At 43.9% G+C, this 86,277-nt stretch carries 82 protein-coding genes, 1 tRNA gene, 1 pseudogene and 2 riboswitches; of the genes and pseudogenes, 31 read left to right on the top strand and 53 right to left on the bottom strand.

The annotated features are described in order from the left end of the window. Positions 1–62 precede the first annotated feature (62 nt). Positions 63–1,160 carry a mannose-6-phosphate isomerase, class I gene (manA, locus tag MMA19_RS23755; protein WP_261359920.1) on the top strand — a complete coding sequence of 366 codons (1,098 nt, stop codon included), beginning with the start codon at positions 63–65 and terminating at the stop codon, positions 1,158–1,160. Positions 1,161–1,644: 484 nt separating this feature from the next. Here manA and MMA19_RS23760 read toward each other — a convergent pair whose 3' ends face one another. The 4 genes from MMA19_RS23760 to MMA19_RS23775 are packed head-to-tail and all read right to left on the bottom strand — an operon-like array spanning position 1,645 to position 3,295. Continuing rightward, positions 1,645–1,812, bottom strand: coding sequence for an AlpA family transcriptional regulator (locus MMA19_RS23760; RefSeq protein ID WP_240207431.1), 168 nt, complete (start codon positions 1,810–1,812; stop codon positions 1,645–1,647). Positions 1,813–1,869: 57 nt separating this feature from the next. Next, the gene (locus tag MMA19_RS23765; RefSeq protein WP_240207433.1) at positions 1,870–2,370 is read right to left on the bottom strand and encodes a phage N-6-adenine-methyltransferase; all 501 of its coding nucleotides are present in this window, start codon (positions 2,368–2,370) and stop codon (positions 1,870–1,872) included. A gap of 12 nt (positions 2,371–2,382) precedes the next feature. Continuing rightward, positions 2,383–3,036 carry an inovirus-type Gp2 protein gene (locus MMA19_RS23770; protein WP_240207435.1) on the bottom strand — a complete coding sequence of 218 codons (654 nt, stop codon included), beginning with the start codon at positions 3,034–3,036 and terminating at the stop codon, positions 2,383–2,385. Continuing rightward, positions 3,026–3,295 (bottom strand): AlpA family transcriptional regulator, encoded by a 270-nt coding sequence (locus MMA19_RS23775; RefSeq protein WP_240207437.1) that lies wholly within the window; start codon positions 3,293–3,295, stop codon positions 3,026–3,028. The genes MMA19_RS23770 and MMA19_RS23775 overlap by 11 nt, the downstream gene beginning before the upstream one ends. Before the next feature lie 145 nt (positions 3,296–3,440). Between MMA19_RS23775 and radC the strand changes: the two genes are divergently transcribed. The 5 genes from radC (at position 3,441) to MMA19_RS23800 (ending at position 6,411) form a co-directional block, all read left to right on the top strand. Continuing rightward, positions 3,441–3,905 (top strand): DNA repair protein RadC, encoded by a 465-nt coding sequence (gene radC, locus MMA19_RS23780; protein ID WP_240207439.1) that lies wholly within the window; start codon positions 3,441–3,443, stop codon positions 3,903–3,905. Beyond that, a complete protein-coding gene (locus MMA19_RS23785) occupies positions 3,902–4,336 on the top strand; it encodes a DUF2787 family protein (RefSeq protein ID WP_240207441.1) in 435 nt (144 codons plus the stop codon). The genes radC and MMA19_RS23785 overlap by 4 nt, the downstream gene beginning before the upstream one ends. Before the next feature lie 104 nt (positions 4,337–4,440). After that, a complete protein-coding gene (locus tag MMA19_RS23790) occupies positions 4,441–4,848 on the top strand; it encodes a DUF2787 family protein (RefSeq protein WP_240207443.1) in 408 nt (135 codons plus the stop codon). A 121-nt stretch (positions 4,849–4,969) separates the two neighbouring features. Next, positions 4,970–5,743 carry a hypothetical protein gene (locus MMA19_RS23795; protein ID WP_240207445.1) on the top strand — a complete coding sequence of 258 codons (774 nt, stop codon included), beginning with the start codon at positions 4,970–4,972 and terminating at the stop codon, positions 5,741–5,743. Between the two features lie 380 nt (positions 5,744–6,123). Next, positions 6,124–6,411 carry a hypothetical protein gene (locus MMA19_RS23800; RefSeq protein ID WP_240207446.1) on the top strand — a complete coding sequence of 96 codons (288 nt, stop codon included), beginning with the start codon at positions 6,124–6,126 and terminating at the stop codon, positions 6,409–6,411. Positions 6,412–6,746: 335 nt separating this feature from the next. Here MMA19_RS23800 and MMA19_RS23805 read toward each other — a convergent pair whose 3' ends face one another. Both MMA19_RS23805 and MMA19_RS23810 read right to left on the bottom strand, forming a co-directional pair. Further along, positions 6,747–7,010 (bottom strand): AlpA family phage regulatory protein, encoded by a 264-nt coding sequence (locus MMA19_RS23805; protein ID WP_240207448.1) that lies wholly within the window; start codon positions 7,008–7,010, stop codon positions 6,747–6,749. A gap of 490 nt (positions 7,011–7,500) precedes the next feature. Further along, a complete protein-coding gene (locus MMA19_RS23810) occupies positions 7,501–8,952 on the bottom strand; it encodes a hypothetical protein (RefSeq protein WP_240207449.1) in 1,452 nt (483 codons plus the stop codon). Between the two features lie 175 nt (positions 8,953–9,127). Between MMA19_RS23810 and MMA19_RS23815 the strand changes: the two genes are divergently transcribed. After that, positions 9,128–9,784 carry a hypothetical protein gene (locus MMA19_RS23815; protein WP_240207451.1) on the top strand — a complete coding sequence of 219 codons (657 nt, stop codon included), beginning with the start codon at positions 9,128–9,130 and terminating at the stop codon, positions 9,782–9,784. Positions 9,785–9,891: 107 nt separating this feature from the next. Here the strand turns inward: MMA19_RS23815 and MMA19_RS23820 are convergent, their stop codons facing one another. Next, positions 9,892–10,794 carry a LysR family transcriptional regulator gene (locus MMA19_RS23820; protein WP_240207453.1) on the bottom strand — a complete coding sequence of 301 codons (903 nt, stop codon included), beginning with the start codon at positions 10,792–10,794 and terminating at the stop codon, positions 9,892–9,894. A gap of 101 nt (positions 10,795–10,895) precedes the next feature. Here MMA19_RS23820 and MMA19_RS23825 point away from each other — a divergent pair, with 101 nt between their 5' ends. Further along, positions 10,896–11,741, top strand: a complete 846-nt coding sequence (locus MMA19_RS23825) for an alpha/beta hydrolase (RefSeq protein WP_240207454.1) — start codon at positions 10,896–10,898, stop codon at positions 11,739–11,741. A 157-nt stretch (positions 11,742–11,898) separates the two neighbouring features. Here MMA19_RS23825 and bla read toward each other — a convergent pair whose 3' ends face one another. Together bla and MMA19_RS23835 are read right to left on the bottom strand one after the other, a co-directional pair. Further along, positions 11,899–12,756: a class A beta-lactamase gene (bla, locus tag MMA19_RS23830; RefSeq protein ID WP_240207495.1), complete on the bottom strand. Its 858-nt coding sequence runs from the start codon at positions 12,754–12,756 to the stop codon at positions 11,899–11,901. Positions 12,757–12,770: 14 nt separating this feature from the next. Further along, positions 12,771–13,295, bottom strand: a complete 525-nt coding sequence (locus tag MMA19_RS23835; RefSeq protein ID WP_240207456.1) for a GrpB family protein — start codon at positions 13,293–13,295, stop codon at positions 12,771–12,773. A gap of 515 nt (positions 13,296–13,810) precedes the next feature. Here MMA19_RS23835 and MMA19_RS23840 point away from each other — a divergent pair. After that, a complete protein-coding gene (locus MMA19_RS23840; RefSeq protein WP_240207458.1) occupies positions 13,811–14,404 on the top strand; it encodes a TetR/AcrR family transcriptional regulator in 594 nt (197 codons plus the stop codon). 405 nt (positions 14,405–14,809) lie between these two features. Further along, positions 14,810–15,346 (top strand): AAA family ATPase, encoded by a 537-nt coding sequence (locus MMA19_RS23845; protein WP_240207459.1) that lies wholly within the window; start codon positions 14,810–14,812, stop codon positions 15,344–15,346. 248 nt (positions 15,347–15,594) lie between these two features. Here the strand turns inward: MMA19_RS23845 and MMA19_RS23850 are convergent. Next, a pseudogene (locus tag MMA19_RS23850) lies at positions 15,595–16,523 on the bottom strand (site-specific integrase); the annotation flags it as partial. Between the two features lie 353 nt (positions 16,524–16,876). Between MMA19_RS23850 and MMA19_RS23855 the strand changes: the two are divergent. Next, positions 16,877–18,919 (top strand): FUSC family protein, encoded by a 2,043-nt coding sequence (locus tag MMA19_RS23855; RefSeq protein ID WP_240207497.1) that lies wholly within the window; start codon positions 16,877–16,879, stop codon positions 18,917–18,919. Positions 18,920–19,073: 154 nt separating this feature from the next. Here the strand turns inward: MMA19_RS23855 and MMA19_RS23860 are convergent, their stop codons facing one another. Beyond that, complete coding sequence (locus tag MMA19_RS23860; protein ID WP_240207461.1) at positions 19,074–20,138, bottom strand: beta-eliminating lyase-related protein; 1,065 nt, start codon at positions 20,136–20,138, stop codon at positions 19,074–19,076. 179 nt (positions 20,139–20,317) lie between these two features. Here MMA19_RS23860 and MMA19_RS23865 point away from each other — a divergent pair, with 179 nt between their 5' ends. Further along, entirely contained in the window at positions 20,318–20,923 is a 606-nt protein-coding gene (locus tag MMA19_RS23865) for a DedA family protein (RefSeq protein ID WP_231892992.1), read from the top strand. On the opposite strand, the gene MMA19_RS23870 is transcribed toward MMA19_RS23865, so the two are convergent. After that, on the bottom strand, positions 20,920–21,438 hold the full coding sequence (locus MMA19_RS23870) for a GNAT family protein (RefSeq protein WP_051868158.1): 519 nt from the start codon (positions 21,436–21,438) through the stop codon (positions 20,920–20,922). The two genes, MMA19_RS23865 and MMA19_RS23870, sit on opposite strands and share 4 nt — an antisense overlap. Before the next feature lie 233 nt (positions 21,439–21,671). Next, positions 21,672–21,819: riboswitch (FMN riboswitch) on the top strand. A gap of 196 nt (positions 21,820–22,015) precedes the next feature. On the opposite strand from MMA19_RS23870, the gene ribB reads away from it, so the two are divergent. Beyond that, positions 22,016–22,678 carry a 3,4-dihydroxy-2-butanone-4-phosphate synthase gene (ribB, locus tag MMA19_RS23875; protein ID WP_006072538.1) on the top strand — a complete coding sequence of 221 codons (663 nt, stop codon included), beginning with the start codon at positions 22,016–22,018 and terminating at the stop codon, positions 22,676–22,678. 82 nt (positions 22,679–22,760) lie between these two features. On the opposite strand, the gene MMA19_RS23880 is transcribed toward ribB, so the two are convergent. Continuing rightward, on the bottom strand, positions 22,761–25,286 hold the full coding sequence (locus tag MMA19_RS23880) for a glycosyl hydrolase family 18 protein (RefSeq protein WP_240207463.1): 2,526 nt from the start codon (positions 25,284–25,286) through the stop codon (positions 22,761–22,763). 340 nt (positions 25,287–25,626) lie between these two features. Further along, a riboswitch (TPP riboswitch) is annotated at positions 25,627–25,728 on the top strand. A gap of 70 nt (positions 25,729–25,798) precedes the next feature. On the opposite strand from MMA19_RS23880, the gene thiD reads away from it, so the two are divergent. The 6 genes from thiD to MMA19_RS23910 all read left to right on the top strand — a co-directional run bounded on the left by thiD (position 25,799) and on the right by MMA19_RS23910 (position 31,673). Next, positions 25,799–26,620 (top strand): bifunctional hydroxymethylpyrimidine kinase/phosphomethylpyrimidine kinase, encoded by an 822-nt coding sequence (gene thiD / locus MMA19_RS23885; protein WP_240207465.1) that lies wholly within the window; start codon positions 25,799–25,801, stop codon positions 26,618–26,620. Next, positions 26,617–27,357 (top strand): ABC transporter ATP-binding protein, encoded by a 741-nt coding sequence (locus MMA19_RS23890; RefSeq protein ID WP_062460698.1) that lies wholly within the window; start codon positions 26,617–26,619, stop codon positions 27,355–27,357. Before thiD ends, MMA19_RS23890 begins: the two co-directional genes overlap by 4 nt. After that, a complete protein-coding gene (locus tag MMA19_RS23895) occupies positions 27,354–28,160 on the top strand; it encodes an ABC transporter permease (RefSeq protein ID WP_006072544.1) in 807 nt (268 codons plus the stop codon). The genes MMA19_RS23890 and MMA19_RS23895 overlap by 4 nt, the downstream gene beginning before the upstream one ends. An 18-nt stretch (positions 28,161–28,178) precedes the next feature. After that, positions 28,179–29,126: an ABC transporter substrate-binding protein gene (locus tag MMA19_RS23900; protein ID WP_240207467.1), complete on the top strand. Its 948-nt coding sequence runs from the start codon at positions 28,179–28,181 to the stop codon at positions 29,124–29,126. Between the two features lie 8 nt (positions 29,127–29,134). Continuing rightward, entirely contained in the window at positions 29,135–29,797 is a 663-nt protein-coding gene (gene tenA, locus MMA19_RS23905) for a thiaminase II (RefSeq protein WP_240207468.1), read from the top strand. 328 nt (positions 29,798–30,125) lie between these two features. Then, complete coding sequence (locus MMA19_RS23910) at positions 30,126–31,673, top strand: alanine/glycine:cation symporter family protein (RefSeq protein WP_240207470.1); 1,548 nt, start codon at positions 30,126–30,128, stop codon at positions 31,671–31,673. Positions 31,674–31,807: 134 nt separating this feature from the next. Here MMA19_RS23910 and MMA19_RS23915 read toward each other — a convergent pair whose 3' ends face one another. From MMA19_RS23915 to guaB, 3 genes are all read right to left on the bottom strand, one after another. Further along, the gene (locus MMA19_RS23915; protein WP_006072549.1) at positions 31,808–32,401 is read right to left on the bottom strand and encodes a GPR1/FUN34/YaaH family transporter; all 594 of its coding nucleotides are present in this window, start codon (positions 32,399–32,401) and stop codon (positions 31,808–31,810) included. 180 nt (positions 32,402–32,581) lie between these two features. After that, positions 32,582–34,135 (bottom strand): glutamine-hydrolyzing GMP synthase, encoded by a 1,554-nt coding sequence (gene guaA / locus MMA19_RS23920; protein WP_062460684.1) that lies wholly within the window; start codon positions 34,133–34,135, stop codon positions 32,582–32,584. A 153-nt stretch (positions 34,136–34,288) separates the two neighbouring features. After that, a complete protein-coding gene (gene guaB, locus MMA19_RS23925) occupies positions 34,289–35,752 on the bottom strand; it encodes an IMP dehydrogenase (protein ID WP_006072553.1) in 1,464 nt (487 codons plus the stop codon). A gap of 153 nt (positions 35,753–35,905) precedes the next feature. Between guaB and xseA the strand changes: the two genes are divergently transcribed. Beyond that, entirely contained in the window at positions 35,906–37,333 is a 1,428-nt protein-coding gene (gene xseA / locus MMA19_RS23930) for an exodeoxyribonuclease VII large subunit (protein WP_240207472.1), read from the top strand. 9 nt (positions 37,334–37,342) lie between these two features. Here the strand turns inward: xseA and MMA19_RS23935 are convergent, their stop codons facing one another. The 21 genes from MMA19_RS23935 to trmJ form a co-directional block, all read right to left on the bottom strand. Next, positions 37,343–37,576, bottom strand: coding sequence for a zinc ribbon domain-containing protein (locus MMA19_RS23935; protein WP_240207474.1), 234 nt, complete (start codon positions 37,574–37,576; stop codon positions 37,343–37,345). 104 nt (positions 37,577–37,680) lie between these two features. Continuing rightward, on the bottom strand, positions 37,681–38,700 hold the full coding sequence (locus MMA19_RS23940; RefSeq protein WP_062460675.1) for a sensor domain-containing diguanylate cyclase: 1,020 nt from the start codon (positions 38,698–38,700) through the stop codon (positions 37,681–37,683). Between the two features lie 325 nt (positions 38,701–39,025). After that, positions 39,026–39,889 (bottom strand): alanyl-tRNA editing protein, encoded by an 864-nt coding sequence (locus MMA19_RS23945; protein WP_240207475.1) that lies wholly within the window; start codon positions 39,887–39,889, stop codon positions 39,026–39,028. Positions 39,890–39,953: 64 nt separating this feature from the next. Continuing rightward, positions 39,954–41,438: a ribosome biogenesis GTPase Der gene (der, locus tag MMA19_RS23950; RefSeq protein ID WP_006072560.1), complete on the bottom strand. Its 1,485-nt coding sequence runs from the start codon at positions 41,436–41,438 to the stop codon at positions 39,954–39,956. A gap of 173 nt (positions 41,439–41,611) precedes the next feature. After that, entirely contained in the window at positions 41,612–42,769 is a 1,158-nt protein-coding gene (bamB, locus tag MMA19_RS23955; protein WP_006072561.1) for an outer membrane protein assembly factor BamB, read from the bottom strand. 12 nt (positions 42,770–42,781) lie between these two features. Beyond that, a complete protein-coding gene (locus tag MMA19_RS23960; protein ID WP_006072562.1) occupies positions 42,782–43,396 on the bottom strand; it encodes a tetratricopeptide repeat protein in 615 nt (204 codons plus the stop codon). Between the two features lie 81 nt (positions 43,397–43,477). After that, positions 43,478–44,746, bottom strand: a complete 1,269-nt coding sequence (gene hisS / locus MMA19_RS23965) for a histidine--tRNA ligase (protein ID WP_006072564.1) — start codon at positions 44,744–44,746, stop codon at positions 43,478–43,480. 26 nt (positions 44,747–44,772) lie between these two features. Continuing rightward, positions 44,773–45,897 carry a flavodoxin-dependent (E)-4-hydroxy-3-methylbut-2-enyl-diphosphate synthase gene (gene ispG / locus MMA19_RS23970; RefSeq protein WP_240207477.1) on the bottom strand — a complete coding sequence of 375 codons (1,125 nt, stop codon included), beginning with the start codon at positions 45,895–45,897 and terminating at the stop codon, positions 44,773–44,775. A 9-nt stretch (positions 45,898–45,906) separates the two neighbouring features. Continuing rightward, positions 45,907–46,857, bottom strand: a complete 951-nt coding sequence (gene rodZ / locus MMA19_RS23975; protein ID WP_240207478.1) for a cytoskeleton protein RodZ — start codon at positions 46,855–46,857, stop codon at positions 45,907–45,909. 488 nt (positions 46,858–47,345) lie between these two features. Further along, on the bottom strand, positions 47,346–48,470 hold the full coding sequence (locus tag MMA19_RS23980) for a bifunctional tRNA (adenosine(37)-C2)-methyltransferase TrmG/ribosomal RNA large subunit methyltransferase RlmN (protein WP_038227960.1): 1,125 nt from the start codon (positions 48,468–48,470) through the stop codon (positions 47,346–47,348). 189 nt (positions 48,471–48,659) lie between these two features. Beyond that, positions 48,660–49,085: a nucleoside-diphosphate kinase gene (gene ndk, locus MMA19_RS23985; protein WP_006072571.1), complete on the bottom strand. Its 426-nt coding sequence runs from the start codon at positions 49,083–49,085 to the stop codon at positions 48,660–48,662. A gap of 32 nt (positions 49,086–49,117) precedes the next feature. After that, a complete protein-coding gene (pepB, locus tag MMA19_RS23990; protein ID WP_088876171.1) occupies positions 49,118–50,416 on the bottom strand; it encodes an aminopeptidase PepB in 1,299 nt (432 codons plus the stop codon). Positions 50,417–50,592: 176 nt separating this feature from the next. Then, a complete protein-coding gene (gene iscX, locus MMA19_RS23995) occupies positions 50,593–50,793 on the bottom strand; it encodes a Fe-S cluster assembly protein IscX (protein ID WP_006072574.1) in 201 nt (66 codons plus the stop codon). A 14-nt stretch (positions 50,794–50,807) separates the two neighbouring features. After that, complete coding sequence (fdx, locus tag MMA19_RS24000; protein WP_006072576.1) at positions 50,808–51,146, bottom strand: ISC system 2Fe-2S type ferredoxin; 339 nt, start codon at positions 51,144–51,146, stop codon at positions 50,808–50,810. A gap of 19 nt (positions 51,147–51,165) precedes the next feature. Beyond that, a complete protein-coding gene (gene hscA, locus MMA19_RS24005) occupies positions 51,166–53,016 on the bottom strand; it encodes a Fe-S protein assembly chaperone HscA (protein WP_006072578.1) in 1,851 nt (616 codons plus the stop codon). A 23-nt stretch (positions 53,017–53,039) separates the two neighbouring features. Then, positions 53,040–53,555: a co-chaperone HscB gene (hscB, locus tag MMA19_RS24010; RefSeq protein ID WP_006072580.1), complete on the bottom strand. Its 516-nt coding sequence runs from the start codon at positions 53,553–53,555 to the stop codon at positions 53,040–53,042. A 67-nt stretch (positions 53,556–53,622) separates the two neighbouring features. Then, complete coding sequence (gene iscA / locus MMA19_RS24015) at positions 53,623–53,946, bottom strand: iron-sulfur cluster assembly protein IscA (protein WP_006072581.1); 324 nt, start codon at positions 53,944–53,946, stop codon at positions 53,623–53,625. 58 nt (positions 53,947–54,004) lie between these two features. Next, positions 54,005–54,385, bottom strand: a complete 381-nt coding sequence (gene iscU / locus MMA19_RS24020) for a Fe-S cluster assembly scaffold IscU (protein WP_006072582.1) — start codon at positions 54,383–54,385, stop codon at positions 54,005–54,007. Positions 54,386–54,418: 33 nt separating this feature from the next. Then, complete coding sequence (locus tag MMA19_RS24025; RefSeq protein ID WP_006072583.1) at positions 54,419–55,633, bottom strand: IscS subfamily cysteine desulfurase; 1,215 nt, start codon at positions 55,631–55,633, stop codon at positions 54,419–54,421. A 29-nt stretch (positions 55,634–55,662) separates the two neighbouring features. Continuing rightward, entirely contained in the window at positions 55,663–56,169 is a 507-nt protein-coding gene (gene iscR / locus MMA19_RS24030) for a Fe-S cluster assembly transcriptional regulator IscR (RefSeq protein ID WP_006072585.1), read from the bottom strand. A 112-nt stretch (positions 56,170–56,281) separates the two neighbouring features. Further along, a complete protein-coding gene (trmJ, locus tag MMA19_RS24035) occupies positions 56,282–57,013 on the bottom strand; it encodes a tRNA (cytosine(32)/uridine(32)-2'-O)-methyltransferase TrmJ (RefSeq protein WP_240207479.1) in 732 nt (243 codons plus the stop codon). A gap of 177 nt (positions 57,014–57,190) precedes the next feature. On the opposite strand from trmJ, the gene suhB reads away from it, so the two are divergent. Beyond that, positions 57,191–57,994 carry an inositol-1-monophosphatase gene (gene suhB / locus MMA19_RS24040; protein ID WP_038227968.1) on the top strand — a complete coding sequence of 268 codons (804 nt, stop codon included), beginning with the start codon at positions 57,191–57,193 and terminating at the stop codon, positions 57,992–57,994. Between the two features lie 228 nt (positions 57,995–58,222). On the opposite strand, the gene secF is transcribed toward suhB, so the two are convergent. The 5 genes from secF to queA all read right to left on the bottom strand — a co-directional run bounded on the left by secF (position 58,223) and on the right by queA (position 63,895). Next, complete coding sequence (secF, locus tag MMA19_RS24045) at positions 58,223–59,170, bottom strand: protein translocase subunit SecF (RefSeq protein ID WP_038227970.1); 948 nt, start codon at positions 59,168–59,170, stop codon at positions 58,223–58,225. 9 nt (positions 59,171–59,179) lie between these two features. Then, positions 59,180–61,036, bottom strand: a complete 1,857-nt coding sequence (gene secD, locus MMA19_RS24050) for a protein translocase subunit SecD (RefSeq protein ID WP_006074800.1) — start codon at positions 61,034–61,036, stop codon at positions 59,180–59,182. Positions 61,037–61,058: 22 nt separating this feature from the next. Then, positions 61,059–61,388, bottom strand: a complete 330-nt coding sequence (yajC, locus tag MMA19_RS24055) for a preprotein translocase subunit YajC (RefSeq protein WP_006074799.1) — start codon at positions 61,386–61,388, stop codon at positions 61,059–61,061. Between the two features lie 169 nt (positions 61,389–61,557). After that, a complete protein-coding gene (gene tgt / locus MMA19_RS24060; RefSeq protein ID WP_006074798.1) occupies positions 61,558–62,691 on the bottom strand; it encodes a tRNA guanosine(34) transglycosylase Tgt in 1,134 nt (377 codons plus the stop codon). 151 nt (positions 62,692–62,842) lie between these two features. Then, a complete protein-coding gene (queA, locus tag MMA19_RS24065; protein ID WP_006074797.1) occupies positions 62,843–63,895 on the bottom strand; it encodes a tRNA preQ1(34) S-adenosylmethionine ribosyltransferase-isomerase QueA in 1,053 nt (350 codons plus the stop codon). Positions 63,896–64,150: 255 nt separating this feature from the next. Here queA and MMA19_RS24070 point away from each other — a divergent pair, with 255 nt between their 5' ends. After that, positions 64,151–64,621, top strand: a complete 471-nt coding sequence (locus MMA19_RS24070) for a CBS domain-containing protein (RefSeq protein ID WP_038227972.1) — start codon at positions 64,151–64,153, stop codon at positions 64,619–64,621. Positions 64,622–65,383: 762 nt separating this feature from the next. Here MMA19_RS24070 and MMA19_RS24075 read toward each other — a convergent pair. Continuing rightward, positions 65,384–66,289, bottom strand: a complete 906-nt coding sequence (locus tag MMA19_RS24075) for a hydrogen peroxide-inducible genes activator (protein WP_006074795.1) — start codon at positions 66,287–66,289, stop codon at positions 65,384–65,386. Positions 66,290–66,476: 187 nt separating this feature from the next. Here MMA19_RS24075 and MMA19_RS24080 point away from each other — a divergent pair, with 187 nt between their 5' ends. The 4 genes from MMA19_RS24080 (at position 66,477) to MMA19_RS24095 (ending at position 69,630) form a co-directional block, all read left to right on the top strand. After that, on the top strand, positions 66,477–67,085 hold the full coding sequence (locus tag MMA19_RS24080) for a peroxiredoxin C (RefSeq protein WP_006074794.1): 609 nt from the start codon (positions 66,477–66,479) through the stop codon (positions 67,083–67,085). 192 nt (positions 67,086–67,277) lie between these two features. After that, positions 67,278–68,027, top strand: a complete 750-nt coding sequence (locus tag MMA19_RS24085) for a copper homeostasis protein CutC (protein WP_240207480.1) — start codon at positions 67,278–67,280, stop codon at positions 68,025–68,027. A gap of 87 nt (positions 68,028–68,114) precedes the next feature. Then, positions 68,115–69,056, top strand: coding sequence for a LysR family transcriptional regulator (locus MMA19_RS24090; protein WP_240207482.1), 942 nt, complete (start codon positions 68,115–68,117; stop codon positions 69,054–69,056). An 85-nt stretch (positions 69,057–69,141) separates the two neighbouring features. Further along, positions 69,142–69,630: a DUF481 domain-containing protein gene (locus MMA19_RS24095; RefSeq protein ID WP_038227977.1), complete on the top strand. Its 489-nt coding sequence runs from the start codon at positions 69,142–69,144 to the stop codon at positions 69,628–69,630. A 9-nt stretch (positions 69,631–69,639) separates the two neighbouring features. Here MMA19_RS24095 and phoU read toward each other — a convergent pair whose 3' ends face one another. Genes phoU through MMA19_RS24115 form a run of 4 tightly spaced genes read right to left on the bottom strand, consistent with a single transcriptional unit; the run spans position 69,640 to position 75,037 of the window. After that, entirely contained in the window at positions 69,640–70,335 is a 696-nt protein-coding gene (phoU, locus tag MMA19_RS24100; protein ID WP_006074790.1) for a phosphate signaling complex protein PhoU, read from the bottom strand. 18 nt (positions 70,336–70,353) lie between these two features. Further along, positions 70,354–71,172 (bottom strand): phosphate ABC transporter ATP-binding protein PstB, encoded by an 819-nt coding sequence (gene pstB / locus MMA19_RS24105; protein WP_240207483.1) that lies wholly within the window; start codon positions 71,170–71,172, stop codon positions 70,354–70,356. Between the two features lie 2 nt (positions 71,173–71,174). Then, on the bottom strand, positions 71,175–72,821 hold the full coding sequence (gene pstA, locus MMA19_RS24110) for a phosphate ABC transporter permease PstA (RefSeq protein WP_240207485.1): 1,647 nt from the start codon (positions 72,819–72,821) through the stop codon (positions 71,175–71,177). Between the two features lie 20 nt (positions 72,822–72,841). Further along, complete coding sequence (locus tag MMA19_RS24115) at positions 72,842–75,037, bottom strand: ABC transporter permease subunit (RefSeq protein ID WP_240207486.1); 2,196 nt, start codon at positions 75,035–75,037, stop codon at positions 72,842–72,844. 283 nt (positions 75,038–75,320) lie between these two features. Here MMA19_RS24115 and ppk1 point away from each other — a divergent pair, with 283 nt between their 5' ends. Both ppk1 and ppx read left to right on the top strand, forming a co-directional pair. Beyond that, positions 75,321–77,429, top strand: coding sequence for a polyphosphate kinase 1 (gene ppk1, locus MMA19_RS24120; RefSeq protein ID WP_240207488.1), 2,109 nt, complete (start codon positions 75,321–75,323; stop codon positions 77,427–77,429). Beyond that, entirely contained in the window at positions 77,407–78,912 is a 1,506-nt protein-coding gene (gene ppx / locus MMA19_RS24125; RefSeq protein ID WP_240207489.1) for an exopolyphosphatase, read from the top strand. The genes ppk1 and ppx overlap by 23 nt, the downstream gene beginning before the upstream one ends. 35 nt (positions 78,913–78,947) lie before the next feature. Here the strand turns inward: ppx and MMA19_RS24130 are convergent, their stop codons facing one another. Genes MMA19_RS24130 through phoB form a run of 3 tightly spaced genes read right to left on the bottom strand, consistent with a single transcriptional unit; the run spans position 78,948 to position 81,923 of the window. Continuing rightward, the gene (locus tag MMA19_RS24130; protein ID WP_240207491.1) at positions 78,948–79,910 is read right to left on the bottom strand and encodes a phosphate ABC transporter substrate-binding protein PstS family protein; all 963 of its coding nucleotides are present in this window, start codon (positions 79,908–79,910) and stop codon (positions 78,948–78,950) included. A 5-nt stretch (positions 79,911–79,915) separates the two neighbouring features. Further along, positions 79,916–81,214, bottom strand: a complete 1,299-nt coding sequence (gene phoR, locus MMA19_RS24135; RefSeq protein ID WP_038227984.1) for a phosphate regulon sensor histidine kinase PhoR — start codon at positions 81,212–81,214, stop codon at positions 79,916–79,918. Positions 81,215–81,233: 19 nt separating this feature from the next. Then, entirely contained in the window at positions 81,234–81,923 is a 690-nt protein-coding gene (gene phoB, locus MMA19_RS24140; RefSeq protein WP_038227986.1) for a phosphate regulon transcriptional regulator PhoB, read from the bottom strand. A gap of 194 nt (positions 81,924–82,117) precedes the next feature. On the opposite strand from phoB, the gene rdgC reads away from it, so the two are divergent. The 3 genes from rdgC to MMA19_RS24155 all read left to right on the top strand — a co-directional run bounded on the left by rdgC (position 82,118) and on the right by MMA19_RS24155 (position 84,804). Continuing rightward, positions 82,118–83,026 carry a recombination-associated protein RdgC gene (gene rdgC / locus MMA19_RS24145; protein ID WP_240207492.1) on the top strand — a complete coding sequence of 303 codons (909 nt, stop codon included), beginning with the start codon at positions 82,118–82,120 and terminating at the stop codon, positions 83,024–83,026. Between the two features lie 138 nt (positions 83,027–83,164). Then, positions 83,165–84,547, top strand: a complete 1,383-nt coding sequence (gene yegQ, locus MMA19_RS24150) for a tRNA 5-hydroxyuridine modification protein YegQ (RefSeq protein WP_240207494.1) — start codon at positions 83,165–83,167, stop codon at positions 84,545–84,547. A gap of 2 nt (positions 84,548–84,549) precedes the next feature. Next, positions 84,550–84,804 carry a YfhL family 4Fe-4S dicluster ferredoxin gene (locus tag MMA19_RS24155; protein WP_006074776.1) on the top strand — a complete coding sequence of 85 codons (255 nt, stop codon included), beginning with the start codon at positions 84,550–84,552 and terminating at the stop codon, positions 84,802–84,804. A 33-nt stretch (positions 84,805–84,837) separates the two neighbouring features. On the opposite strand, the gene MMA19_RS24160 is transcribed toward MMA19_RS24155, so the two are convergent. The 3 genes from MMA19_RS24160 to MMA19_RS24170 all read right to left on the bottom strand — a co-directional run bounded on the left by MMA19_RS24160 (position 84,838) and on the right by MMA19_RS24170 (position 86,172). Beyond that, on the bottom strand, positions 84,838–85,146 hold the full coding sequence (locus tag MMA19_RS24160) for a hypothetical protein (protein WP_038223073.1): 309 nt from the start codon (positions 85,144–85,146) through the stop codon (positions 84,838–84,840). Positions 85,147–85,324: 178 nt separating this feature from the next. Then, complete coding sequence (locus MMA19_RS24165) at positions 85,325–85,660, bottom strand: DUF1904 domain-containing protein (protein WP_006074774.1); 336 nt, start codon at positions 85,658–85,660, stop codon at positions 85,325–85,327. 435 nt (positions 85,661–86,095) lie between these two features. After that, positions 86,096–86,172, bottom strand: a tRNA-Trp gene (locus MMA19_RS24170). Positions 86,173–86,277 lie beyond the last annotated feature (105 nt).

Here is an 86,277-nt window from a genome sequence, read left to right on the forward strand (position 1 = left end):
GGTTCGTTTACTCGTTGATTTCATGACACTCTCCAATTTCATGTTGGAAATGTGTCAACCTTATTCAGGACGGTACAGAGAACCAAAATAAGCCTCAAGCTGAAGTTTGGATGGGAGCACACCAAAACGGCTGTTCTACCATCGAAATTCACGGAGAGAACATCAAACTTTCCGATTATATAAATTCAAACCCAGAGAACATCCTTGGCAAGAAAACATGGAATAAATTTGGCGAACTGCCATTCTTATTCAAAATTCTATGCGCCGAGAAAGCACTCTCGACCCAAGTTCATCCAAACAAGAAACAAGCTGAAGAAGGCTTTAAAAGCGAAACCCACTTAGATTCAAACGACCCCACACGTAATTATAAAGATCCAAACCACAAGCCGGAATTGGTTTACGCACTAACAGAATACCAAGCCATGAACGGTTTTAGAGAAGTTAACGAAATTATCGACAACTTCTCTAAACTCAACATTGACGAACTTACGCCACTTATTAAAGTTCTACGCGCAGAAAAAAATGGACTAAAAATTTTCTTTGAATTGATAAATAAACTATCCGAAGAAACAAAGCTATCTGCAATCAATACACTTATTGGATATGCTGAGAAAACAACCGAAAAGCCGTTCGACTTGATCCTAGAGCTCAACAAGAACTATCCAAACGATATTGGTCTTTTTGCTCCTTTAATGCTCAATGTGATCACTCTAAAGCCAGGTGAAGTGATGTTTCTTGAGGCTTGTACTCCCCATGCCTACATCAAAGGAGCAGGCCTAGAAATAATGGCAAATTCAGACAATGTACTTAGGGTTGGACTCACATCTAAACATATGGACATTGACGAACTCATCAAATGTACTGAATTCAAATCAATTCGCGCCGATGCACTACTTAAAAAATCCACCCCAAAAGACGGGATGGAAGAATTTCTGGTACCGGTAAATGACTTTAGATTTGGGTTCTACACTAACCCATCTAACCAAAGGATCACCATCAAAGGTGCGGAAATCTTACTGCCACTCGACGATTCTCTTTCCCTGACCAGTAAAAGCGGAGAAACCTTAAATGTAGCAAAAGGTCAATCAGTCTTTATCCCAGCCTATACAAAATCCGTCATCCTCTCGTCGAAAGGACGTATAGCTAAAGCATTCTCCTAATTGGATAGTGACGGAGGGCTGTGATAACCACCAACTTTTATAGTTCACTCAAGTTATTAGGCTAACCACTATTGGATATACCAAGAAGGAACATTATTAGCACAAACGTAGACATGGCACATCTAGAGAGCATCGTCTGACTATTGGCTCTGGAGTACAGTGAACATCAGATTGATAATCGGAATTGTTATTACTAACTAAAAGGAAATACATAAGAGAAAACATCTTATCTTACTCGCTTTGCTGAGTCCCGCGATCTGTTTTGCTGGCACAGGAATGTCGTGGGTACTGGCCATTGGCTGAAAATGTGGAAGATACGCTCACTACAATGACAAACATTGTGGCAGAAATATTTTCGTTTATTAGCACTGAACCCCTTCTATTTTTCAATAAGCCTTGTTCTGTTCGACTGTAGCTTCTAATCAATAACTAACTTCCGAAATGGCATAAAGCCAGCAGCTTTCGCCACTGGCTCTTGTTATTTCTATGCTCGGTTCTCTATCCACTCATCCAACTCATGTTCAACCCATGCGGAGGCTCGGTCTCCGATTGATACACAGTACGGAAACGCCCCATCAGCCATCATTTTGTAAATGGTCGATTTGCTAAGTTGAACCCTTTCTAGTACTTCTTTTAAACGGATTAATCTCATGAGAATTTCCTCGTGTTGTTATCTCTCATGAAATAAAGGTGCCGTGTAAAAAAAGACTTACGTAGACCTCAGCTTGAGCTCATCTTGGGTGGTGACTCCTATTTTTTGCTCGACCTCTTTTCCCATAACACACACCATGCTTGGAAATGGTGCTGCATCTTGCTCTTTCCCTTCTTGTAGAAACTTAAGCCTACCTCTGATAAGGCGCACCTCTCCATGACTTAAATGGTCATGGAAAGCTTTGGTGTCCGTCCTAGCAGGCACCAACATAACGACAGTTGCCCCCTTACCTGCCTCCTCTTGTGCTTTCTGAGCAAAGTCTTTTAGCTTGGAGTACGGCGGATTGCAGTAGACTATTTGATGACTCCAGTCTTGAGTGAGCGCATCATCATCCATTGTGAAGTAATGGTCGCACAATGCCGTTTCAGGCTCTGCGGTTGCATCAAGAGTGAAGCTAAACTCCTTATTAAGCTTTTCAAAGACCGCTGGTGGTGTTTGCCACTTATCTCTTTTAGCACTCCCAGTACGCGCACTAGAGAAAAAGAGTTTCTTGTTCATGCATGTCTCTCCTTACTTCCTTTTCCGATTGTTCTGCTTTCTTGAGCGGGACTTACTGATAAATGCTCCGAGCGAACTGCTTGCATTCGTCACTTCCGTATTGGAATGAGCTTGTCTACTTAAAACGTAAAACAGATACCCCCGTTGGAATTGATAATCCTCATCCGATTTATTCAATATAAAAAGGGGTTGGTTTAGAAAAATGCAAAGCTCATTTGCATCCTGCTTGTGTATCTGTGTCGTCTTAGCCCATGAGTGTTTGATGTCTTTGGCGAGTCGTTTTCTTACCTTCAGTTCATTGATAATTGGTGGGTAGTTAGAAGCATCAAGGAAAAGTGTTATCCGATAGCTGATGCTGCCAGATTGAACCATCTCCCTTTTCCAAATGACATTCAGGTTATCATTTCTTCGATAATGGCAGAGACGATAGAACCACTGATTAAGAATGGTCCCCTCCTGTTGCCTTTGTTTGTTGGGTATCCGCACCCTGAATCGAAAGACATAGCAATGACTAAAACGCATTAAGGCGTCTGTGTAGGCACGATATAAAACATCCAGTAACTCAAGAGAGGGAGAGCCGTGGTCTATATCCACTTGATAGTCTCGATAAAAGCCATCCTCTAGCCGCTTCAACGTGGCAAGATGAATTTGCATGTTACCTACCATAACGTTTCTCCTGTTTCGCTTTCAATTCAGCCTGCTTAGCTAACTTCTCATCTCGCGCTTTTATCTTTTCCTCTATCCAGTTTTGAACGTCTTGATAACGCCAACCGATGGCTCTCACGCCTAGTGACACGGATTGAGGGAATGTGCCCTCCTCCATAAAACTGTATATCGACGCCCTGGAAAGGCCACTGATATGCATCACCTCTTTAAGTCTCATCAAGCGATTCGGTTGTTCAGTATTTGATTGGTTTAAGCTCATGATTCATGCCTTTGTTGGATTCACTCAAACAAAGACGCAGGTCTGTATTTTTTATCTCAACAGGTCTCATTCAAATTCAATTGAACACTTTTTCACATACATATCATCCCCTTGAGTATTCCATTTATTGATACAAGGAGAAGATATGGAAACGCTATATACCTTCAACGCTCCCGCCACAGAGCATCAGATACTAGAGAAAGCCGTCGAGATACTAGAGGGCCGCTTAGTGAGTGGAGATGCTTTTACTCGTCCGAATGACACAAAAACTTTTCTACGCTGCAAGCTAGGAGAATATGAGAGAGAAGTCTTTGGGGTGATGTTGCTCAACAACCAACATCGGTTGATTGAGTTCAATGAGTTGTTCTTTGGCACGATAGACAGTGCTTCAGTATATCCAAGAGAAGTTGTAAAGCTTGTGCTTGAGAAAAACGCCTCAGCGGTGATTTTTGCCCATAACCATCCATCCGGAGATGCAACCCCTTCACAAGCAGATAGACGTATTACAGAACGTTTAAAGGATGCTTTAGCGCTGGTTGATGTGCGAGTACTCGACCACATTGTGGTGGGCAGCGACTGCATGTCTTTTGCTGAGAGAGGCTGGTTATGAATAGTAATATCAAACGTAACTTCAAGCTCGACCAATTCCACCAGCTTGTCGAACTATTGATTAACCAATACGACATTCCTACTGAAACAAAACGAGTGGCACTTAACCTTAAGGTTGCAAGCTTCTATCGCAACCGAAGCGGGATACAGCCCATAGAAATACAGCTTGAACGGGCTAACGCCAGTGAGCCTTGGGAAGTACGATTCATCGCTTCTTTTGATTACCCATCGCCAGAAGCTGAGAGTGTTGATGTGGCTTTGTATTTCAACTTCAAATACCAATGGTTCTATCAACCAGACATCCAACGATGCGAACTCAATCGACCTGAAGTGCAGTCGCTCTTCGTTAGTTGGCTCAAAGCATTCACCAATCACCTCAAGGCATCACAGTTCGATATACAGACGTTAACTGCCGTCAGTCAGTTTAAGTAGTTGCTTATCCATCAAGCCTTAACAACCCTAGCCACATTCGATTCAAACTCATTTCAGATACATATCATTCGATTGAATAGCCAACTATTGAAAGGAAAAAAGTGATGAAACAACAACCATTGACCATTACATCGTCATACTCGCCAATCTCTCAGAAGCTTGAAAGTATGCTGAAAAATAAAGTCGAGACATTCTGGAAACAGAACCCAACCCAAAAGGGTTGTGAAAGCCTCACTATTAACTTTCGAGATACCACCTACAGTGCTGAGGCTGGTGGCTATCACCCGGTAGAAATCATGCTTTCAAAAGAAAATGAGGGACGATACCGAATCCAATACCTCACTGACTTTGCTTACATGGGTAATATCTACCCAGAGCTAGAGCGCAATGTGGATTTTGATGTCGCTAACGGGCAAGCGTTCATAGCCCCTATGGGATGGCAAAGCTGTCACAGCCAAGCCATTGTGGAGTTCTACTCACTGTGGGAAAACAACTTTCTTGCTTACGTATAAATGGAGGCCTATGACGAAATTAAAATATCGATGAGCTAAATACGCTATCGGCCAGATAGTGACGCACCCATCGCTAGGATGATTGTCATTCTATCAATCAACCACCAGCAGTGACCTAACAATGACAACAAGGGATAAAGCCAGTACCACAGAGCAATTATCATTGGTGTTTGAGTTGTATAGGCGTATACCACAAGGTCGAAAAGTGACAGCCAAGGAGCTTCAGGCTGAGTTAACCGATGCCGGGATGTATCGCAGCATTAGAAGCGTACAGCGTAATCTTGATGTCATCGTCGATTATTTCGATGTCGATAAGGATACTCGAAGTAAGCCTTTTGGATACAGTCGGGGAATGTACAGCCAACCAACGTTAAGCGCTAGGGAGCTTGTCTTACTCCAGCTTGCTAAAACAATCCTGAGTCAGCAACTTCCTTTATCCTTAGAGTATGCCATTGATTTTGCATTCAGCTTATTGCGAGTTCAACCTCGCTCTCATACAGGAATGAGACCACCACAAGGAGACACAAGCAAAGCATATGCAGTGATTGATGAATTAAACGCTCCCGACTTGCTGGGAGAGTTCTTCGAACCCATTTCAGTGGCATTGGTTCATCAAAAGCAAATCACGCTTACCCTTACATCCGGTGAGCAGATAGAGCAAGTTTCACCTATCGGTATCACGACGACCATAAATGAACTATATCTGGTCTATCAAAACACACTCAACGATTACGACGATCTTCCTTTAACGTGTATTGCTGAGCTGAAAGTACTGACCTTCTACTTCGATTACCCGTCAGACTTTCAATTGCACCAATATCAACTCAAATCAGAGCCTCAGTGCTTAACACTGCAAGCAAACAATATCACTCCGTTGATTGCATCGGACAGATAGTGACGCAAGCAATGATATCTTACCTCTGTTTCAAAAAATCAATGGAATACACAGGGCGCTTACTCCCTTTCATGTTTCATTGAGCCATAGCGCAATCAAAGTAAAACATGGAGCACTAACCTTACATCAACTCCATGGGTTAGTGTGCAAGGCAGAACTGTGTTTTTACAGCTGGCTGCGCCATTAATTGTCTACAGCTAAGACAAGCAGTGTTAAGGGGGACGGCCGCCCCCTTAGTATGGCCGAGTCGAAACAACCACATCTGAAACGCATATTATTATAGAAAAAGCCTATTTTTCGACCATTTGCGTTGACCCCACCTGTCGTCACTTCGTTGAGTTTTACCTAATTAATACACACATCTCAATTGGAGAATTATCATGAAATCAATCATTACTAAAGTCATTACACTCGCCGCTTTAACCCTTTCAATGAACGTAAGTGCTGCCAGCGCTATTGATGCGCTCAGTGTCGAATCGATTAAAGCCACTCTGACACCAGAGCAAATTCAACAATCTCTCAACCAATGGAAAGAGAACCAACTAAAACAGGTTGAATCACGCGCTCAAAACATCTCTGATAGAGCACCCATTGAAGCAAGACGAGAGCTGGTGAAAGCTCAAATCGAACATGAATATAAACAGACAGCTCAAGCCTTAGGTTTGTAGTCTGTTGATTATCAAAAGGAGCGTCATGCTCCTTTTTTTGCCGTAGTTGCGTGATGTGATATGGGGGCCAGGGTTGGATAAGCTTTTAAAAACCAGAAGAGAAAAGAGAGTTTTAGATTACGTACACAAAAAAAGCCCGCTTTGATAGATACAGAAAAATCAAAACGGGCCAGCATGAACAAGATTCGCTCATTAACAACGTCAGTTGGCTAGGTGCCTCGGCTTAAGAGGCGGGCGCATTCTAATATATAAACAGATAAATACTGTTCTATAAGGAACATAACTATCTATATACCTCGTACTACGTTACGACTGACTAAAAGGTAGCGTAACGCTCAATACAAAGTGAAAAGATTATCTCGCTTTTCAGAGGTTACGTAGTGCGGGCTTTTCTTCATTTCAGCTTGCTCACGCTTAAACTGACTTTCACTGATTTTCTTAATTAACCATTCATCTATCTTATCTTCTTCCCAAGCGACAGCACGATACGCAATCTGAATGCTCATCGGAAACTTACCAGCCGCAATTTGACGATAAAGTGTGGCTTTACTGAGCCCAGTTTTATGTAGGACTTCTTTTAATCGAATCAACCTCATCATGACCTCTATGTTTACCGTTGTTAATAATCATGACTCCTTTACACACCAAGATATCTAGCACCGCAGGGAATCACACAGTCTCATACAATAAGTCATGATATAAGAGGTTATAAGCACTCTGCACTCTGCACTCTGCACGCTAACGATTAAGCAGTGATTTCCTTCTAAGCAAGGTTACTCACACGCTATAGACTGAATTCAATATTGAAGTAATTTGATTTGTAATGAATTGTTCTAGATGAACATTAGAGTCTTAAGGACTCTAGTTGGTTAGAATGGATTTGAAAGAAAAATAGAAAAGAAAAAAAGATTTATAATGATGTCGCATTACATGCTCCACTATGCATTATAAATCCCACCCAGTTTTCTCTGCTCTCTTAATCTAACAGACACAACCGAATCACTTCAGTTATGCCTGTTAGGTCAAGCCCCTTGTCGAAACAGAAGCTCTCTATACAATAGGGATGAAAATGTATTTTTTTTATTTGACTCAGCTTCTTCTCGCTGGGTTTGACCTGAAAGCTCGATGTATCTCCTGGATTGGTAGGTGAACCTCTTGTCGCTCACCAGAAACCATCAAGGACACCTCTTCTTTGGCATCAACTGTCACCTGGATAGTACGTTGCGGCTCTTCTGGTTGGGTAAATCGAATCTCATATTGAAAACAAAAGTCTCCCTCCCTCTTCAAGGGGATGATGGCACACTGCTTCGCACTCATGCTCTTGATGCCTCCCAACGCGAGTAGCTTTTGGTAACGGGAAGCCATGTTCAAGCCCAGTCTCATTATTAAACGAGTCAGCAAGACATAATGCCAATAGCTCTGGGAAGCTTCCTTGGGCTCATCCCTACTGAACACATCCGCTAGGTAATAAGCAGAGTCAAACCTGAGACGTACTTGCTGAGTGGTCGATAATGTACTCAATACCGCCTGCTGCTTTGTCATGGGCACAACCTTAGAGAAAGAGAGCAACGCTGCCAACCTATCGCTGCATTGGTTCACAGTAAGGTCTGTTAGGTTAGATACAGGCTTTAGGATGAACGCTGACGCCACCTGGCACACCCACTGATGAATTTGGTCCTGCAATGCTTTATTACGAAAGAAATGAATCACACACTGAATCGGGAAGCCCTCCATCACTCCTCCCATAACCTCAGGCCATCGATAATGCTCAAGCTTTCTCAAATCCGTTCTCTGCTCTCGAATACACCAAGTATGAGCATAAGCATCAAAGAGGCACTTAACTTCAGTGCTTTCATTGTAGGGGTAGAGAATGCGATTAAAGTCCAAAAGCAGTGAACTGACACCTTCAAAACCGCTCTTCAAAAAAGGATGCTCAATGTTTAAGTAGTAACTTCCTTTTCTCCGACCAAACAACGCTTTTCCAGTTAGCCCTGAAACGTGCGCTTTTATCAATCCCATGGCTTTCAGCGTGTTCAGCTGAGACTTAAAGCGTGCCGCACTGATGCCTCCCATCATTTTACGAATGCGCGTTGAGCTCACCTCTTCAATCACGCCCAGTTCATTAGCATGTAAAAGCAAGACCACTAAAAACAGACGATTTGCAGCTCTAAAGGATTGGCGTCTTTTAATCTGAATATCTTCTGACGACTCTACCTCAATCAGCTCGCTCACATCATTTTTCAGTAATCGAATAACGGCTGGATTCTCTGTCTGGATTATCTTGTCTAAAAGACCAAACTCATCATGATTCAACAGGGTATTTTTCGTCAATGTATACGCATATTGACCACGACCTCTTAATGAATACTGCTCTTTCACAATGAGACTCTGTGTCTTTTTTAATGTCGAAAACAGAGCAGTAACTGTACTGAGCGTCACCCCGTATTGCTTAGAGAATTCTCGAGATTGATGGCTAAATTCAATATCAACACCTTGGTTTTTTAGTAGGCAAGATAGTAGGTATACTGCTTCTGATTTCATTGCTAATCCAAGTGCTTAGAGTAGGATTTAAACCGCATTAATAGTGTGTATACAAGAAATAGTAACATGATGTCATTGATGTTTGTAATTATGATTACATTGTTGTTATTGATTTTGTTTTGAAAAAACAGGAAAGGCGATTATTCTGATAATTGATTAGAGGACAGGTAAGAACATGATCGTTGAAATAACACCAAATTCTAAGATGAAGAAACGCTTAGAGTGGATAGATAAAAATGATGCTTTGATGGCTAAGTGGTTGGTAGGTTACATATCGCAACATGAATGGATATTTCCATTAAACAGTGGAAATGAAACGCCATCCGACTACATTGACCGCTTTTTGAAAAATGCTCACAGTTGGGAAGAGAACGCTCAAACTAGAGAGCAGTGCCGCAACATGAAATCGGCTTGGAAGAGCTGGAAAAAGCGAGAAGACAATCGCAAGAACACAACCATTGCTGAGGGAAGCTATACCATTTCAATAGCCGCAAGGAAGGAATTAGAGCGGTTAGCGAAGCAACAGAACTGCAGCTTTAGCCAAGTCATTGATACATTACTTCTCAAGGCTAAAGACATAGAGCACCTTCAAAAGGCAATCAAAAAGCCACTAGAAAAAGCCAATTATGGCTATCGTGTAAATACCCAATTTTTATCGACGTTCTTTGGAGATGATGCAGCCCACCAGCAAGCGGAAGTGATGACGCAAATGTTGCAGCAAGAAATAAATAATAATAAAAAGCAGTCACAAGAAGAGCTTAGAGAGCTTAAGAAACAACTTAAAGATATGCAGACAAAAGTGGCCGAGTTGACAGCCATTATTGAAGACTAAAGTGCTTAATAGTGCGGTCTCTACACAATAGCTAACTGACATTCATTGACATAGTTCCATTCATTTGAGTCAGTGCTGTAAGGTTGTATTTGCATACTTCTCCCCCATTATGAGCTAGACGACATTTTAGTGGCGATAAAATCTACAAGTAACTTTGATAGGTGCGAGTGAAAACTTATTGCACGATAATGAATGAATATTGTCAATGGAGATAAATCATAATCTACAGAAACTTGTTGTAACTCATTCTGTTTTATTTCATCTGAGCAAAAGTTAGTGGGCAGAGCTACAAACCCAAGACCACGTTGGGCAAAGGCTTTTGCCATAAATCCACCATCTACTTTTATTCTTGATCTTGGGGATAGTGTTATAAATTCATTTGATTCTGGAATAGTGAAAACCCAAGGTTCTCCTCCAAAAGATTTATAGCTTGATATACACGGCATTGACTCCAGTTCAGTTAGGCTTTGTGGTAAGCCATAGCGATTAATACACTCCTTAGAAGCTAAGATAGTAGTCTCCCATTGGCAAAGTGGCTTCGACACCCAATCCCGATCATCGAGAGTTCCTCGTTCAAAACTAATAATAATATCGGGATCGTTTGAGATAGCATTTTTAAGCGCGGTGCTGTGCTCACAGTACAGTGTGATATCTGTATATGTGTTTAAAAAGTCTGCTAAAACTTCTCCTAGAATAGGTATATCTGGAGAGCTAAGGCGGATGCTTCCTTTCAGTGAAGTCTGTGTCTCACTGAGTCGTTGTAGTGACTGATTGAGGTTGCACAATGGTTCCCGAATTTCTTGAAAAAGACGATCACCCAATAGTGTTGGGGTCACTTTACGAGTTGTTCGATAGAATAGTTTTTCACCCAATACCGATTCTAGTTGTTGAATATGCCGACTGACGTTAGAACTTGGAATTGCTAAGTGTTCTGAGGCTTTAGCAAAACTATGTTTTTCATACACAGCACAGAATGAGCGTAGCCAAACGTTATCAATTCTATCTAACATAATTATCCCAAAAGTTAGGTTATAGAATCCAACATTATCTCATTTTTTTACTCTGAACCATGCCTTAAGCTTGTGTCATTGCAACTATTGAGAACATATACATGAACGATAAAAAACGATTCATTGTCCATCGAGACAACTATCAATTGCAAGTTGAGCAGCATGGTACTGGTCCACACTTATTAATTATCGGTAGTGTGAACTACTACAAGAAAGTAATTCCTGAATCTCTGCACGATTACTTTACTTGCGTGTATGTAGACCATCGTGGGTTCTCCAAATGTGATGATTCGAATCCCGTTAATTCAGTCAGCTTAGATACTATCACTCGTGACATCCAAGCAATATGCGACAGTATTAAGCTGACTAAAACTAGCATATTGGGGCATTCAGGCCATGCTTATATGGCAATGCACTTTGCGAGTAATACGCAAGTAGATATCGAAAAATTGATTTTAGTTGGTGCCGCACCAAGTCTGTCAGGAGATATGCAAGAAAAGCAGTTCGCTTATTGGTCCGAAAAGGCTTCTGAAGAGCGGAAAAAATTGCTAGATACAGGTATGGCTAGACTAGAAAATGATATTTCCAAGCAGCCAGAGCGTAAGTTTGCGCATGTCTGCCGAAGATTAGGCCCAATGAGATGGAAAGACGCATCATTTGATGAGTTATCTTTGTGGGATGATGTTGAAATGAATACACCGATACTAGATAAGCTTTGGGGAGACATATTCAGAGATATCGAACTTATGCAGTTCTCATCAAACTTGGATGTCACCGTCATGAATGGAGAACTAGATTTTAGCATTGCTCCGATTGAGGCGTGGGAAAGTGTTGAAAGCGCATTTAAATCATTACAGCTAATCCCGTTAACAGGTGTGTCACATACGCCGATGCTAGAAGATCCAGAAGAATTTGTTGATACGATCCTGAGTATATTTAAGCGTTAATGTTCAAACAATACTGAGCGGATGTTTGAAGCACTCAGAGTGTTAACAAGCTTTTCTCCAGAGCCTTCACCGTTGGCACTTCATAACTCAGAAGTGCGACATTCCTTGTTAAAGAAAAAGCGTGAAAAGACAATTTATCATACTCATAGGTAGTATTTTATTTGACTGAGTATTCTTCAAATATATGCATACCAATTTCATTGATCACTGAGTTACGCTCGGCCATTGATAACTTAGTATTAGTTAGGTAGATACTAATAAATATTGGCGAACGCTGTTCTTTCCAAATTATTGCTGTAATACCACGAGAACCGTTTTGACCAGCTCCTGAACGATCGGCGATTGACCAGCCTTGCGGCAAAATGGAGCGAAGTAGCGCATCAGAGACTACGTTACCTTGCATCCAACCTTTTAGTTGTTTCTGAGAAGCATTACCTAGTACATTTTGATATAAAATTCGTTGTAAGGTTTTGTTCATTGCTATTGGGGTTGTAGTATCTCGTTCATCCCCTAATAGTGCTTGGTTTAGTTCAGGTTCGAATCTATCAAGTCGAGTAACATAATCTCCAATAAAACGGAGAAAACTCGTGATACCTTGTGGCCCACCAACATGGTCTAAAACGATGTTTGCCGCAGTATTGTCGCTTGTTAGCATCGTCGCTTCACATGCCTTCTCAACTGAAATGGGTTTACCAACAAGTTCTTGTGTTATCGGTGACCATAGCATCAATTTGTTGGACTCAATAGTAGTGCTTACACTCAGATCTAATTGACCCATCTCTGCGTCTTTTAGCATTTTCGCACATGCTAATGTTTTGAATGTGCTCATCATAGGAAATTGATCGTTCCCGTTATAATCCCATTGCTTGTAACTATGAGTATCTATTACTGAGACCCCTATGCTCCCTGAGATTTGTTGTTCAATATCAAAAGTTGATTGAGTGAGAGTTGATGCTGACGTTAAGCACGAAATGAACAGGCTACTTGAAAGAAAAATCCTTTTCCTCTTGAGCATATTCTTTAGGTGTTTCATTTGTTGCCTCTCCAACGTACTGCCTTTGCTACATGTTCTTTAATAAAGTTGTCTTTGTGAGAACAATATAAAATAATGTCATGATTACAAATTGTCGCACCTTCTCTCTTTAACTTACCGTAACGTAATGCTATTTCTGGAAATGCAGTCAAGTAGTCTCTGAAAGCGATATGCCTATTAATTTCTGGTGACCCAACTAAAAATGCATGCACTTGATGACTTCGCTGTACGCCACCTTTTTGAAAGTAGCGCCTACCTGTTATGCCAAACTCACCTTTCACTTCGTAACCAAGTGACCTCATCGAATCATTATTCTTATCCAAGCATTCCAGTGACTTCACTTCTATAAGAATATCGATGATAGGTTTCGCACAAAGACCTTTGATTGAAGTACTACCAATATGATGAATTTCCACTACATTGGTTAGGTTCAAGACCGATTCTAGCAACACCTTCTCATCGCAAAATGCGCCAGCCCATGAAGGTCGATAGTCTACGACTTCAATTATTCGCGAACCCATTGTCAGCCCATATTAGTATTAGGACCATTCTCGAAACATACCTGCTCTGATATATGAGTAATCCACTCAGATTTGGTAGACACATACACATTCAACTGGGGAGTGTACAAGTGATCATCATCAACAATACCAATATAAATCAATGACATGCCTTTAATTTTATTATTTTTTTTGTAGATAGGTGTACCACAATTGGAGCAAAAACATTTGCTCCCGCTATTGTGAATTTCGAATGTAGATATACTCTTCTCACCTTCCATCATCTCTAAGTTTCTGTCTTCAACAGCAACATACGTTGAGAGCGCACTCCCATTTCTCTTTTTACAGCGATTGCAGTGACAATTTACGACGTATTGTGGCAAGCCAACTGCGGTAAGCTTTACTGCACCGCAGAAACATGAACCTGTTATTAGATTACTCATTCAAACCCTCTGATACTTTATTCAAATCATTAAAATCACAATTCTAAAGTTAGCTATAATATGTTCAAGAACATATAAAAGCAGGTTGGATATATGCCTCTTTCCAAACAACATAAACAAGAAAGCAGAGATAGGATTCTTAACAGCGCAATCCTTTTATTTTTCCAATTCGGGTATGAGAAAGTTTCTATTGACAACGTTATGAAAAAAGCGGGTTTAACAAGGGGGGCTTTTTACGCTCACTTTTCAAGCAAAGCAGTCCTTTATCATCAGTCATTAACTTTTGCAGCGAAAAGCACACATTTAGCGAGTGGGAAACCTGCGCACCTATCAAACAAAGATTGGCTTTATCAGCTTGTTGGTATGTATTTGAGTTTAGAACACCTCAAATTAGAAACGCCTCCTTGCCCAATTGCTTTCATGGCACTAGAGGCCAAAGCTCATGAAAAACAAGTTCGTGATGCTTATACGTTAGCGTATCAAAATATGAAAGAAGCCCTATTAACATTAACTGACCAAGGTATTTGCAAAGAAGCAGAAATTCTTCCCTTAATCGCATTAATGGTTGGTAGTGTATGTATCAGCAAAACTCTAACCAACAAAAACGAACAAATGAAACTATTAGCGAACAGCAAAGATGCTGCGTTTTCAATTTTAGATTCACGTATTTTTAACAAAGACACATAATCACCGTTAATGGACTCTATGAAAGTTTTTAACCGCAGCAACCTGTTTTCCATCGCCTGTTGATACTTATTGCATTTGTAAGGCGTGATAAATTAGGCTGACAATTTACCTACTTAACAATCAAAGTGGACTTTAACACACCGTGTCCATACGTAGCTTAAGTCGATTACGGAAAGCACGCTTTCCCAAAGTCACTCAGGGTAAATACCCATTCAGAACATGTTAATGTTGACCTACACTACAATAAGTTACGCAAATTCAAGTCTTCTAGGTATTCTGCATCTCTACACTGCCCAACTTCTTTACATCATTGATAAGATGTAGATTTTTTTAATTGAGTAAGTAAGTGAAAGGCAGCACTATACGAAGGCTAAACGCGGCTGTAAGCCGTCTAGGGAGTTTTGATTGAATAATCGAGTAGTTTTTACAGGTGGCCCCGGTTCAGGGAAAACTTCAGTTATCGAATTTCTGCATCAGAAAGGATATGCAAGAGCTCCTGAAGTTGGCCGAAAAGTAATCAAAGCCCAGGTAGACTTGCAAGGTAAAGCATTGCCTTGGTTGGACAAGGTCGCATTTCGCGACGAAATGGTTCTTGAAGAAATCGAAAATTACGAGAACTTTGGTAGTACTGAAATTACGTTCTACGATCGAAGTATTATCGACTCGTATGGGTACAGCATACTTGAGCGGTTACCTATATCGGAGCTTTTGTTGGCGAAATGCAATGAACTGATTTATTGTCGTAAAGTTTTCATTTTCCCACCTTGGGAAGAAATCTATGAAAATGATGCTGAGCGAAAACAGGACTTTACTAAAGCAATAGCGACATATCATGAAATGGTGAATGCATATATTAAATATGACTATGATTTAATTGAAGTTCCAAAGGTTTCAGTTAAAGAAAGAGCGCAGTTCATCGTCAGCAAAATGAACTACGACTAACACGTGTCTGTCCAAATGTATTTTAAACAAGGTGAAACAAGTTACACACTGGATGTTCAATTAAGTAAGAACCTAAAACACAAAAATATAGATTGTCATACCATCCAAACAGTGATTACTTCACGTCAACTCGATGCCACAAGCTTAGTATCAGATTACCACAGACTGCTATAACGCTTTGGCTGCCTTGTTCAATGTACTCGATCCACCAACGCATTAACTTATGTCTACACTATAAGCTAACAAGGTTATGCTAATTCCATTGTATTGAAAGGAAGTACGTTCGACATAGTCAGTGATTGTAGTTTATCTCCCCATGCCTGCAACACCGCTAGTTGCTCCTCTAGATAATCATGGTGATTATAAACTCTTAACATTCCCGGCAGCTGGTGACCGACAGTTTTTTCGATGGCAACAATATAGAGCCCCATCTCGCTACAGCGGCTGATAAAAGTTCGGCGTAAATCATGTGGTGAAAAACGCTAAAAATCTCCGGGAACATTGCGCTTTATCAACGCTCGTACTACCGCTGGATCTTATAATTTATCATTACTCAGTTGCGGCCAAACTAATTTCCACTTACTTGAAGCATTTTCACGCAGCTCTACTAACAAATCTAAAAGATAATCGCTTCAGTGGTACTTTGCGGCTTCTACGCTTTTAGTGTGTCACTCTTCAGAGCTGACTGGTAGTGTCCAAACTTACTCTCTAAATCAATCTCAGACAAACGCATTTCAAGTACAGCACTTATCCGTTGACCACAAGTTAGAAAAAATCATATTAATAGGAGGTCAGCACAATCTGTATTCCAATCATCCAAGTTCGCTAACAGACTCTTCAGCTCAGAAAAACTAAGATTTCGTTTAGTAACACAGGAGCCACCACCAACATCTTTTACTTTTAGTTGCGAAACCGGATGAGAATTTAGCATGTTGAGCGTCAAGGCATGGTTAATCACTTGATTGATGAATTTATGGCAAACACCAATTGCTCCAGCCATGCGCTTTCCATCACTACCTGCCTTTACATCGAAGACTTTATTGAGGTGATAGAAACTTAAGTCTATCAACTTGATATTACCGACAATTGGTTTGATATCTCGATTGTAGATGATTCTCGACTGCTCTCCTCGTAGTTGCTTAGATAGACGCTTATCATCAAAGCTCACAAAAGCATCGTAAATACCATTTCAGATCATAGTTTGGGTAAAAAGTTCGAGTATGGTGAGAGCAGCAGAAAGAAATGGGTACACCGAAAGGTACACCAAAGAAAAATAAATTAAATATAAGCATTAAATTTCAATAGTATAAAGCTCAAATTCAACTTACGCCAGCCAAACGTTTGGAAAGGGCGATAACTCTTAGAGTTATCGCCCTTTTTGTTTCTTATGACCTTCCCTAGACAAAGCCAATTCACTTTGCTGTCAAATGAGCCTTCTCAGCTCGACAATTTAGTAATCTGTAGTTGATACCGAAACAACTGTAACAATTCGAGTTACACTGAATGGATAACAATAAGTGTCGAGGGTTTATGACCATTTCTCCTGCCATTTTACGTAAGGTTTGGTACTCACCATCCATCAACTTAGGGCTACGAGCCACCAGCGCCATTGCGATTTTTATTGGCTTAGGTGTGTTATTCCATCAAGTTAATATTGCGATGACCGCTTTGATGACAATGCCCGCAGCATTGATCAGCGGATTAGACACTGCGGGGCCTAGACGTTGGACTCGGTTTGCTATTACTGCAATGACGTGGAGTCTTGCTCTCGTTGCTAGCTACGTATTGCTTTTGACTGAATTACCCTTGTGGCTTACTTACGGTGCTATTGGTGCCGTGATGGCAAGTTTTGCCGTTAATGGACCATTCTGGGGACGGCTGGGTATGTCGAGTTTGCTTATCGCCGTGGTGACTTTATCGCTTTATCATTCACACTCCGGACCCCTTTTGTATCCAATGTTAGTGCTTGGACCGCTCACTTTTGCACTCTTCAGCTGGCTATGGTTTGCCTTATGGAAACATTATGCGTTGCGAGTTTGCCTTTCGGCGATCTACGAGAAATTGGCAGACTACATTCAATATCGACAAGCTTTTTTGTTAGGGAATGAAAGTGAAGCTCCTAAGCGTCTTATCAAATACCAGCTTATTGAGCTTTTTCAACAAGCCCTTCAATCTGAGTCATTTCGCTCAAAACATGAGGACGTTAACGATCTTAGACAAGCGTTATTTCTCGCTCTGGATACTTTTGAAGTTATTCTGAGCAGTCACACTAATAACCCTGATCTGTTATCACAGTTCCAATCCAGTAAGTCGAAACGTGACCTACTATTGGTATGGAGCCAACACTGTCAGCAAAGGCTCAGACACAAAGCGAGACAGTTGCTGTACAACTCTCACGAGAAGGCTGCCCATTTAAGTTCACTCGAGCAAGAGGCTCACGATCTCATCGAAGCGGTAAAGCTTGAAGATCAACCGCGTTTTCGCTATTGGGCCTACGCGATTAAACACATTTCTCATCGCATTGAGTTAAACGAGCCCGCCTACGAACGCTCTTTTGAAGTACAGCCCTTCGAGCTTTCCTTGCGCTGGCCAAGTAAAGACAATCCAATTTGGCGACACGTTGCTCGTGTGGGGCTGATGTTTGCTCTTGGTGCTGGCATTGCTGAGTATTTCGAATTGATTCGTCCTGATTGGGTGCTTATTTCCATGTTAATGGTAATCCAACCTAGCTTCTTAGCCACACGCAGTAAGACATGGCAGCGCTGCTTAGGCACCGCCTTGGGCGTCTTGTTTGCAACAACTGTCATTAAAATTGGAGTGCCGCCCACAGCTATATACACATTGATCATTGTATTACTGCCCGTCGCTATGCTTAATATTATGCGCCGTTATTCGCTTGCTATTGGATGCATCACCGCTTTATTAATTCTGGTTTACCATGCTATGGCTCATCAAGGGCTTAACTTTGCAGCACCACGTTTGATCGATAATCTTCTTGGTGGAGCGATAGTGTTGTTAGGCTACAGCGTTTTATGGCCACAATGGCGCGGTAAAGAAATTCACTCTCAAGCATTAAAGGCATTAGACAGCTCAAAAAGCCTTTTTGTGTATTGCTACACTCAACTACAGGCGGAGCCAGCTCAAAGAAGCCACATAGATCTCACTAAGCAAAGAGCCGCCATGCTTACTGCCGAGAGTGACCTTGAGTTGGTATATAGTGAGATGCAACAAGAACCACGCCACACTCGCAGTGACCCACATTATTATGACGATATGCTAAGCCATTACCGACTGCTCAATCATTACCTCTGTTTGCTTTTGCCTTTGGTGCGTGCTGGCGTCTCGTATCAAGGTTCCAAGCAGGTAGAGTATTTAATCAATAGCGCGATGGATGCCTTAATATTTAGTCTGCGCGACCAACAAATTCACGAACTACCTGCTTTGAGTAATAAAACCGCAGACAAGGCACTCAGCTCTACATCAGGTCAACGCTCGGTAGAAGAGATCATATGGTTAGCATTAATGACCATTAAACAGATGCACGATTTAGTCAGGCGCAACCTTAATAGCTAACCTCACGAGAGATATAAAAAAAGAGCGACAACTACGCTAGTTATCGCTCTTCCAGTTTCAGTAAACTGCTTATTCTTAATGTCGGTTATTTGCTTTTGACCACCTATAGCCCAAAAGCTTACTGGTGGTCAAAAGGTTGCAGGTTTTACTCGTACTACTGGCAACCTTGCTCAATGAGCTCGAGATATCCTTTCAACTCATCGTCTGGCATCTGCAGCAATGTGTCACCAACATACCACTCAATATAGCTCTGCTGTGCGAGTAGCCCTTGTTGGGGATTGCCAATCCAAACACTGTGCTGCTGCGCTAAGGTATCGCGAAGGGCAATGGCTTTCTTCTGACTAATTGGCAAATGGATATGTAGCATATTAGCTTGCGGAGCTTCTGGATTCGGAGTGAGAGAGGGGTAATCTACCAACATTTGGTAGAGCTCAAGTGTGCGCTCGAATAAGGAAGGAAGTGCTTGAATACGTGATTCAAATTGCATCGCCGCTGCGACAACATATGGAGAACGCTGATAAACACTACCACCTTGCCTGTGCATCCAAACACTCGCTTTATCAATGAAGGTTTTATCACCAAGTAACATCGCGCCACCTAAGCCTCCGATACCTTTATAAAGAGAGACGTAAACTGAATCAAAGCCATTAGCGATCTCTTGATAAGATTTCTGGTAGTACGCGGCACACTCCCAAAGCCGAGCTCCATCCATGTGTAAGTGAATGTTGTTGGTTTGACAGTGGTCTTTAATCGCCTCTAATTCACCAAAGCTAGGTAACTGCCCACCAATTTCTCGCATTGGTAATTCATAGACAACCGCACCAAGCGTGTCTGGAATTTGCAAAAGCGATGACACATTCCAAGGTTCATAAGGTTTGCCAACGGGCAATGCATTAAAACGATTTTGTAACTGGTAGCCCTGGTTTTCATGTATATAGATATGACAGGAAGGATGCATTGCCACATTGTTACTGCCTCGCTGTTCGCAGGCAATTTGCAGCGCAGTGGGCTGTGTCATGGTGCCAGTAATTACAAATAGTCCGGCTTCAAACCCAAGGAGTTCTGCAACTTGGCGCTCAAAGGATTGTATCAATTCCCCCTCACCATATTTGTCGTGCTTTACACCATTTTGCTCACACCAGGCTGCCATTTGCGCAAACATCTCAGCGGGTGTAATTGCCCGATTTCCAGGCAATACAACTTGACACTTATCCTGCATCTTATCTTCCTTTCTCTTATACAAAGTTCGTCAACCATGTCACCTGTCAGTTGTTTAGTAAAGAGAAGATTGTTAATCGATTGCTCAGCAGTGAGATGTAGGTTTTGTCGGGACTTTGATTGACGAACAGGAATAACAGGAGTATCTATCAATAGATCTTCATTATTTGGATACCGCGCTTGCAACATATCAACGACCTTTTGCTCGCAATGAAACCGTTACTTGAGCAGTACGGCTACTTCGCTCTTATTGTCAGTATCTTTTTAGAAGGTATTGGTATTCCCATGCCTGGACAATCTTTGATGATTGCAGCTTCAATACTCTCTTCACAGCAGGTTATGAATCTAAGCTTGGTCCTGTCAATATCCTGGTTAAGCTGCTTTTTGGGTAATACTTGTGGCTATATGATTGGCTACTATTTTGAGGGGTGGCTGGATAAGAAGGGTTATGTATCAGGCCCTAAAATGCAAAAGCTTCAATCGATGATAAAACGCTATGGTCCTGCATGCTTAGTCATCAGCCGTTTCGTTGAAGGAATGAAGCAGTTTATGCCACTGGCGTGTGGCGTAGCAAAAATGCCGCGCAATGAATTCTTATTAGGGAACGCTCTTGCGACCACGATTTGGGTTACTGTATTTGGTTTGCTCACTCATTTTGCTTTTGACCACCTACAGTTATTCCAGCAGTTTTATCATCAACACCGAGCGATCGTTTGGTTGGTGTCAGCCGGCCTATTTGTCGCTCTCATCGTCGCGCTTATGACGAGAAAGCGACGCACAAGTTAGTCTACTGTCACCGCTAACTCTAGTCGTAATATATCCATATCATCGATTGGACTCGCTTCTGCTATGGACGGTTTGAGTCCTAAACGGCGACAAACGGCAATGGCAGCCTTATTCCCTGCCTTAGTTTCAGCAAATATGGTTGTCGGAGCAAATTGACCAATACCAAACTCAATTAAAGCAGACATGGCTTCGACCGCGATGCCTCGTCCTTGCCTATCAACCGCTAAACCGAAGCCAATAGATGCTTGATTATCAGCTTCTAAGCGAAAGCCAACAGTGCCAATAACTTGATGGCTCTCTTTTCCTTCAATCACAAGCTGGAATTTGGTGCGTGGAAGCTGCTCTGATTGCTCGACAAACATTTCCAGTAAATGCGCATTAAACTCCGGCGAGCACTCTTCTTTTGGATAGAAGGTTTGATACTTGGGATGAGACGTTATGGTGAGCCATGCCTCGATATCACCCAGTTGAAAGTCACGTAAAATAAGTCGTTCTGTTTCTAGCGTTAATTGCATTTTGTTCTCTTTTTAAATCGGGCACACATATCTGCCGCCTAATTTTGGCAAGGCTGCATGTTTATCACACTCATCAACTCAATAGAGTGACGAAGGTAGCTATTTGGCTACCGAAAAGGTTCAGTGTAGAACAAGCGGTGATATTTGGAGTCGTAATTGTAATTAATGCGACCCTTGCTGCTTTTCAAGCTGTAAAAAAATCGCTACCATTTACAAGTCGTTAAGACATTAACTTTTATTCTCAGGGCGGGGCGAAATTCCCCACCGGCGGTAAATCAATGTTTGATAAGCCCGCGAGCGCTTAACTTTATGGAGTTAAGGTCAGCAGATCTGGTGAGAATCCAGAGCCGACGGTTAAAGTCCGGATGGGAGAGGATAATGATATTTACAGATACTGTAGTGAGTACTCACTAGGGTTTGCTGTGCGTATTGTTGCGCACGTTGTAAATATAGAATGATACCTCCTTGCTTTACGGCGATGCGGGTGTCGTTCATCTATCTTTTGGATCTGTGTATTTTCATACAGGGTCCCCATACCTATGCCCTGATTCTGGTATTTTTATTTAGGAGTATTACCATGAATCAGAACCAAACTTCATTGCTATCTGAATTTGGCAACCCACTAGAGCGCGTTGAAATCGCATTACAAGCCCTTCGAGAAGGTCGCGGTGTATTACTACTCGATGACGAAGATCGTGAAAACGAAGGCGATATCATCTATTCCGTTGATCACTTAACTAACCAGCAAATGGCGCTTATGATTCGTGAGTGCAGTGGTATTGTTTGCCTGTGTATTACTGATGAACAAGCCAAGCAACTTGACTTACCGCCGATGGTTGAGAACAACAACAGCGCTAACCAAACTGCATTTACCGTCTCTATCGAAGCAAAAGTGGGAGTGACAACTGGCGTTTCTGCCGCTGATCGTGTCACAACTATCAAGACAGCATGTCAAACTGGTGCTCGACCAGAAGATCTTGCTCGCCCAGGGCACGTTTTCCCGCTACGTGCGAAGCAAGGTGGAGTACTAACTCGTCGTGGTCACACTGAAGGAACCATTGACCTGATGCAAATGGCTGGCCTATCACCATTTGGTGTACTTTGTGAAGTCACTAACCCAGACGGAACAATGGCGAAAGCTCCAGAAATAGTTGCATTTGGTAAGCTTCATGACATGCCAGTGCTGACGATTGAAGATATGGTTCAATATCGCCTAGCAACGGCAGAGCAGTCAGCTTAAGCCCCTACTTCAATGAAAATCGCCACCTAATATTAGGTGGCGATTTTGGTTCTAGCATTTAGCTATTGAGTTCTTGCCTTTCTTATTGGCATGCACCGGTATTTTCCCAGACACCCCACTCGCCTGTTTTCGTAGGATCTTCACCCTGCGTCCACCATTTGGCTTTGTAGTTCTGGCCTTGGTAAATCACTTGATCACCACCAGTGTACACCGCTGCCGCATCCCAATTATCTTCACAAGTACCACCAATTGGTCCATCGGCACTCACCGTAACAGTATGAGTCTGACTGGTACTTAGTGAGCCATCACTAACGGTCACAGTGAAGGTATAACTCGTATCGGCAGAAACACTAGGTGCCGAAAAGCTCACAGAACTGCCTAGAACAGATACATCTAGACCATTGGGTGTCTGCCAACTGAAACTCAACATATCGTTTTCAGCATCTGTTGATGCACTGGCATCCAACACCACAGCTTCATTAGCGCTAGCAGTAGTCGGTCCAGTAATGACCGCGTTCGGCGCAGTATTATCTGGAGTCGTCACTTTTGGAGTGACATTAATCCTTACCACGTCTGTGGCCGTTGCACCTTCATTATCCGTTACCGTCACCGTAAACTGATAAGTCTGTGTCGCAGTGACCTCTTGAGCATCAAAACTCGCTTGAACCGTATCGGATCCAACAAGAACTACCGCGTCACCACCAGTTTGCATCCAGCTATAGCTTACGATAGAGCCATCACTATCACGTGATGCACTAGCATCTAATGTTACTGTCGCAGGGCCTTGAACTGATTGGTCTGCACCAGCACTGGCAAAGGGTGCACGATTGCTTGGTGTTCCACCAGCTAAACTCTCATGCATTGCATTAAGAATGTCACCATTGTCAGCATCAATCTCCCATGAAAATAAGCCCGCAAGTCCAAGGCTTTGAACATAAGCACCTTTCGCTTTCACTGAACGGTCATCGTCGAAAGTAATCAAATCGCCAGTTGTTTGATTCCAGACATAGGCTGCTTCAGCCATCGCATCATAACCGTACTCAAAACCGTTGACTCCAGTGTTGTCTGGACCAAGCATATACGCTTTTATGCCTTTGTAATCAATAACACCATCTTCCCATACTCCTTGAGCTGTTGAACCCTTCAGTTTGCCGGTCGCAACGCCAGTCATAGGGTCTGTGGGGTCAGTTAAAGTATCAGGTGTTACCCCAGTCCAACCTCGGCCATACATGGCGGCACCCAATACCAACTTGTTCGCAGGTACACCTTGAGCTAACAATAACTGAATACCGTTGTCCGCAGTATAGGCAGGCCCTTTGTATGGAATCCCTTCGGCATCAACACCCGTTCCATCACATTGCCCAGGACGCATAAAGTTGCCACAATACAACGCGGCTTGGTGTCCAGGAACATTATTCCAGCCGCCATAGAAGTCATATGTCATGGCAAAGATGTAATCCATATATGGAATCGCTTTGCCATAATCCACGTCTTCAATCTTGTCATGACCAACGCCTATCGCAGAAGTCAGTTCGTACTCTCTGCCTGTTTCTGCTTCAAGCTCATCCAACATAGCTCGCAGTTCGCTCATCAAATCGATGTAAGCCGGACCATCATTTACTGGGTCACCTAAATCTGGTGCAGCACCATCCCCACCCGGATACTCCCAATCGATATCCACGCCATCATAGAACTTCCACGTATTGAGAAAGCGTTTCACAGACGCGACGAATATGTCTCGATTGGCTTTATCGGTAAAACTGTAAAATGGGTCTGAAAGAGTCCAACCACCAATGGAAGGGAGAATTTTAAGATCGGGATTACGCTGCTTTAGTGCCATTAACATGGCATAGTTGCCTTTAATTGGCGTGTTGTAGTCATGACCAGCTTGAGTGAAGCTTTTCTGGTACGCAGCCCAAGGGTCGTGAATAACTACTTCAAAGTCTTGCATGCCCTTACAGGCGGTCTGCAGGGCATTAAAGCTGTTGCCCCCCACAGATTTCACCGATTCATTAGGACCACAAATCGGGATAAAACCATAGATAATATGGGTTAGGTTGTCTGCCGGAATGTTGTCTACTGTGTAGTCACGCCCATAAATTCCCCATTCCACAAAGTAGGTGCCGACGACCATATTAGGGTCGGTATTATAAGACTTGTTGTTGGGGTCAATATTCATTGTCAAAGGGGCTAGATGAGAGCCATCAGTATCAGCAACCACCAGCTCCATTGGCGCACTTTTGCTACATCCCGTAGCATCACACGCTTCCACTTGCATTTGATACAAACCACCCTGACCATAACCAAACGTAGCGGTTGTTTGGCTACCGGTTATTGGCCCTGTCGCCACCTTATTGCCATCAAAGTAGATGTTATAAGTATCTCCAGTAGTACCACTCCACTGATTAAATGTGATTTTGATCTCTGCTAGATCGTTGTATTGAACCATCTGGTCGTAGCCAGAGGTGGTCTCCATAGCCAATTGGATTTTCGAAAACTGCAGATTATTCGAGCCCCAGACGTCAATTGAGGGTTTTGCTGGTGCAGCATTGACATTTTGGCTTACCGCCAAAGCAACCGCCGATACCCCTAATAATAGATTTTTCATTATTTGTTCTCTTTCCCTGAAAGGTCTAATGACGCTGCTCACACCTGTTATAAAAGTGTGAACATCGAGAACAATTAATAGAACTTGGGGTTTATTTTGTGTTCAAAAAATAAACTCACTTCGAGTCACCACTCAAAAATACTCAATATGTAACAAGAATTTTCATTCACATTTTTACTTTGTGCCCAGAATTTTATTCTTGTGATGGCACCTCCTTCCTTAAAAAACACCAAACCCATTCACCAAGAGAATAAGCGCACTCGGAGGTATTTTCCGTTTAAGTCGATGAGCTCACGTTTTAATTCTGGAAAAAAACCAGCGCTTGTATAACAATGTCCTTTCTCATTAGTCGGGGAGCGTTTTCGCTGAGATCACCAAAGTGGTGAGACCCGTTGAACCTGATTCAGTTAGCACTGGCGTAGGGAACTGATAGACACCGCACTAAGACTCTGCGTCCGCAGTGGATCTTTGCCCTGCCTATTTTGTGTTCCTACCCTGAAAAGGAACATGATATGACATCATCAACCTCTAAAACTCCTATTGTATTGACAATCGCTGGCTCCGATTCTGGCGGTGGCGCTGGAATTCAAGCTGACATTAAAGCCATCTCAGCAACAGGTTCTTATGCGTGCTCAGTCATTACTGCGTTGACCGCTCAAAACACGCAAGGCGTATCTGGTATTCTCGGTATTGATCCTCAATTTGTGCAGGCGCAATTAGACGCGGTATTCAGCGACTTAGATGTAGTGGCGGTAAAGATCGGTATGCTTGCTGACGCGAGTATTATTCGCGCTGTGGCTGAAAAGATTCGTCAATATCAGCCAAAGCATGTGGTTCTAGACCCTGTCATGGTCGCTACCAGTGGCGACCTGCTATTAGAAACTTCCGCTATTGATGCGTTAAAAACGGAATTACTACCTTTAGCGACAGTGATCACACCTAATTTACCTGAAGGTGCAGCCCTACTTGGCACCCAAGTTCCGCAATCCCAAAATGACATGGAAGCGTTGATTGACCAGCTACGCGAACTCAATACGTCAGCGATTTTGCTTAAAGGTGGTCACCTTGAGTCAGACTCCAGCAGTAATGACCTACTGATTACTCAAAATGATGTGTCTATCTTTGAAACAACGCGTATCAATACCAAGAATACTCATGGTACAGGTTGCACATTAAGCTCTGCCATCGCGTCTTACTTGGCTCAAAATAATTCCTTACATCAAGCGGTCTCTAACGGTAAAAGCTACATTACTCAAGCGATTGCTCATGCCGATGAGCTCGACATCGGTAAGGGGCACGGTCCTGTTCACCACTTTTACGCGCTGAACCGATGAACCATATTCGTATTGAAAACGCCACGCTCACCTATTTAGGTGACGCTCAACCGATATTCTCAGACTTGAGCGTACAGTTTGAAGCGGGAAGCTGGACCGCTTTGTTAGGACCTAGTGGCTGCGGGAAGTCGACGTTGCTGCGCTATATCGCTGGGCTACTAACGGAAAAAGTCACCTTTACCGCCAAAACTGTAGTTCCTAGCCTTACTCAGCTATCGAGTAACGTAGCCTACATGGCGCAGCAAGATTTACTTATGCCTTGGTTAACCGTTGTTGACAATGTGTGTTTAGCCACACGTTTGAATGGTCAGCGTGTCGAAGCCAATACGAAAGCCAAAGCCATGGCGTTATTGGAACAGGTTGGACTCGATAGCAAAGCGAATGTTCTGCCCAACGAACTATCTGGCGGACAAAAACAGCGCGTTGCCTTAGCTCGAACTTTAATGCAAGACAAATCGATAGTGTTGATGGACGAGCCATTTTCTGCGCTTGATGCCGTCACTAGACATAAATTGCAAAATCTTGCCGCTCAGTTGTTGTGTGATAAAACAGTGTTATTGATCACCCACGACCCTCAAGAAGCCTTGAGGCTCGGCGAGCAAATATTGGTCATGAACGGGAAACCCGCCCAGCTTAATAAAGTCGTCCCTCCACAATCGGCTATTCCTAGAGATATAGATGGCGAATTCGCAACCATCCAACAATCCATCCTAGAACATTTAGGGGGACACTCGTGACAGTCTTAACACAAGTCGCTGAACAAAGCCGTCGACAGGCGGCTGCTCAGAAAAAACAAGGGATAAGCACACTATTGCGAGTACTGGTTAGCTTCCTGATTATCTTAGGGCTTTGGAAAGCTATCGTGGTGCTGTTTGAGCTCCCCAGTTTTATCTTACCAGCACCCGAGGCCGTACTCGTTAAGCTGGTCGAGCGTCAAGATGTACTTCTTAAACACACTTGGGTTACGACACAAGAGATCCTGCTCGGGCTCCTACTTGGCTTATCAATGGGACTGTTCTTTGCACTGCAGATGCTGTTGTTTCAGCCCGTCAAACGTTGGCTCCTGCCGATTTTAATAACCAGCCAGGCTATCCCAGTGTTCGCTCTCGCTCCAATTCTGATGCTGTGGCTGGGCTACGGTATTGCTTCCAAAGTGGTCATGGCAGCACTGATTATCTTCTTTCCCGTTACCACTTGTTGCTATGACGGACTACGTAATACGCCTGTGGGTTATTTGGATTTGTCACAGACTATGGGGGCTAGCCGCTTCCGACAACTATGGCACATACGTTTACCAGCCTCGCTACCTGTCCTTGCCTCTGGTATACGAGTCGCCGTCGTAGTTGCTCCTATCGGTGCTGTCGCTGGCGAATGGGTTGGTTCAAGTGAGGGTTTGGGGTATCTCATGTTGCAAGCCAATGCTCGCATGTTAATTGATGAAATGTTTGCGGCGCTGTTTATTTTAGCCAGCGTCTCAGTCGCGCTTTACTTTTTTACCGATTGGGGGCTCAAGCGCCTGATCCCTTGGGAAAATAAATAACAATCAAAAGGAAAAACCATGAAATCCATGCTCAAACTCGCTGCGGCTCTGCTGCTAACTACAGCCAGCATCATGCCAGCGCACGCTGCAGAAAAAAAACTCACGCTAATGCTCGACTGGTTTGTTAACCCAAATCATGGCCCTATCGTCATTGCTCAAGAGAAAGGCTACTTCAAAGAGCAAGGGCTTAATGTTGATATTCAAGAGCCAGCCGACCCAAGTACACCAGCCAAACTGGTTGCTGCGGGGAAAGTCGACCTTGCTGTTTCGTATCAAACCAGCCTTACTATCGACGTGGCTGCTGGACTACCACTGATCCGCAGCGCAACTCTGATCGCAACGCCGCTTAATACCATGATGGTATTGGACAATGGCAAGATAAACACACTAGCAGACCTAAAAGGTAAGAAAATTGGTATTGCTATCGCAGGTAACGAAGAAGCGACCATAGGTACCATGCTCAGTACCGAGGGAGTGGCATTTGACGAAGTACAGATCATTAATGTTGGCTGGGCTCTCTCCTCTTCCCTTGCTTCAGGAAAAGTAGACGCGATTTGGGGTGGTTTGAGAAACTTTGAAACCAACCAGCTAGAACTTGAAGGTTATAAACCAAAAGCCTTTTTCCCAGAAGAACACGGTGTCCCAACTTATGAGGAACTAGTGTTTGTCGCCAATGCCAACAGTTATGACAAAGAAGCCATCCTAAAATTCAACCGTGCGATTGAAAAGGCCACCACTTACATAGTGAATCACCCAACAACTTCTTGGAATGAGTTTGTTGCCTACGCACCAGACACATTAAACAACGAACTCAATAAAAGAGCATGGCGTGACACATTGACTCGATTTGCGCTTAGACCATCTGCGGTTGATGCGACCAAATATGATGCGTTTACCGAATTCATGTATCAACACAAAATTATCAGCGCTAAGCCAAAAGCAGAGACCATCGTACCTGTACTTTAGGAGTGACCATGAACCATCAAGACTTAATTAACGCTTGCCAACAAGAGTGGTTGGCTTACACCGAACATGACTTCGTCAAGCAATTAGCCGTGGGGACTCTCGCTCAGCAGGCGTATTTACACTATTTAAAGCAGGATTTTCTATTCTTAAAGCAGTACGCTCGTGCCTATGCACTAGCCATCTACAAAGCCAAAACACTTGCTCAAATGCGCGAAGCGGTACCAAGTGTTGAGGCACTATTAAATTCTGAGATTGGCCACCATGTCACTTATTGCCAGCAGTGGGGAATCACTGAAGCAGATATGGAAGCGGAAGTCGAAGATTTTGGTACCGTAGCGTACACACGGTATGTTCTAGATGCAGGAATGACGGGCGAATTAGTTGATCTTTATGCTGCACTAGCACCTTGTGCCATCGGCTATGCCGTTATCGGTGACAACTTACTCAAAAGCGCCGATACCATGCTAGAAGATAACCCCTATCGTAGTTGGATAGAACTGTATGGCAGCGAAGAATTCCAGTCAGGTGTGCACACCAGTATCAAACGATTAGACGCGCTACTAAAAGACATTGACCTACAAAGCCAGAGAGCACAAGAGATCATACATGTGTTTAAAACGGCAACTCGCATGGAAATTGCCTTTTGGCAACAAGGCTTAGATGCCGCCTAATCTAAAGCCGACTATTTAGGTCGGCTTTTTTTATCTCTTCAAAGAAAGCAATTAACAAACAAATATCACACAAACAACCCGCATTTAAAATTTTGTGCCTGCCATCACGTGTTAACACAATATTTACATCCAACCTTAACATTTGCAACAAACTTAGGTAGGATGCGCGAAGTGTTTTATAAATTCAAACACTTCGCGCTCAGCTTTCTCATGCTTTTCGTGCAAGCAAGGACGATTGGGAAACGGTGGGTATCAACAATAGCTTTCGAACAATCAGAACATCAGTCGCTGAGTTTCAAAAGCTACCCCAGCTTTACAGGGAAGAACTATGCAGTCTTTGGTTGATTTTTTAAACGGGATAATCTGGAGTCCCGCTCTAATTTACTTGTGTCTTGGTGCTGGCCTTTTTTATTCAGTGCTCACTCGTTTTGTACAGGTGCGTCATTTCTTCGAAATGTGGCGTCTATTACTTTCCGGTAAAAGCTCAGAAAAAGGGATCTCCTCATTTCAAGCTTTAGCGGTTTCACTTTCTGGTCGCGTTGGTACGGGTAATATTGCCGGTGTCGCTGCGGCTATTGGTTTTGGTGGTCCAGGCGCAGTTTTCTGGATGTGGATGGTTGCGTTTTTTGGCGCAGCAACAGCCTATATCGAATCCACGCTCGCTCAAATCTATAAAGAAGAAGATGAAGGGCAATTTCGTGGCGGCCCAGCTTATTACATAGAAAAAGCGATGGGACAAAAATGGTACGCATGGATCTTTGCTATTGCGACTATTTTCGCTTGTGGTGTTCTTCTACCTGGTGTTCAATCGAACAGCATTGGTAATGCAGTAGAAACCGCATTCGGCACAGGCGCTATGATTGACACTGCTATCGGTACCATCAGTTTTGCTAAAATTTTCACTGGTGCAGTTATTTCCGTCATTCTTGCGTTCATCATTTTTGGTGGCGTAAAACGAATCGCAAACTTCACACAAATCGTTGTGCCATTTATGGCTCTAGCGTACATCATCATCGCGTTCGTGATTATTCTGCTTAACATCGGTGAAGTACCGGGGATTGTTAGTATGATTATTGGCGATGCATTTACCCCAATGGCAGGCTTCGGCGCGGCAATTGGCTGGGGTGTAAAACGTGGAGTCTACTCTAACGAAGCAGGCCAAGGTACTGGTCCACATGCAGCTGCAGCAGCAAACGTTGATCACCCAGCACAGCAAGGTTTAGTGCAATCTTTCTCTATCTATATTGATACGCTTCTAGTGTGTTCTGCGACAGCATTTATGATTCTTATCACAGGTGCGTACAACGTTCATGGTCCAGAGAGTACGTTCTTGGTACAAAACCTTGCCGAAACCGTTGGGGCTAATGGTCCTGCGTTTACTCAGTTAGCTATCGAAAGCACAATGCCTGGTGTTGGTAAGCTGTTTATCGCATTTGCATTATTCTTCTTCGCATTTACGACCATTCTGGCGTACTACTATATTGCAGAGACAAATATCGCTTACATTCGCCGTACTTTTAAAATCAACGGCTTGATGTTCATCTTGAAACTTGTGCTAATCACATCTGTGTTTTATGGAACAGTGAAAGCGGCTAACCTTGCTTGGGCAATGGGTGATGTGGGTGTTGGTCTGATGGCATGGTTAAACATCGTGGGCATTTTGATCATCTTCTTTATTGCCAAACCAGCAATCATTGCGCTCAAAGATTATGAGAAACAGCAAGAGCAAGGTGTAGAAGAGTACACATTCAACCCTGTCGCACTTGGTATTAAAGGTGCAGACTACTGGGAAGGTCGCTACGAACGTAAAACAGGTAAAAAGCCTGAAGCGCCTCAAGAGGCGGGTTCCGCATCCACTCAGACACAGACATCTTAATTAAGAATTGATGTTCACTTTAGGTAGGTCTCTGCCTGTGTAGGGATGACATGAAACATGCTCATCGCATAAAAAAAGGGGTAGCTTAGCTACCCCTTTTATCATTCACTGTTCCCGAATGAATGAAACTTAAATTATGCAGCCACTTCTTGAGTGTTCATTGCTGGCGCTTTTTTCTCACCGATAGGGAGAATCGTACGACCATATTCGTTGTTAAGTACTTGAGCCATAGCGAAGTAAATCGCGCTCGCACCGCAGAAGATACCTTCAAAGCCAGCAATAGTGCCAATCAATTCGCTGCCGAAGAAATCACGCGCTGCTAACAAGAAAAATAGGATAGTCAGAGAACCAAAGACCACTTGCTTAGCCACTGGGTAGCAAAGTGAACCAATGAACATGAAGCCAGTGAACACACCCCATAGCAGTAAATACCAACCCATAAATTTCGCAGGGCTAGCAGGAAGACCCATGTAAGGCATTACGATAATACCCACTAGCGTTAACCAGAATAAGCCGTACGACGTGAATGCCGTAGTGCCAAAAGTGTCACCACGCTTAAAGCACATCATGCCAACAAACACTTGGCTAAGACCGCCATAAAAAATACCCATAGCAAGAATCATTGAATCAATCGGAAAGAAACCTGCATTGTGGATGTTAAGCAGAATGGTAGTCATACCAAAACCCATTAGGCCAAGTGGCGCAGGGTTTGCGAGTTTGTTCGACATGTAAAAGAGCCTTCGATTAAAAATTAGTGGTAAAAGTTATAGAAAAATTTTAATCGATATTTGTGACATTGAGCAGATCCGTTATTTGCAATCTAAGATTGATAATTTGCAGATATTAATTAGCATGCATAAAAAAACCGGCTTGCGCCGGTTTCATAATTTAATAACAACAATCGGAGATTATTCCCACTCGATGGTCGCTGGTGGCTTACCAGAAATGTCGTAAACCACACGTGAAATGCCTTCAACTTCGTTGATAATGCGGTTCGAGACCTTACCTAGGAAGTCATATGGTAAATGTGCCCAATGAGCCGTCATAAAGTCGATGGTTTCAACAGCACGCAGTGATACTACCCAGTCATACTTACGGCCATCCCCCATAACACCTACCGAACGAACTGGTAGGAACACGGTAAATGCTTGAGAAACTTTGTTATACAGATCTGCAGCGTGCAGTTCTTCAATAAAGATAGCATCAGCACGGCGCAGCAAGTCACAGTACTCTTTTTTGATTTCACCAAGAACACGAACACCGAGGCCTGGTCCTGGGAATGGGTGACGATAAAGCATGTTATATGGTAGACCTAGTTCTAGACCGATCTTACGCACTTCATCTTTAAACAATTCACGTAGTGGCTCAACAAGCCCCATTTCCATATCATCAGGAAGACCACCCACATTGTGGTGTGATTTAATAACGTGAGCTTTACCTGTTTTAGAAGCAGCTGACTCAATAACATCTGGGTAGATTGTACCCTGTGCTAGCCATTTCGCATTTTTAAGCTTCTTAGACTCTTCATCGAATACGTCAACAAACACGTGACCGATTGTTTTACGTTTCTCTTCTGGGTCAGATTTGCCTTCAAGTGCAGTCAAGAAGCGCTCTTCTGCGTCAACTTTGATGATGTTTAGGCCGAACTTATCGCCAAACATTTCCATCACTTGCTGGCCTTCGTTAAGACGAAGTAGGCCGTTGTCAACGAACACACAGGTCAGCTTGTCGCCAATGGCGCGGTGAACAAGCATTGCAACTACCGATGAATCAACACCACCAGATAGACCTAGAATAACCTCATCATCGCCTACTTGCTCTTTAATACGAGCAACAGCATCTTCGATGATGGATTCTGATGTCCATAAACGCTCACAGCCACATGCACCAAGAACAAAGTTCTCTAGCATTTGCAGGCCTTGTTTAGTGTGCGTTACTTCTGGGTGGAACTGAACGCCATAGTATTTCTTCTCTTCATTCGCCATAGCAGCGTACGGGCAAGTGTCCGTTTCACCAACTTTTACGAAGTCTGCTGGAATTTCTACAACTTTATCGCCGTGGCTCATCCAGACGTCTTGAGTCGCTTCAAGATCTTTGAAAATCGCTGAGTCACCAGATACTTTAACTTGTGCGTAGCCAAATTCACGTTCGTTTGAACCTGCTACTCGGCCACCAAGTTGCTCAGCCATTGTCTGCATGCCGTAACAAACGCCAAGAACAGGAACGCCTGAATCAAATACGTATTGAGGAGCGCGAGGAGAATTTTCCTCTGTTACACTCTCAGGGCCGCCAGATAGAATAATACCGTCTGGGTTGAATTCACGAATATCCGCTTCTTCTACATCCCAGCTCCATAGTTCACAGTAAACGCCGATTTCACGTACACGACGTGCTACTAATTGTGTGTACTGCGAGCCGAAGTCTAAAATCAGAATTCGTTGGTCATGAATATTTTTCGTCATTTTGGGCAATCTTATAAGCTAAGTATTGAGAACGGAGGCGAGTTTACCCGCCTCACATCTATGCATCAAGGAAAAAAGCAAACGTTTACGTAAGATTTAGACTTACCAGGGTCAATTGTGACCCTCAACGTTATCACTACAGTCTATGGGTAATTAACCTAGACGGTAGTTTGGTGCTTCCTTAGTGATTTGAACGTCGTGTACGTGTGACTCGTTTAAGCCAGCACCAGAGATACGTACGAACTCTGCTTTAGTGCGCATATCTTCGATAGTCGCAGAGCCTGTTAGACCCATGCTTGAACGAAGACCACCCATTTGTTGGTGAACGATTTCTTTTAGGCGACCTTTGTAGGCGATGCGACCTTCGATACCTTCTGGAACAAGCTTGTCCGCAGCATTATCTGATTGGAAATAACGGTCCGATGAACCTTGAGACATCGCGCCAAGAGAACCCATTCCACGGTAAGCCTTATAAGAACGGCCTTGATAAAGAATAACTTCACCAGGTGCTTCTTCAGTACCAGCAAACATAGAGCCAACCATCACGCATGATGCACCAGCAACGATTGCTTTACAGATATCACCAGAGAAGCGGATACCACCGTCTGCGATGACTGGAATACCATATTCGTTGGCAACACCAGCAGCATCAGCAATCGCTGTAACTTGAGGAACACCAACACCTGTAACGATACGAGTTGTACAAATAGAACCAGGGCCAATACCAACTTTAACGGCACTAACACCCGCTTCAATCAGTGCTTTCGCGCCAGCAGCCGTAGCTACGTTGCCACCAATGATATCGAGATCTGGGTACGCTTCACGTGTTTCGCGAATGCGAGTTAAAACACCTTCTGAATGACCGTGTGAAGAGTCAATCAAAAGCACATCAACACCAGCTTCAACTAGAGCTTTTACGCGCTCTTCGTTACCCGCGCCCGCACCGACAGCAGCACCTACGCGCAGACGACCTTGCGCATCTTTACATGCGTTTGGTTTACGTTCTGCTTTGTGGAAGTCTTTTGCAGTGATCATACCGGTAAGTTGGAACTCATCGTTTACGACCAACACTTTTTCAACACGAGCACGGTGCATCTCTTCTTGCACTTCTTCACGAGAAGCGCCTTCTTTTACTGATGCTAGACGCGCTTTTGGCGTCATTACTACTTCTACTTTCTTACTTAAATCAGTAACAAAGCGAACATCACGGCCAGTGATGATGCCTACAAGCTCATTCGTTTCTGTAACAACAGGGAAACCTGCAAAGCCATGCTTTTCAGTTAGCGCCATTACATCAGCAATCGTTGCTTCTGGACGAACAGTAACAGGGTTTGTTACTACACCAGCTTCAAAGATCTTAACAAGACGTACTTGCTCAGCTTGTTGCTCAATAGACATGTTTTTGTGGATAAAGCCAATGCCACCTTCTTGGGCAAGCGCGATCGCTAGACGCGCTTCCGTCACTGTGTCCATAGACGCAGAGATCATTGGAATATTCAGACTGATATTCTTCGTCAACCGAGTGCGAAGATCGGCTGTGTTTGGGAGAACGGTGGAGTGAGCTGGAACGAGTAGTACATCATCGAACGTCAGCGCTTCTTTGGCAATTCTTAGCATTTGCAATATCTCACAATAGAGGAGTTGAAGGAATAATCCGCCCTTACCGTTTCGCATAATAAGGTCATTTGGATTAGATATTGCGGTGGGATTATACGCCCGACGAAATCGCTTGGCTACACATTTTTATATTTTTTATTTGCATTTACCCCCTTGATATGTATTATATTGCCGCTAATTTCCATACCCACGTCTTTGAGATTAGCTGTGCCCCTATCCTCGCGATCAAGCTCTAATTCTACGTCTAGTAATCAAAACATTTACACGGTGTCACGCCTGAACTCTGAAGTTCGTTTGTTGCTAGAAAATGAAATGGGGATAGTGTGGTTAGTCGGCGAAATTTCTAACTTTTCTGCACCTGTCTCTGGTCACTGGTACCTCACTCTTAAGGACTCTCGCGCTCAAGTGAAATGCGCGATGTTTCGTGGTAATAATCGCCGTGTAACGTTCAAACCTGCTAATGGAAATCAAGTACTAGTTAAAGCAAGACTCTCACTTTATGAGCCGCGAGGTGACTATCAGCTCATCATTGAGTCAATGCAACCCGAGGGGGATGGTCGACTTCAGCAAGAGTTTGAGAAGCTGAAAATGTCACTTGCTGCAGAAGGTTTGTTTGCTCAAACACTAAAACAACCATTGCCCAGCCACCCAAAACGTGTAGGTATCATTACCTCCAAAACGGGCGCTGCTTTATTTGATATTTTAGATGTTTTGAAAAGGCGTGATCCTTCCTTACCTGTGGTTATTTATCCGACGACGGTTCAAGGAGATAACGCTGCGATTGAGATTGCTCAAGCGATTGGCAGAGCAAACAGCCGAAACGAGTGTGATGTGTTAATCGTCGGACGAGGCGGAGGCTCCCTTGAAGATTTATGGTGCTTCAACCACGAAATCGTCGCTAGAACCATTGCCGCCAGCCAAATACCAATTATCAGTGCAGTCGGACATGAAATTGACGTCACTATCGCTGATTACGTCGCTGATGTGCGCGCCCCGACACCAAGTGCAGCCGCAGAACTAGTCAGCAATGATACCTCTCATAAACATGAGTCACTGATCACTAGAGAGCAGCGCCTGAGAAACGTCATTCGACTTTATCTGTCAGAGCAAAAGCAGCGCTTGTCCTCGTTGATGCAAGACCTAAGCAATCAACACCCTAAACATCATTTGCAGCGCCAAAGTCAACGCTTGGATGAATTTGAGTACCGCCTTAATGCCGCAATGAAGCAAAGGTTATCTCAAGAGACTCTAAGGTTAACCAACAAACTGCATCGACTGAAGTTACAGTCACCTGTTACTCGTCTGGCGCAACAATCGCACCGATTAAGTCAATTAGAAAGTCGACTAAAACAAGCGATGCAACGTCAACTCTCTTCAACTAAGCATAAATTTGCATTAACAGTTGGTAAGCTTGACACGGTGAGTCCACTTGCCACATTGAAGCGTGGTTACTCTATTACTCAAGACGAGGATGGGAAAGTCATTTCTCATGCAGATTCGGTAGAAATAGGCTCAACAATGACGACTCAGGTAGAGCATGGCACTCTTGTCTCGACCGTTACCGATATCAAACCTAGCTAGCCAAGCTCACTAAACTTTTATTGGTTGGAATTCAAACCTTGCTCGAGATTTGGACTTTAGTTCATTACATGAGTTACAAAAATAGTTAGCTGCACCACACGCCTGAAGCTTTTCCATTTCAGCTTGGCAATCTGGGCAATAACCAATTTTGACAAAATGTTTAGTACATTGTTTACAGAAATACTGCCCGTCCCAATCTAAAGCGATCTTGCAATCTGGGCACTCGTTGTCTGCGAAGTTCATATCTCACCTAAATATTAGTAGATGTTAATATTGATATTCTATCTCGAACACCTAAAGGATACTAGGCAGCTACCATAAGACGTTCTTTAACGTTAGGAAAACGTTTAGCCACGAGATAGGAATAAACTCTCCAACTTAGCTTTACGTTTGACTTTGTACATCTCGGTATCCGCTAAACGGATCAATTGGTCAATCGTCATGTCTGAACAACACTCTTTGGTTGCAAACCCAACGCTAACCCCGATGTTAGTCTCTTCTAAAGTGACAGGCCGATTCAATTCTGACTGCAATGTCTCGTAAAAAGTTCTGGAATCTTCCTGACTAGGAAAGCAACTAAACGCAAGAAACTCATCGCCACCATATCGACCTAACACAGCTTGGTCAGGTAATAGTAAACGTAATTTTTGCGCGACAGCAACCAACACCTTATCGCCGAATTGATGTCCATACACATCATTTACTTGTTTGAACTTATCGATATCAATAAAGAAGCAGCCAAGAAAATTACCTTGAAAGCAATGACTTTGTTCGACACGTTCCAATAGAGCTCGACGATTCAGGCATTGAGTCAGAGAATCAAACTTAGCTTGGTAGTTGAGTTTATCTTCTAAAGCATATTTCTCTAGCGCCACAGAATAAACTGCGGCAATAGACTCGAGTATCTCCAGTTCAATAGCATGGGGATCAGAGGGCAATGAGCTATAGAGTGCAAACGTACCCAATACGTGCTCTTGTGTCGAGATCACTGGCACAGACCAGCATGCTCTAATATTTGCTTGTGTCGCAAGTTCAACAAAAGGCTGCCAATTACTATGGCTTTTGACATCAGAGACGATTACAGAACGTTTTAAATAGGCAGCCGCACCGCAGGAACCTACTCCTTCTCCTATTTCGATCCCATCAATAGCATCGTTGTAAAAGTCAGGCAAGTTAGGTGCTGAAGTGCTGTAAAGTCGATGTGTCTCTTGATCTAACGTTAATATTGACGCGCGTTTATCCTTAAACAGGCGCTCTGTTAACTTAATGATTCGCTCCTCCAATTGGGGTTTTGGCAACCCCAGAGCAAGTTCTTTCAAGAGTAAGTTCATGCCCTTATGGGCATCTATCAGCAAATCTTTCGTCATAAATCCGCAGAATTGTCGTTCTTATTGAGTATGCGTAACCGACACATAATAACACAACGTACGGATAGATGATCTATTGACCAGTTTAATATTTAGTCGTATGGTCAAAGGGACGAACAACAATACGATGCTGTTCTAGATCTTCCCTAGATCTTCCCCTTAATCTAATCTGATCAGCGATCTGCTCTTAAAAGAACATTTATATAACCACATACCGAAAGCATAAGTTACATATTCTGCATTTGGATTTAAGTCAGATTATTATTCCACACAAGACTTATCAAATGACACTATACAGAATTTAATAAAACGATCATTTCTCGAATTAGTCACTTACATGGGTATGCATTTCGATATAAGACGAATCTACGGCTTTTAGCTCGACTCTAAGGTTAATCAGTTCATCCATATGATTGATATGCGTTCCACCGCAAGGCATCACGACGTCGACGCCATCAAGAGTGCAGTGCCAATATCTTGAACTGGTCAAAAATGGACCTTCAAGTTGCATTGAAACTTCAGAGGGTTCTTGTGACCACTCAGCTAACTGTTGATTAGTCATATCTTCAATTCTCTGCAAGTCTGTCACCACCTCTACTGTATTTAGTCCACGTTTCTTTAACGTTTTCCCAAGGCGATATCGGTCAAAACATCGGTTTGGCGATACCACACTCTGTTCCTGAGCATAACTATTAAAATCATAGTGGGCCAAACCATCTTTTCGGTCTGCTTCTTTTCTCCAGTATGACGCAGCTAGCACTTTGTTAAGTGCAAGAGAGGCGATATGTCCGGCACTATGTCCTCTGCTCAAACTTTGTTGATAGGCTTTGTCCACTTCCAATGTAATGATCTGACCAACACAAAGTTCTGGTCCTTTCGCGATTCGATGCACAACAACAAATACCCATCCATCACAGTCTCGTTTTACGGGAATCGCGCTGCCGACATACAGTGTTTTGGTATCCAGTTCGATAGCACCAACAAGACAATCTATGACTTCAAGTTGTTGACCTTTCGTTAACAGATAACCTTTGTCTGCCGGATGATCAGGCCATATATGACTTACTGGGTGAAATGGCGTACTGTCTACAACAATATCGGTGTAATTAGAATGCTCATCGATCAATTGAATTGCGCTGTCTAGCTGCCAAGTTTGATGACAAAAGTGAATTTTACTAGCGGTAAACACGGTATGATTATTCCTTGCAACAAAAAACGCCCGCTGTATTCAGAGGGCGTTGTTTAATTTCGACTTATTTTTTAGGACGACCTTTCATCATCGTCATTAAGCGTTTACGTTTACGCTCTTGTGAAAGGGTCATCTTGTTAGACTTACCTTCAAATGGGTTATCGCTGCTTTGGAAGTTAATACGAATTGGCGTACCCATGATTTCCAAAGAACGACGATAATAGTTCATTAAATAACGCTTATACGAATCTGGTAGTTCATTGACTAGGTTACCATGAACCACAACGATTGGTGGGTTGTAGCCACCAGCGTGCGCATATTTCAACTTAACACGACGTCCACGAACCATAGGTGGCTGGTGATCTTCCGTCGCCATTTTCATGATACGGGTCAGTACCGAAGTACCCACACGGGTAGTCGCAGACTTGTAAGCTTCTTGAACAGATTCAAACAAGTGGCCAACACCAGTACCATGAAGCGCTGAAATAAAGTGGATACGAGCAAAGTCAACGAAACCAAGACGACGATCAAGCTCTTTCTTAACGTGTTCTTTCACGTCAGTATCTAAACCATCCCACTTGTTCACAGCGATCACAATAGAGCGACCAGAGTTTAACGCAAAACCAAGGAGGCTTAAGTCTTGATCTGAGATGTTTTCACGAGCATCGATAACGAGCAATACAACGTTTGCATCTTCTACTGCTTTCAGGGTTTTAACCACTGAGAACTTCTCAACCGTTTCGTTGATGCGACGACGACGACGTACACCAGCAGTATCAATTAGTACATACTCACGATCATCACGCTGCATAGGAATATAAATAGAATCGCGAGTGGTACCCGGCATGTCATAAACTACGACACGCTCTTCACCAAGAATACGGTTGGTCAGCGTTGATTTACCCACATTAGGTCGACCAATGATAGCCAACTTAATTGGTTGATCTTGAAGACGCTTAAACTCTTCTTCCGCTTCTTCTTCGGTATAATCGAGTTTCTCTTCTTCTTCGTCTTCAAACTCAGTCAGATCTTCAATTTCACCTTGTTCAACAAAGCTTTCTGCAAATGGGTTAAGTGCGCGTTCGATAAGTGCAGTAACGCCACGACCGTGTGCCGCTGCGATGTGGTACATGTCTTCTACACCAAGTTGCCAAAACTCAGCACTAGCAGCATCAGCATCAATACCATCAACTTTGTTAATCACTAGGAATGACGGCTTCTCAATTTTACGCAGGTGTTGAGCAATCGCTTCATCAGCCGACGTTAAACCTGCACGGCCATCCACTAGGAAAAGCACGACATCCGCTTCATCAATCGCAGCTAGCGATTGTTCCGCCATTTTTGTTTCAACACCTTCTTCAGTACCATCAATACCACCGGTATCAATAACAATGAATTCATGCTCACCCAGTTTTGCCTGACCGTATTTACGGTCACGTGTTAGCCCCGGAAAATCCGCAACAAGAGCATCACGCGTACGAGTCAATCGATTGAACAGGGTCGACTTACCCACATTCGGGCGTCCAACTAGGGCAACAACAGGTACCATATAAACCTCTACACTTATCTTCTAATTGTAGTTATAGGTAAAATTCTCACGTTTTCCTATAACCACAAATTAATCCATCTATCCGAGCTCGAAAAGATCCTTTTGCTTCGCAGCAATAAAACGGCTCCTAACTGAGATCAGCCAGGAGCCGTTTGTGAATTATATCACGCTTTCTAGTTGATAGTGAGTTTCTTTATTTCACCATCACGAGTCACTAAAACATAACCTTCAGGTACCTTAGTTGGTCCAACAGAAAGGCCACTTTCGTTGATGAGTTGCTGTGCTACAAACTCACCTGACTCTCGATCAATCCAGTGTAGGTAACCTAAGCTATCACCTACTACGATGTAACCATCAACAATAACAGGTGCAGTTAGCAGTCGGTTTTCCAACTGGTTATTTTCCCACAGCTCAGTACCACTGCGAGCATCTACAGCTACTACATGATCATTATCTGTCACCAAGAATAAACTACGGTTATCCGTCGCCATATCTGTCGCTGATGAGTAGTTACGTTTCCAAATAGGGTTACCAGAACGTAGATCAATAGAAATTAACTGCCCATTGAAACCCACCGTAAACAGTGTGCCACCTAAAATGATTGGAGATGAATCCACATCAACCAAGCGATCGATCTCGGTAGCGCCTTTTGGCGTGCCTACAGGTTGCTGCCAAATCAACTGTCCACGCTCGACGATAGCGGCAGCTAAACGTCCATTGGCCGTGCCCCAGAAAACACCACCTGATACGGTAGCTGGTGCACTGTCACCACGTAAAGTTAGGTTTGGAACATCAGTACTGATCGCCCAGCGCTCTTCGCCCGACGTTTGTTCCAATGCAACCAACAAGCCTTGACTGGTATGAACCATGATTAAACTTGCATCCGCTACCGGATTCGCAAGCACCTCACCATTCACCTTGGCGCGCCAAACTTCTTCGCCAGTTTTGACGTCAAGCGCAATAACTTCGCCGTTTTCGCTACCGATATATAGCTTTTGATACGCCGCGGCAATACCACCAGAAAGTCGAGCTGATGTCTCACCAGCGACATTAACTTCCCAAAGCGTTTTACCCGTTTCTGGATCAAGCGCTTTTACCACTCCGTCTCGGCTAGCGACAAACAAGTTGTCATAGGCGTAAATTGGAGAGAGCTTCGAGAAGAACTGACCAACACCATCACCAATACTTGCAGACCATACCGACTGAGGCGTGAACTCACTTTGTACTTTTGGCAGTGGTGCCATAATGACGGTATCTTCTTCACTAGAACACCCTGCAAGAATTCCCAGTACCGAAATAGAAAGCAGTACTTTCTTTACGACTCTATTCATCGGCTATGGCCCTTACTTGGCAAGATCGTCCAGTTTAATTTGTAGCCCTTGGCTTGCGTCTTGCGCTTGCTGTGCTTCAGTATAAGCAGTGTAAGCTGCATCACGGTCACCGTCACGAATTGCGATATCACCACGCAGCTCGGCCACTCGGCCTGCCCATGCGTCATCGGTAATTTTCGCAAGTTCAGCACGCGCACCATCAACGTTACCTGTTTCCGCCATTAGACGAGCAATACGGTAAGTCACTAGCGGAGTGATCGCCGCATCTTTAGTTTTGCTTTGTGCCCATTGCAGTTGCTCAAGAGCCTTTTCAAGCTCACCAGCTTCTACTTGAACTTTCGCTAGTTGTAGTGAAGCCAAAACACTGTATTCAGTGTCTTTGCTACCATCGATAAATGCTTGTACGTCACCACTTGCGTCAGTGCCTTTAGCGGCAATAGCTTCTACCGCTTTGGTATACTGTTCAGAAGCAGCTTCTTGCGCAGACGTTACTGAGTCTTGATAGTAACGCCAGCCAAATAAACCACCCAAACCAACAACAACACCAAGAACCACTGCTTTGCCGTTCTCTTTCCACCAATCTTTGATTGCTTCTACTTGTTGTTCTTCAGAATCGTAGAGTTCCACTTCCTGTCCTCTTAAAAGAATTCGTCACTAACGTTGATTGATTCATCTATCGAATACGTTCAATCAACGTCAGTCTATAAACTAGATAATATCTGCTAATTTAGCGGCTAACTCAGTTTGAGCAATAGTTTCTTGCTCACCACCCTGCAAATCTTTGACCACGACCGTATTCTCGGCCACTTCATTCTCGCCTAGCACTAGAGCGTATACTGCGCCAACTTTATCTGCACGCTTAAATTGTTTCTTGAAGTTGCCACCACCAAAGTGGTTCATGACACGAATACCAGGGATAGCTTCACGTAAAGACTCGGCTAGCTTCATACCTGCCATCATGGTGCCTTCACCCGCAGTCACTACGTAGGCGTCAACACTACGACGAACATCAGTCAGCTCAAGCGTTTCCATCATTAGTACCAAACGCTCTAAACCCATAGCAAATCCGACAGCTGGCGTAGCTTTGCCACCTAGTTGTTCAACCAGTCCGTCATAACGACCACCGCCACAAACCGTACCTTGAGCACCTAAACTTTCGGTGATCCACTCAAATACCGTGCGGTTGTAGTAATCCAACCCACGGACAAGGCGTTGATTTACCGTATATTCGATTCCTGCTGCGTCAAGAAGTTCACAAAGACCTGCAAAATGTTGTTTTGAGTCTGCATCGAGGTAATCTGACAGCTCAGGAGCATCAACCAAAATCGCTTGTACATCTGGGTTCTTGCTATCTAGAACACGTAGCGGATTGGTGTACATACGACGCTTGCTATCTTCATCAAGAACATCAATATGCTGCTCTAGGTGAGCGATCAATGCCGTACGGTAATCAGCGCGAGCTTCTAGAGAGCCGATAGAGTTCAGTTCCAAACGTACATGTTCAGCAATGCCCAACTCACGCCATAGACGCGCAGTCATCATGATAAGTTCAGCATCAACGTCAGGGCCATTTAAACCAAAGACTTCCACACCACATTGATGGAATTGACGGTAACGACCCTTTTGTGGGCGCTCATGGCGGAACATTGGGCCCATATACCAAAGACGTTGTTCTTGGTTATATAACAAGCCATTTTCAATACCAGAACGCACACAACCGGCCGTGCCTTCAGGACGAAGCGTTAGGCTATCGCCATTACGGTCTTCGAAGGTGTACATTTCCTTTTCGACCACATCCGTCACTTCACCGATAGCGCGGCTAAATAGATGGGTCATTTCAACGATTGGCATACGTACTTCGTTGTAGCCATATGCGCTAACAACATGCTTAACTGTATTCTCAACTTTTTGCCAAAGTGGAGATTGTGTTGGGAGGCAGTCGTTCATGCCTCGGATTGCTTGAATAGTTTTTGCCACAGTTTAATACCGTTATATCGTTGAAATTATTTATCTTCTACTTGATTCACTTCGATGCGATTTGACTCATCTAACATCGACGCCTTAGCACGAATTTTTGCTTCGAGCTTGTTCACTAGGTCATCATTATCGAAGCGCTCTTTCTGACGTTTACCGTCCTCGTAGAATGCACTTTTCTTGTTACTACCAGCTAAGCCTAAGTGTGAAACTTCTGCTTCACCTGGTCCATTCACCACACAGCCGATAATCGACACATCCATTGGTGTAATCACATCTTCTAAGCGCTGCTCTAGCGCATTTACTGTACCGATCACATCGAATTCTTGACGTGAACAACTTGGGCAAGCAATAAAGTTGATACCACGAGAGCGAATACGCAATGACTTCAAAATATCAAAGCCCACTTTGATCTCTTCAACTGGGTCTGCCGCTAAAGAAATACGCAAAGTGTCACCAATACCTTCTGCCAACAGCATTCCAAGACCCACTGACGACTTCACAGCACCCGCACGAGCACCGCCAGCTTCAGTGATACCTAAGTGTAGTGGCTGATCAATCTTTTGAGCCAACAATCGGTAAGAATCTACGGCAAGGAACACATCCGATGCTTTAACACTGACTTTAAATTGGTCGAAGTTTAGACGATCCAAAATATCCACGTGACGCATCGCCGACTCAACCAAAGCAGTTGGTGTAGGCTCGCCATATTTCATCTGAATGTCTTTTTCTAAAGACCCGCCATTTACGCCAATACGAATTGGAATGTTTTTATCACGCGCACAATCTACAACAGAGCGAATGCGAGCTTCGTTACCGATATTGCCCGGGTTGATACGTAAACAATCTACGCCATACTCCGCAACCTTTAGTGCAATTCGATAGTCGAAGTGAATATCAGCCACTAGAGGAATCGAAACTTGCTGTTTGATTTCTCGGAAGGCTTCTGCGGCATCCATAGTAGGAACAGAAACACGAACAATGTCTGCACCGACATTTTCTAACGCTTTAATCTGAGCAACGGTCGCAGCAACGTCCGTCGTGCGAGTGTTTGTCATTGACTGAACAGCAATGGGCGCGCCATCGCCGATAGGTACATCGCCCACATAAATACGCGTAGATGGGCGACGTTTAATTGGTGATTCGTGATGCATATTGATTATCTAAGGTAAGGTGAATCGAGCTACTTTGCCTGAAGTATACCCAGAAAGGTCGACAGGTTCACTTGCTAATGTCATAGAAACTTTCTCAGGAGCACCTAAAATCACTTTAAATGGTGCTTTTCCGTTTACATTGACATTATCGCCCTGCTTTTTAATACCGGTAGTGATGGTCTTTCCGTCCGCGTCTTTTACCTGGATCCAGCAGTCACCTGTGAAAGCCATCGTTAAATTAGTCAGACCATCAATTAGTTTTGGTTGCTCGTTTGCGGTTTGAGATTGTTCGTCAATTACTGCAACGTCTGCCGAAACCGATTCAACATTATTATTGGCAGTCTCTGGTACCGATTCTGTTGCAGCTTCCTCTGTCTGCTCCGGCGTTTCGATAATAGCAGACACATCAATAGTTTTTACTTCATCTTCTACTGTTGCTAATTCAGGCTCAGCGGTAAGTTGTGGCGAAGCGGGTTCTTCTACTTGAAAGGCAGGATCGCTAGTATCTGCGATTTCCGATAGAGTATCTTTTTGCTGGCTTTGTAACCACCAAACCGAAGAGATACCAATAATTACCACGAAAATACCCCAAGTAAGTTTCATTATGCGGCTATCGTGTTTTTCTTTATTGGTTTTCTGAGAGAAGCTCTGCATTGGCTGTTCTGAAGGTTGAGCTTCACTGTGGTGTTCAATAGCACCAAGGATCTCTTTTTCATCAATACCAACTGCCTTAGCGTAAGAACGTAGATAGCCTCGAGTGAAGGTTGCAACTTGCTCACCATCAAAATCGTTGGCTTCAATCTTTTGAATGATGGCGACACGCAAGCGTAAGCGGTCTGCGATCTGTTTCTGGGTGAGGCCTAGCGCTTCACGCTTCTCTTTTAATATGGTTCCGGCAAGAACGGACTCTTGTGGTTGCTGTTCAACTTTATCTACTGCGGTATTTTGTTCAGTACTCATTTATCATGTACTTCTTTTGGTTGTGACTATGACGCTACACGCTTAGTTCGTTTTATTTATTGGTGTGATGTCGTCATTAGTGTGGTAAATCGTACGTACTAACTGTATTTACAGCATAGTCCCAAATTGCCTACTTCTACACCTCAATCTAGTGCAAAGTGCTCGATTTCATTATGATTTTCGCGCAAGATCTCCCCACATTGGGCCAAGACAGCGGCTGAATGTGACCATCATAGTCGATTCTAACCACGAGTTAAAATCGACAAACGTAAAACGACGTAAATAGAGCCATTTTTGATAAAAAATTGACACTATCTATAAAGTTCAAGCGACGTTTTGAAATATTTGATTAACAAAACCGATATTTGTTCCATTAATACTGAATTTTTTATCAGTAAATTGTGGCAAGGATCAGATATTTTCGATTGCAGCGCTATAGATACAAAAAAACCAAGCAAATACTTGGTTTTTCTTTATTTATTTGTGGATTATACCGATTTTACCGGAATAGCTTCACCTTTTTGCTCAGCCAGTTGCTTGGTACGTTTAGTACGGTCAATCACATCACCGACTAACTGGCCACATGCCGCATCAATATCGTCGCCGCGAGTCTTACGAACTGTCACTGTATAGTCGTACTGCATTAGCGTCTTCATGAAACGATCGATGCGCGAGTTACTCGGTTTCTTGTACGGTGACCCTGGGTAAGGGTTAAATGGAATCAAGTTGATTTTCGCAGGCGTATCTTTCAACAGCTCCGCAAGCTCACGCGCATGATCCATATCGTCGTTAACATGGTCTAAAAGTACATATTCAACGGTTACTTTACCGCGATTAGCATTAGATGACGCAATATAACGACGAACTGATGCTAAGAAATCTTCGATATCCCAACGATCATTAATCGGCATGATTTCACTACGCAACTTGTCATTTGGCGCGTGAAGAGAAATAGCCAATGCAACATCAATTTCACCCGTCATTTGATCAAGACCGGACACCACACCAGAAGTCGATACTGTTACGCGGCGTTTGGACAAACCAAAGCCAAGATCGTCTAGCATAATTTCTAACGCAGGCATCAGATTTTTCATGTTGAGTAGAGGTTCACCCATACCCATCATCACCACGTTGGTTATTGGACGACGACCTGTCTCTTTTTCAAGGCCGACTTCACGCGCGGCGCGCCAAACCTGACCGATGATTTCCGAGACTTTAAGGTTACGGTTAAAGCCCTGCTGTGCCGTAGAACAGAATTTACATTCCAACGCACAACCTACTTGAGATGAAACACACAACGTTGCTCGGTCATCATCCGGGATATAGACCGTTTCGACATCTTGATCACCTACACGCATCGCCCATTTAATGGTGCCATCTGACGAGTGTTGCGCTTCAGAGACTGTCGGAGCTTTAATTTCAGCCAAACGAATCAGCTTTTCACGAAGCTTCTTGTTGATGTTGGTCATCTTTTCAAAGTCATCACAACCAAAATGATAGATCCACTTCATAACCTGATCAGCACGGAAGGCTTTTTCGCCAAGTTCCTCTTGGAAGAATTTACGCATACCTTTGCGATCAAAATCGAGTAGATTGACTTTTTGTGCGGTCATGTTGCCTCTTCGATGACGGTGATTCTACTTAAGGGCGCGAATTGTACAGCCTTTAGGCGACTACAACAAGCGCTACAAAACCTTAAAATAATAAGGTATTCATTTATAAGTGAACATTTTTTGAACAGAATAACCACTCAATATTAAAAAAGGAGGCCTAAGCCTCCTTGTGTTGAGCGGTATCAATCATTAACGCGGACAAATTTCCGACGTAGGGAAGAAAAATTCAATTTCACGCGCTGCCGACTCTGGACTGTCTGAGCCGTGTACAGAGTTATGGCGCATGCTTAATGCGTAATCTGCACGAATGGTTCCACATGCAGCTTCTTCTGGGTTAGTCTTCCCCATAAGCTCACGATAACGAGCGATAGCATCTTCGCCTTCAAGTACTTGAACCATGATAGGACCAGAGGTCATAAACTCGCGCAGTGCATCAAAGAATGGCTTACCCTCGTGTTCAGCGTAAAACCCTTTCGCTTGCTCATCGGTCAAGTGAACCATCTTAGCTGCGATAATTTTTAGACCAGCTTTCTCAATACGATGATAGATCTCACCAATAAGATTACGTTCTACAGCATCAGGCTTAACGATTGAAAATGTTCTTTCTAGGGCCATTATTGTTCCTTATCTTTCTGTTTCTATTGTTGTTATTTGGTTTGAGCTTGCTCAGTAAGCAGTCGAGCTAGAGTACGAATACCCATGCCAGTTGCCCCCGCAGACCACTTGTCAGTCCCCGCTTTGCGATAAGTGCCGGCACAATCGAAATGCAACCAACCTTTTTTATAATCGGTAACAAAGTAAGACAAAAATGCCGCTGCAGTGCTTGCACCTGGTGAGTAATCACCACTGCTGATATTTGAAAGATCAGCAAAGTTTGACGGCAGCATACCTCGATGGAAATCTGCTAGCGGTAGTGGCCACAAACCTTCTTTTTCTTGGTTTGCATTGGTTAATGCTTGATGAGTGAGTTCATCATCAAAAGACATGATAGCGTGGTAATCATTCCCTAGAGCATTCTTAGCTGCACCGGTGAGCGTAGCACAGTCAATAATCAGCTCAGGGTTTTGTTCACTCGCGTAAATGAGACCATCAGCTAGAACCAAGCGTCCCTCGGCATCGGTATTCATGATCTCAACCGTCTTACCATTTTTATAAGTGATCACGTCACCCAATTTAAGCGCTCGGCCAGAAACCATGTTTTCCGCACAGCAGAGAATCAACTTCACACGTTTATTCAAACCACGCATGATCGCTAATCCCAAACCGCCAGTGATAGTACCAGCGCCACCCATGTCTGCTTTCATCGCCGACATAAAGTTAGAAGGCTTCAGGCTGTAGCCACCAGAATCGAATGTGATGCCTTTACCAACTAGGCACGCAAATACTGGGGCATTTTCGTCACCAGTTGGGTTGTAATCGAGTTGCAGCATTGCCGATGTACGTTCAGAACCGCGACCTACAGCGAAAATACCTTCCCATCCTTCAGTCAGCAGATCTTTATCTTTTACAATGCGGTAAGTAACGTGCTCAGGTGCCGTTGATTTAATGAACTCAGCCGCCATAGTCGCAAGTTGACGAGGTGCAACTTCTTCCGCGCTCTTGTTGATGATGTCACGAGTCCAGTTGGAGGCTTTGATACGTGCATTCAGCTCGTTTTCATCTTGCTCACCGAGTGACGGCAGCGTTACTTGCGTGCTTTTCTTAGAGTTACGGTAGCCTTGATAGAATGCCCAGGTTGATTCTAGATCCCAGCCTTCACCAGCCAGTGTTGCATTAGAAATACCTTGTGAGTCTAATTTACGAGCCGCGCGCTGAATAGCGCCTAAATCGTGGCCCTCGCCTAAGTGGACTGTCGCGCCAGTTTCTGTGAAAGAGATGATTGCTTTGTCGCCCCATTGAGGAGCAGCCGCTTCTTGGCTAAGAAATACCGACATTGTGTTAGACATGGTCTCTCCTTGTCTTAATTCTGTTTTGTGTTGTCGTATCTTATGATTCAAATGATGTTATCACTATGTAGAGACAATACCAATGACCCGCCCAAGGGAATTAATAACAATGTAACATGTAGCGACAAAAAAACGGACCAAAGGTCCGTTTTTAGAAGTAAAGTTAGAGCGATTTATCAATCGTATTCATCCATCCAGCATAAGATGACTGCTTCAAGGATTTTCTCATTAGAACGATTTGGATCATCGTCAAAATCTTCTAGTTCCGTTATCCATTGATGTAAGTCGGTAAAACGAACCGTTTTAGGGTCCATATCTGGAAATTGATCGCACAACTCAATAGCGATATCACGAGAATCAGTCCATTTTAAGCTCATGTATCCTCCACTTATTAGTGATCTTCAGATGCGTGGTTTAACGTGTATTTTGGAATTTCTACCACTAAGTCTTCATCAGCAACAACGGCTTGGCAACCCAAACGTGATTCTGGTTCTAAGCCCCACGCTTTATCTAGCATGTCATCTTCAAGCTCTTCACTCTCTTCAAGTGAATCGAAACCTTCACGAATAATCACGTGACAAGTTGTGCAAGCGCACGATTTCTCACAAGCGTGCTCAATCCCAATACCGTTTTTTAGTGCCACATCTAATACGGTTTCGCCTTCGTTAGCCTCTAACACTGCGCCTTCTGGGCACAGATCTTCATGGGGCAGAACAACTATTTTTGGCATGACTACTTAGTCCTCGAATTTAAATGTTATCTACTGATTGACCGGCAAGAGCTTCGCGAATGGACTTGTCCATACGACGAGAAGCAAATTCTTGGCTCGCTTTATCAGTATCTTTTATACCTTGTTCAATGGCGTCGGCATCGTCACCATTGCGCAGTTTAATTAGTGCTTCAATGGCTTCTACTAGTGTTTGTTTTTCTTGTTCATCTAGTAAAGCATCGCCATCAGCTTGCATCGCTGCAATTAACCCTTCGATAACGCGATCGGCTTCCACACGTTGTTCAGCCAAGGCACGAGCCAACATGTCGTCTTTAGCGTAAGTCATTGAGTCTTTGAGCATATTAGTCACTTCATCATCGCTTAGTCCGTATGATGGTTTGACTTGAATATCAGATTGAATACCAGTGCTCTTTTCCATCGCTGTGACAGACAGTAGACCATCTGCATCAACCTGATAGGTGACTCGAATATGCGCAGCACCCGCCGCCATTGGAGGAATACCTTTAAGTGAAAAACGAGCAAGAGAACGACAATCATCAACCATTTCACGTTCACCTTGAACGATATGAACCGACATAGCCGTTTGACCGTCTTTAAAAGTGGTAAACTCTTGAGCACGGGCAACTGGGATGGTTGTATTTCGAGGAACAATTTTCTCGACTAGGCCACCCATTGTTTCAATACCTAGAGACAAAGGCAGTACGTCGAGTAGCAGCATTTCAGAGTCTGGTTTGTTTCCTGCGAGAATATCCGCTTGAATGGCAGCACCAATCGCAACCACTTCATCAGGGTTAATGCTAGTCAGAGGCGTTTTCCCAAAAAACTCGCCTACCATGTCGCGAACCAAAGGTGTACGGGTTGAACCACCCACCATGACGACTTCAAGTACCTCTTCAGCATCCACTTCCGCATCTTTTAGAGCACGGCGACAAGAAAGAAGGGTTTTCTTAACTAGGGCACGAATGAGATCTTCAAATTGAGCTTTCTCTAATTCGCCTTGCCAACCTAGCACATCCACACTTGCCACATCAGATTGACTCAAGTCGATCTTAGCTTGCGTTGCTGCGTCCAGTAATTCACGCTGCTCTTGAACCGTTAGTTCAGCCTTACCAATTTGCTGCTGCAAATGTTCTGCAACCAAATGGTCAAAGTCATCGCCACCCAGCGCTGAATCGCCGCCCGTTGCGAGTACTTCAAACACGCCACGAGATAATCGCAGAATAGATATATCAAAGGTGCCGCCACCAAGATCATAGACAGCAATCACACCTTCTTGACCACTATCCAAACCATAAGCAATCGCGGCCGCAGTAGGTTCATTGAGTAGTCGTAAGACATGTAAACCAGCTAAGCTCGCTGCGTCCTTTGTGCCTTGACGCTGAGCATCATCAAAGTAGGCAGGAACCGTGATAACCACTCCTGCTAATTCGCCACCTAATGATTCTTCTGCACGTTGAGAAAGTGCTTTTAAGATATCAGAGGACACTTGAATAGGATTCTTCGCTCCACCACGCGTTTGTAATACTGGCAGACCATTATCACTTTCTGTCAAAGAGTAAGGCATAGATGGGTAACGGCTTTGGACATCTGCAAGTGAACGACCTAATAAGCGTTTTACCGAAATAATAGTATTCACTGGATCAGAAGCTGCGTTATCACGAGCCTCAACACCGACCGTGGTCGACTCTTCTGTATAATGCACGGCCGAAGGCAAGATATTTCTGCCATTCGAATCTGGTAGCGTGGCTGCTTCTCCACTTCTTACCGTTGCAACTAGAGAGTTTGTAGTCCCTAGATCAATACCTGCAGCCAACTTATGTTCGTGTGGCGCAGAGCTTTGACCGGGTTCTGCGATTTGAAGTAATGCCATTCAAATATCCTTGGGAGCTTCCATTAACCAAGCAGCTTATCTTCGAGCTGTTCTATTTCACTTTGCAACTTGGCGATAAATTTTAGTTTTCTGACGCTATCTGCAGCTTGTGGCCACTGATTCTGTTCGAGCAGCTGTTGTAACTCAAGCAGTTGTGATTTGAACATTTTGCTGACCTTCGCCTCAAAGTCAAAGAGTTCTGACTCAACATCACTTGAGGTCTCTATTTCTTCGAGGGTCTCACGCAGTTCCATCTGTTCCATTAAGAACATAGGGTCTTGCAAGGTTTGCTGTTCAGCTCGAATATCTACGCCATTCTCAGCCAGCAGATACTCTGCTCGAGAAATTGGCTTACGAAGTACTTCGTATGCGTCATTGATTTGCGCTGCTTTCTGAACCGCAAGCATGCGGTCACGCTCGGAAGCGGTAGCAAAGTTATCGGGATGAAAGCGTCGCTGTAATTCTCTGAATTGAGAAGAAAGAAGGCTACCGTCCAGCTGAAACTGAATAGGTAGCCCAAATAGTTCGAAATGGTTCATAACATAGACTCGCAAACAAGAATCGTGGAGCAACTGGCTAAACCAACTGCACCACGACTATTAAAGGTTAAACATTAAAGCTCTCACCACAACCGCACTCGCCTTTTGCGTTTGGGTTGTTGAATTCGAACCCTTCGTTCAAGCCCTCTTTCACGTAATCAAGCTCTGTTCCATCGAGATAAACCAAGCTCTTTGCATCGATGATGACTTTCACACCTTCGTGCTCAAAGACTTCATCACCATCATCAAGTTCATCAACAAACTCAAGAACATAGGCCATACCAGAACACCCAGTGGTCTTTACACCTAAACGTAATCCAATACCTTTACCGCGGTTTTCTAAAAACGTTCTTACTCGGCTTGCTGCTGCTTCTGTCATTGAGATGGCCATACTACAACCTTTGTTTGCTTCTCTTGATGATATATTAAGGCTTGGTTATCCAAGCGATTTAGTCGTGCTTTTTCTTATAATCGGCTACGGCGGCTTTAATTGCGTCTTCCGCAAGAATTGAGCAGTGAACTTTCACTGGCGGCAACTCTAGTTCTTCAGCAATTTCAGCATTTTTGATAGCCGCAGCTTCTTCAATTGATTTACCTTTTACCCACTCTGTAACCAGTGAGCTTGATGCGATAGCTGAACCGCAACCGTAGGTTTTGAATTTCGCGTCTTCGATAATACCTTCTGGTGTTACCTTAATCTGAAGCTTCATTACGTCGCCACAAGCTGGCGCGCCCACCATACCACTTCCCACAGCTGGATCATTTTTATCAAACGACCCTACATTACGTGGGTTTTCATAGTGGTCAATAACCTTTTCACTATATGCCATAATAAATTCCTCGAATCCTCTACTATCGTGAGATTAGTGGTGTGCCCACTCGACCGTATCTAGGTCAATCCCTTCTTTATACATATCCCATAGAGGAGACATGTCACGTAACTTGTTCACTGCTGTTGTAATTTGCTCAATCGCATAGTCGATATCTTCTTCTGTCGTGAAGCGACCAAACGAGAAACGTACAGAGCTGTGTGCCAGTTCATCGTTCAAACCTAATGCACGAAGTACATAAGATGGTTCTAGGCTCGCTGAAGTACATGCTGAACCGGATGATACTGCAAGATCTTTCAATGACATCAATAGCGATTCACCTTCAACAAATGCGAAGCTCACGTTTAGGTTGTGAGGTACACGCTGCTCTAGGTCACCATTGATCGTAACGGCTTCAAGATCTTTAACACCGTTTAACAGGCGATCACGCAGAGATTTTGCATGGTCATAATCTTTTTGCATATCTTGCTTAGCAATAGCAAATGCCTCGCCCATACCAACAATTTGGTGAGTCGGTAGCGTACCAGAACGGAAACCACGCTCATGACCACCACCGTGCATTTGTGCTTCTAAACGGATACGTGGTTTACGACGAACGTAAAGTGCACCGATACCTTTAGGGCCATAAATTTTGTGAGCTGACATTGAAATTAAGTCAACTTTCATTTCTTGAACATCAATTGGCAATTTGCCAGCCGATTGCGCAGCATCAACGTGGAAAACGATTTTCTTGCTGCGGCATAGCTCACCAATAGCGGCGATATCTTGAACAACACCAATTTCGTTGTTTACATGCATGATAGAAACAAGCACAGTATCGTCACGCATTGCAGCTTCTAACTTTGCTAAATCGATAAGACCATTGGCTTCCGGCTCAAGATACGTTACCTCAAAGCCTTCACGCTCTAATTGACGACATGGGTCAAGTACTGCTTTATGCTCTGTTTTACAGGTAATAACATGCTTACCTTTTTTAGCGTAAAAATGAGCAGCACCTTTAATAGCAAGGTTGTCTGATTCTGTCGCGCCCGAAGTGAAAATAATTTCGCGAGGATCCGCGTTCAACAGATCGGCGATTTGCTCACGCGCGTTGTCTACTGCTTCTTCTGCTTGCCAACCAAAACGGTGTGATCGTGACGCTGGGTTACCAAAGGTACCGTCCATCGTCATAAATTGAACCATCTTCTCTGCAACCCTCGGGTCAACAGGACATGTGGCAGAGTAGTCTAGATAAATAGGCAGTTTCATTCTTTACTCCAATGTAAAAGCAACACTACTTACGAGCGAACATTAATTCCGATGGGTGCGGTGCTTGTACTTTTTCTTGAGAACCCATGATTTACCGCAAGATCTACGTCTTGTCGGTCTGAAATTTCTAATACTTCATTATCTACCATCAGCTCACCAAGAGTGATGTTATTTAAGAAGTCACTAATGCGAGAGCTTAAATCTCTCCAAAGCGTATGAGTGAGGCAACGTGTACCACCTTGGCAATCGCCTTTACCAGCACATTTGGTTGCATCGACAGACTCATCAACAGCAGCTATCACCGTTCCAATTGCAATATCAGACGCTTCTGCGCCGAGTCGGTAACCACCACCTGGGCCGCGTACACTGGCTACAAGTCCAGCTTTGCGCAATTTTGAGAACAGTTGCTCTAAATATGACAGTGAGATCCCTTGACGTTCAGAGATATCTGCCAGAGGTACTGGGCTTTGCTGTGAGTGCAGTGCGACATCTAGCATCGCCGTTACTGCATATCTTCCTTTTGATGTTAGTCTCATATCACACGTTTCCACATTGATTATGTGGTTTCGATTTTTCCATACCTGACTATTTTAATCAAGTATTTATTTGACTAAAATAGTCAGGTATTTAACCCAACAGAAAAAGTGGTTATTTTTTAACCCCTAGCCCTTTTTCTATTGACGTTAAAATACCACGCAACGTGTTGATTTCCTGTGACTCAGGGCGAGCTCTGCTGAACATTCTTCGTAATTTGTTCATTACTAACCCTGGTTTATCTTCAGAGATAAACTGGGTATCGGTAATGACTTTTTCAAGGTGTTGGTAGAATAATTCTAGCTCTTTGTGGCGTGGATACTCTGCTTGCTCTTGCTCAGGAAACTGGTTAGCCACACGCTGCAAATGCGCAACACGTACTTCATAACTTAATGTCTGAACCGCCATCGCTAAGTTAAGAGAGCTGTATTCCGGGTTTGCAGGAATACAAGTATGAAAATGGCAAAGCTGCAATTCTTCGTTGGTCAAGCCAGTGCGTTCACGACCAAAAACCAAAGCAACAGGGTGTTGCTCACCTTCAATGGCAAACTTCTCGCCACACTCTCTTGGTTCAATCATAGGCCAATCCAGTGTACGAGAGCGCGCACTTGAGCCAACAACCAAACCACAATCTTCAATAGCATCTTGCAATGAACCAACAATTTGAGCGCCAAGCGCAATATCACTAGCACCCGCTGCAAGCGCAATCGCTTGAGCATCTACCTCACATTGTGGGTCAACCAAGACCATCTGGCTTAAACCCATCACTTTCATCGCTCTTGCAGCTGAGCCGATATTACCGGAGTGAGAGGTTCCGACGAGGACGATTTTCACGTTGTCTAGCATTGTCAAATTGCACCGAGATTACAAAACCGACGAATAATAACATAAACCCGACTAAAATAGTCAGGGTCTTTTTATTCACCCCAATGACAGAACAAAAAATAACCACTTCCTTTTTGCCAAAACTTTGGTATACTCGCCGCCGCTTTTTGTTCTTTAACATCCGTTGGGAAAATTCGTATGCATCCAATGCTAAATATCGCTATACGCGCTGCGCGTAAAGCGGGCAACCATATTGCTAAATCACTAGAAAACACTGACAAGATCGAGTCGGTACAGAAAGGCACTAATGACTTTGTTACTAACGTAGACAAAGAAGCTGAAGCACTCATTATCCATACTATTCAAACATCTTACCCTGACCACAGCATCATCGCTGAAGAAGGTGGCATGATTGAAGGTAAAGATAGCGACGTACAATGGATCATCGACCCACTGGATGGCACTAATAACTTCGTTAAAGGTATTCCACACTTCTCAGTATCTATTGCGGTTCGCATTAAAGGTAAAACTGAAGTCGCGTGCGTATACGATCCAATGCTAAACGAGCTATTCACTGCACAGCGCGGTGCTGGCGCTCAATTAAACAATGCTCGAATCCGTGTTAACACTCTAAAAGACCTAAAAGGTACTGTCATCGGTACAGGTTTCCCTTCGAAGCAAAAACAGCACTCTGAAAGCTATTTCAAGATCATGTCAGCAATGTTTGTTGAATGTGCAGACTTCCGCCGCGCAGGTTCTGCTGCTCTTGATCTTTGCTACGTAGGTGCAGGTCGTCTAGACGGTTTCTTCGAACTAGGCCTAAAACCATGGGACATGGCTGCAGGTGAGCTTATCGCACGTGAAGCTGGCGCTATCGTAACTGATTTTTCAGGCGGTACTGAGTACATGAAGTCTGGTAACGTTGTTGCTGCAAGTGCACGTGGTGCTAAGAGCATGCTTAAAATCATTCGCGAGAATGGTAACGAAGCTATCCTTAAGTAATTAGCTTAAGACTCACAGCCCGTCACAGCTGAATTTGAAATCCCGGCCATTGGTCGGGATTTTTTGTTTAGCGTTTTCGGTGCAGTGAGATAGTTACTGTCATCCATTTATGACAGACAAAAAAAGCCACTCGATAGAGTGGCTTTTGCGATTTAGGACGATGCTTTCGTCATCCGTGAGTCACGCCTGTGTGGGGATGACGACGCACCTGAAGTCTAATTCGATGCCTTAAGGCATCTCATCAAACTCTGCACCTTCTTTCTCAATCTGCGGTGGCATTAAGTGCTCTTTCTGGATACCCAGTTTCAGAGCCAGAGCCGATGCAACATAGATTGAAGAATAAGTACCAACGGTAATACCTAATAGCAAGGCTGTTGCGAACCCGTGAATCATCGCACCACCTTGAGTAAAGAGTGCGATAACTACGAATAATGTAGTACCAGACGTAATCAAAGTACGGCTTAACGTTTGAGTGATTGAGCTGTTCATAATGTCAGCTGGCTCACCATTACGCATCTTACGGAAGTTTTCTCGAATACGGTCGAAAACAACGATCGTATCATTGAGCGAGTAACCGACTACAGTAAGCAGTGCCGCAACAATGGTAAGGTCGACTTCGATTTGCATCAAAGAGAAAATACCCAACGTAATTATAACGTCGTGCGCGAGTGCTAGTACCGCACCTGCCGCTAAGCGCCATTCGAATCGTACAGATACATAGATCAAGATACAGATTAACGATACTAGGATCGCCAAACCGCCCGCTTCAGTCAGCTCATCACCCACGTTCGGACCAACAAACTCAATACGGCGCATTTCAACGCTTTCGCCCGTACCTTGTTTAATCGCATCTAAAATCTGGTTACCTAGTGCTTCCGCTTGTACATCTTCACGTGGACGGAGACGAACCATGACATCACGAGATGAACCAAAGTTCTGAACCGTTGCATCACCGAAGCCTTTCGCATCTAGAGCTGAACGAACTTGCTCAAGATTAGCCGGCTGCTCAAAGCCAACTTCAATCAACGTACCGCCAGTAAAGTCTAGACCCCAATTCAACCATTTGGTTGACAGAGTAAAGATGGCAGCACCTATCATCACGAGCGACAAGGCAAATGCCGCTTTAGACCAACGCATAAAGTCGATCGTTTTGTCTGCTTTCAATATCTGAAACATAACTAACCCTTAGATCGACAACTTGTTGATACGCTTACCACCGTATACTAGGTTCACGAGGCATCGTGTACCAATGATGGCAGTAAACATTGAAGTGATAATACCAATCGACAGCGTTACCGCGAAGCCTTTGATTGCTCCGGTACCTACTGCGAATAGAATAATCGCGGTAATTAGCGTGGTAATGTTCGCATCAGCGATGGTACTAAACGCATTGGCATAACCTTGGTGAATCGCTTGTTGAGGGTTACGTCCCTCTTTTAGCTCTTCACGTATCCGTTCAAATATCAGAACGTTCGCATCAACCGCCATACCTACGGTAAGTACGATACCTGCAATACCTGGTAACGTCATCGTTGCACCAGGAATCATCGACATCACACCAACGATCAATACGATGTTAGCCATTAACGCCATATTGGCAAATAGGCCAAATCGACGGTAATAGACCAAGGTGAATAGCATTACGGCGATCATACCTGTAATACATGCCTTAATGCCCATATCGATGTTTTGCTGACCCATTGATGGACCGATGGTACGCTCTTCAACGATCGAAATAGGTGCAATCAGAGCACCGGCACGCAATAGCAGAGCTAAGTTGTGAGCTTCGGCAGCAGAATCGATACCAGTGATGCGGAAGTTGCGACCAAGTGCCGATTGAATCGTCGCTTGGTTAATAACTTCTTCATGCTTATCAAGAATAACTTTGCCTTCCGGTGTGCGCTTGCCGCTGTCTTTATACTCAGCGAAAACCGTGGCCATCAGCTTACCAATATTCTGACGTGAGAACGCCGCCATTTTGTTACCACCTTCGCTATCTAGCGAGATGTTAACTTGTGGACGTCCATATTCATCAGCACTTGAACTTGCATCGGTAATGCTCGCACCACCTAAAATAACGCGCTTCTTCAACACCACAGGACGACCGTCACGGTCTTGCTTGATTTCACTACCCGCTGGCGCTCGACCATTAGCAGCCGCTGCAAGATCCGCAGAGCTGTCTACTTCACGGAATTCTAGCGTTGCCGTTGCACCAAGAATCTCTTTAGCTCGAGCAGTATCTTGTACACCTGGAAGTTCAACTACGATTCGGCTAGCACCTTGACGTTGAACCAGAGGTTCAGCCACACCCAGTTCGTTTACACGGTTACGTAAAATGGTGATGTTCTGCTCGACAGCATAGTTACGAATCTCTTGTAGACGAGTTTCTTTAAAACGCGCGACAAGTGCGAAACGACCATTTGAGTCAGAATCAAAGAAGTCCATGTCTGGGTGTTTCGTGGTTAGCACCGCTTTTGCTTCCGCGAGTTGTTCAGCGTCACGAAGTAGTACTTCAACACCGTCTTTACCCGATGGACGAATGGAGCGGTAGCGAATTCGGTCTTCACGAAGCTCACTACGAAATGCTTCTTCTTGCTGACCCACCAGCTTTTCCATCGCAGCGTCCATATCCACTTCCATCAAGAAGTGAACACCACCACGAAGGTCCAAGCCTAATTTCATTGGGTTTGCACCGATCGACTCTAGCCAGTTTGGCGTAGCTGGCGCTAGGTTCAATGCAACAATGGAATCTTTACCTAAAGCTTGGCTGATTACGTCACGCGCACTGATTTGAGTATCAGTATCGTTGAAACGAACAAGAATGGAGCCATTTTCTAAAGCAATGGACTTACGAGAGAGTTGCTCTTCTTCAAGAGCTTTGGTGACAGTATCCAGCGTCGACATATCAACAGAGGCGCCACGCGCCCCTGTAATTTGAATAGCCGGATCTTCACCGTATAGATTGGGAAGTGCATACAAAGCTGCAATGGCGATGGCAAACACCACCATCAGGTACTTCCACAAAGGATAACGGTTTAGCACAGCGAGGATCCTTTAGCTGTTTTTATAGAGACTTTAGCGTACCTTTTGGTAGCACTGCAGTAACGAAGTCTTTCTTAATAACTACTTCATTGTTGTCGTTAAGAGCGATAGCAATGTAGTCGTTGTCTTCAGCAATTTTAGTGATCTTACCAATTAGACCGCCATTAGTTAGGACTTCATCACCCTTACCCATAGAAGCCATTAGGTTTTTATGCTCTTTAGCACGCTTAGCTTGTGGGCGGTAAATCATGAAATAGAAAATTACCGCAAACATGCCAAGCATAATTAGCATTTCAAAACCGCCACCTTGTGGTGCCGCTTCAGCTGCGTGAGCTGCAGAAATCAAACTCATCGGAAAACATCCTCTTTAATGTAAATACATATCCAAAATTGGGCTATCCCCCTATCTTTTCAAGAAGCAAACGGTAACTCAATGTTTCATAGCGACTTAAACACATAAAAAATGTGACCGAGAGCTAGGATTTGGTACCAATTGCAGGGATAGCCGTTTATTTAGCCAACTATTTCATATCTAGTGGCGGCACTTCGCGATTGCGTCGTGCATAAAACTCTTCTACAAACTCATCAAAACGGTCTTCATCAATCGCAGTGCGGATGCTTTCCATCAGACGTTGGTAGTAGCGTAGGTTGTGAATCGTGTTTAAGCGAGCGCCTAAGATCTCATTACAGCGATCTAAATGATGCAGATACGCTTTAGAGTAATTTTTACAGGTGTAGCAATCACAATGCTCATCCAATGGACCTGTATCCGTCTTGTTCGTTGCATTACGGATCTTAACAATGCCACCGGTTACAAACAGATGTCCATTACGTGCATTTCGAGTCGGCATTACGCAATCGAACATATCGATACCACGGCGAACACCTTCAACTAAATCTTCAGGTTTACCTACACCCATTAGATAGCGAGGTTTGTCTTCAGGTAGTTTAGGCGTTGTATGCTCTAATACACGGTGCATGTCCTCTTTTGGCTCACCAACAGCAAGACCACCAACCGCATAACCGTCGAAGCCAATATTAGTTAAGCCTTCAACAGACACATCACGTAGATCTTCGTACACACTACCTTGGACAATACCAAACAACGAGTTAGGGTTCTCAAGCTTGTCGAAATGATCGCGAGAACGTTGTGCCCAGCGCAATGACATTTCCATCGACTTTTTCGCTTCAGCATGGGTCGCTGGGTATGGCGTACATTCGTCAAAAATCATCACCACATCAGAGCCAAGATCTTTCTGGATTTCCATCGATTTTTCAGCATCCATGAAAATCTTGTCACCGTTTACTGGGTTACGGAAATGCACACCTTCTTCAGTGATTTTGCGAATATCCCCAAGGCTAAATACTTGGAAGCCGCCTGAATCGGTAAGGATTGGGCCATGCCAGTTCATGAAGTCATGCAAGTCGCCGTGCATCTTCATGATTTCTTGACCTGGGCGCAACCATAAGTGGAAAGTGTTACCTAGAAGAATTTCAGCTCCAGTGCCTTTTACTTCTTCAGGTGTCATACCTTTCACAGTACCGTAAGTACCAACAGGCATAAACGCTGGCGTTTGTACCGTCCCGCGTTCAAACGTCAATTGACCACGACGAGCGTGACCATTTTTCTTTTTTAGTTCGTATTGTAATTTCACGAAGCCTCCACATTGCCAGAGACACAGTCTGACTCAATCTTAAAACGCACTAACAAGCGTAGCTTGTCGCACTTGAATGCACTAGCCAAGCGACTAGTGAAGTTGGTAATCCTTACCGTATTCCACTGGCTCCTTGAGTGAAATAAAAATCTTAAGCGGTCTTTTTGGTAATGAACATCGCATCACCGTAGCTAAAGAAACGGTACTTCTGTTCTACAGCGTGGTGGTATGCGCTCATCACATTATCGTAACCCGCAAAGGCACTGACGAGCATGATGAGTGTGGACTCAGGGAGATGGAAATTGGTTACTAAGCAATCCACCAGCTGATACTCATATCCCGGGAAAATAAAGATCTCTGTGTCACCAAAAAATGGCACTAGCTCTGTGCCGTTTTTCAGCGCATCTTGCGCAGCGCTTTCTAAAGAACGAACGGATGTTGTACCGACCGCAATAATTCGGCCACCGTTTGCTTTGGTTTCATTGATCGCGTCTACGACCTCTTGCGGCACTTCAACGTATTCCGCATGCATATGATGGTCGTTGATATTTTCAACTCGCACAGGTTGGAAAGTACCTGCACCAACATGCAGAGTCACATAGGCAAAGTTTACGCCCTTGGCTTTGATTTTCTCAAGTACAGCATCATCAAAGTGCAGACCAGCGGTAGGAGCAGCAACCGCACCGGGTTTCTCGTTGTAAACGGTCTGGTAACGTTCTTTATCGGCATCCTCATCTGGACGATCGATATAAGGAGGTAATGGCATGTGGCCAATATCATTAAGAATATCAAGAACCGTCTTCTCAGACTGCATTTCAATCTCAAAAAGTGCGTCGTGACGAGCAACCATCAACGCTTGGTATTCATCATTCTCTCCAAGGAACAGTTCTGTACCTGGTTTTGGAGCTTTAGAAGATCGAACATGAGCTAAGACACGCTTGTCATCAAGCATACGTTCGACAAGTACTTCAATTTTACCGCCTGACGCTTTACGTCCAAACATTCGTGCTGGAATCACGCGAGTATTATTGAACACGAGCAAATCGCCCGGCTGTACTTGGTCAACAATATCAGTGAAGCTTCCATCTACGACTTCACCAGTATTTCCGGTTAGCTGAAGCAGTCGGCTTGAGCTTCTTTCGGCTTTAGGGTAGCGAGCGATAAGCTCATCTGGTAAATCAAAATGAAAATCTGAAACTTGCATAACACCAATCTTCTATATTAAGCGACAAAAACGGCGAAAAAATTCGCAGCCGCATAGTATAAAGTGACCCGTTGGAATAGCAAGCTGAACCGTCATTACCCAACGTAAATGCTGTGTTTTTAGGGCACACAATTTAACCTTAGTATCAGTAAGTTTATTTTGTGACTGGCGCTACAAAAAACGACGCCTGTCTCAGACTTAATCCATGAAAAATTCTATAGTTAAAGTACACAATCAGAACGAGTTGGAGGCCCTATGATTAAGGTCGAAGATATGATGACTCGCAACCCTCACACCCTATTGCGGTCTCACTCCCTAGCCGATGCTAAACATACGATGGAAGCACTCGATATCAGGCATATACCTATCGTTGATGCAGAACGTCATTTGCTCGGCATTGTTTCTCAACGTGATGTTTTGGCGGCACAAGAATCCATCCTACAAAAAATCCCAAGCGACCAGTCTTACACATTATCCACCCCATTGAGTGAACTCATGCACAGTAATATTATGACGGTGGAACCAAGAGCCGGATTAAAAGAAAGTGCACTCTACATGCAAAAACACAAAGTGGGATGTCTACCTGTTGTGAAAAATAAACAACTAGTTGGCATTATTACTGACAGTGATTTTGTCGCGATTGCGATTAACTTGCTAGAACTTCAAGAAGAAGTCGAGCCGGACGAAGTTGAAGAGAGTAGCGATTCGGAAGCACTAGACGCGTAACAGTCAAAAAAAGGGAGCGGCTTGCGCCGCTCAAACTTACCGACATTCAGTAGCCATTACTGAACTACTGAGGCAGTGCTCAAAACCAGTCGAAGCGTTAAGCTTCTGTTTTTCAATGATGTGATAACTCATTATGAGAACGCTTAAACACTACGAGAGACAATCAAACGATCACAGCTGGGGCTCTTTATCACTAAGATAAGCCACTGACTGCACTTACTCTCATCTCACTTGAAAGTTTAAAACGAAAGTAGTTACAGAAACGGTCAACAAACTTTATGTTCATTGTGGCAAAATGAGTCAAATAAATGATTCATTACCAAGTCTTATCTTCCACTGAAAACATACAAATACGATACCTAAGCCAACTTAGAGTATCAACTCTAAATATGTCTTTTTCGAAAATTCGACACTTTGTACTCTTAATAACAATCATTGATAAAGTGCAAATAATGTAACTTATTACGTAATTTAATTACATAAAATGGCAACCATTGTTTCTTACATAGTTATAGCGAAAGTAGGAACATTGCTAGGTACACCTCGTTATCATTAAGATGTCTAGATAACGACCGCACACCTCTTCAATTTGACAGTGTGAAATTGACACTGTGAAGCGCAGGATTTGATTGAAAGATTTTGTGAAAATTAAACTGTGTTTTTTTACACACTAACCTAGGCATTTAGAGTAATTTAACAAAAAAGACACCCAAAATGGTGTCTTTCACTAGCCGTTCTCTTTTATGCAGAATAGTTTGAAAACTAAAGTAATTCTGAAACCACATCCGCCAATTGAAGAAATGAGTCACGTCGAGATGAACTTGGTCGCCAAACTAAACCAATATCACGATAAGCTTGCTGCCCCGGAGGCTCAACGACAATAAGGTTTTGATTCTCCAATAGACCATGCTCGATCGCCATCTGAGGAATAAATGTAGTCCCCAATCCATTAGCAACCATTTGAACTAAAGTATGTAAGCTTGTTGCGCTAAATGGATTGATTTTCTCTTTCTCAGTCAGCTTGCACGCAGAAACCGCATGCTCTGTTAAACAGTGTTCATTTTCTAACAAGAAAACCGATTCATCCGGTAGATCATCATATTTGATAGGGACACGAATTCTGTCCGCTTGATTACGGCTGATGACCATCTTGAACGGGTCATGTCCAACAATGCAGCTGTCCATATTGCCGATGTCCATCGGGAGCGCCAAAATGAGAACGTCCAGTTCACCATGTCTCAGCGCGGCGAGTAAGTTCGCGGTAGTATCTTCTCTGAGTAAAAGATTAAGCTGAGGGTAACGCGCGTTCACTTCCTGAACTAAATCACACAGTAAAAATGGCGCTATTGTAGGGATACAACCAAGCTTCAACTGCCCTTGCATCGCATCACCTTGACACAAGTTGCCTAACTCAATCAGGTCTTGTCCCTTTGCTAGGAGCTCCCGTCCTTGTGAAACCACCATTTCACCGGCTTGAGTAAAGACCAACGGACTTTTCTTATCTTTCTTTTCATAGAGAGGACAGCCTATCAGTTCTTCTAGGTTCTGAATCCCCTTGCTTAACGTAGACTGACTGACGAAACAGCGCTCTGCGGCTTCACTAAAGTGTCGCGTCTCATGCAGAGTAACCAAGTAATGAAGCTGCTTTAAACTGGGCCATTTATTCATGGTAACTGCCTGTTTTTGGACCAATATCAAAAAAGGAATCGGCATTACTGCTTCATCGCTTTTTTCGATGGAATTAATCTATTAATTTCGCTTTTTTCAATACTACAATGTGTACTATAGTTTGTCTCGCACAAACACGGACCAAACCAAAAATGGTTTGAATTAAACTCTATTTAGGAGCAAAAAAATGGTACTAGTTGGTCGTCAAGCCCCAGACTTTACTGCAGCAGCTGTTCTAGGTAACGGTGATATCGTTGAGAACTTTAACTTTGCTGAGTTCACTAAAGGTAAAAAAGCAGTTGTATTCTTCTACCCACTAGACTTCACTTTCGTTTGCCCATCTGAACTGATCGCATTCGACAACCGTCTTGCTGATTTCCAAGCTAAAGGTTGTGAAGTTATCGGTGTTTCTATCGATTCTCAGTTCTCTCACAACGCATGGCGTAACACTGCTATCGAAGATGGCGGTATTGGTCAAGTTAAGTACCCTCTAGTTGCAGACGTTAAACACGAAATCTGCCAAGCGTACGACGTAGAGCACCCAGAAGCAGGCGTTGCTTTCCGTGGTTCTTTCCTAATCGACGAAGACGGTCTTGTACGTCACCAAGTAGTTAACGACCTACCTCTAGGCCGTAACATCGACGAAATGCTACGTATGGTTGACGCTCTAAACTTCCACCAGAAGCACGGCGAAGTATGTCCTGCACAATGGGAAGAAGGTAAAGCTGGTATGGACGCGTCTCCAAAAGGTGTTGCTGCGTTCCTATCTGAGCACGCAGACGACCTGTCTAAATAATTCGATACCTTCACCCTGCGCTCAATCAGGGTTGATGGTTGGATAAATATAAAGCGAAAAACGCAGCCAATCATTGAAGAAGAAACGAGTTAGCCAAAAAATTAAAGCCCGAGTCACGACTCGGGCTTTTTCTATTTTCAGAGTTCAAAAGCAGAGATATATTGATACCCAGTATAGTTACTGAGAGACCTTATGAACTACCAACTTGAAGTCTGTATCGACAATATCGAGTCCCTGCCACTGGCTATTGCAGGTGGTGCTACGCGGATTGAGCTATGCTCATCTTTGGCGTTAGGGGGACTAACCCCGAACGCAGGCCTCATTAAACAAGCTGTCCAATCTTCTTCTATTCCTATCTATGTCATGATACGTCCTAGACAAGGTGATTTCCTATATGATTGTGACGATGTTGAAATCATGGCAGAAGACGTGCGCACCGCCGCTAAATATGGTGCTCAAGGCATCGTTTTAGGTCTACTTGATAAAGATGGCAACATCGATATGCCTCGTTCTATCCGCTTAGTAAAACTGGCTCATGAGTTACAGCTGGGCGTCACCTTCCATCGAGCGTTCGACCAATGCAAGCATCCCGAACAGGCTTTGGAGGATGTAATCGCATTAGGGTGTGAGCGAATACTCACATCCGGACTGGCCTCAAATGCACTAGACGGTAGCGATGTGCTCGCCAAGCTGTCTGCTTTGGCAAATGGACGCATAGAATTGATGGCCGGAGCTGGAGTCAATGCTGATAATATCGCTAAGATCATCGCCACCAGTCACGTTACGGAGGTCCACCTTTCAGGCAAATCAACTAGAAAAAGCAAGATGCATTTCATTGCTGACGATGCCAAAATGGGCAGTGATGATGTGGATGACTTTGCCATTCCTGTGACAAGCAGTGATAAAATTCGAGCGGTAGCGAAAGTGCTAAACTCATTATAAAGCTTGTGCTTTTAACCAAAGTTCCATAGAAGAAGCCGACTGTTTTGAGGCTTCTTTCAATCTCGCACCACTTTCTCCTAGGGATTTATGAAAACGTCAGCGAATTTATTTCAAAAGCTCGATTTGAACCTACTCAGAACGTTTCGAGTTCTGTTGCAAGAGCGCAATGCCCGTAAAACCGCCGAGCGCTTATTTGTAACTCAGCCTGCAATCAGTCAAGCTCTGCAAAAGCTGCGATTTCACTTGGATGACGAACTCTTCGTCAAAGTACAGGGCGGGCTAGAGCCAACACCATTTGCTCTTCAAGTAGAGGAAAAGATTGCCCCTTATTTAGATGGACTCGAAGCCTCTTTAGAACAGCTTTCCGACTTTTCGCCAAATGAGCTTGAAGGAACAATAAAAATTGCTTTGGCGCCGATAGTATTATCTTGTTTGGCGGGCTCTCTGTTTATAGAACTTAGAAAGCAAGCACCAAACCTAAACTTAGAACTCACCAGTTGGACCCAGCAAACCCCAGAGCAACTTCGTAATGGTGATGTGTTCCTCGGGATGCACTATGACTTAGAAAGTATCTCGAAAGAGATCGCTAGAGACAAGTTAGCCGACATGGAAGCTCGAGTTTATGTACGCCAAGACCATCCCCTCAAGAGCAATATCATAACTCCTCATGAGGCTGCCAATTACGAGATTGCATCTCTCATTTCTCCAGGATGGAATGACAACTTTAGTTTTGCCGCTCAAATACTGGAACAACACGGATATGAGGCAAACGTCGGCTTTCGTTCTGAGGTCGTATTAGCAATTATTGATGTGGTATCGTCAACAGATATGCTTTTGCCTCATTCAAACTTGTTACCAAGTAAACACAGTAAGCAGCTTAGAGCCTTAAAAGTAGAACTTAACGATCAGCCTTATACCAAAGGTTTATATGCCTACGTTCATAATAAAAATCGCCACTCACCAAAAGCTCAGTGGATAGAAGGGATCCTACGCGAGAAAATACAGCAACATATTAATAATCAGGACTAATGATAGCTATAAGCGTCACTTCTTAGCCTTACGGTATGACGGCAGCTAACATCAGCGCACTTTTACTGTTCTATAAAGGTGCTTGATGAAAAAGCTATTGTTACCTCTAATCGCTACTCTTTCCTTTACAACATCAGCTCAAACGTTCCACGTATCACCTGACGTCAAAATCGGTATATACAATGGTGCTGGTATTCAGTTAGGTGTAGCAGACACACTAGGTATGGATGCTGTATTTTTTAGCTATGGACGCAAGACCTATAACACTAACCGTTACGACGAACGTATTGACTCATATCGCCTAGGTTTACAACACATGTTTGGACACCAGCAGGACCATGGCCTACAAGCTGAATTTGGTCTTGCCGACTATTACGGTCGTGATAGTCGTGATAGTGAATCGAGCAGTCGCAGCTCTCTAGGATTAAGCATTGGAGCAAGTTACGTTTACATGCTCAATTCAAGCTTTGGTTTAAAGACAGGCTTCGATTATGACGTATTTAACTCACAAGACACCTATATCCCTGTAGGCTCGAATATGACTTTGAACTTCGGTGTCATTGGGCGTTTCTAAACTGGCCAACTAAAGAATGTCGTTAATGGCTTTCTCGTCCAGATGACGAACATCTTTACCCTTCACGAAGTAAATGATGTATTCACAAATATTCTGGCAACGATCACCTACTCGCTCAATGGCTCGAGCTGACCACATGACCTGAAGAATGTTAGGAATGTTCTTCGGGTCTTCCATCATATATGTCATCAACTGACGAACCACGGCTTCATACTCTGCATCCAGTTTGTCATCTAATTTATAGACTTCGGCAGCAGCATCGACATCCATACGAGCAAATGCATCAAGCACTTGATGCAACATAGTGATGGCTTGTCGGCATAGCGGCTCTAAAGAGACATGAAATTTCTGTTGTTTCGTTGATGGTTGCTCTATAGCCACGCGAGCAATTCGAGTCGCTACATCGCCGATACGTTCAAGATCCGTTATCGTTTTGATGATTGCCATCACTAAGCGGAGATCTTTAGCCGTAGGCTGGCGTTTAGCAATAATTCGCGTACATGCCTCGTCGATGGATACTTCCATCGCATTCACTTTGTGATCGTCCCTTACCACTTTTTTGGCCAACTCAAGGTCGTCTTTGTGCAACGCCTGCATCGCAAAGGATAGCTGCTGCTCGACCAGCCCTCCCATTGTTAACACGTGAGTGCGTATCGACTCTAATTCGGCATTAAATTGACCAGAGATATGACGACCAAAGTGCATGTCCAACAACTTCCTTAATTAACCGTAGCGACCGGTAATATAGTCTTCGGTTTGTTTTTCAATCGGTGAGGTAAATATAGTATCAGTATCCGCATACTCTACCAATTTTCCGAGGTGAATAAAGGCAGTGTGATCACTAACTCGCGCTGCCTGCTGCATATTATGCGTTACGATCACAACCGTATACTTGGATTTAAGATCATTAATGAGCTCTTCGATGGTCAATGTTGAAATAGGATCAAGCGCCGACGTTGGCTCATCCAGCAGCAATACTTCGGGCTCGATAGCAATGGCTCGAGCAATCACCAATCGCTGTTGTTGTCCACCTGAAAGCCCAAATGCATTCTCGTGTAATCTGTCTTTCACTTCATCCCAGAGCGCTGCTGAGCGCAATGCTCGCTCTACCGCATCATCGAGATTACGGCTGTTCTTAATTCCTTGAAGCCGCAATCCATACACTACATTCTCATATATAGACTTTGGAAATGGATTCGGACGCTGAAACACCATCCCAACTCGTCTTCGCAAAGTAGCGACGTCCACATCCGGATGATAAACATTACCTCCATGTAATTTCACTTTGCCTGTCACCGTGCAACCTTCAATTAGATCATTCATTCGGTTGATACAGCGAAGCAGAGTCGATTTACCACAGCCAGACGGTCCGATAAATGCGGTCACTTGCCCTTTTGGAATCCGCATAGATACGTCGTCTAGAGCTTGTTTATCGCGATAAAACAGATTCAAGTTTTCTATCGCAATGGCGGTTTGCTCATCACTTAGATTGTTAACATCTAAAGGCGTGGGATAGCCCAACGTTTGATTGATAGAAAACATGATTAATCTTGTCCTAATGTTCGATATTTTTCGCGCAGGTTATTTCGTATGGCGATTGCTGTTAAGTTTAGCCCAACGACCACCGTTACCAACAAGAAAGAGGTGGCATAGACTAACGGTCGTGCGGCTTCAATATTCGAGGTTTGAAAGCCCACGTCATAGATATGAAAACCAAGGTGCATAAATTTACGCTCTAGATGCAAAAAGGGAAACTGCGAATCAATAGGCAAGCTTGATGCTAGTTTTACCACCCCAACCAACATTAGAGGCGCAACCTCTCCCGCGGCTCTCGCGACTGCAAGGATCAGCCCAGTAATGATTGCAGGGCTCGCCATAGGCAATACAATACGCCAAAGCGTTTCGGATTGCGTTGCTCCTAAAGCTAGTGACCCATGTCTGGCGGACACCGGAATTCTATTCAGCCCTTCCTCTGTTGCAACGATCACTACTGGCAATGTAAGAATCGCAAGAGTTAATGCCGACCACAATAGCCCCGGAGTACCAAACGTTGGTGCAGGTAATCGCTCAGCATAGAACAGCGAATCAATTGAGCCACCAATGGTATAGACGAAAAAGCCTAAACCAAACACACCGTATACAATGGAAGGTACCCCCGCTAGGTTAATCACCCCTACCCGTATCATTCGTGTGAGAGCATTATTTTCAGCATATTCATGTAGATAAACCGCAACTAGCACCCCTAACGGCATCACCATTATCGACATAATGATAACCAACAGAACAGTGCCGAAAATGGCTGGGAACACCCCGCCTTCAGAATTTGACTCTCGTGGATCATCAGAGAGGAACTTCCAGACTTGTCCACTCCAATGTACTAACTTATCGGCAAAAGACATGTTGTTCGGATACCAGAAATCAAGGATCCGATTTAACCCAATCTCAACTTTCTCACCACGCATATCTTCAACAATGAGCGTTTTGCTGCTCAGCTCGTTACGCAATGCATCCAGCTCCCCTTCACTTTGGTTTAGCTGCTGGTGAATAATACTGACTTGTTGCTCATAACGGTGAGTAAGCTCCTCTGACAGCTCTCCATTAAGTGAGTCTCGGCGCTGCTTTAGCCGTAATGCTTCCAATTGATGATTCAAGCCACGTATTTTACGCTGAATCGTGTCATCTATTTGCTCTCGAGTCAGTTTCACCTGCTGAATTTCGAGCTTCAGCAGAGTGTTAAGATCCGTAGTAATTGCGCCATCGGGCGTCTTTAGAGCGATAATTTTCCCAAAGAAGTCACCACCACGTGTTCTCTCTAAAACGACAAGATCGGCAGGTGTCGTTTGCAACTTAAGTTGTGGTGAGAGCAAAGAAACAAAATCGACACCATATAAGTCTCGATTCGCGACTTTAATACTCAGACGCTCTACTTTCCCCGCAGCCAGCACCTCAGTCGGTAACAACTTATCGGCATCAGGAATGTTATGGGTAGGAACCCAAGTCTTTGAGTAAATCTGCCCAATTAAAGCTTTGCTGTTGTCATCTTGCCATTGATAAAGCGGAGCGGGCCAAAAATAAGTGAGCCCTTTCCAGCCAATCAATAGCAAAAGACCGAGGACGGAAATTAAGCTGATGCTAACGGCACCACCTGTTAGCCAAACCCAAGGTGCGCCAGATTTGAGCCACTTAAACATGGTAAGGCTCCTTCCACATTCTACAGCGCACTGTATTTCTCCCGCAGTCTTTGTCTAACCCACTCAGCCAGTGAATTCACAACAAAAGTAAAACTAAACAAAATCAATGCGATTAAAAACAACAAACGATAGTGGCTGCTTCCAACCTCAGATTCAGGGAGCTCCACAGCCATGGTGGCAGAAAGTGTTCTCATGCCCTCAAAAATATTCCAATCCAATATTGGTGTGTTGCCCGTCGCCATCAAAACGATCATTGTTTCGCCTACTGCTCGACCCAATCCCATCATTACTGCCGAGAAAATCCCCGGACTTGCGGTGAGTAGCACAACGTACACTAAGGTTTGCCACTGAGTTGCTCCTAGTGCTAATGAACCGTCGGAAAGATGCTTCGGCACAGAAAAGATCGCGTCTTCAGCAATCGTAAAGATGGTAGGAATCACAGCAAATCCCATTGCAAAGCCCACAACTAGAGCATTTCTTTGGTCAAAATCAATGCCATGTTGAGCAAGAAAAACTCGCGCATCACCATTAAAAAACAACACCTCCATGTCAGTGGAGTACGTCATGGCAAGGTACATCGCAACAATGATGACAGGAATTAGCGTAAACGGATGTAATCCACTGGGTAGTTTACTGGTGTATTGACGTGGCAAGATGTACCAAACAACACCAGCCAATAGACAAATTGTTGGTAGAGTCAGTAGAAGCAGAAGTACCGCTGGTAAATGCGTTTCTACTATCGGCGCAAACCAAAGACCGGCGAGAAAACCAATGATAACGGTAGGCAACGCCTCCATCAGTTCGATGGTTGGCTTAACGACTTTACGCATACTAGATGACATAAAATACGCCGTATAGATCGCGCCCAGCACCGCAATCGGTACCGCAAACAGCATAGCGAACATCGCAGCTTTAATAGTACCAAAGGCAATAGGCACAAGGCTGTACTTACCTTCAAACTCATCAGAAGCAGCAGTAGTTTGCCAAACGAATTCAGGCTCTGGGTAACTCTCATACCACACTTTGCCAAACAGTGCCGACAACGAAATTTCTGGATGCGGATTATCAATATGCCCTAAGTAGCTCGTACCGCCGGACAATACCAATGCATACTGATTGTTATAAGAAAGCGCAGAGACGCTTACCAAGCTCTTACTCGGCAGGCTACTGGTGAATACAACGCGTTCACTAGTGGTGTAATTACTTTGTAGGCTTCCATCTGCTAGGACGGTTATGAACCCTTTCGTTAAATTTTCTGGAAGTAAAGCTGTTAAAGGTGCGTCAAAATTAAAGGAACGAATAGCAGTTAAGTGCCTAGCGTCTTGTTTCACCACATCAAACCACTGCCAAACTTGCTGATTATCATACTCCACCAGTAAGGAATGAGCGCCAGACAACAATTTGAGTCCAGTGACTTTGGCCTTATTCACTGCAGTTAAGTCCACCAGCTCACGAACCACGAGATGCTCGGCCCCTCTGTTGATCACAGCAAGTTCACTACCACTTCGCACATAAACCGTTTGCGCATCTGGAGTTAACAATATTTCATCGGCAGAGTCTAAAGGTGCAAGAGTAGAGAGAGTCTGCACTGTTTTCGAATCGGAAGAATCCGGCGCATCTGAACTCGTTGGCTGCCAAGTCAAATGGACTAAGCCACGACTATCTACCATAGCAAAGGCTATTCCACGAGCATTGCTGGTTGCTGTTACCAATGATATGACGCTGCCATGAGTGGGTATCCAATCAGCACGACTTGGCAATTCAAGTTCTAGATCACTTTGTCCTTTTTCTGATTGCCATTTAAATTTAGGCTGAACTAAGGCGAGTCTCTGATCAGAATCAACAATGAGTAACTGGTCATTATTAACCGTCTTAAGCATTGAGGTACTAATAGGAAGTTGACGTGTTGTTTGTTGACCTGAGACTAAAGATTGCTCAACCACCACGCCATCCGTTGTCACAAAAGCAGCTCGAGTGCCGTGGTCGTCGATCGCGCTATAGACGATAGGTTTATCTATACTTAACTCAACCCCTTGTGACCATGATACCTTGGCATCAGAGAACAGTGGGAACGTCACATAAGCCAAATAGACAAAGATAAAGATCAAACTCGCCAATACACTCAAACCGCCAAAAGACACGATCCAGCGAACCAAACGGTCCTTTATCAGTCTTTTACGATCTTTGGTTTGTAACGAAAAATTGGCTGTTGCCATAATCTACATTTGTCTCTTTGGTGACGGTTAGAATCTTACGAGATATTACCCGTTAAGGGTTCTGGGACGAGTTACTAGAATGCATGACGTGCCCCAATATTTTATGTCGTTTAGATGACAGTTATATTACATGCCATCTAACGTGCTGAAAATAATGAAATGTGTCAAGTCGCACGCTATTTGAAATAAAAATGTCATATAAAATCAATAAGGTTCACGATTAGATTAGTCTTATATGTCACTCATTGACAACAATGAGTCCAGAATGTTGGTGGTTAGGTAAATGAGCGCGGAAAAACTCTATATCGAAAAAGAACTTAGTTGGCTCTCTTTTAACGAGCGAGTGCTGCAAGAAGCCGCAGACAAGACCGTCCCACTGATTGAACGCATCCGCTTTTTAGGGATTTTCTCCAACAACCTCGATGAGTTTTACAAAGTTCGTTTCTCTGACGTAAAACGTCGCATCCTCATTAACCAAGAAAGTGGTATTAACGACAACTCCAAGCATCTACTGGGTAAGATGCAAAGTAAGGCACTCAAGCTTAATTTGCGATTTGATGAACTCTACAACGAGCTGATTTTAGAGATGGCTCGTCGTCGAATCTTCCTAGTTAATGAAACTCAGCTAAGTGACACGCAACAAAAGTGGGTAAAGAAATACTTTAGAAATGAAGTGTTGCCTCACTTAACACCTTTTATGCTTGGAGAAGACATCAACGTACTGCAGTTTCTCAAGGATGAGTACGCCTATATCGTTGTCGATATGCAAAAAGAGCAGAGTTCTCAGTATGCGATCTTAGAGATCCCTACTGATCACTTACCCCGTTTTGTCATGGTTCCTGAACAAAAAGGTAAACGCCGTAAAACCATCATTCTGCTCGACAACATCATTCGTTATTGTCTTGACGATATATTCCGCGGGTTCTTTGATTACGATGAGCTTAATGGCTATGCGATGAAAATGACGAGGGATGCGGAGTACGACTTGAGTCTCGAAGTAGAACACAGCCTGCTCGAACAAATGTCTGAGAGTGTCAATCAACGTCTGACCGCCATGCCCGTACGCTTTGTTTACGAGCGTGATATGCCCGAAGAAATGCTAAATACCTTGTGCAGCAAACTAGGCATTTCTAACTACGATAGCCTAATTCCCGGTGGTCGCTACCATAACTTTAAAGACTTTATCGGCTTTCCAAATGTTGGACGTGAATACCTGGAAAACAAACCACTACCTCCAATGCGTTGTGCCGATTTCGATGGCTACGACAACCAGTTTGAGGCCATACGCGCTCAAGATATTTTGCTCCATTTCCCCTATCACACCTTCGATCATATTACTGAGTTAGTGCGTCAAGCCTCGTTTGACCCTAAGGTCATTGGTATCAAAATAAATGTATACCGAGTGGCTAAAGACTCCCGTTTGATGAACTCGTTGATTGACGCCGTACACAACGGGAAAAATGTCACAGTAGTGGTTGAGCTACAGGCTCGGTTTGACGAAGAAGCCAACATTGAATGGTCTAGAGTGCTCACCGAAAACGGGGTACAAGTGATCTTTGGTGCTCCGGGGTTAAAAATACACGCTAAGTTACTGCTGATAAGTCGCCGAGAAGAGGGCGAGATTACCCGCTACGCTCACATTGGCACTGGGAACTTTCATGAGAAGAATGCTCGTATCTATACCGACTTTTCTTTGCTAACTGCCGATCAAGAGATCGCGAATGAAGTTCGTAACGTTTTCGGCTATATCGAAAACCCTTATCGCCCAGTGAAGTTTAACTATCTCATCGTCTCCCCACGTAACTCGCGTAAACAACTCTACCGACTCATTGATACTGAAATCGCCAATGCTAAGGCGGGCAAGAAAGGTAAACTCACTTTAAAAATTAACAATTTAGTCGATAAGGGGCTGATCAACAAGCTCTACGGCGCGAGCAATGCAGGGGTTAAAATCCAAATGATTATCCGCGGCATGTGCTCTCTAGTTCCCGGTGTTGAAGGAGTGAGCGATAACATAAAAATTATCAGCATTGTTGATCGCTTCTTAGAACACCCTCGCGTCATCATTGCGCATAACAATGGCGATCCTCAAGTCTATATTTCATCTGCCGACTGGATGACTCGCAACATAGACCATCGTATTGAAGTCGCCACTCCAGTGCGTGACACTCGTTTAAAACAGCGAATTATCGACATTATTAACCTTCACTTTACTGATACCATGAAGGCACGTTGGATAGACAAAGAAATGAGCAACAGCTACGTACCGCGCGGTAACCGCAAGAAAGTACGCTCACAAATGGCTATTTACGACTATCTTAAAAAGGTAGAGAAACAAACAAGAAAAACCAAAGAGCAACTGATCAATAATGAGCCAGACCAAGGACAGTAGTATAAAAAATGTCGCCGCTATCGATTTAGGTTCGAACAGCTTTCATATGGTTGTCGCTAAGGTAGTGGATCAAGATCTACAGTTAGTAAGTCGCCATAAACAGCGAGTGAGATTAGCCTCCGGGTTGGACGCTCAACAGAATCTCGACAACGCTGCGATTGAACGAGGATTAGAATGCCTTGCCATGTTTGCAGAACGCCTACAAGGCTTTGAGCCAGAAAACGTTCGTATTGCCGCAACCCACACGCTGCGTATCGCCAATAATACCCATATCTTTTTGCAACGCGCTCGCGACATTCTTCCCTTTCCTATTGAAGTCATCCCTGGTGAAGAAGAAGCACGCCTAATCTATACCGGCGTTGCGCACACTCAAACCGAGTCAAATTCAAAACTGGTGATTGATATTGGTGGTGGTAGTACCGAGCTCATCATAGGTAAGGCTTTCGAACCTGTGTTACTAAATAGCACTCAGATGGGCTGCGTGAGTTATACCACTAAGTTTTTTGCTAACGGAAAACTCTCCGCTAAAAATTTCTCCAAAGCTATTTTATCTGCTCAGCAAAGACTCGAAGCATTGTCGGTTCGATATAAAAAGAAAGGTTGGGAAGTTGCATTAGGCTCCTCTGGAACGATTAAGGCAATAAGGGAAGTCTTAATCGGTTTAGGACATGAAGATGGTTTAGTCACCCATAAACGTTTGTATAAACTTATCGATATCTTATGTGAATTTAACACTCTTGATGACATCAACTTAGCTGGACTAACGGACGAAAGGAAGCCAGTATTTGCCGCAGGCGTGGCGATATTAACTGCGCTCTTTGAAAGTTTGAAAATTCGTGAAATGCACTTTTCAGCTGGCGCTCTTCGTGAAGGTTTGCTCTATGAAATGGAGGAGCGTTTCCAACGCTCTGATATCCGTATGCGAACCACTGAAAATTTAGCCGCCAAACATTTTGTCGATCTTGAACATGCCGCCAAAGTTCGCGGCCAGGCAGTCGAGTTTTTAAATCAAACTCATGAGCAGCTCAATCTTAAAAAGAAAAGTGATTTGTTTAGTTTGCTCGAGTGGAGTGCTCTACTTCACGAGGTTGGACTCAGTATCAGTTATCAAGCCTTCCATAAGCATTCAAGTTACATACTCACGCACACCAATATGCCAGGTTTTAACAGTGAACAGCAACGCATTTTAGCGACACTGGCTCGCTATCAAAGAAAATCACTCAAGTTACAAGAGCTCCCTGAGTTTAGCCTGTTTAAGAGAAAACATATTCTCGGTTTAATACGAATCCTACGACTCGCCATTATCGTTAATGGGCAGCGCAATGATGAGTTATTACCTCTAAAGCTGACTATTGTCGACGACATTTGGACTGTGAGTTGTGAGCAAGTAGATTGGTTAGAACAAAACCGGCTTCTCGCCGCTGATTTACAAACGGAGCAAAACTACTGGCAAGCGGTAGGGTGGCAACTTGAATTCAATTAACTGTCGCAGCTACATTTGCGGTTCGCCAATGAAGGTTAGTCGATAAAGCTCAATCCAACTTTGGCTAGCTCTTGTTCTGCAAATTCTCGACTTAACGGTACATAGCCATCTTTCACCACTATTCGCTGACCTTCTCGAGAATAGATATAGCGAATATAGGCTTCCTCTATGGGATCAAGTTTTCGTTGTGGGTCTTTATTGACGTAGACATACAAGAACCGAGACAGTGGGTAGTGACCTGACTGTACATTGTCTTGAGTTGGTAAGATGTAATCCTCACCTAGTTTCGCGATGGGCACCAACTTCGCCCCCGATACTTGATAGCCAATGCCAGAGTAACCAATGGTATTCACGGATGACGCTACTGATTGCACCACAGATGCTGAGCCAGGTTGCTCATTCACATTGCGTTTGAAGTCGCCTCCACAAAGTGCATTGTTCTTGAAATAACCATAGGTCCCCGATACCGAGTTACGACCGAACATCTGAATAGCACGTTGACTCCAAGGTGCTTTAACGCCTAGCTGCTCCCACTTACTAATGTAGTGGTTGCTTCCACAGCGTAATGTTGAGGAAAAAATACTGTCTATTTGCTGGAAATTCAAACCTTTGATGGGGTTGTCGGTATGAACAAATATCCCAATAGCATCAATCGCAACTCGAAGTTCGGTCGGTTTGTAACCATAATGCCGTTCAAAAGATTCCACCTCTTTTAAACGCATCTTCCTGCTCATAGGTCCGAATTGTGCCGTACCTTCGGCCAGAGCAGGAGGCGCCGTCGACGAACCTGAAGCTTGAATTTGGGCATTAACATTAGGATAAATGTTCTTAAACTCTTCAAGCCATAAGGTGGTCATCCCCGATAAAGTATCTGAACCTACTGAGGATAAGTTGCCTGCAACCCCAGGTTGCTTCGTATATTTAGGCAACTCTGAAGCCAGCGTAGAGAAGGATATCACACCAAAAATCAATACTGACCAACTTAACCTTCCGCTCATCGCCATTAGTTCACTACCAAACGTTCAGGAAGAATGAATGAGAATTTACTACCAACGCCCACTTCCGAGTGAATTTCCAGATGAGAATCATGGTGAGATAGCGCATGTTTTACGATAGCTAGCCCTAACCCACTTCCGCCAGTATCACGAGAGCGTGCCTTATCGACACGATAAAAACGCTCAGTTAGTCGGTGCAAATGCTGGGGCTCAATACCATCCCCAGTATCTTCCACATCTAAACATGCACCTTGAGCAGATTGATACCAGCGTACTTTTACGTTTGCACCCGGTGGCGTATATTTAATCGCGTTGTAAACCAGATTAGAAATAGCACTTCTTAACTGATCATCATCGCCAAATACTCTCAGGCTATTATCGACATCAAACTCAACCTTGTGCCCATCCTCACCACTTAGGCTAACTGCCTCTTTTTCGAGAACTTCGAGCATAGCAGGCACATTGACGACTTCGTCTAACTCATGCATTGGCGCAGCTTCAATTTTGGAGAGCGTGAGTAACTGATTCACAAGGCTGTTCATTCGATTAAGCTGTTCGGTCATTACACCGTGAGCTTTAGTCCACATAGGACCGACAACCATGTCTGGATCTTCTGTCATCTCAAGGTAACCCTGAAGAACAGTCATTGGTGTACGTAGTTCATGAGAAACGTTAGCAAAGAAATTGCGACGCATACCTTCTAATTGCTTAAGTTGGCTGACGTCACGCACGACCATCAAATGCTCACCTTCGGTATACGGTACAATTCGAAGCTCCAGCATTCTTTCCACATTCAAAGGCGAACGCATTTCTAAAGGTTCAGAGAAATCCTGCTTATTTAGATACTTAATGAAATCTGGGGTGCGAATCAGATTAGAAATCGGCTGTCCTGAATCATCAGGCCAGCGAAAGCCAAGAAGGTGCTGTGCGAGTTTGTTACACCACACGATATTACCTTCACTACGAAACACCACAACCGCATCGGGAAGCGATTCCGCACCGTTTTTAAAACGGCGAATTAGGTTGGTCAACTCTTTTCGTTTACGTCTTTGGCGCTGTTGAAGTCGATAGATGCCATTAAATAACGACTCCCAGTTGCCTGTGCCTGATGGCGGCGTCAGACGCTTTTCATCCCACAACCATGCAGACAAACGCAGCTGATTATGTAGGTGCCATATCAACTGCAAAACCGTGGCAACGAGCAGTAACCACGGCATGTATCCAAATATCCACCCAACAACAATCCATGGGGTGTAAAAAAAAGCCAGCTCCCAGGCCAGCTTTTTCCAGGTTAACCTTTCAACCATCTATCTCTCCAGTTCGATGCTAGCCTTTGGTAGAGAAACGGTAGCCAGCGCCTCGAACGGTCTGAATCAACTTATCATGTCCTGCGGACTCTAATGCCTTACGCAAACGACGAATGTGCACATCCACCGTGCGGTCTTCAACATAAACGTTAGTACCCCAAACGTTATTAAGCAGTTGTTCGCGGCTGTATACGCGCTCTTGATGCGTCATAAAGAAATGCAGCATTTTAAATTCCGTTGGTCCCATATCTAGCGGTGCATCATTCGCAGTAACACGATGCGATACTGGGTCCAGCTTCAGCCCTTGAACATCGATAACATCTTCCAACGCAGTTGGTGTGACACGGCGAATAACTGCTTTTAGTCGAGCAACCAATTCCTTTGGAGAGAAAGGTTTAGTGATATAGTCATCAGCCCCGACTTCTAAGCCGCGCACTTTATCTTCTTCTTCACCACGAGCCGTCAACATCACTACTGGAATGTTTCGAGTAAGCTCTTCACGCTTCATGTGCTTTATGAAATTGATACCTGAACCACCAGGCAACATCCAATCTAGCAGAACAAGGTCTGGGTAAGGTTCAGCCAGTTTGTTTACTGCGGTATCGTAATCTTCTGCTTCAACAGCTTGGTAGCCTTTCTGCTCTAACACGAAACACAGCATTTCACGAATTGGTGCTTCATCCTCAACAACCAGGATTCTTCTAGACATATCTGAATAACCTTATGGAATCTAATCAACTGCATGCATTATCAAGAATTATTATGACACTTTTGTGACCATTGAAAACAATTTTTAATATAACTTTCGCACAATCTGGGTTGTCATATTGAAGATTTAAGCTAGGACAATTGTTTGAAAATTGCCTATCATGTGCAGCTATCTATTCTAAAGGTGAGAGTAATATGTGGTTTAAAAACTGTTTGGTCTATCGATTCAACAAGGATCTTGAATTTAACGCCGATAAACTCGAGCAGCAGCTTGAAGAGTTTCGTTTTACACCTTGTGGTAGTCAAGATAAGCAAAAATTTGGTTGGGTGACAGCGCTTGGTAAACATGGCGACATGATGACCCACGTTTCTGAAAACCGCATTTTGCTTTGTGCAAAGAAAGAAGAAAAAATGCTGCCAGCGTCTGTGATCAAAGAGTCACTAAACAGCAAAGTAGAAGCGTTGGAAACGCAAGAAGGTCGACCACTTAAGAAAAAAGAAAAAGATGACCTTAAAGATGAAATCATCATTGATTTGCTTCCACGAGCTTTCAGCCGTAGCAACCTCACTCATCTGCTTATCCTTCCAAAAGAAGGCTTCATCATTGTAGATGCAAGTAGCTTTAAGAAATCAGAAGATGTCATCGCCCTCTTGAGAAAAACAATGGGAAGCCTGCCTGTTGTTCCTGCCTTCCCAGAGCAGCCTATTGAAAATACATTAACCGAATGGGTGAAAGGCGGTGAAGTACCTACAGGCTTCAATCTTCTAGATGAGGCTGAGCTTAAGTCAGTGCTAGAAGACGGTGGTGTTATCCGTTGTAAGAAACAAGAACTGTCAAGCGATGAGATTCTTGGTCATATTGAGGCAAACAAGTTTGTAACTAAACTCGCGCTGAACTGGCAAGAGCGTATTGAATTTATTCTGGCTGATGATGGCAGTATTAAACGCCTTAAATTCAGCGATGAACTGAAAGATGAGAATGACGACATTCCAAGAGAAGATGCTGCGGCTCGAATGGATGCCGACTTCTCATTGCTTTGCGGTGAGTTTAGCGCATTCCTACCAAATCTTTATGACGCCTTAGGCGGCTTACCAAAGCAATAGCCATTACTTATCTGAGCTCGCGTTCTGCGAGCTCAATACAAAACTTGGAAACCTCTCGATATTAGCGTAAAATTTGCGCCCCTTAGTGCCATTAGGTGGCACAACACTGACTTGAAATCAGATTAGAGATATAAAGCAATGTTTACTCCAGAACTTCTGTCACCTGCTGGCAGCCTTAAGAACATGCGTTATGCATTCGCCTACGGTGCGGACGCGGTTTACGCGGGTCAACCTCGTTACAGCCTTCGTGTGCGTAACAACGAATTCAACCACGAAAACCTTCAGATAGGTATCAATGAAGCGCACGCCCTAGGTAAAAAGCTTTATGTGGTTTGTAACATTCAACCGCATAACTCGAAGCTAAAAACCTTCATCCGTGATCTAAAACCTGTTGTTGAAATGGGTCCAGACGCACTGATCATGTCTGACCCAGGTCTTATCATGATGGTTCGTGAAGCATTCCCTGAAATGCCGATTCATCTATCAGTACAGGCAAACGCCGTAAACTGGGCGACTGTTAAGTTCTGGGCAGCTAATGGTGTTGAGCGCGTTATCGTGTCTCGTGAGTTATCGTTAGAAGAGATTAAGGAAATCCGTGAACATTGCCCTGAAACTGAGCTAGAAGTATTCGTACATGGCGCACTTTGCATGGCTTATTCAGGTCGCTGTCTACTATCCGGCTATATCAACAAACGCGATCCAAACCAGGGTACATGCACCAATGCATGCCGCTGGGAATACAAAGTTGAAAAAGCGACTGAAAACGACGCAGGTCAAATTGTCGAAGAATTTGTTCCTGAAGCACAAGCAGTTGAAGTCGTTGATGAGCGTCCAGAGACCACTATTGGTCGTGGTAAACCAACGGATGAAGTCGTACTACTTTCTGAAAGCCATCGTCCAGAAGATAAAATGGCGGCATTTGAAGATGAGCATGGTACGTACATCATGAACTCCAAAGATCTTCGTGCGGTGCAGCATGTTGAGCGTTTGACTAAGATGGGTGTCCACTCACTTAAGATTGAAGGTCGTACTAAATCTTTCTACTACTGTGCTCGTACTGCTCAAGTTTACCGTAAAGCTATTGATGACGCTGTTGCTGGCAAACCGTTTGATGAGTCACTATTAGGCACGCTAGAAAGCCTAGCTCACCGCGGTTATACAGAAGGCTTCCTACGTCGTCATACTCATGACAGCTATCAAAACTATGACTACGGTTATTCCGTTTCCGATTCTCAGCAATTTGTAGGTGAGTTTACCGGTAAACGTCGCGGTCACTTGGCTGAAGTTGAAGTGAAAAACAAATTTGTGGTTGGCGATAGCCTTGAGTTAATGACACCAAAAGGCAATGTGGTATTCAGCCTAGAAGTGATGGAAAATCGTAAGTCAGAAAGCATCGACGACGCTAAAGGTAACGGTCACTTCGTCTTCATTCCAGTACCAGAGGAGTTGGATCTGGACTACGCACTACTTATGCGTAACCTAAATTCAGGACAAGATACACGTAACCCAACTGGTAAGTAACCATGGCACTATTAATCACTGACAAGTGCATCAACTGTGATATGTGTGACCCTGAATGTCCTAATGGGGCAATTAGTATGGGCAGCGAGATCTTTGAGATCGATCCCCATTTATGCACAGAGTGCAAAGGGCACTACGACAAACCAACTTGTCAGTCCGTCTGCCCAATCACAAAATGCATCATCACCGATCCAAACCATGTGGAAACCGATGATGAGCTACTTGAGAAGTTTGTGATTATTCAAGGTATGGCCTAGTCAGCAAAAAGCCTCCAAGTGGAGGCTTTTTTATTACCCAGACTTTTCGATTGGAAAAACATTGCAGTAAAGCTCTTTCTCATACTGCATCTCCAGTTTTTTGCGCCAGTTTTCTGCAGAGTTGATAGGAATTAAATAGAACTTCTCTCTGCTGGTGTCGGTCACAAAGGCAATACCGTGCTGCATCAACTCATAGTGAATATCATTGATGAAACCGAGTGTGAAACTTTGCCTACCGGATAGTTGATTAATGTCCTCTCTAGTTAGAATCACTCCATCTTTTTCTGAAGCGAATCTCTCCCTAAGCCATCGGGCAAACTGCCTTGATGAGATCATAGTCATAACAGTCTTCCTTACCCAAAACTTAATGGGGAAATCCCCAAAAATACAGTAGATAAGCCTTAACTCAATAACAATAACACCAAGAAACAAAAAGACTAATCTACCGAAGTATTGATAACCATAGTCAACATACTTCGACTTCTCCAGTCCCAATTGTGAGAGTCACCTTATTCAAGTACTAACCGTAATGCTGTCCATTATCGTAGTAATTTGCAGGCTCAAGCGCACTAAAGATTACCGCCACATCAACCTCTTTCCCAAGGGCTGAGCGTACTTGAGTCGTAATAACTGTGGCCACTGAATTTTTGACTTCCTGTCCCCGATCAAACCAAAGAACTTCAATAAATGGGTAAGCATGAGTGACCTTATTATCAAAGTAAAAAGTGGAAGCAATATGCTCAACAGTGAAGTCCTCTTTGGGGCAGTCCATTAACGGTTGCAGTTCATCAACTAGTGGACTCGAAAGAGTTTTAACAAGCTCAGGTTCAATCGCTCTAAATCGTAAATGAGGCATAATTATATCCATGTATTTGATAACGATTACGAGTATATCAGTGAACAATGAGATTAGAGAATTTAGGAAAGGAAAAACGAAAAAGGCTCTGACCTAAGTCAGAGCCTTTGAATATGGCAGGGGTGGAGAGATTTGACCGGGCTGGCGACCCAGCTCCCAACACATCGCTTTGAAAAAGCGAAAACAAAAAAGGCTCCGACCTAAGTCAGAGCCTTTGAATATGGCAGGGGTGGAGAGATTTGACCGGGCTGGCGACCCAGCTCCCAACACATCGCTTTGAAAAAGCGAAAACAAAAAAGGCTCCGACCTAAGTCAGAGCCTTTGAATATGGCAGGGGTGGAGAGATTTGACCGGGCTGGCGACCCAGCTCCCAACACATCGCTTTGAAAAAGCGAAAACAAAAAAGGCTCCGACCTAAGTCAGAGCCTTTGAATATGGCAGGGGTGGAGAGATTCGAACTCCCAACACGCGGATTTGGAATCCGCTGCTCTGCCAATTGGAGCTACACCCCTATCTTCGTGTTTATTGAGACGACTCTCAAATAAGTGGCGGAGTGGACGGGACTCGAACCCGCGACCCCCGGCGTGACAGGCCGGTATTCTAACCAACTGAACTAC

The sequence above is a fragment of the Vibrio sp. CyArs1 genome (assembly GCF_022432925.1).
GTDB lineage: Bacteria > Pseudomonadota > Gammaproteobacteria > Enterobacterales > Vibrionaceae > Vibrio > Vibrio mediterranei.

Bases quoted from the DNA above. Each gene is read 5' to 3' on its own strand.
- phoU (WP_006074790.1), bottom strand. From the start codon at position 70,335: ATGCACTTTGGTCGTCATATCTCTGGTCAATTTAATGCCGAATTAGAG.
- MMA19_RS23785 (WP_240207441.1), top strand. From the start codon at position 3,902: ATGAATAGTAATATCAAACGTAACTTCAAGCTCGACCAATTCCACCAG.
- ndk (WP_006072571.1), bottom strand. From the start codon at position 49,085: ATGGCCCTAGAAAGAACATTTTCAATCGTTAAGCCTGATGCTGTAGAA.
- iscX (WP_006072574.1), bottom strand. From the start codon at position 50,793: ATGAGCTTAAAATGGACTGATTCTCGTGATATCGCTATTGAGTTGTGC.
- MMA19_RS23760 (WP_240207431.1), bottom strand. From the start codon at position 1,812: ATGAGATTAATCCGTTTAAAAGAAGTACTAGAAAGGGTTCAACTTAGC.
- MMA19_RS23820 (WP_240207453.1), bottom strand. From the start codon at position 10,794: ATGTTAGATAGAATTGATAACGTTTGGCTACGCTCATTCTGTGCTGTG.
- guaB (WP_006072553.1), bottom strand. From the start codon at position 35,752: ATGCTAAGAATTGCCAAAGAAGCGCTGACGTTCGATGATGTACTACTC.
- MMA19_RS23870 (WP_051868158.1), bottom strand. From the start codon at position 21,438: ATGCAATTAACGCTAGAAACAGAACGACTTATTTTACGTGACTTTCAA.
- MMA19_RS23935 (WP_240207474.1), bottom strand. From the start codon at position 37,576: ATGAACTTCGCAGACAACGAGTGCCCAGATTGCAAGATCGCTTTAGAT.
- MMA19_RS23800 (WP_240207446.1), top strand. From the start codon at position 6,124: ATGAAATCAATCATTACTAAAGTCATTACACTCGCCGCTTTAACCCTT.
- MMA19_RS24155 (WP_006074776.1), top strand. From the start codon at position 84,550: ATGGCACTATTAATCACTGACAAGTGCATCAACTGTGATATGTGTGAC.
- MMA19_RS23775 (WP_240207437.1), bottom strand. From the start codon at position 3,295: ATGAGCTTAAACCAATCAAATACTGAACAACCGAATCGCTTGATGAGA.
- radC (WP_240207439.1), top strand. From the start codon at position 3,441: ATGGAAACGCTATATACCTTCAACGCTCCCGCCACAGAGCATCAGATA.
- MMA19_RS23770 (WP_240207435.1), bottom strand. From the start codon at position 3,036: ATGGTAGGTAACATGCAAATTCATCTTGCCACGTTGAAGCGGCTAGAG.
- bla (WP_240207495.1), bottom strand. From the start codon at position 12,756: ATGCTCAAGAGGAAAAGGATTTTTCTTTCAAGTAGCCTGTTCATTTCG.
- tenA (WP_240207468.1), top strand. From the start codon at position 29,135: ATGAACCATCAAGACTTAATTAACGCTTGCCAACAAGAGTGGTTGGCT.
- MMA19_RS23910 (WP_240207470.1), top strand. From the start codon at position 30,126: ATGCAGTCTTTGGTTGATTTTTTAAACGGGATAATCTGGAGTCCCGCT.
- hscA (WP_006072578.1), bottom strand. From the start codon at position 53,016: ATGGCATTACTTCAAATCGCAGAACCCGGTCAAAGCTCTGCGCCACAC.
- MMA19_RS24165 (WP_006074774.1), bottom strand. From the start codon at position 85,660: ATGCCTCATTTACGATTTAGAGCGATTGAACCTGAGCTTGTTAAAACT.
- MMA19_RS23825 (WP_240207454.1), top strand. From the start codon at position 10,896: ATGAACGATAAAAAACGATTCATTGTCCATCGAGACAACTATCAATTG.
- pepB (WP_088876171.1), bottom strand. From the start codon at position 50,416: ATGTCTAACACAATGTCGGTATTTCTTAGCCAAGAAGCGGCTGCTCCT.
- iscA (WP_006072581.1), bottom strand. From the start codon at position 53,946: ATGGCCATCTCAATGACAGAAGCAGCAGCAAGCCGAGTAAGAACGTTT.
- MMA19_RS23795 (WP_240207445.1), top strand. From the start codon at position 4,970: ATGACAACAAGGGATAAAGCCAGTACCACAGAGCAATTATCATTGGTG.
- der (WP_006072560.1), bottom strand. From the start codon at position 41,438: ATGGTACCTGTTGTTGCCCTAGTTGGACGCCCGAATGTGGGTAAGTCG.
- secF (WP_038227970.1), bottom strand. From the start codon at position 59,170: ATGTTTCAGATATTGAAAGCAGACAAAACGATCGACTTTATGCGTTGG.
- MMA19_RS23880 (WP_240207463.1), bottom strand. From the start codon at position 25,286: ATGAAAAATCTATTATTAGGGGTATCGGCGGTTGCTTTGGCGGTAAGC.
- phoB (WP_038227986.1), bottom strand. From the start codon at position 81,923: ATGTCTAGAAGAATCCTGGTTGTTGAGGATGAAGCACCAATTCGTGAA.
- MMA19_RS24070 (WP_038227972.1), top strand. From the start codon at position 64,151: ATGATTAAGGTCGAAGATATGATGACTCGCAACCCTCACACCCTATTG.
- thiD (WP_240207465.1), top strand. From the start codon at position 25,799: ATGACATCATCAACCTCTAAAACTCCTATTGTATTGACAATCGCTGGC.
- MMA19_RS24115 (WP_240207486.1), bottom strand. From the start codon at position 75,037: ATGGCAACAGCCAATTTTTCGTTACAAACCAAAGATCGTAAAAGACTG.
- ribB (WP_006072538.1), top strand. From the start codon at position 22,016: ATGAATCAGAACCAAACTTCATTGCTATCTGAATTTGGCAACCCACTA.
- phoR (WP_038227984.1), bottom strand. From the start codon at position 81,214: ATGGTTGAAAGGTTAACCTGGAAAAAGCTGGCCTGGGAGCTGGCTTTT.
- rodZ (WP_240207478.1), bottom strand. From the start codon at position 46,857: ATGAGTACTGAACAAAATACCGCAGTAGATAAAGTTGAACAGCAACCA.
- MMA19_RS23915 (WP_006072549.1), bottom strand. From the start codon at position 32,401: ATGTCGAACAAACTCGCAAACCCTGCGCCACTTGGCCTAATGGGTTTT.
- MMA19_RS24080 (WP_006074794.1), top strand. From the start codon at position 66,477: ATGGTACTAGTTGGTCGTCAAGCCCCAGACTTTACTGCAGCAGCTGTT.
- MMA19_RS23835 (WP_240207456.1), bottom strand. From the start codon at position 13,295: ATGGGTTCGCGAATAATTGAAGTCGTAGACTATCGACCTTCATGGGCT.
- MMA19_RS24130 (WP_240207491.1), bottom strand. From the start codon at position 79,910: ATGAGCGGAAGGTTAAGTTGGTCAGTATTGATTTTTGGTGTGATATCC.
- guaA (WP_062460684.1), bottom strand. From the start codon at position 34,135: ATGACGAAAAATATTCATGACCAACGAATTCTGATTTTAGACTTCGGC.
- MMA19_RS24075 (WP_006074795.1), bottom strand. From the start codon at position 66,289: ATGAATAAATGGCCCAGTTTAAAGCAGCTTCATTACTTGGTTACTCTG.
- yegQ (WP_240207494.1), top strand. From the start codon at position 83,165: ATGTTTACTCCAGAACTTCTGTCACCTGCTGGCAGCCTTAAGAACATG.
- MMA19_RS23890 (WP_062460698.1), top strand. From the start codon at position 26,617: ATGAACCATATTCGTATTGAAAACGCCACGCTCACCTATTTAGGTGAC.
- bamB (WP_006072561.1), bottom strand. From the start codon at position 42,769: ATGAATAGAGTCGTAAAGAAAGTACTGCTTTCTATTTCGGTACTGGGA.
- suhB (WP_038227968.1), top strand. From the start codon at position 57,191: ATGCATCCAATGCTAAATATCGCTATACGCGCTGCGCGTAAAGCGGGC.
- MMA19_RS23790 (WP_240207443.1), top strand. From the start codon at position 4,441: ATGAAACAACAACCATTGACCATTACATCGTCATACTCGCCAATCTCT.
- MMA19_RS23765 (WP_240207433.1), bottom strand. From the start codon at position 2,370: ATGAACAAGAAACTCTTTTTCTCTAGTGCGCGTACTGGGAGTGCTAAA.
- MMA19_RS23855 (WP_240207497.1), top strand. From the start codon at position 16,877: ATGACCATTTCTCCTGCCATTTTACGTAAGGTTTGGTACTCACCATCC.
- hscB (WP_006072580.1), bottom strand. From the start codon at position 53,555: ATGAACCATTTCGAACTATTTGGGCTACCTATTCAGTTTCAGCTGGAC.
- MMA19_RS23805 (WP_240207448.1), bottom strand. From the start codon at position 7,010: ATGATGAGGTTGATTCGATTAAAAGAAGTCCTACATAAAACTGGGCTC.
- MMA19_RS23840 (WP_240207458.1), top strand. From the start codon at position 13,811: ATGCCTCTTTCCAAACAACATAAACAAGAAAGCAGAGATAGGATTCTT.
- MMA19_RS24090 (WP_240207482.1), top strand. From the start codon at position 68,115: ATGAAAACGTCAGCGAATTTATTTCAAAAGCTCGATTTGAACCTACTC.
- MMA19_RS24095 (WP_038227977.1), top strand. From the start codon at position 69,142: ATGAAAAAGCTATTGTTACCTCTAATCGCTACTCTTTCCTTTACAACA.
- MMA19_RS23900 (WP_240207467.1), top strand. From the start codon at position 28,179: ATGAAATCCATGCTCAAACTCGCTGCGGCTCTGCTGCTAACTACAGCC.
- MMA19_RS24085 (WP_240207480.1), top strand. From the start codon at position 67,278: ATGAACTACCAACTTGAAGTCTGTATCGACAATATCGAGTCCCTGCCA.
- ppx (WP_240207489.1), top strand. From the start codon at position 77,407: ATGAGCCAGACCAAGGACAGTAGTATAAAAAATGTCGCCGCTATCGAT.
- trmJ (WP_240207479.1), bottom strand. From the start codon at position 57,013: ATGCTAGACAACGTGAAAATCGTCCTCGTCGGAACCTCTCACTCCGGT.
- queA (WP_006074797.1), bottom strand. From the start codon at position 63,895: ATGCAAGTTTCAGATTTTCATTTTGATTTACCAGATGAGCTTATCGCT.
- MMA19_RS23940 (WP_062460675.1), bottom strand. From the start codon at position 38,700: ATGACGAAAGATTTGCTGATAGATGCCCATAAGGGCATGAACTTACTC.
- pstB (WP_240207483.1), bottom strand. From the start codon at position 71,172: ATGTTTTCTATCAATCAAACGTTGGGCTATCCCACGCCTTTAGATGTT.
- fdx (WP_006072576.1), bottom strand. From the start codon at position 51,146: ATGCCAAAAATAGTTGTTCTGCCCCATGAAGATCTGTGCCCAGAAGGC.
- iscU (WP_006072582.1), bottom strand. From the start codon at position 54,385: ATGGCATATAGTGAAAAGGTTATTGACCACTATGAAAACCCACGTAAT.
- MMA19_RS23810 (WP_240207449.1), bottom strand. From the start codon at position 8,952: ATGAAATCAGAAGCAGTATACCTACTATCTTGCCTACTAAAAAACCAA.
- MMA19_RS23860 (WP_240207461.1), bottom strand. From the start codon at position 20,138: ATGCAGGATAAGTGTCAAGTTGTATTGCCTGGAAATCGGGCAATTACA.
- pstA (WP_240207485.1), bottom strand. From the start codon at position 72,821: ATGTTTAAGTGGCTCAAATCTGGCGCACCTTGGGTTTGGCTAACAGGT.
- MMA19_RS24160 (WP_038223073.1), bottom strand. From the start codon at position 85,146: ATGACTATGATCTCATCAAGGCAGTTTGCCCGATGGCTTAGGGAGAGA.
- ppk1 (WP_240207488.1), top strand. From the start codon at position 75,321: ATGAGCGCGGAAAAACTCTATATCGAAAAAGAACTTAGTTGGCTCTCT.
- rdgC (WP_240207492.1), top strand. From the start codon at position 82,118: ATGTGGTTTAAAAACTGTTTGGTCTATCGATTCAACAAGGATCTTGAA.
- MMA19_RS23980 (WP_038227960.1), bottom strand. From the start codon at position 48,470: ATGACCGCACAAAAAGTCAATCTACTCGATTTTGATCGCAAAGGTATG.
- iscR (WP_006072585.1), bottom strand. From the start codon at position 56,169: ATGAGACTAACATCAAAAGGAAGATATGCAGTAACGGCGATGCTAGAT.
- MMA19_RS23815 (WP_240207451.1), top strand. From the start codon at position 9,128: ATGATCGTTGAAATAACACCAAATTCTAAGATGAAGAAACGCTTAGAG.
- ispG (WP_240207477.1), bottom strand. From the start codon at position 45,897: ATGCATCACGAATCACCAATTAAACGTCGCCCATCTACGCGTATTTAT.
- yajC (WP_006074799.1), bottom strand. From the start codon at position 61,388: ATGAGTTTGATTTCTGCAGCTCACGCAGCTGAAGCGGCACCACAAGGT.
- MMA19_RS24025 (WP_006072583.1), bottom strand. From the start codon at position 55,633: ATGAAACTGCCTATTTATCTAGACTACTCTGCCACATGTCCTGTTGAC.